The 112,820-nt window shown below is 69.9% G+C and carries 106 protein-coding genes and 2 pseudogenes (2 of these 108 only partly in view); 44 read left to right on the top strand and 64 right to left on the bottom strand.

Annotation, left to right across the window (positions count from 1 at the left end):
• The 3 genes from GGQ63_RS05220 to GGQ63_RS05210 all read right to left on the bottom strand — a co-directional run.
• Positions 1–225: the 5' portion of an adenine phosphoribosyltransferase gene (locus tag GGQ63_RS05220; protein WP_183854031.1), read on the bottom strand. It extends 321 nt beyond the left edge of the window; 225 of the gene's 546 nt are visible here — the first part of the coding sequence; its start codon is at positions 223–225; its stop codon lies beyond the left edge, outside the window.
• Between the two features lie 613 nt (positions 226–838).
• Entirely contained in the window at positions 839–1,183 is a 345-nt protein-coding gene (locus GGQ63_RS05215) for an accessory factor UbiK family protein (RefSeq protein ID WP_183853264.1), read from the bottom strand.
• Positions 1,184–1,306: 123 nt separating this feature from the next.
• Positions 1,307–1,519 carry a cold-shock protein gene (locus tag GGQ63_RS05210; protein WP_183853261.1) on the bottom strand — a complete coding sequence of 71 codons (213 nt, stop codon included), beginning with the start codon at positions 1,517–1,519 and terminating at the stop codon, positions 1,307–1,309.
• Positions 1,520–1,926: 407 nt separating this feature from the next.
• Here GGQ63_RS05210 and GGQ63_RS05205 point away from each other — a divergent pair, with 407 nt between their 5' ends.
• Together GGQ63_RS05205 and GGQ63_RS05200 are read left to right on the top strand one after the other, a co-directional pair.
• A complete protein-coding gene (locus tag GGQ63_RS05205; RefSeq protein ID WP_246429627.1) occupies positions 1,927–2,832 on the top strand; it encodes a dienelactone hydrolase family protein in 906 nt (301 codons plus the stop codon).
• A 166-nt stretch (positions 2,833–2,998) separates the two neighbouring features.
• On the top strand, positions 2,999–3,634 hold the full coding sequence (locus GGQ63_RS05200) for an SH3 domain-containing protein (RefSeq protein ID WP_183853259.1): 636 nt from the start codon (positions 2,999–3,001) through the stop codon (positions 3,632–3,634).
• A 102-nt stretch (positions 3,635–3,736) separates the two neighbouring features.
• Here the strand turns inward: GGQ63_RS05200 and GGQ63_RS05195 are convergent, their stop codons facing one another.
• Both GGQ63_RS05195 and GGQ63_RS05190 read right to left on the bottom strand, forming a co-directional pair.
• Positions 3,737–4,909 carry an MFS transporter gene (locus tag GGQ63_RS05195; protein WP_183853257.1) on the bottom strand — a complete coding sequence of 391 codons (1,173 nt, stop codon included), beginning with the start codon at positions 4,907–4,909 and terminating at the stop codon, positions 3,737–3,739.
• A gap of 98 nt (positions 4,910–5,007) precedes the next feature.
• Positions 5,008–6,924 (bottom strand): ABC transporter ATP-binding protein, encoded by a 1,917-nt coding sequence (locus GGQ63_RS05190; protein ID WP_183853255.1) that lies wholly within the window; start codon positions 6,922–6,924, stop codon positions 5,008–5,010.
• 328 nt (positions 6,925–7,252) lie between these two features.
• Between GGQ63_RS05190 and petA the strand changes: the two genes are divergently transcribed.
• The 4 genes from petA to GGQ63_RS05170 all read left to right on the top strand — a co-directional run bounded on the left by petA (position 7,253) and on the right by GGQ63_RS05170 (position 10,963).
• Complete coding sequence (petA, locus tag GGQ63_RS05185) at positions 7,253–7,810, top strand: ubiquinol-cytochrome c reductase iron-sulfur subunit (protein ID WP_183853253.1); 558 nt, start codon at positions 7,253–7,255, stop codon at positions 7,808–7,810.
• Positions 7,811–7,826: 16 nt separating this feature from the next.
• Positions 7,827–9,098: a cytochrome b gene (locus tag GGQ63_RS05180; protein ID WP_183853251.1), complete on the top strand. Its 1,272-nt coding sequence runs from the start codon at positions 7,827–7,829 to the stop codon at positions 9,096–9,098.
• A gap of 25 nt (positions 9,099–9,123) precedes the next feature.
• Positions 9,124–10,011 (top strand): cytochrome c1, encoded by an 888-nt coding sequence (locus GGQ63_RS05175; RefSeq protein ID WP_183853249.1) that lies wholly within the window; start codon positions 9,124–9,126, stop codon positions 10,009–10,011.
• Positions 10,012–10,084: 73 nt separating this feature from the next.
• Positions 10,085–10,963: an S-methyl-5'-thioadenosine phosphorylase gene (locus GGQ63_RS05170; RefSeq protein ID WP_183853247.1), complete on the top strand. Its 879-nt coding sequence runs from the start codon at positions 10,085–10,087 to the stop codon at positions 10,961–10,963.
• Between the two features lie 856 nt (positions 10,964–11,819).
• Here GGQ63_RS05170 and GGQ63_RS05165 read toward each other — a convergent pair.
• The gene (locus tag GGQ63_RS05165; protein ID WP_183853245.1) at positions 11,820–12,176 is read right to left on the bottom strand and encodes a DMT family protein; all 357 of its coding nucleotides are present in this window, start codon (positions 12,174–12,176) and stop codon (positions 11,820–11,822) included.
• Positions 12,177–12,368: 192 nt separating this feature from the next.
• Positions 12,369–13,352: a substrate-binding domain-containing protein gene (locus tag GGQ63_RS05160; protein WP_183853243.1), complete on the bottom strand. Its 984-nt coding sequence runs from the start codon at positions 13,350–13,352 to the stop codon at positions 12,369–12,371.
• A 454-nt stretch (positions 13,353–13,806) separates the two neighbouring features.
• Here GGQ63_RS05160 and GGQ63_RS05155 point away from each other — a divergent pair, with 454 nt between their 5' ends.
• The gene (locus GGQ63_RS05155) at positions 13,807–14,547 is read left to right on the top strand and encodes an ATP-binding cassette domain-containing protein (protein ID WP_183853240.1); all 741 of its coding nucleotides are present in this window, start codon (positions 13,807–13,809) and stop codon (positions 14,545–14,547) included.
• Between the two features lie 64 nt (positions 14,548–14,611).
• On the top strand, positions 14,612–15,640 hold the full coding sequence (locus GGQ63_RS05150; protein WP_183853238.1) for an ABC transporter permease: 1,029 nt from the start codon (positions 14,612–14,614) through the stop codon (positions 15,638–15,640).
• 217 nt (positions 15,641–15,857) lie between these two features.
• Here GGQ63_RS05150 and smc read toward each other — a convergent pair whose 3' ends face one another.
• From smc to GGQ63_RS05135, 3 genes are all read right to left on the bottom strand, one after another.
• Positions 15,858–19,319 (bottom strand): chromosome segregation protein SMC, encoded by a 3,462-nt coding sequence (smc, locus tag GGQ63_RS05145; protein WP_183853236.1) that lies wholly within the window; start codon positions 19,317–19,319, stop codon positions 15,858–15,860.
• A 57-nt stretch (positions 19,320–19,376) separates the two neighbouring features.
• Positions 19,377–19,997, bottom strand: coding sequence for a DsbA family protein (locus tag GGQ63_RS05140; protein ID WP_183853234.1), 621 nt, complete (start codon positions 19,995–19,997; stop codon positions 19,377–19,379).
• 82 nt (positions 19,998–20,079) lie between these two features.
• Positions 20,080–20,547: a DUF721 domain-containing protein gene (locus tag GGQ63_RS05135; RefSeq protein WP_183853232.1), complete on the bottom strand. Its 468-nt coding sequence runs from the start codon at positions 20,545–20,547 to the stop codon at positions 20,080–20,082.
• 284 nt (positions 20,548–20,831) lie between these two features.
• On the opposite strand from GGQ63_RS05135, the gene GGQ63_RS05130 reads away from it, so the two are divergent.
• From GGQ63_RS05130 to GGQ63_RS05110, 5 genes are all read left to right on the top strand, one after another.
• On the top strand, positions 20,832–21,236 hold the full coding sequence (locus GGQ63_RS05130) for an AtpZ/AtpI family protein (RefSeq protein ID WP_183853230.1): 405 nt from the start codon (positions 20,832–20,834) through the stop codon (positions 21,234–21,236).
• 43 nt (positions 21,237–21,279) lie between these two features.
• Positions 21,280–22,032 carry a F0F1 ATP synthase subunit A gene (locus GGQ63_RS05125; RefSeq protein ID WP_183853228.1) on the top strand — a complete coding sequence of 251 codons (753 nt, stop codon included), beginning with the start codon at positions 21,280–21,282 and terminating at the stop codon, positions 22,030–22,032.
• Positions 22,033–22,089: 57 nt separating this feature from the next.
• Positions 22,090–22,317, top strand: coding sequence for a F0F1 ATP synthase subunit C (locus GGQ63_RS05120; protein WP_183853226.1), 228 nt, complete (start codon positions 22,090–22,092; stop codon positions 22,315–22,317).
• A 104-nt stretch (positions 22,318–22,421) separates the two neighbouring features.
• A complete protein-coding gene (locus GGQ63_RS05115) occupies positions 22,422–23,102 on the top strand; it encodes a F0F1 ATP synthase subunit B (RefSeq protein ID WP_183853224.1) in 681 nt (226 codons plus the stop codon).
• A 9-nt stretch (positions 23,103–23,111) separates the two neighbouring features.
• On the top strand, positions 23,112–23,597 hold the full coding sequence (locus tag GGQ63_RS05110) for a F0F1 ATP synthase subunit B family protein (RefSeq protein ID WP_183853222.1): 486 nt from the start codon (positions 23,112–23,114) through the stop codon (positions 23,595–23,597).
• Positions 23,598–23,690: 93 nt separating this feature from the next.
• Here the strand turns inward: GGQ63_RS05110 and GGQ63_RS05105 are convergent, their stop codons facing one another.
• The 4 genes from GGQ63_RS05105 to GGQ63_RS05090 form a co-directional block, all read right to left on the bottom strand.
• Entirely contained in the window at positions 23,691–24,785 is a 1,095-nt protein-coding gene (locus GGQ63_RS05105) for an AI-2E family transporter (protein WP_183853220.1), read from the bottom strand.
• Between the two features lie 99 nt (positions 24,786–24,884).
• Positions 24,885–25,592 carry a ribonuclease HII gene (locus tag GGQ63_RS05100; RefSeq protein ID WP_183853218.1) on the bottom strand — a complete coding sequence of 236 codons (708 nt, stop codon included), beginning with the start codon at positions 25,590–25,592 and terminating at the stop codon, positions 24,885–24,887.
• Between the two features lie 57 nt (positions 25,593–25,649).
• Complete coding sequence (locus GGQ63_RS05095; RefSeq protein WP_183853216.1) at positions 25,650–26,219, bottom strand: NYN domain-containing protein; 570 nt, start codon at positions 26,217–26,219, stop codon at positions 25,650–25,652.
• 298 nt (positions 26,220–26,517) lie between these two features.
• Positions 26,518–27,657, bottom strand: a complete 1,140-nt coding sequence (locus GGQ63_RS05090) for a PA0069 family radical SAM protein (protein WP_183853214.1) — start codon at positions 27,655–27,657, stop codon at positions 26,518–26,520.
• A 130-nt stretch (positions 27,658–27,787) separates the two neighbouring features.
• On the opposite strand from GGQ63_RS05090, the gene GGQ63_RS05085 reads away from it, so the two are divergent.
• On the top strand, positions 27,788–28,471 hold the full coding sequence (locus GGQ63_RS05085) for a glycosyltransferase (RefSeq protein WP_183853212.1): 684 nt from the start codon (positions 27,788–27,790) through the stop codon (positions 28,469–28,471).
• Between the two features lie 238 nt (positions 28,472–28,709).
• Positions 28,710–29,288, top strand: coding sequence for a class I SAM-dependent methyltransferase (locus GGQ63_RS05080; RefSeq protein ID WP_183853210.1), 579 nt, complete (start codon positions 28,710–28,712; stop codon positions 29,286–29,288).
• 81 nt (positions 29,289–29,369) lie between these two features.
• On the opposite strand, the gene moaB is transcribed toward GGQ63_RS05080, so the two are convergent.
• The 4 genes from moaB to GGQ63_RS05060 all read right to left on the bottom strand — a co-directional run bounded on the left by moaB (position 29,370) and on the right by GGQ63_RS05060 (position 33,941).
• Positions 29,370–29,924: a molybdenum cofactor biosynthesis protein B gene (gene moaB / locus GGQ63_RS05075; protein WP_183853208.1), complete on the bottom strand. Its 555-nt coding sequence runs from the start codon at positions 29,922–29,924 to the stop codon at positions 29,370–29,372.
• Positions 29,925–29,960: 36 nt separating this feature from the next.
• Complete coding sequence (locus GGQ63_RS05070) at positions 29,961–30,890, bottom strand: 4-(cytidine 5'-diphospho)-2-C-methyl-D-erythritol kinase (protein ID WP_183853206.1); 930 nt, start codon at positions 30,888–30,890, stop codon at positions 29,961–29,963.
• Complete coding sequence (locus tag GGQ63_RS05065) at positions 30,877–32,811, bottom strand: tetratricopeptide repeat protein (RefSeq protein ID WP_183853204.1); 1,935 nt, start codon at positions 32,809–32,811, stop codon at positions 30,877–30,879. Before GGQ63_RS05065 ends, GGQ63_RS05070 begins: the two co-directional genes overlap by 14 nt.
• 110 nt (positions 32,812–32,921) lie before the next feature.
• A complete protein-coding gene (locus GGQ63_RS05060) occupies positions 32,922–33,941 on the bottom strand; it encodes a polyprenyl synthetase family protein (RefSeq protein ID WP_183853202.1) in 1,020 nt (339 codons plus the stop codon).
• 199 nt (positions 33,942–34,140) lie between these two features.
• Here GGQ63_RS05060 and GGQ63_RS05055 point away from each other — a divergent pair, with 199 nt between their 5' ends.
• The 4 genes from GGQ63_RS05055 (at position 34,141) to GGQ63_RS05040 (ending at position 36,357) form a co-directional block, all read left to right on the top strand.
• Complete coding sequence (locus GGQ63_RS05055; RefSeq protein WP_183853199.1) at positions 34,141–34,377, top strand: putative signal transducing protein; 237 nt, start codon at positions 34,141–34,143, stop codon at positions 34,375–34,377.
• Positions 34,374–35,213, top strand: a complete 840-nt coding sequence (locus tag GGQ63_RS05050) for a methyltransferase (RefSeq protein WP_183853197.1) — start codon at positions 34,374–34,376, stop codon at positions 35,211–35,213. The genes GGQ63_RS05055 and GGQ63_RS05050 overlap by 4 nt, the downstream gene beginning before the upstream one ends.
• A gap of 71 nt (positions 35,214–35,284) precedes the next feature.
• The gene (locus tag GGQ63_RS05045; RefSeq protein WP_183854026.1) at positions 35,285–36,118 is read left to right on the top strand and encodes a S49 family peptidase; all 834 of its coding nucleotides are present in this window, start codon (positions 35,285–35,287) and stop codon (positions 36,116–36,118) included.
• Positions 36,119–36,165: 47 nt separating this feature from the next.
• Positions 36,166–36,357 carry a hypothetical protein gene (locus GGQ63_RS05040; protein ID WP_183853195.1) on the top strand — a complete coding sequence of 64 codons (192 nt, stop codon included), beginning with the start codon at positions 36,166–36,168 and terminating at the stop codon, positions 36,355–36,357.
• Between the two features lie 190 nt (positions 36,358–36,547).
• Here GGQ63_RS05040 and glyS read toward each other — a convergent pair whose 3' ends face one another.
• From glyS to GGQ63_RS05025, 3 genes are all read right to left on the bottom strand, one after another.
• The gene (gene glyS, locus GGQ63_RS05035) at positions 36,548–38,812 is read right to left on the bottom strand and encodes a glycine--tRNA ligase subunit beta (protein WP_183853192.1); all 2,265 of its coding nucleotides are present in this window, start codon (positions 38,810–38,812) and stop codon (positions 36,548–36,550) included.
• Entirely contained in the window at positions 38,812–39,969 is a 1,158-nt protein-coding gene (locus tag GGQ63_RS05030; protein WP_183853190.1) for a Fic/DOC family N-terminal domain-containing protein, read from the bottom strand. The genes glyS and GGQ63_RS05030 overlap by 1 nt, the downstream gene beginning before the upstream one ends.
• Positions 39,970–40,049: 80 nt before the next feature.
• Entirely contained in the window at positions 40,050–40,967 is a 918-nt protein-coding gene (locus tag GGQ63_RS05025) for a glycine--tRNA ligase subunit alpha (protein WP_183854024.1), read from the bottom strand.
• A 287-nt stretch (positions 40,968–41,254) separates the two neighbouring features.
• Between GGQ63_RS05025 and GGQ63_RS05020 the strand changes: the two genes are divergently transcribed.
• The 3 genes from GGQ63_RS05020 to GGQ63_RS05010 all read left to right on the top strand — a co-directional run bounded on the left by GGQ63_RS05020 (position 41,255) and on the right by GGQ63_RS05010 (position 43,196).
• Entirely contained in the window at positions 41,255–41,665 is a 411-nt protein-coding gene (locus GGQ63_RS05020; RefSeq protein ID WP_183853188.1) for a hypothetical protein, read from the top strand.
• A gap of 254 nt (positions 41,666–41,919) precedes the next feature.
• On the top strand, positions 41,920–42,888 hold the full coding sequence (locus GGQ63_RS05015; protein WP_183853186.1) for a sodium-dependent bicarbonate transport family permease: 969 nt from the start codon (positions 41,920–41,922) through the stop codon (positions 42,886–42,888).
• Positions 42,885–43,196, top strand: a complete 312-nt coding sequence (locus tag GGQ63_RS05010) for a P-II family nitrogen regulator (protein WP_210308390.1) — start codon at positions 42,885–42,887, stop codon at positions 43,194–43,196. Before GGQ63_RS05015 ends, GGQ63_RS05010 begins: the two co-directional genes overlap by 4 nt.
• 42 nt (positions 43,197–43,238) lie before the next feature.
• Here GGQ63_RS05010 and GGQ63_RS05005 read toward each other — a convergent pair whose 3' ends face one another.
• A complete protein-coding gene (locus GGQ63_RS05005; protein ID WP_183853184.1) occupies positions 43,239–43,589 on the bottom strand; it encodes a YciI family protein in 351 nt (116 codons plus the stop codon).
• A 230-nt stretch (positions 43,590–43,819) separates the two neighbouring features.
• Here GGQ63_RS05005 and GGQ63_RS05000 point away from each other — a divergent pair, with 230 nt between their 5' ends.
• Positions 43,820–45,040 carry an MFS transporter gene (locus tag GGQ63_RS05000; protein ID WP_183853181.1) on the top strand — a complete coding sequence of 407 codons (1,221 nt, stop codon included), beginning with the start codon at positions 43,820–43,822 and terminating at the stop codon, positions 45,038–45,040.
• A gap of 34 nt (positions 45,041–45,074) precedes the next feature.
• Entirely contained in the window at positions 45,075–46,064 is a 990-nt protein-coding gene (gene acuI / locus GGQ63_RS04995; protein WP_246429625.1) for an acrylyl-CoA reductase (NADPH), read from the top strand.
• Positions 46,065–46,107: 43 nt separating this feature from the next.
• On the opposite strand, the gene GGQ63_RS04990 is transcribed toward acuI, so the two are convergent.
• From GGQ63_RS04990 to GGQ63_RS04960, 7 genes are all read right to left on the bottom strand, one after another.
• Complete coding sequence (locus GGQ63_RS04990; protein WP_183853177.1) at positions 46,108–47,934, bottom strand: glycosyltransferase family protein; 1,827 nt, start codon at positions 47,932–47,934, stop codon at positions 46,108–46,110.
• Between the two features lie 133 nt (positions 47,935–48,067).
• Positions 48,068–49,204 carry a cell wall hydrolase gene (locus tag GGQ63_RS04985; RefSeq protein WP_183853176.1) on the bottom strand — a complete coding sequence of 379 codons (1,137 nt, stop codon included), beginning with the start codon at positions 49,202–49,204 and terminating at the stop codon, positions 48,068–48,070.
• Positions 49,205–49,407: 203 nt separating this feature from the next.
• Positions 49,408–52,062, bottom strand: coding sequence for a pyruvate, phosphate dikinase (gene ppdK / locus GGQ63_RS04980; protein WP_183853174.1), 2,655 nt, complete (start codon positions 52,060–52,062; stop codon positions 49,408–49,410).
• 94 nt (positions 52,063–52,156) lie between these two features.
• Positions 52,157–52,702: a tyrosine phosphatase family protein gene (locus tag GGQ63_RS04975; protein ID WP_183853172.1), complete on the bottom strand. Its 546-nt coding sequence runs from the start codon at positions 52,700–52,702 to the stop codon at positions 52,157–52,159.
• A 108-nt stretch (positions 52,703–52,810) separates the two neighbouring features.
• Positions 52,811–53,416: a YfbR-like 5'-deoxynucleotidase gene (locus GGQ63_RS04970; protein WP_183854020.1), complete on the bottom strand. Its 606-nt coding sequence runs from the start codon at positions 53,414–53,416 to the stop codon at positions 52,811–52,813.
• Positions 53,417–53,442: 26 nt separating this feature from the next.
• Complete coding sequence (gene ygfZ, locus GGQ63_RS04965) at positions 53,443–54,324, bottom strand: CAF17-like 4Fe-4S cluster assembly/insertion protein YgfZ (RefSeq protein WP_183853170.1); 882 nt, start codon at positions 54,322–54,324, stop codon at positions 53,443–53,445.
• Positions 54,317–54,475 carry a hypothetical protein gene (locus tag GGQ63_RS04960; RefSeq protein WP_183853168.1) on the bottom strand — a complete coding sequence of 53 codons (159 nt, stop codon included), beginning with the start codon at positions 54,473–54,475 and terminating at the stop codon, positions 54,317–54,319. The genes ygfZ and GGQ63_RS04960 overlap by 8 nt, the downstream gene beginning before the upstream one ends.
• On the opposite strand from GGQ63_RS04960, the gene GGQ63_RS04955 reads away from it, so the two are divergent.
• Positions 54,474–55,808 carry a dihydroorotase gene (locus GGQ63_RS04955; RefSeq protein WP_183853167.1) on the top strand — a complete coding sequence of 445 codons (1,335 nt, stop codon included), beginning with the start codon at positions 54,474–54,476 and terminating at the stop codon, positions 55,806–55,808. The genes GGQ63_RS04960 and GGQ63_RS04955 overlap by 2 nt on opposite strands.
• A gap of 21 nt (positions 55,809–55,829) precedes the next feature.
• Here GGQ63_RS04955 and GGQ63_RS04950 read toward each other — a convergent pair whose 3' ends face one another.
• The 6 genes and pseudogenes from GGQ63_RS04950 to GGQ63_RS21960 form a co-directional block, all read right to left on the bottom strand.
• Positions 55,830–56,237, bottom strand: a complete 408-nt coding sequence (locus tag GGQ63_RS04950; protein WP_183853164.1) for a VOC family protein — start codon at positions 56,235–56,237, stop codon at positions 55,830–55,832.
• A 73-nt stretch (positions 56,238–56,310) separates the two neighbouring features.
• A complete protein-coding gene (locus GGQ63_RS04945; protein ID WP_183853162.1) occupies positions 56,311–57,000 on the bottom strand; it encodes a hypothetical protein in 690 nt (229 codons plus the stop codon).
• 60 nt (positions 57,001–57,060) lie between these two features.
• Complete coding sequence (locus tag GGQ63_RS04940; protein ID WP_246429624.1) at positions 57,061–57,342, bottom strand: hypothetical protein; 282 nt, start codon at positions 57,340–57,342, stop codon at positions 57,061–57,063.
• A 134-nt stretch (positions 57,343–57,476) separates the two neighbouring features.
• Positions 57,477–57,881, bottom strand: coding sequence for a TIGR02301 family protein (locus GGQ63_RS04935; protein ID WP_246429623.1), 405 nt, complete (start codon positions 57,879–57,881; stop codon positions 57,477–57,479).
• Between the two features lie 52 nt (positions 57,882–57,933).
• A pseudogene (locus GGQ63_RS21965) lies at positions 57,934–58,326 on the bottom strand (NUDIX domain-containing protein); the annotation flags it as partial.
• Positions 58,327–58,362: 36 nt separating this feature from the next.
• Positions 58,363–58,713, bottom strand: a pseudogene (locus GGQ63_RS21960) (VOC family protein); the annotation flags it as partial.
• A gap of 112 nt (positions 58,714–58,825) precedes the next feature.
• On the opposite strand from GGQ63_RS21960, the gene GGQ63_RS04925 reads away from it, so the two are divergent.
• Positions 58,826–59,584 (top strand): SOS response-associated peptidase, encoded by a 759-nt coding sequence (locus tag GGQ63_RS04925; RefSeq protein WP_183853157.1) that lies wholly within the window; start codon positions 58,826–58,828, stop codon positions 59,582–59,584.
• A 31-nt stretch (positions 59,585–59,615) separates the two neighbouring features.
• A complete protein-coding gene (locus tag GGQ63_RS04920; protein ID WP_246429622.1) occupies positions 59,616–60,233 on the top strand; it encodes a LysE/ArgO family amino acid transporter in 618 nt (205 codons plus the stop codon).
• Positions 60,234–60,261: 28 nt separating this feature from the next.
• Here the strand turns inward: GGQ63_RS04920 and GGQ63_RS04915 are convergent, their stop codons facing one another.
• Positions 60,262–60,453 (bottom strand): hypothetical protein, encoded by a 192-nt coding sequence (locus tag GGQ63_RS04915; RefSeq protein ID WP_183853153.1) that lies wholly within the window; start codon positions 60,451–60,453, stop codon positions 60,262–60,264.
• 157 nt (positions 60,454–60,610) lie between these two features.
• Between GGQ63_RS04915 and GGQ63_RS04910 the strand changes: the two genes are divergently transcribed.
• A complete protein-coding gene (locus tag GGQ63_RS04910) occupies positions 60,611–61,459 on the top strand; it encodes a DUF1499 domain-containing protein (RefSeq protein WP_183853151.1) in 849 nt (282 codons plus the stop codon).
• Positions 61,460–61,471: 12 nt separating this feature from the next.
• Here the strand turns inward: GGQ63_RS04910 and GGQ63_RS04905 are convergent, their stop codons facing one another.
• Positions 61,472–63,931, bottom strand: coding sequence for a PAS domain-containing protein (locus tag GGQ63_RS04905; RefSeq protein ID WP_183853148.1), 2,460 nt, complete (start codon positions 63,929–63,931; stop codon positions 61,472–61,474).
• A gap of 105 nt (positions 63,932–64,036) precedes the next feature.
• Between GGQ63_RS04905 and GGQ63_RS04900 the strand changes: the two genes are divergently transcribed.
• Entirely contained in the window at positions 64,037–64,462 is a 426-nt protein-coding gene (locus tag GGQ63_RS04900; protein ID WP_183853146.1) for a DUF1810 domain-containing protein, read from the top strand.
• Between the two features lie 3 nt (positions 64,463–64,465).
• Here the strand turns inward: GGQ63_RS04900 and GGQ63_RS04895 are convergent, their stop codons facing one another.
• From GGQ63_RS04895 to GGQ63_RS04885, 3 genes are all read right to left on the bottom strand, one after another.
• A complete protein-coding gene (locus tag GGQ63_RS04895; protein WP_343061078.1) occupies positions 64,466–65,371 on the bottom strand; it encodes an MBL fold metallo-hydrolase in 906 nt (301 codons plus the stop codon).
• Between the two features lie 106 nt (positions 65,372–65,477).
• Entirely contained in the window at positions 65,478–66,089 is a 612-nt protein-coding gene (gene wrbA, locus GGQ63_RS04890; protein WP_183853141.1) for an NAD(P)H:quinone oxidoreductase, read from the bottom strand.
• A 100-nt stretch (positions 66,090–66,189) separates the two neighbouring features.
• A complete protein-coding gene (locus GGQ63_RS04885; protein ID WP_183854109.1) occupies positions 66,190–66,366 on the bottom strand; it encodes a hypothetical protein in 177 nt (58 codons plus the stop codon).
• 280 nt (positions 66,367–66,646) lie between these two features.
• On the opposite strand from GGQ63_RS04885, the gene GGQ63_RS04880 reads away from it, so the two are divergent.
• On the top strand, positions 66,647–67,552 hold the full coding sequence (locus GGQ63_RS04880; RefSeq protein WP_183853139.1) for a glycosyltransferase family 2 protein: 906 nt from the start codon (positions 66,647–66,649) through the stop codon (positions 67,550–67,552).
• A 14-nt stretch (positions 67,553–67,566) separates the two neighbouring features.
• Here the strand turns inward: GGQ63_RS04880 and GGQ63_RS04875 are convergent, their stop codons facing one another.
• The 21 genes from GGQ63_RS04875 to GGQ63_RS04775 all read right to left on the bottom strand — a co-directional run bounded on the left by GGQ63_RS04875 (position 67,567) and on the right by GGQ63_RS04775 (position 92,651).
• Positions 67,567–68,631, bottom strand: a complete 1,065-nt coding sequence (locus GGQ63_RS04875; protein WP_183853137.1) for a glycosyltransferase family protein — start codon at positions 68,629–68,631, stop codon at positions 67,567–67,569.
• 58 nt (positions 68,632–68,689) lie between these two features.
• Positions 68,690–70,150 (bottom strand): amidase, encoded by a 1,461-nt coding sequence (locus GGQ63_RS04870; protein ID WP_343061077.1) that lies wholly within the window; start codon positions 70,148–70,150, stop codon positions 68,690–68,692.
• 11 nt (positions 70,151–70,161) lie between these two features.
• Positions 70,162–70,959 (bottom strand): FAD binding domain-containing protein, encoded by a 798-nt coding sequence (locus GGQ63_RS04865; protein WP_183853135.1) that lies wholly within the window; start codon positions 70,957–70,959, stop codon positions 70,162–70,164.
• A 13-nt stretch (positions 70,960–70,972) separates the two neighbouring features.
• The gene (locus GGQ63_RS04860; RefSeq protein ID WP_183853133.1) at positions 70,973–73,360 is read right to left on the bottom strand and encodes a xanthine dehydrogenase family protein molybdopterin-binding subunit; all 2,388 of its coding nucleotides are present in this window, start codon (positions 73,358–73,360) and stop codon (positions 70,973–70,975) included.
• A gap of 4 nt (positions 73,361–73,364) precedes the next feature.
• A complete protein-coding gene (locus GGQ63_RS04855) occupies positions 73,365–73,850 on the bottom strand; it encodes a (2Fe-2S)-binding protein (RefSeq protein WP_183853130.1) in 486 nt (161 codons plus the stop codon).
• A gap of 22 nt (positions 73,851–73,872) precedes the next feature.
• Complete coding sequence (locus GGQ63_RS04850; RefSeq protein WP_183853128.1) at positions 73,873–74,976, bottom strand: ABC transporter ATP-binding protein; 1,104 nt, start codon at positions 74,974–74,976, stop codon at positions 73,873–73,875.
• 11 nt (positions 74,977–74,987) lie between these two features.
• Entirely contained in the window at positions 74,988–75,899 is a 912-nt protein-coding gene (locus GGQ63_RS04845; protein WP_246429620.1) for an ABC transporter permease, read from the bottom strand.
• Positions 75,896–76,759: an ABC transporter permease gene (locus tag GGQ63_RS04840; RefSeq protein WP_183853126.1), complete on the bottom strand. Its 864-nt coding sequence runs from the start codon at positions 76,757–76,759 to the stop codon at positions 75,896–75,898. Before GGQ63_RS04840 ends, GGQ63_RS04845 begins: the two co-directional genes overlap by 4 nt.
• 74 nt (positions 76,760–76,833) lie before the next feature.
• Positions 76,834–78,177, bottom strand: coding sequence for an ABC transporter substrate-binding protein (locus tag GGQ63_RS04835; protein ID WP_183853124.1), 1,344 nt, complete (start codon positions 78,175–78,177; stop codon positions 76,834–76,836).
• 336 nt (positions 78,178–78,513) lie between these two features.
• Positions 78,514–79,137 carry an isochorismatase family protein gene (locus tag GGQ63_RS04830; protein WP_183853122.1) on the bottom strand — a complete coding sequence of 208 codons (624 nt, stop codon included), beginning with the start codon at positions 79,135–79,137 and terminating at the stop codon, positions 78,514–78,516.
• A 14-nt stretch (positions 79,138–79,151) separates the two neighbouring features.
• Positions 79,152–80,102, bottom strand: a complete 951-nt coding sequence (locus GGQ63_RS04825) for a CobW family GTP-binding protein (RefSeq protein WP_183853120.1) — start codon at positions 80,100–80,102, stop codon at positions 79,152–79,154.
• Positions 80,099–80,404 carry a hypothetical protein gene (locus tag GGQ63_RS04820; RefSeq protein ID WP_183853118.1) on the bottom strand — a complete coding sequence of 102 codons (306 nt, stop codon included), beginning with the start codon at positions 80,402–80,404 and terminating at the stop codon, positions 80,099–80,101. Before GGQ63_RS04820 ends, GGQ63_RS04825 begins: the two co-directional genes overlap by 4 nt.
• 425 nt (positions 80,405–80,829) lie before the next feature.
• The gene (locus tag GGQ63_RS04815; RefSeq protein WP_183853116.1) at positions 80,830–81,732 is read right to left on the bottom strand and encodes a polysaccharide deacetylase family protein; all 903 of its coding nucleotides are present in this window, start codon (positions 81,730–81,732) and stop codon (positions 80,830–80,832) included.
• A 95-nt stretch (positions 81,733–81,827) separates the two neighbouring features.
• The gene (locus GGQ63_RS04810; RefSeq protein ID WP_183853114.1) at positions 81,828–82,769 is read right to left on the bottom strand and encodes an N-carbamoyl-D-amino-acid hydrolase; all 942 of its coding nucleotides are present in this window, start codon (positions 82,767–82,769) and stop codon (positions 81,828–81,830) included.
• A 27-nt stretch (positions 82,770–82,796) separates the two neighbouring features.
• Entirely contained in the window at positions 82,797–84,173 is a 1,377-nt protein-coding gene (locus GGQ63_RS04805) for an amidase (RefSeq protein WP_183853112.1), read from the bottom strand.
• Between the two features lie 171 nt (positions 84,174–84,344).
• Complete coding sequence (locus GGQ63_RS04800) at positions 84,345–85,496, bottom strand: ABC transporter ATP-binding protein (RefSeq protein WP_183853110.1); 1,152 nt, start codon at positions 85,494–85,496, stop codon at positions 84,345–84,347.
• 52 nt (positions 85,497–85,548) lie between these two features.
• Positions 85,549–86,382: an ABC transporter permease gene (locus GGQ63_RS04795; RefSeq protein WP_183853108.1), complete on the bottom strand. Its 834-nt coding sequence runs from the start codon at positions 86,380–86,382 to the stop codon at positions 85,549–85,551.
• Between the two features lie 2 nt (positions 86,383–86,384).
• Positions 86,385–87,260, bottom strand: a complete 876-nt coding sequence (locus GGQ63_RS04790; protein WP_183853106.1) for an ABC transporter permease — start codon at positions 87,258–87,260, stop codon at positions 86,385–86,387.
• 88 nt (positions 87,261–87,348) lie between these two features.
• The gene (locus GGQ63_RS04785; RefSeq protein ID WP_183853104.1) at positions 87,349–88,635 is read right to left on the bottom strand and encodes an ABC transporter substrate-binding protein; all 1,287 of its coding nucleotides are present in this window, start codon (positions 88,633–88,635) and stop codon (positions 87,349–87,351) included.
• 150 nt (positions 88,636–88,785) lie between these two features.
• A complete protein-coding gene (locus GGQ63_RS04780; RefSeq protein ID WP_183854010.1) occupies positions 88,786–90,558 on the bottom strand; it encodes a hydantoinase B/oxoprolinase family protein in 1,773 nt (590 codons plus the stop codon).
• 5 nt (positions 90,559–90,563) lie between these two features.
• Complete coding sequence (locus tag GGQ63_RS04775) at positions 90,564–92,651, bottom strand: hydantoinase/oxoprolinase family protein (protein ID WP_183853102.1); 2,088 nt, start codon at positions 92,649–92,651, stop codon at positions 90,564–90,566.
• 227 nt (positions 92,652–92,878) lie between these two features.
• Between GGQ63_RS04775 and GGQ63_RS04770 the strand changes: the two genes are divergently transcribed.
• Both GGQ63_RS04770 and GGQ63_RS04765 read left to right on the top strand, forming a co-directional pair.
• Positions 92,879–93,784, top strand: a complete 906-nt coding sequence (locus tag GGQ63_RS04770; RefSeq protein WP_183853100.1) for a LysR family transcriptional regulator — start codon at positions 92,879–92,881, stop codon at positions 93,782–93,784.
• 70 nt (positions 93,785–93,854) lie between these two features.
• Positions 93,855–94,868 (top strand): ornithine cyclodeaminase family protein, encoded by a 1,014-nt coding sequence (locus GGQ63_RS04765; RefSeq protein ID WP_183853098.1) that lies wholly within the window; start codon positions 93,855–93,857, stop codon positions 94,866–94,868.
• Positions 94,869–95,664: 796 nt separating this feature from the next.
• On the opposite strand, the gene GGQ63_RS04760 is transcribed toward GGQ63_RS04765, so the two are convergent.
• Positions 95,665–96,561, bottom strand: a complete 897-nt coding sequence (locus tag GGQ63_RS04760; protein ID WP_210308389.1) for a LysR family transcriptional regulator — start codon at positions 96,559–96,561, stop codon at positions 95,665–95,667.
• Positions 96,562–96,692: 131 nt separating this feature from the next.
• Here GGQ63_RS04760 and GGQ63_RS04755 point away from each other — a divergent pair, with 131 nt between their 5' ends.
• The 10 genes from GGQ63_RS04755 (at position 96,693) to GGQ63_RS04710 (ending at position 108,544) form a co-directional block, all read left to right on the top strand.
• Positions 96,693–98,069, top strand: a complete 1,377-nt coding sequence (locus tag GGQ63_RS04755; protein WP_183853096.1) for an MmgE/PrpD family protein — start codon at positions 96,693–96,695, stop codon at positions 98,067–98,069.
• A complete protein-coding gene (locus GGQ63_RS04750; RefSeq protein WP_183853094.1) occupies positions 98,066–98,878 on the top strand; it encodes an HpcH/HpaI aldolase/citrate lyase family protein in 813 nt (270 codons plus the stop codon). The genes GGQ63_RS04755 and GGQ63_RS04750 overlap by 4 nt, the downstream gene beginning before the upstream one ends.
• A gap of 6 nt (positions 98,879–98,884) precedes the next feature.
• Positions 98,885–100,060, top strand: a complete 1,176-nt coding sequence (locus tag GGQ63_RS04745) for an acyl-CoA dehydrogenase family protein (protein ID WP_183853092.1) — start codon at positions 98,885–98,887, stop codon at positions 100,058–100,060.
• Between the two features lie 11 nt (positions 100,061–100,071).
• Positions 100,072–101,181 (top strand): CaiB/BaiF CoA transferase family protein, encoded by a 1,110-nt coding sequence (locus tag GGQ63_RS04740; protein ID WP_183853090.1) that lies wholly within the window; start codon positions 100,072–100,074, stop codon positions 101,179–101,181.
• 23 nt (positions 101,182–101,204) lie between these two features.
• Positions 101,205–102,038: an HTD2 family dehydratase gene (locus GGQ63_RS04735; RefSeq protein ID WP_183853088.1), complete on the top strand. Its 834-nt coding sequence runs from the start codon at positions 101,205–101,207 to the stop codon at positions 102,036–102,038.
• A gap of 243 nt (positions 102,039–102,281) precedes the next feature.
• Positions 102,282–103,097, top strand: coding sequence for a tyrosine-protein phosphatase (locus GGQ63_RS04730; protein WP_183853086.1), 816 nt, complete (start codon positions 102,282–102,284; stop codon positions 103,095–103,097).
• Positions 103,098–103,115: 18 nt separating this feature from the next.
• Positions 103,116–103,883 (top strand): polysaccharide biosynthesis/export family protein, encoded by a 768-nt coding sequence (locus tag GGQ63_RS04725; protein WP_183853084.1) that lies wholly within the window; start codon positions 103,116–103,118, stop codon positions 103,881–103,883.
• A gap of 364 nt (positions 103,884–104,247) precedes the next feature.
• Positions 104,248–106,491 (top strand): polysaccharide biosynthesis tyrosine autokinase, encoded by a 2,244-nt coding sequence (locus GGQ63_RS04720; protein ID WP_183853082.1) that lies wholly within the window; start codon positions 104,248–104,250, stop codon positions 106,489–106,491.
• Positions 106,472–107,122 (top strand): DnaJ domain-containing protein, encoded by a 651-nt coding sequence (locus tag GGQ63_RS21955; protein ID WP_183853080.1) that lies wholly within the window; start codon positions 106,472–106,474, stop codon positions 107,120–107,122. Before GGQ63_RS04720 ends, GGQ63_RS21955 begins: the two co-directional genes overlap by 20 nt.
• Before the next feature lie 123 nt (positions 107,123–107,245).
• On the top strand, positions 107,246–108,544 hold the full coding sequence (locus GGQ63_RS04710) for a tetratricopeptide repeat protein (protein ID WP_183853078.1): 1,299 nt from the start codon (positions 107,246–107,248) through the stop codon (positions 108,542–108,544).
• On the opposite strand, the gene GGQ63_RS04705 is transcribed toward GGQ63_RS04710, so the two are convergent.
• Both GGQ63_RS04705 and GGQ63_RS04700 read right to left on the bottom strand, forming a co-directional pair.
• Complete coding sequence (locus GGQ63_RS04705) at positions 108,493–109,953, bottom strand: O-antigen ligase family protein (RefSeq protein ID WP_183853076.1); 1,461 nt, start codon at positions 109,951–109,953, stop codon at positions 108,493–108,495. The two genes, GGQ63_RS04710 and GGQ63_RS04705, sit on opposite strands and share 52 nt — an antisense overlap.
• Positions 109,954–110,047: 94 nt before the next feature.
• Positions 110,048–110,650: a hypothetical protein gene (locus GGQ63_RS04700; protein ID WP_183853074.1), complete on the bottom strand. Its 603-nt coding sequence runs from the start codon at positions 110,648–110,650 to the stop codon at positions 110,048–110,050.
• Between the two features lie 343 nt (positions 110,651–110,993).
• On the opposite strand from GGQ63_RS04700, the gene nusG reads away from it, so the two are divergent.
• Both nusG and GGQ63_RS04690 read left to right on the top strand, forming a co-directional pair.
• Positions 110,994–111,551 (top strand): transcription termination/antitermination NusG family protein, encoded by a 558-nt coding sequence (gene nusG / locus GGQ63_RS04695; RefSeq protein WP_183853072.1) that lies wholly within the window; start codon positions 110,994–110,996, stop codon positions 111,549–111,551.
• Between the two features lie 106 nt (positions 111,552–111,657).
• A protein-coding gene (locus GGQ63_RS04690; RefSeq protein ID WP_246429618.1) for a sugar transferase crosses the window boundary here: on the top strand, positions 111,658–112,820 show its 5' portion. The gene runs 148 nt beyond the window's last position; only the first 1,163 of its 1,311 coding nucleotides appear in the window; the start codon lies at positions 111,658–111,660; its stop codon lies beyond the right edge, outside the window.

The raw sequence follows: 112,820 nt of genomic DNA, 5'->3' as shown, positions 1-112,820 counted from the left end.
CCGGTGCGCCACGGCGCCGCCGATGATGAAGCCGCGCGCCTCGATACCGGCCACCTTGTCGATGCCGGCCGCGGCGAAGGGCTCGGCGAGCGCATCGATCGCCCGGCCGAAGGCGCGCGCATCGCCGAGCAGGGTGGTGATGTCGCGAAACAGGATGCCGGGCTTCGGATAATCCGGAATGGTGCGGATCGCGGCGGCGAGATCGTCGTTCGGCGGCAGGCTCATGCTCGGGATCACCGGATCGGACGAGGCGATCGAGGCCTGTCGCTCGTCGGGCGAGAGGGATGCCGCGTCAGCAGGCGGCATGATGGGGCCGGCAGGAGCCGTGCGGCAGGCCCCGCCGCTCCCCTCCGTTCGATATAGGAGGCGTCACCGCCCGTCAAACCGGGGAGGGAAACGCGCCCGGGCGGCACGCCGGCTTCACCCCGCACACCCGTCATCCGCGCGAAGGCGAGGATCGATCGAGCCGAGCCGTCCCTTGTTTCATGGATTCCCGCCCTCGCGGGAATGACGGGTGGGTAGGGCCTCCCGGAGCACCCACCGTCACGATTATGGATGCCGGCACGGAGGCCGGCATGACGGGTGGAGGGGACCGTTCAACGAATTCACGCGGAGGTGCGAGGAGGAGCCGGCCGGATGCTCGGAGCCGGAGAGCACCATCGCCCCTCCCAGAACACCCGTCACCCCGGCCTCCGTGCCGGGGTCCATAATCGTGACGCCGGGCTGCGCTGTGCGCCGGCTCCATCCGTCAGCCTGGCGCGGCCTGGCCCGGCGTCACGACGACCGATGCCGCGCGGCCGGACAAGACGGGATGCCGGAAGCGCCGGGGCGGCTGCGCTCAGTCCTCGTCGGCGGCCGGCGCTTCCTCGTCCGGGAAGGGCTTCTTCGGGCGCTCGGTCGGCTCGGGAGCCGCGACGACATGGCCGCCCGTCGCGGCGGCGAGCTTCGCCTCGAGCACCTCGATGCGGGCGATGAGTGCCTCGTTCTCCGCACGCGCCTTGACGGCCATGTCGCGCACGACGTCGAGTTCCTCGCGCTTGACGAGGTCCATGTCGGTCAGGAAGCGCTCGGCCTGGTGGCGGAAGGCGGTCTCCGCCTCGCGACGAACGCCCTGCGCCATGCCGACGGCGTCGGTCATCAGCTTGGCGAAATCGTCGAACAGGCGGTTCGAAGTCTGGTTCATGGTGGGCCTCCCGAAGCGGCGGTCGAACCTACTATGGGGAGGGCGGCGCGCCGGGACAAGGCCGGGCGCGCCGGATCGGCCGGTTGCCCACGGCGCGGGCGGACGCCGGGGCGGGCCGTCGGCTCAGGCGAGCTGCAGATGCACCGCCTTCGGTCCCTTGCCGCGCTTGTCGGGCTCGGTCTCGAAGGAGATGCGCTGCCCGTCCGCCAGCGCTCCGATGCCGGAGCGCTCGACGGCGGTCACGTGCACGAACACGTCCTTGCCGCCGCCATCCGGCGTGATGAATCCGAACCCCTTGGTCGCGTTGAAGAACTTGACTGTACCCGTCTGACGCATCGAAAACTTCTCCCATTCCGTCTCGAAACCGGGAAGATCGCCGTCATCCCGGTGCTGCAGGCATTCCTTGGCTCGGGGAAAGGTCTCTCGCGTCTTCTGGCTGCCGCCGCCGGGAAAAACGACCCCCGGCGCTGGGGATGCGCTTGCCACATCCTTCTGGCGCTTTTGCCTAGTCTCCGTCGGGGCCGTCCGTCTGCCCGTGACACGAGACTATGCTTGAGGTCGAGGCGGAACGCAACGGCCGCGCACGAAACCATTTCGGATCGCAACTTTCCGTGAGGCGGCGACGGAAACGCCCGATCCGCGCCGTTTCCGCTCTCCCGCGCTTGCCCTTTGCGGCCGGCGCGCCAAGTGCCGGGTGCCGCCGCGCCGCGACCGGCAGACGCTGCGACACAAGGAGAGGAAAGATGACCGAACGCCCCGCCACCGCGCGTCCGAAGATCACACAGGAGATGATCCGCCTCTATGACGAGTACACGCATCTGACGCTCGATCGCCGCGGCTTCATGGAGAAGCTCACCCGCATTGCCGGATCGACGGCCGCGGCCGCGACGATCGCGCCGCTGCTCGCCGCGAACAGCGCCCATGCCGCGATCGTCGCGGCCGACGACGACCGCATCGTCACCGAGCGGGTCAGCCTGCCGGCCGATGGCGGCACCCTGTCCGGCCTTCTCGCCCACCCGAAGGAGGCGACCGGGGGCCATCTGCCGGCGGTTCTCGTCATCCATGAGAACCGCGGCCTCAATCCGCATATCGAGGATGTCTCGCGGCGCCTCGCGGTGGAGGGCTTCCTGGCGCTCGGCGCCGACTTCCTGTCGCCCGCCGGCGGAACGCCCGCCGACGAGGACCGTGCCCGCGAGATGATCGGCGCGCTCGATCCGGCCGCCACCCTCACCAATGCCATCGCCGCGGTGACCTATCTGAAGGGCCATGCGCTGTCGAACGGCCGCGTCGGAGCGGTCGGCTTCTGCTGGGGCGGCGGCCTCGTCAACCGGCTCGCCGCCGCGGCGCCGGACCTTCGGGCGGCGGTCGCCTATTACGGCATGCAGCCGCCCGCCGAAGCGGCGGCGCAGATCAAGGCGCGGGTGATGCTGCACTATGCCGGGCTCGACGAGCGCATCAATGCCGGCATCCCGGCCTATGAGGCGGCACTCGCGGCGGCCGGCGTCGATCATCAGATCTTCGTCTATGACGGCGTCAACCACGCCTTCAACAACGACACCTCGGCCGCCCGCTACGACAAGGCGGCGGCCGATCTCGCCTGGTCGCGCACGATCGCCTTCCTGAAGGAGACGCTCGCCACCGCGACCTGAGGCGCGCGTCTTGCGCTCGCGCAAGCCGCTCCTTCCTTCGGGCCGCTAAAGAGAGACATCGGCGGTGCCGGTGCGGAACCCCGCGCCGCGCCGCCGATTGTCCGGCCAGCCCGTATCGAGCGGCAGACCGGCTCGAGCGGTGTGCCAAGAGCCCTGGAGGAACCCCATGAGGATGCCCGCCTTCGTCGCCGCCGCGCTGTTCGCGGCGGGGATCGGCTTCGCCGGCAGCGCGGCGGCGGAAGTCGCCACCGGCAATGTCAACATGCGCAGCGGCCCGGGCACGGGCTATGCCCGGGTCGGCGTGGTGCCGCGCGGCGGCCATATCGACGTGCTCACCTGCCGCGGCAACTGGTGCCGGGTCGTCTATCGCGGCCAGCGCGGCTGGGTGTCGGCCAACTTCATCGGCGGCGGCCCGCGCCATGCGGAGCCGGATTACGGGCCGGTCTATGTCGAGCCGCCGGTCTATGTCGAGCCGCCGATCATCATCTTTCGCGACCGCGACCGCGACTGGCCGCGACGGCACTGGGACCATGACGGCCGGCGCGACCGCGATCATGATCGTCATCGCGGGCGGGACCGCGATGGTCGGCCGGGCGACGGGCCGAGGGGCGACGGCGATCGCGACGGGCGACGTGGCGATGGCGATCGGCCGCGCGTCCAGCGTCCCGACAATGACGGCGGGCGGCGTGGCGGCGACGGCGACCGGCCGCGCTTCGAGCGTCCGGGTGGCGAGCGCGGCGGACCGGACGGCCGGCGCGGCGGGCGCCCCTGCATCCCGGGCGAAGGCCGCAGCTGCGACTGACACCGCGTGACGGAACCCGCTTCTGCGGGCATCCGGTGAAAACTGAGGGCCCGCGGATCGCCGATCCGCGGGCTTTTTCACGCGCCGCCGCCGAGGGGCGGTTCAGCCTTTGGCGGTGGCGGGCGGCAGGGCGCGGCGTTCGAGCGCCACCGACGTGCCGGCGAGCGCCAGCGCGAAGGTGGAGAGGAGCGCGCCGACGATCGGCAGCTCCGCATAGGGCAGGCCGAGGGCGAGCGCCCCGCCGCCGATCCAGGCGCCGGCGGCGTTGCCGACATTGAAGGCACCCTGGTTGAGGGTCGAGGCGAGGTTCGGGGCGTCCGACGCGGTCTCGACCACCCGCATCTGGAGCGGCGGCACCATGACGAAGACCAGCACGCCCCAGACGAGCACGGTCGCCACCGCCGGCCCGGCCGCCGCGCTCGATACGAGGAAGACGAGCTGCAGCGCGATCAGGCCGATCAGCGCGCCGCTGATGGTCGGCATCAGCCGCCAGTCGGCGAGCTTGCCGCCGATGATGTTGCCGAGCGTCATGCCGACGCCGAACAGCACCAGAACCCAGGTCACCGACGAGGCCGGCAGGCCGGTCACCTCGCGCAGGATCGGGGCGATATAGGTGAAGGTCGTGAACAGGCTCGCCGAGGCGAGCGCCGAGATGCCCATCGCGAGCCAGACCTGCAGCCGGCGGAGCACGCGCACCTCGCCGGCTATGCCGCCGCTCGGCGGGCCGCCGACGCCCTTCGGCACGAAGGCGGCGATCGCCGCGACCGCCGCGAGGCCGATCAGCACCACGGCGAGGAAGGTCGCCCGCCAGCCGAAGGCCTGGCCGAGCGCCGTGCCGCCCGGCACGCCGAGGATGTTGGCGAGGGTCAGCCCGCCGAACACCACCGCCATCGCCTGCGCCCGCTTCTCGCGCGGCACCAGCGAGGCGGCGACCACCGCGCCGATGCCGAAAAAGGCGCCGTGGCCGAAGGCGGTGACGACGCGCGCCGCCATCAGGAGCCCATAGTTCGGCGCGACGGCGCAGAGCAGATTGCCGACGACGAACAGGGCCGCGAGGCCGATCAGCACGCTCTTGCGCGGCAGATGCGCGGTGGCGAGCGCGATCACCGGCGCCCCCACCACCACGCCGAGCGCATAGCCGGTGATCAGGAGGCCGGCGGCCGGGATCGACACGCCGAGATCGGCCGCCACCTCGGGCAAGAGGCCCATGATGACGAATTCCGTCGTGCCGATGCAGAAGGACGCGACGGCGAGCGCGACGAGCGGAAGGGGCATGACGGATCTCGGCGGGGAATGAACCGATTCAGAGTCGCACCGGGAGGCGGGGGCGAGAACTGCCGTCAGCGCATTGCTGCAATGCGCCGGACGCGGGGCTATTCCGCCCTCTCGTCCTCCTCGGCCCGCCGTGCCTCCGCCTCCGCCCGGCGCTCGGCTTCCTCGGCCGCTTCTTCCGCCTCGGACGGGCTGAGCTCGAGGAAGCCGCCGGTCTGCCGCGCCCACAGCCGGGCATAGAGCCCGCCGGCGGCGACGAGTTCGGCATGGCTGCCGGTCTCGACGATCCGCCCCGCCTCCATCACCACCAGCCGGTCCATCCGCGCGATGGTCGACAGGCGGTGCGCGATGGCGATCACCGTCTTGCCGGCCATCAGCGTGTCGAGGCTCTCCTGGATCGCCGCCTCGACCTCCGAATCGAGCGCCGAGGTCGCCTCGTCGAGCACCAGGATCGGCGCATCCTTCAGGAGCACGCGGGCGATCGCGATGCGCTGGCGCTGGCCGCCCGACAGCCTGACGCCGCGCTCGCCGACCTGCGCGTCATAGCCCTTGCGGCCCTTCGCGTCCTCGAGCGTCAGGATGAAGTCGTGCGCCTCTGCGCGCTTCGCCGCCTCGATCACCTCGGCGTCGGTCGCGTCCGGGCGGCCGTAGCGGATGTTGTCGGCGACGGAGCGGTGGAGGAGGGCGGTGTCCTGCGTGACGACGCCGATCGCGCTGCGCAGCGATTCCTGGCCGACCGCCGCGATGTCCTCACCGTCGATCAGGATGCGGCCGCGCTCGATGTCGTAGAGGCGCAGCAGGATGTTGGTGAGCGTCGACTTGCCGGCGCCCGACGCGCCGACGACGCCGATCCGCTCGTGCGGGGCGATCGCGAGGTCGAGCCCCGCGATCACGCCGCGGCGCCGGCCGTAGTGGAAATGCACGTCCTCGAAACGGATCGCGCCGTCGCGCACGACGAGCGGCACGGCGCCCGGGCGGTCGGTGACGGCGAGGGGCTTCGCGAGCGTCGCGACGCCGTCCTGCACCGTGCCGACATTCTCGAACAGCGCCGCGACCTCCCAGAGGATCCATTGCGACATGCCCTGCAGCCTGAGCACGAGGCCGATCGCCACCGCGATGGCGCCGGTCGAGACGGCGGAACCCTGCCAGAGCCAGATCGACAGCGCCGCCGTGCCGCCGAGCAGCGCATAATTGATCGCGACGAGGGTGGCGTTGAGGAGCGTCACCATCCGCATCTGCCGGCGCACGGTGACGAGAAATCCGTCCATGCTCTCGCGTGCATAGACGTCCTCCCAGGCGGTATGGGAGAAGAGCTTCACCGTCAGGATGTTGGTGTAGCTGTCGACGACCCGGCCGGTCATCACCGAGCGCGCATCCGCCTGATCCTTCGAGATCGTCCGCAGCCGCGGCACGAAGAAGACGAGCGTCGCGAGATAGGCGAGGAACCAGGCGACGAGCGGCCCGGCGAGCCGCCAGTCGGCCGAGGCGAGCAGCACCACGGCGCCGGTGAAATAGACGAAGACATAGACGAGGATGTCCGAGACCTTGGTCACCGCCTCGCGCACCGCGAGCGCGGTCTGCATCATCGTGTTGGCGATGCGGCCGGCCATGTCGTCCTGGAAGAAGGCGAGCCCCTGCCGCAGCAGATAGCGGTGCACCCGCCAGCGCACCATCATCGGAAAGTTCGGCATGATCGCCTGGTGGAAGGTGAGCTCCCAGGCGACCTGGACGAGCGGCGCGAGGACGAGCGCCACCGCCGCCATCACGGCGAGCCGGGCGCCGTTCTCGGCGAGGAAGGTCGACGGGTCCGAACGCGACAGCCAGTCGACCAGTTCGCCGAGGAAGGAGAACACCACCACCTCGAGCGCCGCGATCGCCGCGCCGAGCAGCGAGGAGACGACGAGGATCGGCAGGATCGGCCGGGTGAAATGCCAGATGAAGGCGAGGAAGCCGGCCGGCGGCGTCGCGATCGGCCGCTCGGCATAGGGGTCGACCAGCCGTTCGAAGTAACGGAACATCGCCTCTCTCCCGGTCCCCGTCCACCCCGTGCCTAACCGTTCCCGCCGCACTTGGGAATCGCGGCCGGCGTCCGCCACCCCTTTCCGCGCCGTCTGCGTCGGTCCGCGACGGCGCGGGACCGTGCGGGCGGAAATGGGGCAAAGGGTTGCCGTCGACCACACAATCCCCGCGACAATGTGGCCGGGACGGCCTCGCCCGCTGGACATATTCCAAGCGCGATGGCTAAACAGCGTGTGCCATTCGGCCGTTTGCCGCGTGGTTTTCGGTGCACGCCCGAGGGCGTCATCGGGGAGCGCCCGCTCCGGAGGATTTTCGAGGGGACCGACCTTGGCGACGAGCGATTTAGCCGAACCGACACGCCGCGACTTTCTCTATATCGCGACCGGAGCCGTGGGCGCCGTCGGCGTCGCCGCGGCCGTCTGGCCCTTCATCAACCAGATGAATCCGGACGCCTCCGCGCTCGCCCTTTCGACCGTCGAGGTCGACATCGGCTCGATCGCGCCGGGCGCCTCCATCAAGGTGATGTGGCGCGGCAAGCCGGTGTTCATCCGCAACCGCACGCCGGAAGAGATCCAGTCGGCGGCCGGGGTTCCGGTGGCCGAGCTGCCCGATCCGGACGCGCGCAACGCCAACCATCCCGGCGCCGATGCGAGCGACGCGAATCGCGCCGCCGCCGGCAAGGAGAACTGGCTGATCATGGTCGGCGTCTGCACCCATCTCGGCTGCATTCCGCTCGGCGAGCAGGGCGAGTTCGGCGGCTGGTTCTGCCCCTGCCACGGCTCGGTCTACGACACCGCCGGCCGCATCCGCCGCGGCCCGGCGCCCGAGAACATGCATGTACCGGTCTACAGCTTCCTGACCGACACGCGAATCCGCATCGGCTGAGGGAAAGAGGCACATCATGGCTGGCCACAGCACCTTCGAGCCGCAGAACCCGGTGATCCGCTGGATCGACAGCCGGCTGCCGATCTTCGGCCTCGTCCATTCCTCCTTCATCGTGTTCCCCAATCCGCGGAACCTCAATTACTGGTGGACCTTCGGCGGCATCCTCGCCTTCATGCTGGTGGCGCAGATCGTCACCGGCGTCGTGCTCGTCATGCACTACACGCCGCACACCTCGCTCGCCTTCAATTCGGTCGAGCACATCATGCGCGACGTGAATTACGGCTGGATGATCCGCTATCTCCATGCCAACGGCGCCTCGATGTTCTTCATCGCGGTCTATGTCCACATCTTCCGCGGCCTCTATTACGGCTCCTACAAGGCGCCGCGCGAGGTTCTGTGGATCCTCGGCATGATCATCTACCTGCTGATGATGGCGACCGGCTTCATGGGCTATGTGCTGCCCTGGGGGCAGATGTCGTTCTGGGGCGCGACCGTGATCACCAGCCTGTTCTCGGCGATCCCGCTCGTCGGCGAGCCGGTGACGACCTGGCTGTGGGGCGGCTTCGCGGTCGACAACCCGACGCTCAACCGCTTCTTCTCGCTGCACTACCTCCTGCCCTTCATGATCGCCGGCGTCGTCGTCCTCCACGTCTGGGCGCTGCACGTCCCGGGCTCAAACAACCCGACCGGTGTCTCCGTCAAGGCCAAGCAGGACACGCTGCCCTTCCACCCGTATTTCACGGTGAAGGACGCCCTCGGCCTCGTCCTCTTCCTGATGTTCTACATGTGGTTCGTCTTCTATCTGCCGAACTATCTCGGGCATCCGGACAACTACACTCCGGCCGACCCGCTGGTGACGCCGGCCCACATCGTGCCCGAGTGGTACTATCTGCCGTTCTATGCCATCCTGCGCTCGATTCCGAGCAAGCTCGGCGGCGTCATCGCGATGTTCGGTGCGATCGGCGTGCTCTTCCTGGTGCCCTGGCTCGACACCTCGAAGGTCCGCTCGGCCGCCTACCGGCCGCTCTACCGCCAGTTCTTCTGGATCCTGGTGCTCGTCTCGATCGGCCTCGGCTATCTCGGCTCGCGCCCGGCGGAAGGCGGCTACGTCATCGCCTCGCGCATCCTGACGCTCTACTACTTCGCTCACTTCCTCGTCATCCTTCCGCTCCTCGGCCTGTTCGAGCGGCCGAAGCCGCAGCCGGCTTCGATCACCGAGGCCGTGCTCGGCAAGGGCGGCGCGCCGGTGACGGCGGGCGCTCCGGCAGCGCCGCAGACCAAGGGCTGAGGCCGCTGTGACCAGGGACCGTGTCATGAAGAAACTGACCCTCGCCGCCGGCCTCGCCCTCGCGCTCTCGGCCGCCGTGCCCTTCGCCTTCGCCCAGGAAGAGGGCGGGGCGGCGCACGCCGAAGGCGGTGGCGAGCACGCCACCGCGCACTACCCGATCAGGAAGCCGGAGCCGCAGGACTGGAGCTTCGCCGGCATCTTCGGCAAATACGACATCGGCCAGCTGCAGCGCGGCTATCAGGTCTACAAGGAAGTCTGCGCCAACTGTCATTCGATGCATCTCGTCGCCTTCCGCAATCTGGCGGAAGAGGGCGGCCCCGGCTTCACGGCGGCGCAGGTGAAGGCGCTCGCCGCCACCTACACCGTGCAGGACGGGCCGGACGACAATGGCGATATGTTCGAGCGGCCGGCGCTGCCCTCCGACCGCTTCCCCTCGCCCTATCCGAACGCGCAGGCCGCCGCCGCCTCGAACAATGGCAAGGCGCCGCCGGACCTCTCGCTGATGGCGAAGGGCCGTGCGGTCGAGCGCGGCTTCCCGTGGTTCCTGATCGACATCGTTACCCAGTATCAGGAAGGCGGGCCGGACTATATCCACGCGCTCCTGACCGGCTATCAAGACCCGCCGGAGGGTGTCACCGTTCCGCCGGGCACCCATTACAACCCCTATTTCCTCGCCGGCGCGGCGCTCGCCATGCCGCCGCCGCTCGCCGACGGGCAGGTCACCTATTCGGATGGCTCGCCGGAGACGGTCGACCAGTATGCCCGCGACGTCTCGGCCTTCCTGATGTGGACCGCCGAGCCGCATCTCGAGGCGCGCAAGCGGATCGGCTTCCAGGTGCTGATCTTCCTCGGCGTCTTCGCGGCGCTGCTCTATCTCACCAAGCGCAAGATCTGGTCGAACATCGCCCATTGAAGGGCGGCGACGCACGGTTGACGAAGGGCCCTGCGGGGCCCTTTTTCATTGCAGCACCAAGGGAGAGACGATCATGGCGCGCGCGGTTCTCGGCATCATCGGCGGTTCCGGGCTCTATGACCTGCCGGGCCTCGCGGACGCCGAATGGCGGACGGTCGCATCGCCCTTCGGCACGCCCTCCGACCAGCTCCGCTTCGGCCGCATCGGCGAGACGCCGATCGTCTTCCTGCCGCGCCATGGGAGAGGCCACCGTATGTCGCCCTCCGATATCGACTATCGCGCCAATATCGATGCGCTGAAGCGGGCGGGGGTCACCGACCTCGTGTCGGTCTCGGCCGTCGGGTCGCTCCGCGAGGATCTCGCGCCGGGCAGCCTCGTGCTCGTCGACCAGTTCATCGACCGCACCGTCGGCCGGGCCTCGAGCTTTTTCGGCGCCGGCTGCGTCGCCCATGTCTCGATGGCGCATCCGATCGCCCCGCGGCTCGCCGACCGCCTCGCAGCGGCGGCCGAGGCGGAGGATATTCCCGTCACGCGCGGCGGCACCTATCTCGTCATGGAGGGGCCGCAATTCTCCTCGCGGGCGGAATCCGAGCTCTACCGGAGCTGGGGCGCCGCGGTGATCGGCATGACCAACATGCCGGAGGCGAAGCTCGCCCGCGAGGCCGAGATCGCCTATGCGACCGTCGCGATGGTGACCGACTACGACTGCTGGCACCCCGACCGCGACGCCGTCACCGTCGATCAGGTGGTCGCCGTGATGGGCGCCAATCGCGGCAAGGCGCAGCGTCTGATCGCCCGGCTCGCCGCCGACTTCCCGGCCGAACACGAGCCCTGCCCGATCGGCTCGGACCGGGCGCTCGAGCACGCGGTCATGACGGCGCCGGCGGCGCGCGACGCGGCACTCGTCGAAAAGCTCGAGGCCGTCGCCGGCCGCGTGCTGCGCCAAGGCTGAGGGTCGGCGTCGTCCTCCGCTCTCACGGGAGGGCGAGGTTTCCCTTCCCCCCTTTGGGGGAGAGGCCCCGCCTCGTCCCGCCGCTCCCGGATCCCCTGTTGCGTGGTCTTCGAACAACCCCCTCCACCCGTCATGCCGGCCTCTGTGCCGGCATCCGTAATCGTGCCGGTCGGCACTGTGAGAACGGTCCTCTCCACCCGGCATTCCCGCGAAGGGGAACCATGCAAGAGAGGGCGGCCCGGCGTACCGGATCCTCGCCCTCGCGAGGATGACCGGTGCGGGGCGATGGCGGCGCTCGACCGGCCCTTCGGCACGATCATGGACCCCGGCACGGAGGCCGGGGTGACGGGGCTCTCAGGGGGCGACAACCCTCTCAGGTTTCGGCGTATTCACCCCCCACCCCGACCCTCCCCCACAAGGGGGGAGGGAGGCTGCCGATCCCGGACCGCAGGCTGCCGCCCTTCGGCCGTCGGGCGTGAGGCCCTCGAACAACCCTCTCCACCCGTCATGCCGGCCTCTGTGCCGGCATCCATAATCGTGCCGGTCGGCACTGTGAGAACGGTCCTCTCCACCCGTCATTCCCGCGAAGGGGAACCATGCAAGAGGGGGCGGCCCGGCGTACCGGATCCTCGCCCTCGCGAGGATGACCGGTGCGGGGCGATGGCGGCGCTCGGCCGGCCCTTCGGCACGATCATGGGCCCCGGCACGGAGGCCGGGGTGACGGGGCTCTCGATGAGGCGGGCCTCCGGCCGCGGCGTATTCACCCCTCACCGCGACGCTCTCGGAGGTGGTCGTCCCCGCCCGGCATTTCCCGCGGGCGGCGGCGTCATCGGATGCGGTCCGGAGCGGAGGCCGGTCAGAACTTGTGGAAGACGAAGGCGGCGCCGGCGGCGATCAGGGCGAAGCCGACCGCATGGTTCCAGGACAGCGATTCCTTCAGGTAGAGCACGGAGAAGGCGGCAAAGACGACGAGGGTGATGACCTCCTGGATGGTCTTCAGCTGGGCCGCCGAATAGACCGAGGAGCCGAGCCGGTTCGCCGGCACGGCGAAACAGTACTCGATCAGCGCGAGGCCCCAGGAGATCGCGATGACGAGGACGAGCGAGGTCGTCTTGAACTTGAGGTGCCAGTACCAGGCGGTCGTCATGAAGACGTTCGAGGCGACGAGCAGCAGGATCGGCGCGACGGCCGGAGAGGTGAGGATAGCCGGCATGACAGCCTCGAATCGGGAAGGATGCCGGAGTTTAGGCCGCTTCCCGGTTTCCGATAGGGGCTGCGGCACGATCGCCGCGGCGCCCCCGGGGGGTGTTCGCGCGCGGCCTGCGGCGCGTGTCCGCCGGGCATGAAAAAGGGCGCCCGAAGGCGCCCTTTCCGAGTCTCGCCCGGCCGCTGAAGGGCCCTCGGCTCACTGGCCGAGGCAGGTGTCGACATTCTCCGGCGTGCACTCGTCGAGGCCGGTGTAGAGCGGGTCGGCGACCTTTTCGCCATTGATGAGCTGCAGCATGACGTCCGGCGACTTCAGGCCCATCTCATAGGGGCGCTGGCCGATCTGGGCGTGGCTGCGGCCCTGCTTCAGCGCGTCCATCTGCGGCGGCAGCGTGTCGCCGGCGACGATGATCAGGTCCTTCGACTTCAGCCGGTCCATGACCTGGTCGGTGACCTGGGCATAGGCGGACGGCGCGAACTGCGCCCAGCCGCCGGTGAGCACGAAGGCGTCGAGCTCCGGATTGGCGGTGAAGGTGTCCGACATCTGCTGGTTGGCGAGGTCGGGCTGGTCGTTGGTGTAGAGCGGGCAGCCGGCGATCTCGGTCCAGCCGCCCTGGCCGGTCAGCCGCTCGATGTTCTTCTCGCCGCCGAGCGTGTCGCGCACGCCCTGCGCGCGGGCATTGATGTTGGCCGCCGCGACATTGCCCATCTGCAGGCAGACCGTGCCGCCGCTGGCCTTCAGCGCCTTCAGGTGCTCGGCCATCTTGACGCCCATCAGATAGTTGTCGGTGCCGAGATAGGTCTGGCGCAGGCTGCTGTCGGCGGCGTTGAGATCGGCGTCGACGGTCATGATCGGGATCGAGGGCGCGCGCTGCTTGAGCAGGTTCGCCATCGCCGGCGCGTTGGACGGCGAGATCGCGATCGCCGAGACGCCCTTCGTCAGCAGGTCGTCGACCACCTGGATCTGGCCCGCCTCGTCGGCGGTGCTCGCCGGGCCGGTGTAGAGGCAGGTATAGCCCTTGCCGGCATTGTTCTCGTTCCACTTGGCGCAGCCTTCGCCGAGCACCGAGAAGAACGGGTTGTCCGTGCCCTTGACCACGATGGCGAGAGTCTTGTCCTGCGCGGCCGCGCCGCCCGCCGACAGGATGCCCGCCGCGGCGAGCATGATCATCGTCTTCTTCATCCAGTCCTCCCAAGGAAGCTCGAGCCTGCGGCAGCCACGGTCGCACCGACCGATCGCCGCCAGTCCTCCCACCGGCTCGATGGCTGCACGCTAAACCTGCAGCCGCGCCGTCGTCAACGCAATTTTGTCATATGATAGGGAACGAGGGGCGCCGCTCGGCAGGTGCCGCAGAAGGCCCCGCCGGCAGTCCCGCGCCAGGGGGCGGCCGTCCTTGTCCGTTGGCAATTCCGAGGCTTTCCGAAGTCCCGGCATGTGCGGTGCACACCTCAAAACCCTCATTTCTCGAATCCGTTTTACCTCGGCTATAGGCGTGAGGGAGAATCCCTCTTCTCATCAATCATCAGACATTCGATTGACGAAGCAGAACGCCGCACGGTATCTGAGGCGCAAGAGCGCCGCGCGGGCGCCGTCGCGCCGCACGGTGCGCGACCATCGACAGGGAGGACGGGCCGGGATGGCGATTCTCGAGCTCAATCAAATCTCGAAGCATTTCGGGGCCATCCAGGCCCTCAACGGCATTTCGATCGCGCTCGAGGAAGGCGAGGTCGTCGGGCTGATGGGCGACAACGGCGCCGGCAAGTCGACGCTCGTCAAGATCATCGCCGGCAACTTCCACCCGTCCGGCGGCGAGATCCGCATCGGCGGCCGGCCCGTGCAGTTCAACCGGCCGGTCGAGGCCCGCGAGAATGGCATCGAGGTCGTCTATCAGGACCTCGCCCTCTGCGACAACCTGACGGCGGCGGCGAACGTCTTTCTCGGCCGGGAGGTGCGGAAGGGATTCGGGCCGCTGAAGATCCTCGATTACAATGCGATGTACCGGCGGGCGGCGGAGCTCTTCAAGGAGCTGAAATCCGAGACGCGGCCCCGCGATCTCGTCCGCCAGATGTCGGGCGGCCAGCGCCAGGCGGTGGCGATCGCCCGCACCCGGCTGTCGGACGCCAAGATCGTGCTGATGGACGAGCCGACCGCCGCGATCAGCGTGCGCCAGGTCGCCGAGGTGCTCAACCTGATCCGCCGGCTGAAGGACCAGGGCGTCGCCGTCGTGCTGATCAGCCACCGCATGCCGGACGTCTTCTCGGTCTGCGACCGGGTCGTCGTGCTGCGCCGCGGCACCAAGGTCGCCGACAAGCCGATCGCCGCCACCTCGCCGGAGGAGGTGACCGGCCTCATCACCGGCGCGATCCAAGAAGCCTGACGTTCAAGAAGCCTGACGTATAAGAAGCCCAGAGTCCGCCGCCTCCGATTGCAGGATTGCGCCCATGTCCATTTCCATCGACGAGGCCGTGTCGAAGCAGACCCACGGCACGCTGTCCGGCCTGATGGCGCGGCAGACCTTCTGGGTGTTCGTCGCCTTCGCCGTCACCATCCTCCTGATGAGCCTCGCCTCGGACGTCTTCGCGACCGAGAAGAACCTCTACAACGTGTTCCGCAATTTCGCCTTCGTCGGCATCATGGCGCTCGGCATGACGGCGGTGATCATCACCGGCGGCATCGACCTCTCGGTCGGCTCGACGCTCTGCCTCGCCGCGATCGTCACCTCGATGACGATGGGGGCGGGCTATTCGGTCGAGGTCGGCATCATTGCCGGGCTCGCCGCCTCGATCGCCGTCGGCCTCGTCAATGGCGGGCTGATCGCCTATGTCGGCATGCCGTCCTTCGTCGTGACGCTCGGCATGCTGTCGGTCGCGCGAAGTCTCGCGCAGGTGATCTCGAACAACCAGATCGTCTACCAGCTGGGGCCGGACGCCAATGCGATCATGGCGCTCGGCGGCGGTTCGAGCTTCGGAGCGCTCCTGTCGCCCTTCGGTGCTTCGGGCGGCATCCCCAATCCGGCGCTCGTGCTGCTCGTGCTGGCGCTCGTCGCCGGCTTCGCCTTCCGCTGGACGCGCTGGGGCCGCCACATTTTCGCGATCGGCGGCAACGAGAACGCCGCGACGCTGACCGGCGTGCCGGTGAAGGCGATCAAGCTGTCGGTCTATGTCGTCTCGGCACTGATGGCGGGCATCGCCGGCGTGCTCGAGGTCGGCTGGCTCGGCAGCGTGACGGTCAATCTCGGCACCGGCATGGAATTGCAGGTGATCGCCGCCTCGGTGATCGGCGGCGCCAATCTCGCCGGCGGCGCGGGCACGGCGTTCGGCGCGGTGATCGGTTCCGCGCTCATCGAGGTGATCCGCAACAGCCTGATCCTGCTCGGCATCCCGACCTTCTGGCAGGGCACGTTCGTCGGCTGCTTCATCGTCGTCGCCGTGCTCGTCGACCGCATCCGGGCGATGCGCCAGTCGAACTGAGACCGCCGCATCCGTATGAGGATTGGAAGAGGCCGGGCGTGCGCCCGGCCTTTTTCACGGCGGCGGCTGTGCGGACCTGCCGAGGAAGCGTCGGGTGGTCGAGCGCGGCCGTTTGCGCCTCCCTCTCCCCACTCGGCTCGGCTGTTGCCGAGCGGGCGGGGAAAAGGCGAAATCGGCAACAGCCGACTTCGCCGGAGGGAGAGGGTGAGGGTCTCCGCTAGCCCGCCTCGCGGAAGCGTTCGGCGGTTTCGAGGTCGACCGAGACGAGCTGCGAGACGCCGCGCTCGGCCATCGTCACGCCGAACAGGCGGTTCATCCGCGCCATGGTGATCGGGTTGTGGGTGATCGTCACGAAGCGCGTGTCGGTGCGCCGCGCCATCTCGTCGAGGAGGTTGCAGAAGCGCTCGACATTGTGGTCGTCGAGCGGGGCGTCGACCTCGTCGAGCACGCAGATCGGCGCCGGATTGGTGAGGAAGACGGCGAAGATCAGCGCCATCGCGGTCAAGGCCTGCTCGCCGCCCGACAGAAGCGTCATGGTCTGCGGCTTCTTGCCCGGCGGGCGGGCGAGGATTTCGAGCCCGGCCTCGAGCGGATCGTCCGATTCGGTCAATTGAAGCTCGGCCGTGCCGCCGCCGAAGAGGTGGGTGAACAGCGCGCGGAAATGCCCGTCGACGACCTGGAAGGCGGCGACCAGCCGCTCGCGGCCCTCGCGGTTGAGGCTCGCGATCCCCTGGCGCAGCCGCTTGATCGCCTCGATCAGATCGTCGCGGTCGCGCACCAGCGTCTCGCGCCGCGCCTCGGCCTCGCGCGTCTCGTCCTCGGCGCGCAGATTGACGGCGCCGAGCCGCTCGCGCTCCTGGCGCAGCCGGTCGAGCCGGGTCTCCAGCTGGCCGAGATCGGGCGGCGGCGCGTCCGGGTCGAGCGCGGCGAGCTTCGCCGTCTCGGCCGGGGTGCCGTCGAGCACGTCGAGGATGCGGGCCTCGGTCTCGGCCCTCCGTTCGCGCGCCGCGGCGAGCCGCTCCTCGCCGCGAGCCCGCGCCTCGCGCGTCTCCGACAAGGCGGCGAGCGCCGCGCGGGCCGCGCGATCCGCCTCGGCGAGCGCGGCCTCCGCGGCGGCGCGCCGCTCCGCCGCCTCGCGCCGGCCGGTCTCCGCCCGCGCGATCTCGGCGGCGAGCGCCCGGCGCTTGACGTCGAACTCGCCCGGACCGTCGGCGAGGCCGGCCCGCTCGGCCTCCACCTCGGCGCGGCGGGCGGCGAGCGTCGCCATCTGGGTCGCGGCGTTCGCGGCGCGGCTCTGCCAGCGCGCCCGCTCCTCGCCGATCGCGGCCCGGCGGCGGCGGCGGACCTCGGCGTCGCGGGCGAGCGATTCGACCGCGGCGCGCGCCTCGGCGAGCGCGGAGCGCCCTTCGGCGACGGTCGCCCGCAGCGCGTTCACGTTGTTCTGCGCCGCCTGCGGGTCCTCCGCGCCGGCGAGCGCCGCGGCGGCGGCCGTCTTCGCGGCCTCCGCCTCGGTGCGGCTCGCGGCGACGCGCGCCTTCGCCTCGTCGAGCGCGGCACGGCGGGCGACCAGCCGGGCCGCCTCGCGCTCCGCATCGGCGAGCGCGCCGCGCGCCGCATCGAGCGCCTTCTGGCGCTGCCGCGCGGCCTCGCGCGCGGTGCGCTCCGCCTCCGCCGCGGCACGGCCGGAGGCGGACGCCGCATCGAGCACGGCCTTCGCCTCCGCGGCCTTCACGCGCGCCGCTTCCGCCGCGGTCTGCAGCTCGGCGAGCCGGTTGCGGTTCTCGAGCCGCTGGGCCGCCGCGGTCGGCGCGCCGGGCCTCGCGCAATAGCCGTCCCAGCGCCAGACGGCGCCCTTCCGGGTCACCAGCACCTGGCCGGGGGCGAGCGCGGCCTGCAGCCGCGGGCCGTCCTCGGCCGCGACGACGCCGATCTGGGCGAGCGCGCGGGCGAGCAGGGCCGGCGCCTCGACATGGGCGGCGAGCGGCGCAGCGCCTTGCGGGAGCGCCGGATCGCCCGCGACGGGGGCGAGGCCGCGCCAATAGACCGGCGCCGCGGCGTCGTCCGAAGCGTCGAGTTCCTCCCCGAAGGCGGCGACGAGCGCCGCCTCGAAGCCTTTTTCGACCGTCATCGCGTCGAGGAGCGGCGGGCGCCTGGCCGCGCCGGCGGGCGGCGCGAGCAGCCGGGCGAGCGTCTTCGCCTCGGTCTCGATCGCGCCGAGCGTCCGCTCCGCCTCGGTGACGGCGGGGCGGGCGGCGGCTTCCGCATCACGCGCGCCCGCGGCACGGCGCTCGGCTGCCGCGGCTTCGGCCTCGGCCGCGGCGAGGGCCGCCTCGGCGTCCGCGACGCGCGCCTCAGCCGGTTCGACGCCCGGCAGAGCGGCGATCTGGCGGGCGAGGGCGTCCGCCTCGCGCTCGACGCCGGCGTATTCCGCGACGATGCGGGCGAGCCGGTCCGCCGTCTCGCGCGCCGCCCGTTCGAGACCGGCGCGCGCCGCGGCGATCCGGGCATGCGCGGCGGTCGCCTCGGTGAGCGCCGCCTCGCTGCCGGCGAGCGCCGTTTCGGCGGCCGCACGGCGGGCCGCGGCGGCGGCCGTCGTCTCGACCGCGGCGGCATCCTCGGCGACGAGCCGGGCCTCCTCCTCGTCGAGCCGGGCGAGCGTGCCGGCATTTTCCGCCGCCATCTTCTCTTCGCGGGCGACGTCCTCGCCGAGCTGCCTCAGCCGGCGGTCGAGCTCGCCGAGCCGGTCGCGCAGGCGCTTCTCCTCGGCTTCGAGGCTCTCGCGGGCGAGGTTGAGCCGCTGCAGCGTCGCGCCCGCGGCGGCCTCGGCCTCGCGAAGGGGCGGGAGGGCGGCGGCGGCGACCGCCTGATCGCGCGCGGTGCGGGCCTGCACCTCGCCGGCGCCGGTCGCGCCCTTCTCGGCCGCACCGAGCGCGGATTCCGCCTCCGCCACGGCGCGCGCCGCGGCCCGCCAGCGCAGATGCAGCACGGTCGCCTCGACGCCGCGGATGTCGGCAGAAAGGTTGCGGTAGCGATTCGCCTGGCGCACCTGGCGCTTCAGCGTCTCGATCTGGGCGTCGATCTCGGCGAGCACGTCCTCGAGCCGCTCGAGGTTCTGCTCGGCCGCTTTCAGCCGCGTCTCGGCCTCGTTGCGGCGGGAATAGAGGCCGGAAATGCCGGCCGCTTCCTCGAGCACGGCGCGGCGCGCCTGCGGCTTCGCGGCGATCAGCTCGCCGATCCGGCCCTGGCCGACCATCGCCGGCGAGCGCGCGCCGGTCGAGGCGTCGGCGAACAGGAGCTGCACGTCGCGGGCGCGCACCTCCTTGCCGTTGATCCGGTAGACCGAGCCCGCCTCGCGCTCGATCCGCCGCGTCACCTCGAGCACGTCCGCGTCATTGAAGGCGGCCGGTGCGGTGCGGTCGGCATTGTCGACGAAGAGGGTGACTTCCGCGGTGTTGCGGGCCGGGCGGTTGAGGCTGCCGGAGAAGATCACGTCGTCCATGCCGGACGCGCGCATGTTTTTGTACGAGCTTTCGCCCATCACCCAGCGGAGCGCCTCGACGAGGTTCGACTTGCCGCAGCCGTTCGGCCCGACGACGCCGGTGAGGCCGGGCGCGATGAGGAAGTCGGAGGGCTCGACGAAGGACTTGAAGCCGAGCACGCGGAGGCGGTCGAATTTCATCGCGCCGCCTCGCCGGGAGAGGGGCGCACGACACCGGCGCGCCCCCGAAGCGGCACGTCAGGCGAGCAGCTGATCGAGTTCCTCGATCGAGAGAGCACCCGGCTTCTTCTCTCCATTGATGAAGAAGGTCGGCGTCGCGTCGACGCCGAACGTCGTCGCGGCGCGATCCTTGACGGCGTTCACTCCATCGAGGAGCGCCTGATTCTTCAAGGTCAGCTCGAAGGTTTCCTGTGTGAAACCGACCTGCTTGGCGATGGCGAGCAGCGCGGAGACCGGATCCTGCACGAAGGCCCACTGCTCCTGACGCTCGAAGAGGAGATCGACCATCGGGAAATAGCCGTCGTTCGGCGCGGCCCGGGCGAGCATGAAGCCGGCGGTGGCGAGCGCATCGAGCGGGAATTCGCGGAAGATGAAGTAGACCTGGCCGCTGTCGACATATTTCTCCTTGAACGGCCGGTAGGTCGTGTCGTGGAAATGGCGGCAATGGCTGCAGGTGAGCGAGGCGTATTCGATCACCACCTTCGGCGCATCCGGCTTGCCGAGGCCCTTGTCGCCGAGCGGGCCGGGCTTCATCAGCTCGGCCGTGTCGACCGAGGCGGCGAAGGCGAAGCGCGGCAGGAGCGCGGCGGCTCCGAGCGCCAGGCCCGTCGTGGCGATGAAGTCTCTGCGGTTGATCATGGTCCTGTTCCTGGTGGGCCGTCGGCGGCCGGGTTCTCGGGAATCCTGGGCGAAAATTGCGAGCTTTTTCAGCCCTGTCATTTCACGATCGCTCGACCTCGGCGTGCACCGCGGCGCCCCAGCGGGCGAGCGCATCGCGCAGCGGCCCCGGCTCGAGATCGCCGACCAGCGCCTCGGCGGCGGCCTTCGCGCGCGGCGAGGGCGGGGGAGGGCGGGTCCCGGCGGTGTCGGTCCGTGCGACCGGCGCCTGGATGAGCTTGATCCGGGCGATCGCGGCGAAGCCGAGAAAGGCGTTGACCCGCTCGCGGATCACCGAGGCCTCGTGCTGCAGGAAGATCGCGTCGGCGCCTTCGACCCGGATCGTCAGGGTCGCCCCGCCCGGCTCGTCCGCAGCGCCGCGGCGCGGCCATGTGATCTTGTCGGGCGCGGTCGTCGCCGCGAAGCGCGGGCCGACGACGGCACTCCACGCGCCGATCAGGTCGGCCGAGGCGAAACCGCGCTTCGCGAGCACGGGCGCGATCACCTTGCCGATCACGGCGGCGATCGGCAAGGTGCCGGACCTGCGCTCTCGTTCGGGCCTGTCGCTCATCGACCCGGTTGTGCCATGCCGGCGGGGAAGGGGGAAGCCCAAGGCGGCGGGGATTCGCGGCCGGTGCCGGCGGACGGACTCGGCGTCTTCGCGAAAGACAAGTGTTTTCAACGCGATAAGCACCGCTCACCTATTCTTGACAGCAAAAGGGGGGCTCACTATGGTGCGCGCGGCTTCGGGACCGGCCGTTTTGCTCGGTTTCCGGCGGCGGTGTGGCCGATCCGAGAGCGGTTGGAGCTTGCGGCATGGCGGCGCCGGACGACGGAACGGGCGGGGACGGCAAGGGCGAGGAAGCGGCGCTCTCCGAGAGGCTCCGGCAGCTCGACGCCAGGCTCGGACAGAAGCGGTCCGAGCGGCAGGCCGCCGAGCGCGGCCGGTCGGCGAGGGGCGGCATGCAGGGCATGGGCCTCGCGGTCCGGGTGTCGAGTGAATTCGCGGCCGGCGTGCTCGTCGGTGCGGCGCTCGGCTGGGTTGTGGACTATTGGGCGGGCACGACGCCCTGGGGGCTGATCATCCTGCTCCTGCTCGGCTTTGCGGCCGGCGTGCTGAACGTTCTGCGTGCCCTCGGCAAGGTCGCCGGGCCGGAAACGCGGGTGCGGCCCGGCGACGGGCCGAGAAACGGGTCCGGCGGCGACGCCGGTCGAGGTTAACGTCCGGCGCGCCGGACAGTCGAGGGAAGGGCGGGTCCAGACCGTGGCGAACGATCCGATCCATCAGTTTCAGATTCAAAAGCTGTTCACCGTCGCCGATGTCGGTGGCGTCGAGATCGCCTTCACCAATTCCGCCCTGTTCATGTTCCTGACGGTCGGCGCCGTCGCCGCCTTCCTCTATTTCTCGACCGCCGGGCGGGCGCTCGTCCCGTCGCGCTGGCAGTCCGCCGCCGAGCTCTCCTACGAGATGGTCGCCAACATGTTGCGGGACGGGGCGGGGAAGGAAGGCATGCGCTTCTTCCCCTTCGTCTTCTCGCTCTTCATGTTCGTGCTGTTCGCCAACCTGTTCGGCATGGTGCCGTATTTCTTCACCGTGACGAGCCACATCATCGTCACCTTCGCGCTCGCCATTCTGGTGATCGGCACCGTGGTGATCTATGGCGTGATGCATCACGGCACGCATTTCCTCGGCCTGTTCGTGCCGAAGGGCGTGCCGCTGGCGGTGCTGCCGCTCGTCTCCGCGATCGAGGTGATCTCCTTCCTCTCGCGGCCGATCAGCCTCTCCGTCCGTCTCTTCGCCAACATGCTGGCCGGCCATATCACCCTCAAGGTGTTCGCCGGCTTCGTCGGCAGCCTCGGCGCGCTCGGTGCGCTCGGCATCGGCGGCGCGATCCTGCCGCTTGCGATGGTCGTCGGCCTGACGGCGCTCGAGTTCCTCGTCGCCTTCCTGCAGGCCTATGTCTTCGCCATCCTGACCTGCATGTATCTGAACGACGCGCTGCATCCGGGCCATTGAGCCGGAGCGGCGGACGTAAACCCACAGCGACACGGATTTCCTCAAGGAGTGAATGACATGGAAGCGGAAGCTGCAAAGTTCCTCGGCGCCGGCCTCGCCTGCCTCGGCATGGCGGGCACCGCCCTCGGCCTCGGCAACATTTTCGGCAGCTTCCTCTCGGGTGCGCTGCGCAACCCGTCGGCCGCCGATGCCCAGTTCCCCCGGCTGATCTTCGGCTTCGCGGTGACGGAAGCGCTCGGCATCTTCTCGCTGCTCGTCGCGCTGCTGCTCCTCTTCGTGGTCTGATCGCCGCGAGCGGGGCGTCTCCGACGCCCCCGAGCGCCTTCGCGAAAGGGGCGGTCGCCGCCCCTTCGCTCTTTCCCGCGTGAACGCTCGAGCCGAGACCGTCCATGTCCTTCTTCGTCACCGAAGCCCTCGCCCAGGAGTCCGCGCCGGCGCCCGCCGCCCCGGCTCCGGATACGACGGCGCCGCAGACGGCCCCGATCGAGCCGCCGCTCGATGCCGGCGCCCCGGCCGACGCGCACGGCGCCGCCGAGGCGACGCACAGCGAGGTCGGCCATGAGGCGGCGGGCCATGGCGGCCCGTTCCCGCCCTTCGACCCCTCGACCTTCGCCTCCCAGCTCGTCTGGCTCGCGATCAGCTTCGCGCTGCTCTATCTGCTCATGAAGCGCGTGCTCGCGCCGCGCGTCGGCTCGATCATCGAGGAGCGCGCCGGCCGCATCGCCGACGATATCGGCCGTGCCGAACGGCTGCGCGAGCAGTCGGATGCGGCGATCGCCTCCTATGAGAAGGCGCTCGCCGAGGCGCGTTCCCAATCCCAGCGCATCGCCGCCGAGGCGACCGAGGCGGCGAAGGCGGAAGTCGCCGCCGAGCGGGCCCGCATCGAGGCGCAGCTCGGCGCGCAGCTCGCCGCCGCCGAAGTGCGGATCGGCGAGATCAAGAGCCGCGCGCTCGCCGAGGTCGGCTCGATCGCCGAGGAGACCGCGGCGGAGATCGTCGCGACCCTGTCGGGCTCCGCCCCGCAGCGGGACGAGGTGGCCGGCGCGGTGTCCGCCGCGCTCGGCAAGTAGGAGGGCGGCATGGCGTTCGACGCGACTTTCTGGGCCTTTGTCGGCCTCGTCCTCTTCTTCGTCATCCTCGTCGCGATGAAGGTGCCGGGCACGATCGGCGCGGCGCTCGACAAGCGCGCCGCCTCGATCCGCGAGGATATCGAGAATGCCCGCAAGCTGCGCGAGGAGGCGGAGCGCCTGCTCGCCGACTATCAGCGCCGCGCCACCGAGGCGAAGAGCGAGGCCGCTTCGATCGTCGAGGCGGCGAAGCGCGAGGCGGCGGCCCTCTCGGCCGAGGCGAAGGCGCGCATCGAGGACTACGTCGCCCGCCGCACGAAGATGGCGGAAGACAAGATCGCCCAGGCCGAGGCGCAGGCGATCCAGGAGGTGCGCGCGCTGTCGGCCGATGTCGCGGTCGCGGCGGCCGAGACGATCCTCGCCGCGAGGACCAAGGGCGCCGAGGCCGACCGGCTGATCGACGCCTCGATCGCGAGCCTCGCGACGAAGCTCAACTGACCGGCGCCCGAGCGTCACAGGGATTTCGGAAAGGGCGCTTCGGCGCCCTTTTTTTCATGGCGCCGGCGGTTGCCGCGGAGGCGCCTCCTCTCCTCAGCGCCCGGCCGGAAGGGAGGGCGCGCCGGGCGTCTCGATGTCCGGCGGGGGAACGGCCTCCGCGGCGAGGCGGTCGCGCAGGATCGCGATCAGGGCGAGGGTGACCGCGATCGTCGCCGGGCCCAGCACGATGCCCGACGCGCCGAAGACGAGGATGCCGCCGACCGCACCGACGAAGGCGGGAATGGTGTGCAATTGCAGACGGTTGCCGACGAGGATGGGGTAGAGGATGTTGTCGACGGTGGCGACGACGCCGCCGCCCCAGATGGCCATGACGAGGCCATCGGCCCAGCGGCCTTCGAGGGCGAGGAAGATCGCCGCCGGCAGCCAGACGACGAAGGCGCCGAGCACGGGCACGATGGCGAAGAGGCCCATCACGACGCCCCAGAGCAGCGGTGCCGGCAGGCCGAGCCACCAGAACATCAGCCCGCCGAGCGCACCCTGGACGATCGCCACGACGACCGTGCCGAAGATCGTCGCCCGCACCGTGTCGGCGAAACGAGCCGAGACTTTGCCGAACTCCGCCGGCCGCAGCGGCAGCAGCGACGCCGTCGCCTCCACCGCGCGCACGCGGTCGCGCAGCAGATAGAAGAGCATATAGAAGGTCAGCACGAGATTGACGATCTGGTTGACCGAGCCGCGCAGCAGCGATGTGCTCTGCGCGGTGAGCCAGGAGGCGAGCGTGCTCGCCGCGCCGGCGAGATCGAGCCGCTCCTCGACCCAGGTCGCGGCGGCGACGATGCGCGGATAGCCGGCGATCGCGTCGCGCCAGTCGGCGGTGCGGATCGCCGCCTCGACATGGACGGCCCCGCGCGCCGCCTCGGCGGCGACCTGGCCGCCGACGACGAGCAGCGGCACCACGACGGCGATGGCGGTGGCACCGACCGTGAGGCCGGCGGCGAGTTCCCGCTGCCGGACGCGACGCTCGATCCGGCCGTGCAGCGGGGCGAGCAGGATGGCGAGCACGACCGCCCAGGTGAGCGACGGCAGGAAGGGGAGCGCGAGACGGTAGCTCAGATAGAGGCCGATCGCCGCCAGCGCGACGATCACCATCAGCCGCAACCGCTCCGCCGTCAGACACCCCGCCGTCATGGACCGATCGCCTCCGCTGCCCGTCCGGGCGAGACTAGGCCGGATCGGCGCGCGGCGCACGCCCGCGCGGCGGCGGCGGAGCGCCGCGGCAGGGCACGCTCAGGCGGTGGCGAGGAGGAGCGAGGACTGCGCTTCGGAGGCGGCCGCGCGATCGAGGCCGAGCGCGGCGCGCACGGGCGCGAAGCTGCGCCGGTGCAGCGCGCAGACGCCGCGGGCGCCGAGCGCGGCGAGGTGTTCCGGCGTGCCGTAGCCCATGTGCCGCTCGAAGCCATAGCCGGGGAAGCGGGCGCCGGCCGCGGCCATCAGCCGGTCGCGCGTCACCTTGGCGACGATCGAGGCGGCCGCGATCGAGACCGAGCGGGCGTCGCCGGCGACGAGCGCATCGGCCGGGCAGGCGAGGCCGGGCGGCAGCATGTTGCCGTCGACGAGCACGTGATCGGCCGGCCGCGACAGACCGGCGATCGCCCGGCTCATCGCCCACAGGCTCGCCCGCAGGATGTTCATCGTGTCGATGCGGGCGACCGAGGCGATCGCGACGGAGACGCAGGCGGCCTCGACGATCTCTTCATAGAGACGCGCCCGGGCTTCGGGCGCGACCTTCTTCGAATCGTCGAGCCCCTTCGGACGGAAACTCTTCGGCAGCACCACCGCGGCGGCGACGACCGGGCCGGCGAGCGGACCCCGGCCGGCCTCGTCGACGCCGGCCACCCATTGCCGGCCATCCCGTCGCAGCCGGCGCTCGAAGGCGTCGTCGGGCGCCTCGGGCAGAGGCAGAAGCGGGGTCGAATCGGAGGGGCGGCGCGCCATGGTCGCAGAATCGCCCGGCTCGGGCGCCGGGGCAAGCCGGGTCGGCTGCGCCTTTCGTCACGCCGCCTTGCGGCGCCGGCCCCCGGTCTTGCCGCCGCGCTTGCCGGCTCCGGTGTCCGCCGCGGCGGTCTCGGCTTCGGGTTCGGAGGCGGGTGCACGCTCCGCACCGATCCGCGCCGTCACGGGCGCCGCCGGGGCGGCGGCCTCGGCGGGCAGCGTCGTCCAGGACGAGAAGGCGGCGCGGTAGGCCTCGGAGGCGTGCGCCGTGCCGATGCCGTGCGCCGCGACGCCCGCCGCGCGCACGGCGAGCGCGAGGCCGGCAAAACGGCTGTCGTCGGAGGCGATGATCAGGCCGTCGAGGCTGCGGCTCTGCAGCATCTCGACCACATCGAGCGCCAACGCGAGCTCGGCGCCGTGGCGGCTGCGCTCGGTGACGAGGGTGCGGCCGTCGAGCACCACCGTCTCCATCCAGTCCGGCCAGACATCGGCGGGCGCGCATCCGTGCAGCCGGGCGATCAGCAGGTCACCGGAACGGCCGATCGCGGCGAGAAGGGGAGCGGCACAGCCGGGAGAAAGCGTTCCGCCGTCGACGAAGAGCGCCACGCGGCCGACGATATCGCTGCTCATCCTGAATCCTCACTCGACACGGACCCCGCCCGATTGACGGCCCGCAATGGTGAAGACGGCCCTAACGTCCGGCCGAAAATCTCTCTTCCTTCGGCACGATCGCACCGTCCGGCGGTCGACGGCCGGCCCTGTGCAAGGCGCAGCGCCCCCGCCGCGCCTCGTTCCGGGCCGGAGAGCGCCGCTCCCCGCAGCCGCCGCCGTCATCGTCCACCCGACCGCATGCCGTTCCGGTGCCCTATGCCGGTCGGCCCCTTCCCGGCACCGGCAAGGCTTCGTCCACCCCCTTCGACCCGCCGGGTCAGAAGAGGCTCAACTGGCCGCCCCGCGCGATCGGCGGGGCGAAGAGGTCGGTCCGCAGCCGGGTCGTGCGACGGTTGAGACCGAGCCGCTTCACCGCCAGTTCGAAGCGGCGGCCGATCTGCCAGGCATAGGGGCCGTCGCCGCGCATCCGCTTGCCCCATTCCGCATCGTAATCGGCGCCGCCGCGCATCGAGCGCAGCACGCTCATGACGTGCCGGTAGCGATCCGGATAGTTGCGCGCCAGCCATTCGCGGAAGAGCTCCGAAACTTCGAGCGGCAGGCGCAAGAGGACATAGCCGGCCTCGGTCGCGCCCTGCGCAGCGGCGGCGTCGAGAATGCGCTCGATCTCGCTGTCGTTGAGCGCGGGGATGAGCGGCGCCGTCATCACACCGACCGGCACGCCGGCCTGCGCGAGGCCGCGGATCGCTTCCAGCCGGCGCGTCGGCGTCGCCGCCCGCGGCTCCATGGCGCGGGCGAGCTTGCGGTCGAGCGTCGTCACCGAGAGCGCGACCTTGGCGAGGCCGCGCTCGGCCATGCGCGACAGGATGTCGACATCGCGCAGCACCAGCGCCGACTTCGTGACGATCGCCACGGGATGGCCGAAGCGGTCGAGCACCTCGAGAATCTCGCGCATGATCCGGTGCGTCTTCTCGATCGGCTGATAGGGGTCGGTGTTGGTGCCGATCGCGATGGTGCGCGGCTTGTAGCCCTCGGCCGACAGCTCGCGTTCCAGCAGCTTCGCCGCATCGGGCTTCGCAAACAGCTTGCTCTCGAAATCGAGACCGGCCGAGAGGCCCATATAGGCGTGGGTCGGCCGGGCGAAACAGTAGACGCAGCCGTGCTCGCAGCCGCGATAGGGATTGATCGACCGGTCGAAGGAGATATCGGGCGATTCGTTGCGGGTGATGATCTTCCGCGCCTTTTCGACCTGAACCTCGGTCTTGAAGGGCGGCAGTTCGTCGAGGCTCTGCCAGCCGTCGTCGAAGGGCACGAAGGCGAGCTTCTCGAACCGGCCCGACCGGTTCGATTCCGCGCCGCGGCCGCGGCGCCGCTCCGGATCGATCGGCACGGCGGGACCCGGCTCCGCGGGGAGGATCAGCGGGTCGAGGCCGACGGGAATGGGATGGCTCAGGCTCATGATCTTATTCCTAGGCCCAGCGTCGGAACAAATCAAGAACATAATCGTCCGGCGTGCCGTGGCGTCGCAGAACCCTCACGCGATAGTTCAACTTTCTCGCAACTTCGCGCGAAACCGGCTAAAACGGGGCATGATCAGCGTCATCTTGCCGACACGGGACGACGAGACCGCGCTCGCTTATGCGCTCGCCGCGCTCGTTCCGGCCGCCGCCGACGGGACGATCCGCGAGGTGATCGTGGTCGATCTCGGCTCGACCGACGGCACGGCGGCCGTCGCCGACGCGGCCGGCTGCCGCTTCGTCGCCGCACGCGGCCCGCTCGGCGCGGAACTCGCGTCCGCGGCCGACAGCGCCCGCTCCGACTGGCTGCTCTTCATCTCGCCGCGCGTCGTGCTCGAGCCGTCCTGGCAGCGCGAGGCGCAGGAGTTCATCGACCGCACGCTGATGGCGGGCGGCGGCAGGCGGCTCCGCGCCGCGGCCTTCCGGCACGCCCGGGCGGGCTATGGCTGGCGCGAGCGGATGGGGGAGTTCGGCGCGGCGCTCCGCGCCCGGCTGCTCTTCGCGCCCTATCACGAGGAGGGGCTGCTGGTGCCGCGGCGGCTCTATCGCGAGGTCGGCGGCCATCGCGCCTTGCCGGCCTTCGTCGACGCGGATCTGGCGCGGCGGATCGGCCGCAGCCGGCTGACCTTCCTCCGCGCCCGCGCGGTGCTCTCCGGCGAGGCCGCCGATGCGCCGCGGGGAGCGAAGGCGTTCGTCCGCCTGGTGCTCTTCGCGCTGCGCGTGCCGCCGCGCCTGTTCGGCCGCCTCGCCGCCTGAGCGGCGGAGGGGGCAGCGGCAAGATACCCGACAAGCAGCGGAATCCGGACTGGTTCAGTGGCACACAGCTTTGGGCTTGACCTTACGTTGCGCGCCCCGTCTGATTGGCCACCTGAGAGACGGCCCGGCTATTATGGGTTAAAGAAATAAATCGCCGCACACTTTCTGAGAGAAATAGATCGAGATGTCTGCGTCGAAAAGAACGGTAATCCGAAGGGGCCCCTTCCGTGGGGCTCCAATGCTTCTGAACAAAAATACGTCAAAAAGAAAGATATGGGGCCTTTACGAGTACGTTCTTAACGCATGGTTATCTCAGAAGATTCAAAGTCATTCGAATTTTATCGACATTGGAGCAAATAACGGGTATCATACTTATGGTTTTTCTTATGCCGCTAGCAGGGCGGGGCATAGAGACGTAAGGGTAATCTCGGTGGAACCTGACGTCGGAGAGCAGCTATTGGCGCCAAGAAACTGGAATGAGTATCGGAGTTTAAGTATAGATATTATTGAGAAATATTGCAGGGCGGAGCCGGGTGAGGGTATTACGATCCACGACCTGATAAGTAATATGGAGAGCGGTCTTATCAAAATGGATATAGAGGGAGGCGAGAGAGAGGTTATTCCAAGCAACATAGACATTCTATCTAATAGAAAGTTCGACTGGTGTATTGAGATTCATGGAAAAGATCTGATAGTCGAGATAGCTGCTGCCTTTTGTAGCGCCAAGCGTCCGTTCTTGATTAAGGATATGCCGCAACTGCCATTTATCGGGGGCGAGCCTCGTCCAATTCTCACGACGTGGCTGGTGACGATCTGACCAGCGAGCGCGACTTCCGGTGCGGCGGCGCGCCGTGGCTGCTGTCTCCAAGCAATCTTTCCGGAGTTTTTGCGGCCTCGCTCAGGCCTTCAGCTTGCCGCGCTTCAGGTGTTCGTCGAGGCGGGGCATGATCTCGACGAAATTGCAGGGGCGCGTCCGGTAGTCGAACTGCGGCGCGAGAATGTTGTCCCAGGCGTCGCGGCAGGCGCCGGGCGAGCCGGGCAGCACGAACACGAAGGTCGCATTGGCGAGGCCGGCGGTCGCCCGCGACTGGATCGTCGAGACGCCGATCACCTCATAGCTCACCCGATGGAAGAGGGCGGAGAAGCCCTCCATCCGCTTCTCGAACAGCGGCTCGATCGCCTCCGGCGTGACGTCGCGGCCGGTGAAGCCGGTGCCGCCGGTGGTGACGATCGCGTCGATCGAGGCGTCCTCGATCCAGCACGAGACGATGGCGCGGATCTCTTCGACATCGTCCGGCACGATCGCCCGTTCGGCGAGATGGTGGCCGGCCGCCGTGATCCGCTCGGCGAGCGTGGTGCCGGATTTGTCGGTTTCGAGCGAGCGCGTGTCGGAGACGGTGAGAACCGCGAAGCGCACCGGGATGAAGGGCAGGCTCTCGTCGATCCGGGCCATGGCGTCCTCGCTGAGCGGAAGCGCTCGCTCGATAATCTAGGCGGTCGCGGCCGGCTCCGCCACCGTGCCGGGCGCGATCGTCGCGACCACCCACCAGTCCGGCCGGGCGGCGGCGATCGCCGCGGCGGCCCGCGCGGCGGCGGGCTCGTCGGGGAAGAGGCCGAACACGGTGGCACCCGACCCCGACATGCGGGCGGCGAGACAGTCCCCGCGGCTGCGCAACAGGCCGAGGGCCGTCGCGATCGAAGGTTCGAGCGCGATCGCCGGCGCCTCGAGGTCGTTCCGCGTCGCGGCGAGCCAGGCGGCGAGGGCGGCGGCGTCGGCGAACGCGGCCGGCAAGTCGGGGAGCGGCGGATTGTCCCGGCGCTCGAGCCGGGCGAACACGGCCGGCGTCGACACGGCGGCCCCCGGATTGACGAGCACCAGCGGCAGGGTGGGCAGGCCGGGCAGCAGCGCGAGCCGCTCGCCGATGCCGCCCGCCCGCACGGGACGGCCGAGGAGGCACATCGGCACGTCGGCACCGAGCCGGCGGACCTCATCCGCAAGCGGGCCGGGGGCGAGCGGGCGGCGCGCGGCGGCCCCGGGATCAACGGCCGCACCGGCACTGCGGGCGAGAAGGCGGATCGCCGCCGCGGCATCGGCCGAGCCGCCGCCGAGGCCGGAGGCGACCGGCAGGCGCTTGTCGAGGCGGAGCGGGGCGGGGGGAAGGCCGAGCGCGGCGACCGCCTTCAGCACCAGATTGTCGGCCGGAGCGAGGGTTTCGAGTTCCGCGGCGAACCGGCCGGCGAGGGCGAGCGGCGGGCCGCGGTCGAGCCTCTCCAGCCGGTCGCCGGCCGTCGCGAAGACGACGAGGCTGTCGAGCTCGTGATAGCCGTCCGGCCGGCGGCCGGTGACGTGCAAAGCGAGATTGATCTTGGCGGGCGCGTCCTCGGCGTCGAGAACGCGGGCCTCGTCAGCGCTGCGCACCGGCGGGCGGCACGGTCAGCGTCAGGCCGGCCGGCAGCCGGTTCGGGTCGACGATCACCGCCCGGTTCGCTTCGAGCAGCTTGCGGTAGAGATGGCCGTCGCCATAGACGCGCTCGGCGATCGTCCACAGCGTGTCGCCGGCGCCGACCGTCACTTCGGAGACGGTGGCGGGCTTGTCGCCGGCATCGGTCGAGGTGGTCGGCGCGATCGCCGCGACCTTGGTCTCCTCGGCCCGGTCGAGGCCTTTTTCGAGCTTCGCCTCGATCCTCGTGAGATCTTCCGGCTCGGGTCCGAGGTCGCGCGCATGGCGCCACTGGAAGGTCGCCTCGAGCTTGCGGCCGGTCTTCCAATAGGCGTCGCCGAGATGATCGTTGATCGTCGGATCATCGGAGCGCAGCTCGACCGCCCGTTCGAGCTGGGCCACCGCCTCGTCGTAATGGCCGGTCTTGTAATAGGCCCAGCCGAGGCTGTCGACGATGTAGCCGTCGTCGGGGCGCAGCTCCACCGCCTTCTTGATCAGCGCGGTGCCGCGCTCGATGTTGATGCCGCGGTCGATCCAGGAATAGCCGAGATAGTTGAGCACCTGCGGCTGTTCGGGCTGGATCGAGAGCGCCTTCAGGAAGTCCGCCTCCGCCTCGGCCCAACGCTTGGTGCGCTCATAGGCGATACCGCGGGCATAATGGAGGCTCCAGTTGCGGGCGCCGGCCGGCAGCGCGGCGATCGCCTTGCTGTAGGCCTCGGCGGACTGCGCGAACGCCTTGCGGCCGCGCTGGATCTGGCCGATCGCCGCCCAGGCCTCGACGTCGCGCGGATCGGCTGCGGTCAGCGTCTCGAGCCGCGCCACCGCCTCCTGCGGACGGTCGAGCGCGTCGAGCGACAGCGCGACCTGGATGTCGGCGCTGCGCCGCAGCGGCGAGCCGGCCGGAATCCGGTCGAAGATGGCGATCGCCGGCTCCTGCCGCTGCAGGGTCTGGTAGAGATCGCCGAGCGCCATCAGGGCGAGCTCGTTGCCGGGCGCGAGATAGAGGGCGAGCTGCAGATAGACGGTGGCGAATTGCTGGCCGCCGCTGTCGGTGCCGAGCGCAGAGCCCAGACCATAGAGCGCCTCGGCCGCGCCCGCCGCCGGATCGCGCAGCAGCGCCGCGGGCCGGCCGCCGCGGCCGATCTCGGCCTCGAGCGCCGACGTCGTCGGATGCGTCACCGCGCTGTTGCGGAAATCGGCGAGCGCCTTCAGCGCCTTGTCGCGGCCGCCATGACGCGCCTCGAAGCGGACATAGGCTTCGACGACGCGCAACGGCGACGGATCGGCGGCATAGGATTTCTCGAACAAGCGCCGCGCCTCGTCGATCCGTCCCGCATGTTCGGCGATCAGCGCGGCGTGGAAGGTCTTGAAGACGCCGTACCAGGACGGCCCCTGCAGCGTGTCGACGATCTTGAGCGCCGCGTCCGTCTCGCCGCGGCCCTCCGCCGCCCAGGCGGCGAGCAGGCCCGATGTGATGTTGGCGAGGGCGCCGCCATTGCCGTCGACGAAATTCCGCGAGGCGCCGGCGAAATCGCCGGCCTTCAGCGCCTGACAGCCGAGCACCAGCTCCGCGAAGCCGTCGCCGGTATCGAGGCCGACGAGCTGGCGGGCGAGCGGCACCGCGCCCTCGACATCGCCGGCCGACAGCTTCAGCATGAAGGTCTGCTGCAGCAGTGCCGGATTATCGGGATCCTGATCGAGCGCCGCCTCGAAGAAGGCCGCCGCCGCCTGATTGTCGCCCGCCGTCATCGCGCTCATGCCGGCGAGATAGGCGCCGGTCGGCGTCGACACGCCGTAATCGTCGACCGTGCGCGCCGTCGCCTGCGCGGCGAGCGGCGCGAGCGGCAGCGCCGCGAGGAGCCCGGCGAGGCGGAGGGCAGCGACGGCTTTGCGCTTCATGCGGATCGACCCGGTCTGTTCCTAGGGCGTCTGCGACAGCCCTGAACGGTCAGCATGGCCCTTTTACGGCACGGCGGCAATCGCGGATGCCGCCGCGCTCCGCCGCAGGGTCAGTGCGCCCGTTCGATGCAGAAATCGACCACCTCGAGCAGGGCGGCCTTGAAGCCGTCATCGGGGAAGGGGGCGAGCGCGTCCCGCGCCACCGCGCCGAAATGGCGCGCCCGCTCGATCGTGTCCTCGATCGCCCGGTGCGTCCGCATCATCCCGATCGCCTGTTCGAGGTCGCCCTCGCCGATCTCGCCGCGCTCGAGCGCCCTCTGCCAGAAGGCGCGGTCGGCATCCGAGCCGCGGCGGTAGGAGAGCACGACGGGGAGGGTGATCTTGCCCTCGCGGAAATCGTCGCCGACATTCTTGCCGAGATCGGCGGAGGAACCGCCATAATCGAGCGCGTCGTCGACGAGCTGGAAGGCGAGGCCGAGATTGGTGCCATAGGAGCGGAAGGCGGCCCGTTCCGAGCGGCCCTTGCCGGCGACGATCGGTCCCACCTCGGCCGCTGCCGAGAAGAGCGCCGCGGTCTTCGCCCGGATCACGGCGAGATACTCGTCCTCGGTCGTCGTCATGCTCTTCGCCGCGGCGAGCTGCATCACCTCGCCCTCGGCGATGACGGACGCCGCGGTGGCGAGCACGTCGAGCGCGTCGAGCGAGCCGACATCGACCATCATCTTGAAGGCCTGGCCGAGCAGGAAATCGCCGACCAGCACGCTCGCCTGATTGCCCCAGACCTTGCGCGCCGCCGGCTTGCCGCGGCGCATGTCGCTCTCGTCGACGACATCGTCGTGCAGCAGCGTCGCGGTGTGCATGAACTCGACCGAGGCGGCGAGCTTCACATGGCCCTCGCCGCGATAGCCGCTCATCCGCGCCGCGGCGAGCGTCAGCATCGGCCGGAGCCGCTTGCCACCCGACGAGATCAGGTGGTTGGCGACCTCCGGGATCATCGAGACATCGGAGCCGGCCTTCGACAGGATCAGCTCGTTGACGCGCTCCATATCGGCCTGGACCAGCGCGACGAGCGGCTCGATGCGCGCTCCGCCCCGCTTCTTGCCCTCTTCGAGGGGAACCACGACGCCCAAGTCGGTCTCCTGGCGTGACTTCGATTGCGCCGGACAATAGGGTCGGCGTTGCGGTGCGGCAAGGGACAGGGTGGCACGCCTTCCGCGTCGCTGCAATCATGGGTCGCGTTCAGCAGCGGCACGCCTGCGCGCCACTCCCGTTCGCCGGTGGGAACAACGCCGCTGTCTTTCTCCACTACGGGGATTAATCTCGGGCACCATGGAAGAGCTCATCCGCACCAACGACCTGGTCCTGATCTCCTTCGTCGAGTCGCTGCTCAAGGAGGCGGGGATCGGTCATTTCGTCGCCGATGCGCATATGAGCGTCATGGAAGGCTCGCTCGGCGTGCTGCCGCGCCGGGTCCTCGTCGATGCGGAGGAGGCGGACGCCGCCCGGGCGCTGCTCGTCGAGGCGGGTGTGGCGGCCGAACTGCGTCCGGAGGGAAACGGCCGGTGACGCCGGAGCCGACCGTCGACGCCTTTCTCGGCGGCCGGGTCGAGGCCGTTCAGCCGGCCCGCGGCCATCATCGCTCCGGGCTCGACGCCATCCTGCTCGCCGCCACCCTGCCGGCGACGATGCGCGGCCGGGTGCTCGATCTCGGCGCCGGAGCGGGCGTCGCCGGCATGGCCGTCGCGGCGCGCTGCCCGGCGGCGCGGGTGACCCTCGTCGAGCGGGAGGCGGAGCTCGTCGCGCTCGCGGCCGCCGCGCTCTGCCGGCCGGCCAATGCCGGCTTCGCGGCGCGGGTCGATATCGCCGCCGCCGATCTCCTCGTTCCGTCCGCGCGCGCGGCGGCCGGCCTTGCCGACGGCGTCGCCGATGCGGCGATCGTCAACCCGCCCTTCTACAGCGCCGGCGCGGTGCGCGCCTCGCCGGCGGCGGCGCGGGCGGGTGCGCATGTGCTCGGTCCGGCGGGGCTCGATCCCTGGTTGCGGGCGGCGGCGGCCCTCGTCGCGCCGGGCGGCACGCTCGCCGCGATCCTGCATGTCGATCTCCTTGCCGATCTTCTCGCCGGGCTCGCCGGCCGGTTCGGGGAGACCATCCTCCTGCCCGTCCATCCGCGCGCCGGCGTGCCGGCGCACCGGCTCATCGTCCACGCCGTCAAGGGCAGCCGCGGCGCGCCGGCGCTCCTGCCGGGCCTCGTCCTGCACGGGCCTTCGGGCTCCGGCTTCCTCGCCGGGCCGGGCGCGATCCTTCGCGAGGGCGCCGGCCTCGCCGAGATCGACGGAGCCTGGGCGCGCGCCGTCCGTTATCCCCGGTCCGTTCCCCCTTTGCCTTCCGAGGAGACGCCATGACCGACACGGCGACCGCAACGGCCACGCCTTCCTCCCACGCCAAGCCTTCCTCCTTCACCCGGCTGAAGCGCATGCTGCCGCCGGCGCTCGGCGGCGACGCCGTGATCGTTCCCGTCGTCCGCATCGCCGGCGCGATCGGCGCGGTCGGCCCGTTTCGCCAGGGCGTGACGCTCGCAAGCCTCGCCGGTCCGCTGAAGAAGGCCTTCGCCATGCGCGGGCCGGCGGTGGCGATCACGATCAACTCGCCGGGCGGCTCGCCGGTGCAGTCGCATCTGATCTTCGGACGCATCAGGGCGCTCGCCGAGGAGAGCGGCAAGACGGTGATCGTCGCCGTCGAGGACGTCGCGGCATCGGGCGGCTATCTGATCGCGCTCGCCGGCGACGAGATCCTCGTCGATCCCTCCTCGATCGTCGGCTCGATCGGCGTCGTCTCGGCCGGCTTCGGCTTCGTCGGGCTGCTCGACAGGCTCGGCATCGAGCGGCGCGTCCACACCGCGGGCGAGAACAAGGCGATGCTCGATCCCTTCCAGCCCGAGCGGGAGAGCGACGTCGTGCACCTGAAGGCGCTGCAGCGCGACGTGCACGACATGTTCATCCATCTCGTCCGCACCCGGCGCGGCGCGCGGCTCGTCGAGGACCCGGCGCTCTTCACCGGCGCCTTCTGGTCGGGCCTGCGCGGCGTCGAGCTCGGCCTCGTCGACCGGGTCGGCGATCTGCGCAGCGCGCTGCGGGCGCGCTATGGCGAGCGGGTGGTGCTGCGGCCGGTCGGCGGCCGGCGCGGCCTCGTGCGCTCGCTCGTCGGCGGCCGGCTCGGCCATGGATCGGCCATGATGCGTCCCGATCTTGCGCAGGCTGCGCTCGCCGCCGTCGAGGAGCGCGCGCTGTGGGCGCGCTACGGGCTCTGAGGCGCCGGGGCGGGGCGACGGGGGCAGACGCCGGGAGCATGAGGACGATGCCGCAACTTCTTCTGATCGCCATGATCGGCACGGTGACCGTGCTCGCCCTGCGGCGGATCGAAAAGGCCCGCGCCAAGGTCGGCGCGCGCCTGCGCGACATGGAGCGCACCGGCGCCGACCGGCCGATCGCGACGCTGGTGCACGATCCCGAGACCGGCCTCTATCGTCCGGTCGACCGGACGGAATAGCGCTTCCGCAACGGCTCCGGCGAAGGGCGGCACTGCGGCCCCGTCGGAGCGGTGCACCCGCCGTCCGGGCGTGCCCGCCACCGCCCTCGCGGCCGGGCGTCGCGACCATCCTCCCGGCGAAGCGGGCGGCCGGCCCGCGGGCGCCTTTCGCCGAACCCGTCCTGTCGGGGCGGGCCGGCGGCGGCCCGACCTACCCGCCGATCTTCGAGAAATCGGCGACGAAGCGCGTCGCGCTGCGGATCGCGGCGAGCAGGTTCAGCCGGTTGGCGCGGGTGACCGGGTGGTCGGCGTTGACGAGCACCTTCTCGAAGAAGGCGTCGACGGGCGCGCGGAGCCACGCGAGCGCGGCCATCGCGGCCTCGAAATCCTCGCGCGCCACCGCCGCTTCCGCCTCGGCCCCGGCCTGCGCCACCGCGGCGGCGAGCGCGACCTCTTCCGGCTCGGACAGATGGCTCATGTCGATCGTCCCGTCGAAGCGCTCGCCCTTCTTCTCCTCGGCGCGCAGGATGTTCGCCGCGCGGCGATAGCCGGCGAGAAGGTTCCGGCCGTCCTCCGTATCGAGGAAGCGCGCGAGCGCATCGACCCGCCGCACGATCAGCACCAGATCGTCCTGTGCCGCGCCGTCCGAGAGCACGGCGTCGACGAGATCGTGCCGCGCGCCCTGCTCGCGCAACTGCACCTTCAGGCGGTCGTGGAAGAAGGCGAGCAGGTCGTCGGCGTCGCGCTCGGCCGCCGCGACATAGCTGCGCGCCGTGCCGCCCGCCGCCAGTTCGTCGGCGGCGATCTCGAGCAGATCGACGGCGCGCGCCGATCCGGCGCGGGTGAGCACGGTGTCGATCAGGTCGTCGAGCTCTTCGAGCATGTCGGCATTGGCGAGCTGGGCGATCCGGCGCCGGATCACCAGCGCCTGCCGCCGCAGCGCCGTCCAGAGCGGCAGCCGGAGCCCGTTCTCGAGCACGATGCGGATCACGCCGAGCGCGGCGCGGCGGAGCGCATAGGGGTCCTTGCTGCCGGTCGGCTTCTCGTCGATCGCCCAGAAGCCGGCGAGCGTATCGAGCTTGTCGGCGAGCGCGACGGCGATCGCCACCGGATCGGCGGGCACCCGGTCGCCCGGACCCTGCGGCTTGTAATGGTCCTCGATCGCCGTCGCGACCGAGGCGTCCTCGCCCTGCGCGGCCGCATAATAGCGCCCCATCAGGCCCTGCAGCTCCGGGAACTCGCCGACCACCTCGGTGACGAGGTCGGCCTTGGCGAGGCGGGCGGCGCGGCGCGCCTTCGCCTCGTCGGCGCCGACGCGGGGCGCGATCTCGGCGGCCAGGCGCTCGATCCGGTCGATCCGCTCGGCCTGCGTGCCGAGCTTCTCGTGGAAGACGATGCCCTGCGCGCGGATCTTCTCGAGCCGCTGGTCGAGCGGCTTCAGGCGCTCGTCGAAGCCGGGCAGGGGCCGCCGGTCGGTGTTCCAGAAATAGAGCGCGTCCGACAGGCGGGCGCGGATCACCCGGCCATTGCCGGCGACGATCTGGCCGCCGCCATCGCTCGCCTCGATATTGGCGACGAGCACGAAGCGGTTGGCAAGGCCGCCATCCGGCTTCCTGAGCACGAAGCACTTCTGGTTGGCGCGGATGGTGGTGCGGATCACCTCCGGCGGGATGGCGAGAAAATCCTCCTCGAAGGCGCCGACGAGCACGACCGGCCATTCGACGAGGCCGGCGACCTCCTCGAGCAGCGCCTCGTCCTCGACGAGATCGAGTCCGAGCGCGAAGGCGCGGTTCTTCGCATCGGCGAGGATGATCGCCTTGCGCCGGTCGGCATCGAGCACGACCTTTGCCCGCTCGAGCTTCGCCACGTAATCCTCGAAGCGGCGGACCCGGATCGGCTCCGGCGCATGGAAGCGATGGCCGCGTGTGGTGTCGCCGGCGACGATGCCGTCGACCTCGAAGGCGACCACCTCCGGCTCCTCGGTCTCGGGCCCGAAGGTGGCGAGGATCGACTGCAGCGGCCGCACCCAGGCGAGCCGGCCGGTGCCCCAGCGCATCGATTTCGGCCAGGGGAAGCCGCGGATGATTTTCGGCATCGCCTCGGCGACGATCTCGGCCGCCGCCCGGCCGGGCCGCTCGATGACGGCGACGTAGAAATCGCCCTTCTTCGGGTCGGACTGGACGGTCGCCTCGTCGAGCGAGGCGAGGCCGGCCGATTTGAGGAAGCCCGCCACCGCGGCATCGGGCGCACCGACGCGCGGGCCTTTGCGCTCCTCCCGCGTCGCGGCCGACTGCGCCGGCACGCCGACGACCGACAGGGCGAGCCGGCGCGGCGTCGCGAAGGCCTTGGCGGCCTCATAATGCAGCCCGGCCTCGACGAGCGCGTCGGTGACCAGCTTCTTCAGGTCCTCCGCCGCTCGCCGCTGCATCCGCGCGGGAATTTCCTCGGAGAAGAGTTCGATCAGAAGGTCGGGCATCAGGCCTGTCCTGCGATGGTGTTCAAGACTCCGCGCGCGGCGAAGAACTTCGGATAGGACGTCCCTTCGATCTCTTCGACGATGTCGAGCGATGTGAGCAGCGCGACGTGCTTCTGAGCAGCCGGATACGTCACGCAAAGGTGCTCCGCAAGCTGCGGGATCGAGAAAACGGGATGGGTGAAGAGCCGGTCGACCACCGACAGAAGCAGGGCGGACCGGCCGGCGCCCTGCAGCGATTGGCGGTAGCGCTCCCGCATCGCGAGCAATCGGTCGGCGGTCGCGATGGTCTCGCGGCAGGTGTCCGATACGACGTCCATGAAGAAGGCGATCCAGCCGACCCAGTCTCCGGTGCGGGAGACCTCGAACATCCGGTCGATGTATTCGTTCTTCCGGCGTTCCAGGACAGGGCTGACGAAGAGCGCGGGATGCGAGAGCACGCCCCGTTCATAGAGCATGACGGGGATCAGGATGCGGCCGACGCGGCCGTTCCCGTCCCCGAAGGGGTGCACGGTCTCGAACTGGTAGTGGACGAGCGCGGCGTCGAGGATCGCCGGGGTGTCGTTGCGGTTCTGCCTGTGAATATATCGCTCCAGCCGATCGAGGCATTCGGCCGTTTCGATGGGCGGTGTCGGCACGAAGCGGGCGGCTTCGATCGTCGCGGCGCCGATCCAGTTCTGCCGGTCCTTGAACTCACCCGCCCTGACATGGGCGCCCCGAGACCGGGTGACGCCTGTCATGAGATCCCGATGAGCGCCCCGGATGGTCCGGAGCGAAAGCGGGACTTCCTCGAGGCTCTTCACGGCATTGCGCAGGGCGATCGAATAGTTTCGCACTTCGCGGGTGTCGCTGCTTTCCGACGAGCCTGCAAAGCCCGCCTCCGCGAGCAGCAGCGCATCGACGGTCGTGAAGGTGCCTTCCATGCTCGACGAAGTGAGCGCTTCCTTCGCCTGCAGCGGATAGATCAGGATATACGGATCGGGCAGGGTCCGGAGGATGCCGTTCAGCTCGCCAAGGGCCTGTGTGGCACGGACCGTGGGATTGAACACGGCGGCCGCGTCGAGCGCGGGCGGAAGGTCGGCGGGCACGAACCCCCACTGGCCGTCGAGCGTCGGGGCGAGGCGGCCGGAAGGCGAACGTTCGAAGGCTGCCTTGTCCACTTTCAACCTTGCCTGAGGTTTATATCAAACCGCCGTTTCCTATAAACCTGAGCGTGGATTCTATACCAAACTAAAAGCTCTCATCCCGCGCCGCCGGCGGCCGTGCGGAGCCAGGCTTCGCCGCAGGCCTTGGCGAGTTCGCGCACGCGCAGGATGTAGCTCTGCCGTTCGGTGACCGAGATCACGCCGCGGGCGTCGAGCAGGTTGAAGCGGTGACTCGCCTTGATCGTCTGGTCATAGGCCGGCAGGACGCAGCGGTGGCGGCGGTCATTGGCGTCCATCGGCGCCTCGCCGGCTTCGAGCAGCGCCCGGCATTCGCGCTCCGCATCCTCGAAATGTCGCTTCAGCATTTCGGTATCGGCATATTCGAAATTGTGCCGCGAATACTCTTCCTCGGCCTGCTTGAAGACCTCGCCATAGGAGACCTTCTCGTCGCCGTCGCGGCCGTTGAAATTGAGGTCGTAGACGTTTTCGACGCCCTGGACATACATCGCCAGCCGCTCGAGCCCGTAGGTCAGTTCGCCGGAGACCGGGCTGCATTCGAAGCCGGCGACCTGCTGGAAATAGGTGAACTGCGACACTTCCATGCCGTCGCACCAGCACTCCCAGCCGAGGCCCCAGGCGCCGAGCGTCGGGCTTTCCCAGTCGTCCTCGACGAAGCGCACGTCGTGCAGGGCGGTGTCGATGCCGATCGCCGCGAGCGAGGCGAGATAGAGCTCCTGCAGATTGGGCGGGTTCGGCTTCAGGATCACCTGGAACTGGTAATAGTGCTGCAGCCGGTTGGGGTTCTCGCCATAGCGGCCGTCCTTCGGCCGGCGCGACGGCTGGACATAGGCGGCGCGCCAGCGCGTCGGGCCGAGGGCGCGCAGCGTCGTCGCCGGATGGAAGGTGCCGGCACCCACCTCCATGTCGTAGGGCTGCAGGATGACGCAGCCCTGATCGGCCCAGAAGCGCTGCAGCGCCAGGATCAGGCCCTGAAAGGATCGGTCGGGCCGCATATGCGGCGGAAGGACGTCGGACACGCGCGCCTGCCTTGAAAATCGCCCCGGACGAGGGCGGCGCACCCTATCCGCGCGCCGCGCGGCGGGTCAAGGCGGGCCGCCGCACGCGAAGCCGGGTGTGAGCGGCGTAACAGACAGGGCGCCGGCGCCGCGCGATGCTCGCCTCGACGATCCGCACCGAAACGGTCGGACCGGGGTCCGGGGAAGCGCCGTCCACGCCGCGGGAAAGTCCCGCGGCGGGAGTGCCGGCGCGACGTGCCAGAAACGCACCAGGAAACGCCCGCATGCCCTCCGCCTCTCGCAAGCCCGCCCGCCTGCTCCTCTCGCTCGCCGCCGCGGCCCTCATCGGTCTCGCCGCGCCCGCCGCGGCGCAGACCGCCGGCCCCTCCAACACCCCCGGCTCCGGCGGCGGCAACCGCCCCGGCGGCGGGGGCGCCCCGACGACGGTCTACGACCCCTGCAATCCCTATCCGAACGCGACGCACGGCTTCGTCGCCGCCGTTCCCTCCCATTGCGGCGGCTCGAAGCGTCCCCCACGGCGTGTCGCGAGCGGCGGCGAGGACTGCGCCTGCCACGTCCATGTCGAGCGGCTGCCCGGCGTCCGCTTCCACCGCACCGTTTCCTGTCATGGTCATCCGCGCCGGGTGATGCGCACCGTGGTCAGCGTCTGCAGTCCGGATTTCGACCGCCGCTGAGGTCGGGCGGCCGGGCGCGCCGGGGACCGGCGGACGGGGAGAGCGGGCGGCCGTCCTTTCCGGCCGCTTTCGCCGCGCCGGCCGGCCGGCAGCGCGTACGGTCCGGCGCCGTCGCCGATGGCATGCACTTTTCCGGAGCCCCCGACGTCGGCCTGTGATCCGGATCGCTCGGCGCGCCGTATAAGCGCCCTCGATGCCTCCGAAACGGGTCGGGGGCGGGATCCGGCCGATCCGCGGCCGGCCGGGGGCGTGTCATGTCCGGTGGTCTCGAAGCACTCTTCTCGCCGATCATCCTGTTCTTCGTTCTCGGGGCCGCGGCGGCCTTCGCGCGATCGGATCTTTCGGTGCCGGAGGCGGTGGCGAAGGGCCTGTCGCTCTATCTGATGGCCTCGATCGGCCTCAAGGGCGGCGTCGAGGTGCGGCAGAGCGGCTTCTCGACCGAAATCTTCGCCGCGGCGGGCGCGGGGCTCGCGCTCAGCCTTCTGCTGCCCTTCCTCGCCTTTGCGGCACTGCGCCGGTTCGGACGGCTCGGTCCGATCGATGCGGGCGCGGTCGCCGCGCATTACGGCTCGGTGAGCGTCGTCACCTTCGTCACCGGCGTCGAGATCCTCACCGGCCGCGGCCTGCCGCCCGCCGGCTACATGGTCGCCGTGCTCGCCCTGATGGAGACGCCGGCGATCATCGTCGGTCTCCTCCTCGCGCGGCGGGGGCTCGCCGGCGGCGCGGCGACGGGCGGCGATGGCCTGTGGCGCGAGACCCTCCTCAACGGCTCGGTCGTCCTGCTGATGGGGAGTTTCGTCATCGGCCTTATCGCCGGCAAGGCCGGCTTCGCGCCGATCGCGCCGCTCTTCGAGAGCGGCTTCCGCGGCGCGCTCTGCCTGTTCCTGCTCGACATGGGCCTCATCGCCGCACGGCGGCTGCGCGAGGCGCGGGCGCTCACCTTGAGGCTCGCGGCGCTCGCCGTGCTCTTGCCGGTCGTGAACGGCACGCTCGGCGTGCTCGCCGGGACACTGGTCGGGCTCGACACGGGTTCCGTGGCGGCGCTCGGCATCCTCGCCGGCAGCGCCTCCTATATCGCCGTCCCGGCGGCGATGCGGCTCGCCTTGCCGCAGGCCGATGCCGGGCTCTATCTCGCCATGTCGCTCGCGGTGACCTTTCCCTTCAACATCACGCTCGGCATTCCCTTCTACACGGCCCTTGCCGGAACGATGGTCGCGCCATGATCACCACCTTCCGCCGCCAGAAGATCGAGATCCTCGTCGACGCGCCGCTGGTCCGCCGCGTCGCCGCCGCCGCGGCGGGGGTCGGCATCGTCCATTACACGCTCGTGCCGACGCTCGGCGGCGTCGGTGCGCGCGGCGCCTGGTCGGACGATCAGGTGACCGGTGCGGAGGCGAAGGTGCTCTTCGTCGCCGTTACCGGCGAGGAGAAGGCGGAGGCGCTCGCCACGGCGCTGGCGCCGCTCCTCGACAGCCACGGCCTGATGCTGATGATCGGCCCGGTCGAGGTCGTGCGCGGCGAGAAGTTCTGAGCCGTCCGTCCGGGCGGCCCGCTTCTCGCCCAAACGTCGCGCTCAGCCGAGCGGCATGACCGGCCGAACCTCGATGCCGCCGTGCCGGGCCATCGGCACGCCCGCCGCAATCTCGGCCGCCTCGGCGAGATCGCGCGCATCGATGAGGAGGAAGCCGCCGAGTTGCGGCCCGTCCGCGGCATAGGGGCCTTCCGCCGTGGCGACGCGGCCGCCGCGCACCCGCACCGTCACCGCCTCTGAAGGGGCGACGAGCGCGTCGGCGGCGACGAAATGGCCGCGCGCCGTGAGGCCGGCGTCATAAGCGAGCGACTCCTCGATCAGGCGCCGGTGATCCTGCTCGCCGAAACCTTCGAACGTCGCGCCGTCGACATAGACGAGGCAAAGAAACCGCATCGCCCTTCTCCCTGTTGCACTCGACCATGCCGAGGACGCGCGGCGGCGGTGCGATCCGACAGGCGGCGTGCGGTGCGGCGGGAAAAAACGTCCGGCTGCGCCGGCTCCCCGGCGTGCGCGGCCGCCGATCCATCAGCGTGTCGTGCGGCTCGCTTCACCCGTTTTGATTATCCCGGCGCGGCGTTCGGGCTTAGACTCGCGACATTGCCTTCTTCCCTCGCGAGTCCGCCATGTCCGCCCAGCCCGTCGCGCCGTCGTTCCGCCGCCCCGAGGTGATCGTCGCCGCCGGCCTCGCCATCGCCATGCTGACCTTCGGTCCGCGCTCGACCATGGGCTTCTTCCTGACGCCGATGACCGTCGAGAACGGCTGGAGCCGCGAGGTCTTCGCGCTCGCCATCGCGCTGCAGAACCTCTTCTGGGGCGCCGCGCAGCCCTTCTCGGGACTGCTCGCCGACCGCTACGGGCCGGTGCCTGTGCTGGTCGTCGGCAGCGTCGTCTATGCGGCCGGCCTCGTCCTGATGGCCTTCACCACCGACGCGCTGGTGCTCCAGCTGACCGCCGGCGTGCTGATGGGGCTCGGCATCGCGTCGTCTGCCTATTTCCTGGTGCTCGTCGCCTTCCAGCGGCTGCTGCCGGAGCGGATGAAGCCGCTCGCCTTCGGGCTCGGCACGGCGGCGGGCTCGGCCGGCCAGTTCGTCTTCGCCCCGCTCGGCCAGGGCTTCATCGCCGGCTTCGGCTGGCGGGGGGCGCTGGTCGCCATGGCGGCGCTCGTACTCGTCGTGCCCTTCCTCGCCATGGTGCTGCGCGGCGGGGCGCAGCCGCGTCCGCGCGGCGTCGTCGAGCAGAGCGCCGGCGGGGCGATCGCCGAGGCACTCGGCCACCGCTCCTATCTCTGGCTGATCGCCGGCTTCTTCGTCTGCGGCTTCCATGTCGCCTTCATCACCACCCATCTGCCGCCCTATGTCGCCGATATCGGCATCGATCCCTGGTGGGGCGGCATGGCGATCGGTGTGATCGGCCTCTTCAACATCGCCGGCGCGATCACCGCCGGCTGGCTCTCCGGCCGGGTGCCGAAGCGGCTCGTGCTGTCGGCGATCTATTTCGGCCGCGGCATCGCCATCACGCTCTTCATCCTCACCCCGCCGAGCGTCGCCTCGCTGCTCATCTTCTCCGCCGCGATGGGCTTTCTGTGGCTGTCGACGGTTCCGCCGACGCAAGGCCTCGTCAACATCATGTTCGGCACCCGCTTCATGGCGATGCTGTTCGGCGTCGTCTTCTTCTCCCACCAGGTCGGCTCCTTCCTCGGCGTCTGGCTGGGCGGCCGCATCTACGACCAGACCGGCTCCTATGCCCTGTTCTGGTGGATTTCGGTGGCGCTCGCGGTGTTCGCCGGGCTCGTCCATCTGCCGATCGTCGAGCGGCCGGTGGCGCGCCTCCAGCCGGCGGAATAGGCTGGCGCGCCGGCGGGCGAGAGGGAGAGCGGTTTTGGCGAGCTTCAGGGCGGTGCTGATCGAGAAGGACGCGGCGGGCGGACAGTCGGTCGGCTTCACGCGGATCGACGAGACGGCGATGATGCCGGGCGACGTGACGATCGCGGTCGAACGCTCGACGATCAATTACAAGGACGGGCTCGCCGTCACCGGCCGGCTGCCGGTGGTCCGCCATTTCCCGATGATCCCGGGGGTCGACGGGGTCGGCACGGTGATCGGCTCCGAGAGCGAGGCCTTCGCCGTCGGCGACCGCGTGCTCCTCAATGGCTGGGGGGTCGGCGAGCTGCACTGGGGCTTCTGGGCGGAGCGCGCGCGCGTTCGCTCCGAATGGCTGATCGCGCTGCCGCCGGGGATTACCGGCGACGAGGCGATGGCGCTCGGCACGGCGGGCTATACGGCGATGCTCGCCGTCATGGCGCTCGAGCGGCACGAGATCCATCCCGGCTCCGGCCCGATCCTCGTCACCGGGGCCGCCGGCGGCCTCGGCTCGACGGCGGTGAGCCTTCTGTCGAGCCTCGGCCATCACGTCGTCGCGGCGACCGGCCGGCCCGAGGAGGCCGACTATCTGAAGGGCCTCGGCGCGGCGGAGGTGATCGACCGGGCGGAGCTCTCCGGCCCGCCGCGGCCGCTGTCGAAAATCCGCTTCGTCGGGGCGATCGACGCGGTGGGCGGCGCGACGCTCGCGAATGTGCTGTCGATGATCCGCGATTTCGGCGCGGTCGCCGCCTGCGGCAATGCCGGCGGGATGGATTTGCCGGGCTCGGTCGCGCCCTTCATCCTGCGCGGCGTCACGCTCTACGGCATCGAATCGGTGCGGGCCCCGAAGGCCGTGCGCACGGCCGCCTGGAACCGGCTCGCCCGCGACATGGACCGGGCCAAGCTCGCGGCGATGACCCGCGCCATTCCGTTCGACGCGGTGCTCGACGAGGCCAGGGCGATCGTCGACGGCCGCGTCCGCGGCCGGATCGTCGTCGAGATCGGGTAGGGCGGGCCCATCCGGAGGCGGATCGGGGCTCCATCACGGCCCTCTACCCGAAGGTATCCGCCGTCCCGGGGGCTGCGGCCCGTTTGAAGGCCGCGGCTTTGGCCTCGAGACGGCGCAGGCTCGCCTCGATCATCGTTTCGAGCCTTTCGTTGGTCGCCGGCCACAGGGTCGAGTCGAGGGCCGCCGCGTGGCCCGCCACCGGCACCGCCGTCGTGATGCAACGCAGGCCCCGCCGTTCGAGATAGCGGTCGATCGTGTGCCGCGCCGGATCCTCGCCCTCGAATTCGAAGGCGGCGAGGAGGCCGAGGGCGGAGGCGTTGTAGATCGCGAAGACGGCGCCGATCACCGTGTCGACATGGATGAACCGCTCGCCGTCCCGCTCCTCGACATGCGAGACCGCGAAATCGGGCCTGAGATCGCTGAGCAGGCCGGAAAACACGTCCCAGGCTCCGCCGAGGCCGTCGAGATAGCGCTCGACCGCCGCGAGCCGATCGGCCGTTCCGGGCGCGAAGGCGGCGTCGTCCTCGTAGACGGTCAGCCGCGTCGTGCCGGCACCGAGCGCGCGGCGGGCGATAAACTTGTAACTCTCCGCGCAGCCCTTCCAGCCATCGATATGGCGCAGGCACGGGAACACCGCCGCGCCGGCGAGACGGTTCGTCTCGGCGAAACGGAAGCGCGCGATGTGTTCGGGAAAGGCGAGCACCACCCTGTCGGAAGGGAGCGCGATGCCGGCGCTCGCCGCATCGAGTTCGTCGAGCGTCAGTGCGCCCACACCGTGCAGCGCCCGCAGCACGCCGAAGCGGCTTCCCCGGACCGTCTCGGCGACGGGCCGCGGCGGCTCGGCCTTGTCCGGCCGGTTCTCCTGCGCGAGCACTGCGAGGGTCCTGGCGACGAAGGCGTCGATGTCGCCGGTCGGCACGAAGTCGACGCGATCCTCGAAGGCCCCCTGATCGGCCTGATCGACGCCCTGTTCGGAAACCACCCGCGCGCCGAAGCTCAACGCCTCCGAGAGCCGGGTCGTCTCGAGCAGCGCGCCTTCATAATAGTGGACGTTGACCACCACCTTCGCGGACCGGAGCAGGCGGTAAAGGTCGTCGCCGAACACCTCCGTCACCACCCGCAGCTCGACGTGGCTGCGGAGCGCCTCGAAATAGCGCCTCCGCCGGTCATTCGACGCGCCGTAGAACAGGACGTCGATGGTTTGCCCCCCGGGCGGTGGGGGAGTGGCCGGCATCGCCGGCGGCTCGATCGGCACGTGATAGAGCTGCTTCAGCGGAAGCCCGTGTTCGATGAGGGCCGCGATGTTGTCGAGCGAATAGTCGAGCACGGCGAGGCCCGCCGCGAGCGTCGACAGATAGGCGGGCGTGACCCATTGCGAGGCGCGCACCTGTTCCATCTGGAACAGGATGGTGCGCTCGAGAGGCGGCAGACGGTCGAACATCTGCGGGCACAGGACGATGTAGAGATCGTGCTCCGCCTCCGGCGGCGCGTCGTAGAGCCGGCAGGCGAGCCGCGTGCCGGCGAGCGCCGTCGCGATCGTCCCGGCGACGAACCGAGTGTGCGGCGTCGAGACGATGCCGACCGAGCGCACGGCGCCGAGCCGGCCGGACGCCGCCACCGCCCGTATCCGGGCGGCATAGCGCGTCTCCTCCCGACCCGGCAGCCTCTGGCCGATCAGCACGGCCTGCGTCGCCAGCCAGGGCGCGAAAGCCGGCCGGACGCTGCCCTCCGCGTCGAGCGCGATGAGCCGGCCGACCGAGCGCAGACGGCGCTTCTGCCTGTTGATCAGCAGCCGCCGAAGCCAGCCGCGGGGCTTGCCGTCCGAATGGAAGCCGAATCGGTGCGCACGCTCCGCAATGTACCGCTTCAACGGCCGCAAGACGCCGCCGAACTCTGCCCCCACCGTGTGTCCGCCCCCCGCGTCACGACAACCGGGGCGACAGTCTCACACGTCAGGTTGCGCGGCAACAGCGGCCGGCGCGGGAGGGGCGGAGCGCGGCGGGCTAGGACCAGCCGCCGCCATAGGTCTTGTAAAAGACGTGCCGGCCGATCTTCTGCATCTTCTTCATCGTCCGCGCCCAGCGCGGCCGGACATAGGTGGCGTGATAGTGCGTCGCCGAGCCGACATCGGCCGACCACCAGTTGTTCTCGAACAGCACCCGCCGCGCGAGCGTCTGCGCCGTCGACCAGGCCCGCCGGTCGGTCACGCGGTCCTTGATGCCGTCGCAGGCGAAGGAGAACTGGCAGGCATTGCGCATGGTGCGGTTCTGATAGACGACGCCGCAGATCGTCGCCGGATAGGCCGGGTTCTTGAGCCGGTTGATCACCACCTGGGCGACCGCGAGCTGGCCCTTGATCGGCTCCGAGCGGGCTTCGAAATAGATCGCCTCGGCGAGGCATCTCTGCTCGCTCTTCGACTTTGCGGCCTGCGGGATCGGGAAGGTGACCCAGAAATGGTCGCGTTTACCGTCCTTGCCGATCGCCATCGGCGCGCCGGTGCCGGGCTTGCCGAGCAGGGCATCGAAGGGCGCGCCATCGGCGGCGGGATCGGACGGGGCGTAGGCGATCGCGTCCGTCTCGGCGACCGCGGCCCCGGGGGTCGCGGCGGCGGCGGACCCGCGCTTGCCGCGGACGACGGCGGCGATCGCCTTCGTCGCATCCTTGGGCAGCAGAAGCGCAACGGCCTCGCCCGGCGCGGCGTCGAACACCGAAGCCTCGCGCGCCAGCACGCCGGCGGTGAAGGCGCTGACCACCACCGGGCGCAGCCGCGTCATGGCGAGATCGCCCTTCGGGGCGCGGTTGACCTCGGGCGGCTCGAATGTCGGCGCCACCGCGCCCTTGACGATCGTATCGAGGCGGGGCGTCACGACGATCTCGGCCGTCGCGGCGAGGCGCTCGGCGGCGGAAGGGGCGAGGGAGGCGACATGCACCGAGCCGGACGGCGTCGGGACGAGCCGGGCGAGCCAGCGCTCGGCGGCCGGAACCTTGCCGCCGAACATCTCGGCGACGTCCTGATAGGCGACGTCGGTCGCGCTGCCGGCGAGCAGCGCCGCACCGGCGATCGCCGGCAGGAACAGCCGGTTGAAGAGGAGGGTGCCGAAACCGGAGCGGCGCCGGAGGGCGGGACGGGGGCGCGCCAAGCGCGCCGGCGGAGCGGATCGCCCTCTCATCGTAGGCCGGTGAACTCCCGTCATGGGCACGCAAACTCCAGGCGTTCGGACCGGGGGTCGGGGAGTGGAAGCTCCCGGCCGAGGACTGAGAGTTGCGGCATTAACCTTGAAAGACGGTTAACGACCCGCCCGGGCATTGTGGCCCGAGCGAGGCGGGCCGTCCTTTTCCCCGCTCATTCGGCCGCCTTGCGACCGATTTCCCCCGTTCGTGCTTCGGCGGCGATCGCCGCCTGGGCCGCGGCGAGCCGGGCGATCGGCACGCGAAACGGCGAGCAGGAGACATAATCGAGGCCGATCTCGGCGCAGAAACGGATCGAGGCCGGATCGCCGCCGTGCTCGCCGCAGATGCCGAGCTCGAGGTCCGGCCGTGTCGCCCGGCCTCGTTCCGCAGCCATCCGCACCAGTTCGCCCACGCCCTCGTGGTCGAGCGTCGCGAAGGGATCATGGGGCATCAGACCCTCCTCGACATAGGCGCGCAGGAAGGCCGCGGCGTCGTCGCGCGAGATGCCGTAGGTCGTCTGGGTGAGGTCGTTGGTGCCGAAGGAGAAGAAGGCGGCGCTCTCGGCGATCGCCCCGGCGCGCAGGGCGGCGCGCGGCAGCTCGATCATCGTGCCGATCTCGTAATGGGGCGCCGCGCCACGCTCGCGGCCGATGGCCTGCGCGACGATGCGGACCCGCTCGGCGACGAAATCGAACTCGGCGCGGGAGGCGACGAGGGGCACCATGATCTGCGGCACCACCGCCGCGCCGGTCTCGGCGGCCGCATCGAGCGCGGCGTCGAGGATGGCGCGCGCCTGCATCTCGGCGATTTCGGGAAAGGTGATGGCGAGCCGGCAGCCGCGATGGCCGAGCATCGGGTTCGCCTCGGCGAGCGCCTCGAGCCGGCGGCGCAGCCGGTCCTCGGCCATGCCGAGCGCGCCCGCGAGCGCGGCGATCTCCTCTTCGGCGCGCGGCAGGAATTCGTGCAGCGGCGGGTCGAGCAGGCGAACGGTCACCGGATGACCGGCCATCACCGTGAAGAGGCGGGCGAAATCGGCGCGCTGCAGCGGCAGCAGCGCGGCGAGCGCCTCGCGCCGCGCCTCGACCGTCTCGGCGAGGATCATGGCGCGGACGAGGCCGGTGCGGCCGCTCTCGAAGAACATGTGCTCGGAGCGGCAGAGGCCGATGCCCTCCGCGCCGAAGGCCCGCGCGATATTGGCGTCGGCGACCGTCTCGGCGTTCGCCCGGACCCGGAGCGTGCGGATGCCGTCCGCCCAGTCCATGAGGGTGGCGAAGGCGCCGGTCAGCTCCGGCTGGCTGAGCGGCACGGCGCCGACCATCACCGCGCCGCTGCCGCCGTCGAGCGTGACCGTGTCGCCGCGGCGGACCGTCCGCTCGCCCGCCGACAGCGTGCCGGCGCGCGCATCGACACGCAGCGTGCCGGCGCCGGCGACGCAGGGCTTGCCCATGCCGCGGGCGATCACCGCCGCATGGCTCGTCATGCCGCCGCGCACCGTGAGGATGGCCGCCGCCGCATGCATGGCGTGCACGTCCTCCGGCCCGGTCTCGACCCGCACCAGGATCGCCTTGCGGCCGGCGAGCCGCAGGTCCTCCGCCTCCGCCGCGCTGAAGGCGACGACGCCCGTCGCCGCGCCGGGCGAGGCCGGAACGCCGCGGGCGAGCAGATCGACGGGGGCGGCCGGATCGATGCGCGGGTGGAGCAGGTGATCGAGCGAGGCCGGGTCGATCCGGGCGACCGCCTCGCGGCGGTCGATGATCCGTTCGCCGGCGAGGCCGACGGCGATCGCGAGATCCGCGCGCGTCGAGCGGGCGAGCGGCCGGACGTCGAGCAGGAACAGCCGCCCGTCCTCGACCGTGAACTCGAATTCGACCGCATCGCGGAAATGGGCTTCGAGCCGCCCCGCGGCGGCGACGAGGCCCTCGCGGACGGCTGCCACCGCCTCGTGCGCCGCGGCGAGCCGGTCGAGCGGCTCGGCACCGCGCGCGCCCGCCTTGATCTCGTCGCCCTGCGCCGCGGCGAGGAAGCTGCCGGCGAGCCGCTTCGCGCCCGTTTCCGCGTCGCGCGTCGAGACGAGGCCTGCTCCGGACCGGCGGCCGAGATTGCCGAAGGCCATGGTCTGCACGACGAGGGCCGGCGCCGCCTGATCGGGCAGGGCGGTGAGGCTGCGCCAGGCGATGGCGCGGGGCGTCCTCCAGGAGCGGAGCGCCGCCTCGATCGCGGTCGCGAGCTGCAGGCCGAGTGCGTCGGGCGGTGGGGTCCCGGTCTCCTCCGCGATCAGCGCGGCATAGAGCGCGCCGAGCGCCCCGCCATCCTCCGCGCCGAGCGGGCCGGCCGGCGGCAGGCCGCGGCCGCGCCGGAAGGCATCGGCCCGCTCCTCGAAATCGGCCGGATCGAGCCGCAGCACCGTCTCGCCGAACTGGCGCAGGAACCGCCGGCGGCAATCCTGCGCGAAGGCGGGATCGCCGGTCGCCTGCGCGAGCGCGCGGGTCGCGATGTCACCGAGGCCGAGGTCAAGAAGGGCGCCCTCGAGACCGGGCATCGCCCGCTCCGGGCTCGGCCGCAAAGCGAGCACCGGCGGACGGGGGGCGGCGAGTGCCTCGAGCCAGCCGAGCGCGGCGTCGAACTCCGCCTCGAAACCGTTCGGAAACCGTCCATGGGCGAGATGATGCGCCGTCGCCGCGGCGCCGATCGTGAAGCCGGCCGGCACGGGCAGGCCGAGCCGCGCCATCGCCGCGAGCGCCGCGCCCTTGGCGCCGAGCAGGGCGGCCGCATTCGCGCCGCCCTCGTCGGCGACGCCGTCACCGAAGCGGTAGATCCACCGCACCATGCCCGCCTCCCGAGCCGCCCGGCTCGTCTGGACTTAAAGGCCAGCCTTTGCCGCAATGCAACATGGAAAAGCGGCTAACCGGCGGGCTGCCCGTTCAGGCGACCGAAACCGTACCGCCCTGCCGCTCGTCGCGCAGGGTGAGGGCGAAGGGATGGCCCTCGAAAGCCTCGTGGCCACGGCCGATCCGCTCGATCGCCGCGACCATGCGGCCCTGCCGCTGCAGCATCGCGTCGGCGAGGCGGACGAGCAGGAGATTGGGCGTCGCCGGCGGGGAGAGGGCGCGGATCCTCGCCGCGATGTCGGCCTCGTCGCGCTCCGGGCGCAGCGCGCAGAGCGTGATGAAGGCGGCGGCCGTCGACCGGCTGATCCCGGCGAAGCAGTGCACCACCATCGGCCGCTGCTGATCCCAGCCGCGGGCGAAATCGAGCAGCGTCGCGACATGCTCCTCGGCCGGGTGGATCATGCCGTCCATCGGCTCGAGAATGTCGTTGAGGCCGAGGAAGAGATGGCGCTCCGGCGCGATCGCGGCCGGCCGCTCGACGGGCGTGCCGACATTGATCAGCGTGACGAGATGGCTCGCACCGGTCTCGGCGACGGTGTGCGGCACCCGCGCGAGCGAGCAGACATGGATCCTGGGCATGAGGCGACTCCTGAGGCGGCACACATAGACCCTCGCGCGGCCTTCGTCACGCCTTCGCGGCGGCGGCCGGCCGCCGCCGGTGATGCGCCGCTCTCACGCGGCGCCGCCTCAGCGCGGCGCCGTTGTCCCGGTGGCGGCGGGCCGGGGGTCCGCGCCGGGCGGCGCGAGAGCGGCGAAGCGGGCGAGGAACTGCGCCTCCGCCTCCGCGGTCGGCCAGGGGATGAGCGGCAGGCGGGCCGGATCGAAGCCCGAAGGCCGGCCGAAATAGCGCTCCGCCTCGGCGGCCGAGAAGCCGGCGAGGCGCGTCGCCTCGAAATAGGCGGCGATCCTGTCGGCCGCCTTGATCGCCGCCTTGAGCTTCGGCGGGCAGGCGGCCGGCAGGCCGAAGCGCAGGTGGATCGCCGCCATCAGCCGCGCCTCGATGGTCTTGTATTCGCCGCCGACCAGCGCCTTGAAGGGCGAGATCATGTCGCCGATGACATATTCCGGCGCGTCGTGGAGGAGCACGGCGAGCCGTTCGGCCCGGCCGAGCGCGGGCGCGGCGTGCTGCGCGACGGCCTCGACGAGCACCGCGTGCTGCGCGACCGAAAAGGCGTGCGCGCCGACCGTCTGGCCGTTCCAGCGCGCCACCCGGGCGAGGCCGTGCGCGATGTCGGCGATCTCGATGTCGAAGGGGGAGGGGTCGACGAGGTCCAGCCGCCGCCCGGAGAGCATGCGCTGCCAGGCGCGCGGCGCCCGGCTCACGCCGGCTCCTCCGGCCCCGCCTCCTCCGGCCAGCCGAAGCGGGCGAAGGCGGGCAGGGCGAGCGCGACCGTCGCCTCGCCGGCGCGGATCGTCGTGCCGTCATCGGCCGCCGCCTTCGCCCGGTCGAGCCGGACGATCGCGATGCCGCGGCCCCGAGTCGAGGAGCCCATCGTGCCGACCGGCCGGCCGCCGGCGGTCAGCGGCGCGCCCGCCGGGGGCAGGGGCTGCGGCGCGGAGACGGCGAGCGCCCGCCGCCGCGCGGTGCCGCGATGCTCCATGCGCGAGACGATCTCCTGGCCGACATAGCAGCCCTTCCGGAAATCGACGCCGCCGAGGCAATCCATGTCGGCCTCGTGCGGGAAGGTCTCGCCGAACGCAAAGTCCCTGCCACCCTCCGGCACGGCGAGGGCGATCCGATGGGCGTGATAGGACTCCTCCGGCGCCTGTTCATAGCCGGCGCGCACCGGCGGGGCCGCATCGCGCGGCAGCACGGCGCGGAAGCCGAGCGCAGCGAGGCGCGGGTCGGCCCGGAAGGGCGCGCCGGGATCGCCGCCCCCGAAGGCGGCCCAGACGGCGAGCGCGGCCGACCGGTCCTCGATCGTCATCCTGGCGCGCAGCCGATAGAGCGTCATCCGCTTGACGAACTCGGCCGCGCGGTCGGCGGCGAGGTCGAAAAGAAAGCCGTCCTCCGCCCGGTGGACGAGGAAATCGACCAGGATCTTGCCCTGCGGCGAGAGGAGGGCGCCGAAGCCGATGCCGTCCGCCGCCACTTGCGCCATCGCGTTGGTGACGAGGTCGTCGAGGAGGCGGAACGCATCCGGGCCGCCGATCGAAACGACGGCGCGGTCGGCGAGCTGTGCGATCGAGCCCTCACGCATCGGCATGGTTCCCATGCAGGAAGCGGACTTGTGCCCCCGTCGCCGCTTCCGTAAGCCGGTGAATCAAACCCGCCGCCAAGAACGGGCTCTGTTGCGAAATATGGCCGTCCGCGGGGGCGGAGGGCCGGAGGAAAAAGAGCAGCGTCGCCATGCCGGAAACCTACGAACTTCTCTTTCGCAACGGAACCGTGGTCAATCAGGACGGCACGGCGACCCGCGACATCGCGGTGCGCGACGGCCGGATCGCCGCGATCGGCGACGTCGACCCGCGCCGGGCGGGCACGGTGGTCGACTGCACCGGCCTCCATATATTGCCGGGGGTGATCGATACCCAGGTGCATTTCCGCGAACCGGGCCTCGAACACAAGGAAGATCTCGAGACCGGATCGCGGGCCGCGGTGATGGGCGGGGTCACCGCGGTGTTCGAGATGCCGAACACCAAGCCGGAGACGACGAGCGCCGAGGCGCTCGCCGACAAGCTCGCCCGCGCCGCCGGCCGGATGCACTGCGACTACGCCTTCTGGATCGGCGGCACGCGCGAGAACGCGCCGCTCATTCCCGAACTCGAGCGGCTGCCGGGGGCGGCCGGAATCAAGGTCTTCATCGGCTCGTCGACCGGCGGCCTGCTCGTGCCGGACGACGAAGGGCTCGAAATGGTGCTCGCCCGCACCCGCCGCCGCGCGGCCTTCCACGCCGAGGACGAGCCGCGGCTCGAGGAGCGCAAGCCGCTCCGCGTCGCGGGCGATCCCTCGTCTCATCCCGTCTGGCGCGACGAGGTAGCGGCGCTGCGCGCCACCGAGCGGCTCGTCACGATCGCCCGCCGGCTCGGCCGCCGCATCCATGTGCTGCACATCTCGACCGCCGAGGAGATGGCCTTCCTCGCCGATCACAAGGACATCGCGACGATCGAGGTGACGCCGCACCACCTGACGCTGTCCGCCGACGATTACGGCCGGCTCGGCACCCTCCTGCAGATGAACCCGCCGGTCCGCGCCGCACGCCACCGCGACGCGCTGTGGAAGGCGATCGGTTCCGGCCTCGTCGACGTGCTCGGCTCCGATCATGCGCCGCACACGCTCGAGGAGAAGGCGAAGCCCTATCCGCAATCGCCCTCCGGCATGACGGGCGTGCAGACGCTGGTCCCGATCATGCTCGATCACGTCAACGCCAACCGGCTGTCGCTCGAACGCTTCGTCGACCTGACCTCGGCCGGCCCGGCGCGCGCCTTCGGCATCGCCGGCAAGGGTCGGCTCGCCGTCGGCTATGATGCGGACCTCACCGTCGTCGATCTGAAGCGGCGCGCCACGATCACCAATCGCTGGATCGCCTCGCGTGCCCAGTGGACGCCCTATGACGGCCGCCCGGTGTTCGGCTGGCCGGTCGGCACCGTTGTCCGCGGCCGCCGGGTGATGTGGGAGAACGAACTCCTCGCCTCCGGCGCGGGCGCCGCCGTCCGCTTCCACCAGCATCTCGGCGCGAGCTGAGCCGGGACGCATCGGCGCGCCTCAGAAGGTGATGACGACGGACGGAACGGAACGCTGCGCCGGCCCGTGATAGACCGCCTCGATGTTGTTGCCGTCCGGATCGAGCAGGAAGGCGGCGAAATAGCCGGCATGATAGGGGCGCAGGCCCGGTGCGCCATTGTCGCGGCCGCCGGCGGCGAGCCCCGCCTCGTACCAGCGCCGCACCGTCTCCTCGTCCGGCGCCTGGAAGGCGAGATGGGTGCGGCCGGTCAGCGGCTCGCCGAGGCTGACGAACAGCTCGTCGGCATAGAAATACTCCTCGGTCGCCACCACGGGCACGCCGAGCACGGCGAGCGTCGCCTCGTAGAAGGCCCGGCTCGCACCGAGGTCGGAGACGACGAGCTGGATGTGGTCGATCAGCCGTCCGCGATGCAGCTGCTGCGCTTCCATGATCTGTTCCTCTCATCGCCCCAAAGGAACAAATCAGGAACGAATCCGCCTGTCAAGCGTGCGCGACGCGGCCTCACTCGCCCGAGACGAAATACGCCCAGGCGCCGTCCGGCGTGATGCCGGTGCGATAGAAGACATAGGCGCCGTAGGATTTCATCTCCTCGTAGTCCGAGGCGGTGAGGAGCCGGAACATCTCGACGAGCTGGGGCGGGGTCAGGCCGTCGAGCGGCACGCGGGCGAAATAGGGCCAGATGTAGAGTTCCTGCGGCGTGCCGATATCGACATGCACATAGCCCGCCTCGAGCACCTCCGACAGGATGGCGAGGATCTCGCGGCCGTCCGGGTCGCCGGACAGGCTCTTGAGATGGGCGATCGGGTCGCCGATCTCGTCGAGCGAGAGGGTGGGCGGCTCGGGATTGGCCTCGATGATCGGCCGCAGCTTCTCGATGTCGCCGCTCTTCGCCGCGTCGAGCAGCTGTTCGCGGAGCCGCCGGACCGGAGTGGGGAGCTTCGCGACGTCATATTCGATCGCCGGCACCGGCTCGGCGGCTTCCGGCGCGCCGTCCGGACCGGCTCCAGGGGCTTGCGGTGCGGTCGGCGGCACGACCGGATCGGGCTCGGCCTCCGTGTCGGGGGCAACGTCCATGCCCGGAGCCCTGGGTGCCGTGATGGTCTCGGTCGGCACGCTGCGCGCCTCGGGCGCCGCGCGGGCTGCCGGCGCGACGAGCAGAAGCGCGAGGAGAAGGAGGGCGATCCGCTGCATCACATCATCTCTCCGCTCGGAGGGCCATGGTGACGCCCGAAGCTTGGCGGAAATGCGCCCTTACTGCATCGTGCCCGGCAGGGTGAACTCGCCGCGCATGACGCGCGGTTCGAGCCCGCCGACAAAGGACGAGACCGCCTCCTCGCCATAGATCTCGACGAGATCGGAGATCGCGGCGAAGAGCGCCGCGTGGGCGATGATCTCGGGGTCGATGCCCTGATCGACCGCCTCGTCCCAGGCGGCGGCGAGGAAGCTCAGCGCCGCCCGTTTCTTCTCGGCGATGGCGTGGTCCTCGGCGCTCTCCGAGGCCGTGTCGCTCTGAGGAAGATCGTTGCGGGTCAAGGGCTTCGCTCGCGATTTCCCGGGTCGAATCATAGGCATCACCATAGCTATCATTTCGTGCCGGGGCGACCCATCCGATCCTGAAGGAAGGGTTAACCGGCCGATAAGATCGTCGGGCGGCGGTTAACCGGGCTTCAGCGGCCGTAGCGCGCGGCGATGTCGCGGCTGATCCGCTCGCCTTCCTCGGTGTAGCGGGCGACCGCATAGACGGCGGCCGGGGTGCAGCTGCGATAGACCGAGGCGAAGCTGCGATAGCCCTGGTTGAAGCGGGCGGCGAGCCGGGCGCGCCGTTCGGGCGTCGGCTGCTCGGTCGCGATCAGCGCCTCCATCTGGTCGCGCCAGACGGAGCCCTCCCTGGCGCCGCAGAGCGGCCGCAGATAGTGCAGCGCGCCGAGGATCTCCGAAAGGCGCTGCAATTGCGGCTCATAGGGCGGATCGCCCGGCGCCGCGGCGGCCGGCGCGGCGAGGAGAAGGAAGAGGAGGGCGCCCGTCCGCCATCTCGGTCCGCAGATCATCGCGCCGCCTTCGCCCTTCCGCATCGCCGCCCCTCGCCGCAAGAGGCGCCGGATCATCGCCGCCCGCCGCATCGGGTCAAGCCCCGCCCTGTGCGAGCCGCGCCGCCGCCTGCGCGACGACCGCGGCGAGCCCCGGTGTCGTCGCCATGCCGGCGATCGCGCCTTGCGACACCCAGGCGAGCGCAGCGGCGTCGTCCGCCGCAGCGATTTCACTGCCGGCGAGCCGCCCGGCATGGACGAGGACGACGAAATGGCTGCCCTCGGCCGGCAGGATGAGGTCGAGCGCGGTGACCTGGACGAGGGGACCGGCCGACGCGCCGGTCTCTTCGGCGAGCTCGCGCCGCGCCGCCGCCTCGAGCGTCTCACCGGTCCGCACCCGGCCGCCCGGCAGGCTCCACAGCCCGGCGAGCGGCGGTCTGCCGCGCCGCACGAGCAACACGCCTCGATCCGAGAACAGCGCGGTGCTGACGCCGAGCCGCGGCGGCCCGGCTGGCGGGCGGTGCGGCGGCCGGTGCGCCAGCACCGCGACCCGCGTGCCGAAGGGGTCCTCGAACAGGAAGCGGCGCACGCCCCAGGGCTCGTCGGCGAGGTCGCGCAGGATCGGAACGCCGGAGGCGACGACGCGCCTGTGCGCCTCGTCGACATCGTCGACCTCGATCGAGACCGCCGGAAGCGGCGCGCCGCCGCCGCCTTCGCGGGCGAGGCTCAGCTGCGGCAGCGCCGGCTCCTCCGCCGCGAAGGTGGCGATCCAGCCGAGATCCATTGCCGGGACGAGGCCGAGAACAGCGCCATAGAAGGAGCGGCCGGTTGCGGGATCGGGCGCGCCGATGTTGGCGACGATGCGGCGGACTTTCAACGGCGCCTCCCGGCGAGGTTGTCCCGCCGGGGCGAGACCGTGCTAAAGCCGGAGGCGACGGCGCCGTCCCGCGATCGATTCCTTATACAGCGCCGCCGGAGGTGGAGAACCGATGTGCGGCCGCTTTTCGCTCACCGCGGATGCGCGCGCGGTGATGGAGGAATTCTCCGTCACCGGGCTCGGCTGGCTGCCGCCGCGCTACAACATCGCGCCGACCCAGCCGGTCCTCGTCATCCGCGCCGGGCGCCATGGCCGCGAGGCGGTGCTGATGCGCTGGGGCCTGATCCCGCGCTGGGCGAAGGACCCGTCCCGCCTGCCGCTGCTCTTCAACGCGCGCGCCGAGACCCTCGCCGAAAAGCCGGCCTTCCGCGGCGCGCTCCGCCATCGCCGCGTCGTGCTGCCGGCTTCGGGCTTCTACGAGTGGCGTCGCTCCGCCGACGGCAAGCGGCGCGACCCCTATTACATCCGGCCGCGCGGCGGCGGCCTCCTCGCGCTCGCCGGGCTCGCCGAGGACTATGCCGACGACAAGGGCAATGAGATCGACACGGTGACGATCGTCACGACGCCCGCCAATGCGACGCTCGCGCCGATCCACGACCGGATGCCGGCGATCCTGTCGCGCGACGCGGTGGCGGGCTGGATCGGCGGCGATCTCGGCGGCGCCGCGCTGCCCGTCGGTCTGCTCGCGCCGGCGCCGGCCGACCTCCTCGAGGCGATACCGGTCGGCCCGCGCGTCAACCGTGCCGCGGCCGACGACGCGGGCCTGCAGGAGCGGGTGGAGCGCGCCGAGCCCGCCGCCGGGAGCGAGGCGCCTGCGGATGCGACGCCGCCCGCCGGACCGTCCGGCGATCCGCAGCTCGACCTCTTCTGATCCGATTCCGCGCCGAGGACTTCGTTTCCCCATGCATGCCGCTCTCGAGGGCTTCCTGCTCGGCGCCAGCCTGATCGTCGCGATCGGGGCGCAGAACGCCTATGTGCTGCGCCAGGGCCTCGCCCGGCGACACGTATTGCCGATCGTGCTCTTCTGCGCGCTTGCCGATGCGGTGCTGATCGCGGCGGGTGTCGCGGGGCTCGGCAGCCTCGTCACCGCGGCGCCGCGTCTTCTGCTCGGGGTGACGCTCGGTGGCGCGCTGTTCCTGTTCGCCTATGGCGCGCTCGCCTTCCGGCGTGCAGCGTCTCCGGGCGGGCTGTCGGCGGCGGGTGCGGCGCAGATGCGGCTCGGGCCGGCGATCGCCACGGCGGCGGCCTTCACCTTCCTCAACCCGCACGTCTATCTCGATACGGTCGTGCTGCTCGGCTCGCTGTCCGGGCGGCACGAGGGGCCGGCGCGGCTCGCCTTCGGTCTCGGCGCGGCGGCGGCCTCCTTCGCCTGGTTCTTTTCGCTCGGCTTCGGGGCGCGGTTGCTCGCGCCCCTTTTTGCGCGGCCGGCGGCCTGGCGCGTCCTCGATCTGATGATCGGCACGGTGATGACGCTGATCGCCCTGTCGCTCGTGCGTCAGGCGATGGTCATGCTCGGCTGACCGGTGCCGCCGCCGGCCGGCCCGCTACTCAGTCGAACTCGCGCTCGGACTTCTGCTGCGCCTGCATCTGCTGCGGGCGCGGCAAGGGCTTCGCGGCCTTCAGCTGCCGGGTCGCGGCGACCAGTTCGGGGTTGCCGAGGTCGCGATAGCGCGCCTTCAGTTCCTCTTCGCGGTCCCGTTCGGTCTTCGAGCGGAAGGTCGGGTCTTTCGGCCGGGTCATTTCGGGTCTCGGGTGGTTGTACGCGGGAGCCTCTCGCCCGCTCGCGTTCTGGATGTGACGGCCCAATATGGCCGTTTCTTGGTGCGAGACGGGGTTAGCACGTGCCCGATCCGGCATCGTGTGATAGAAGACACACCCTCCGAAGCGATCCTTGGTCATGCCGGGCCGTATCCGTCGAACCACTGCCGCCTCCGCCTTCTGGAGCGCCCGGGCGTCGCTGCTGCCGGTGCCGCTGCTGATCGTCGCCGCGCTCCTGCACCGGTTGCAGGCGATCGACACGGTGGCGATGTTCGCCTCGCTCGGGGTCGCGCTGCTGCTCGCGGCGGCGGCGGTCGGGCTCGCCGTCCTCGCCCTCGTCGAAATCTGGCGCGACGGCTCGGCCGGCTTCGGCCTCGCGCTGCGCGGCCTGTCCTTCGGCGCCGTGGCGCTCGGTCCGCCGGCCGTCGCGGTGGCGGCGATGCTCGTCTTCCCCCCGCTCACGGACATATCGACGGATCCCGTCGATCCGCCGCTCTTCGCCGCTGCGCCGGACGGCATCTGGAACCGCCCGCCGCCCGACGCGGCCGAATACGCCGTTCAGGCCGCCGCCTATCCCCATCTCGTGCCGCGCCATTATCCGGTGGCGCCGGAGCGCGTCTTCGCCGAGGCGCAGGCCCTTTTCGCCCGGCGCGGCTGGACCGTGCTCGACGCGCAGGGGCCGCGCGAGACGGAGGGGATCGGCTGGATCGAGGGCGAGGCACGCACGCTCCTGCTCGCGCTCGAGGTCGACGTCGTGCTGCGCGTGCTCGCCGACGGACGCGGCTCGCTCGTCGACATGCGCTCGGCCTGGCGCACCGGTGGTCACGATCTCGGCGACAACGCCCGGCGCATCCGCGGTTTCCTCGCCGATCTCGACGCGGCGCTGCAGGGTGTGGTCGATGCGCCCGCCGCGGCCCCAGCCGATGCCGAGACGCCGCTCGTCGCGCCGCCGGACGGTCCGCCGCCCGACGCCGCTCCGGCGCGTTGAGCCGCGCCCGGCTCAGCGCCGGCCGGCGAGCACCTGGCGGATCTTGCGGGCGAGCGCATCGCGCGTATAGGGCTTCGACAGCAGCTCGACGCCGGGATCGAGCCGGCCGCCATGTACGATCGAATTCTCGGTGTAGCCGGAGGTGAACAGCACGGCGACGCCGGGCAGCCGCTCCCGCGCCTTGCGGGCGAGCTCCGGGCTCTTCAAGGGACCGGGCATGACGACGTCCGTGAAGAGGAGGTCGATCGGCACGCCGCTTTCGATCACCGACAGGGCGCCCGCCGCGTCCTTCGCCTTCAGCACGCGATAGCCGAGATCGGTCAGAAGCTCGACTACGGTCGCCCGCACCTCCTCGTCGTCCTCGGCGACGAGAATGGTCTCGCTGCCGCCGTCGACGGGGGCGAGATCCGGAGTAGCGAGGATGTCCTCGTCGTCCTCGGCGCGCGGCAGGTAGAGCCGCACCGTCGTGCCCTGGCCGACCTCGCTGTAGATCTTCACATGGCCGCCCGACTGACGCACGAAGCCATAGACCATGGAGAGGCCGAGGCCGGTGCCCTTGCCCTCGGGCTTGGTCGAGAAGAAGGGCTCGAAGGCCTGGGCGAGCACGTCCGGCGTCATGCCGCTGCCCGTATCGGTGACGGCGAGCATCACATACTGGCCCGGCGCGGCGTCGACATTGGTGCGGGCATAGGCGTCGTCGATATAGGCGTTGCCGAGTTCGATCGTCAGCTTGCCATAGCCGTCCATCGCATCACGGGCGTTGATCGCGAGATTGAGCACGGCGTTCTCGATCTGGGTCGGGTCGACGAAGGTGTTCCACAGCCCGCCCGAGATGATCGTCTCGATCTCGATGCCGTCGCCGATCGTCCGCCTGAGCATGTCCTCCATACCGGTGACGAAGCGGCCGATCTTCACCACTTTCGGCTCCAGCGCCTGCCGGCGGCCGAAGGCGAGCAGGTGGCCGGCGAGCTTGGCGCCGCGGCTCACCCCGGCGAGCGCGTTGGCGACGCGGCGCTCCGCCCGCTCATTGCCGGCGACGTCCTTGGCGAGGAGGTGGAGATTGCCGGAGACGACCTGGAGCAGGTTGTTGAAGTCGTGCGCCACGCCGCCGGTCAGCTTGCCGATCGCCTCCATCTTCTGCATCTGGACGAGCGTCGCTTCCGCCTGACGGCGCTCGGCAATCTCGCTGATGACGCGGGATTCGAGTGTTTCGGCGAGCCGGCGCAACTCTTCCTCGGCGCGTCGGGTCTCGGTGACGTCCATGTTGACGCCGATCATGCCGAGGAAGGCGCCCTTGCCGTCGAAGCGCGGCTGGGCGCTGGTGCGCAGGATACGGTAGGCGCCGTCGGCGGCACACCGGAAGCGCGCCTCGACCTCGAAGGCGGCCTGGTTGCGCATGCCGGTCTCGAAGGGGGCGGCGAGCTGCGCGAAATCGTCCGGGTGGATCGTCGCGAACCAGTCGAAGCGGGTGATCTCCTCCTCGGCGACGCCCCAGAACTCGCGCTGCATCCGGTTGAGATAGACGCATTTGCCGTGCTGGTCGCCCATCCACAGCATGACCGGGGCGTTCTCGGCGACGAGCCGGAAGCGGGCCTCGCTCTCGCGCAGCGCATCGGCGGCGCGCTTCTGCTCGGTGACGTCGTGACCCTGCACGAAAATGCCCGACACCGTGCCGTCCGCGGCGGCGATCGGCTGGTAGACGAAGTCGAGGAAATGCTCCTCGCGCCGGTCGCCGTAATCGAGCAGGACCTGGACCGTGCGGCCGACGAAGGGGCGGCCGGTCTCATAGACCTGATCGAGCAGGCCGACGAAGCCCTGTTCCGCCACCTCGGGCAGCGCCTCGCGGATGTCGCGCCCGAGGATGGGCCGGTTGCCGACCAGCCGCCGATAGGCCTGGTTGGTCATCGTGAAGACGTGGCTGGGACCCGAGAGCACGGCGACGAAGCCGGGCGCCTGCGCGAACAGGGCCTGCAACTGGCGTCGCTCGGCCTCGAGCGCCGCGTTCGTCTCCTGCACCTCCTGCGCCCGGCGCAACAGGCTCATGCCGACCCCAGCGGCATCCGACCCCGCGAGCAGGCGCAGTCCGTGCAGTTCGGTGACATCCTGGGTGTGCTGCAGGATCAAGGCGACCTCGCCGTCCCGCCCGAAGAGGGGCGCGTGGGTCGCGCTCCAGTAGCGCTCCTCGAAGCCGGAGCCGTCGGGGAGGGCGATGTCGTAGTGGATCAGCGGCAGATGGTCCGGCGCCTTGTGCCGCAGCACGTTCTCGAGGCTCGTCCGGAGCTGCCTGTGGCTGTCGGAGGCCGGATCGCTCGGAAAGGCCTCGAAGATGCCGCGCCCGACGATGTCCTCGCGCCGCCGTCCGGTCACGGCGAGATAAGCCGCGTTCATCGCGACGATGACGAACTGGCGGTCGAGCACGACATAGGGGTTCGGCGCTGTGCCGAAGATCATCTCGAAGTCGATGGGCTGCACGCGCGCACGCCGGCCCGGCCGGCTTCCCTCTTCTGTGGCTCGACCCTGCTGTTTAGGGCAGAACGGTGCGGCGCGCCATCACCCGGGGCGAAAGGAGACCGCGCCATGGCGGACGAATCGGACCCCCATGACCTCGAGCGCTTCGTCGCGGCGCAGCGGCCGCTGGCCGAGACCGTCGAGCGCGAGCTGAGGCGCGGGCGGAAGGAGACCCATTGGATGTGGTTCGTCTTCCCACAGGTGGCCGGCCTCGGCTCCAGCGCCCATGCGGTGCGCTATGCGATCCGCTCGCGCGCGGAGGCCGCCGCCTATCTCGCCCATCCGCTGCTCGGGCCGCGGCTGCGTGATTGGACCGCACTCGTCTGCGGCCATGCCGGGCGGCCGATCGGCGCAATTTTCGGCGCCCCGGACGACCTGAAATTCCGCTCCTCGATGACGCTGTTCGACGCGGTGGCGCCGGGCGAGATCTTCGGGCGGGCGCTCGATCTCTTCTTCGCCGGCGCGCGCGACCGGGCGACGCTCGATCGCCTCTGAAGCTCAGGCCGGCACGAACTGGCCGTCGAGCCGCAATCCCTCAGGCGCGCCGATCAATCCACGCCCGACCAGATCCTCGAGGTGGGCGAAGACCGAGAGGCCGGCCGCGCCGTGCAGCGCGGCGGGCGTGTCGCGGTAGATCGCCGCAACGATCGCCGCCACCGTCCGATCACCCTGCCGGATCCGCTCGAGGATCGCGCGTTCGCGGATCTTCCGGTGCGCCTTCAGGGCTCGCACGAAGGCCGGGGCGTCGGTGACCGGACCGCCATGGCCCGGCAGATAGGCGGTCTCCGGCCGCGCCGCGAGCCGGTCGAGCGAGGCCATGTAGTCGGCCATCGCGCCGTCGGGCGGGGCGATCACCGTCGTCGCCCACGCCATCACATGGTCACCGGAGAACAGGAGAGGCGTGCCGGCGAGCGCGAAGGCGAGGTGGTTGGCGGCATGGCCGGGCGTCGCCACCGCCTCGAGCGCATAGCCCTCGCCCTCGACCAGGGCGCCGTCGGCGAGCCGGACGTCCGGCCGGAAGGCGAGGTCGCCGCCGGCATCGGTGGCGGGCTCCTCCGCCGAGGCCGGTCGCGCGGCGCGGTGCGGCCCCTCGGCATGGACGGGCGCGCCGGTCGCCGCGGCGAGCCGGCGCGCGCCGGGCGAATGGTCGCGATGGCTGTGGGTGACGAGGATGGCGGCGACCCGCTCGCCCTCGAGCGCGGCGAGGAGGGCGGCGATATGCCGTTCGTCGTCCGGACCGGGATCGATGACGGCAACCGCGCCGCGGCCGACGACATAGGTGTTGGTGCCGTGGAAGGTAAAGGGCGAGGGATTGGGCGCGGTCATCCGGCGGACGCCGGGCGCGAGCGCGACGAGCGCGCCATAGGCCGGGTCGAAATTGCGGTCGAAGCTCAGTTCGGGCACCGGCGCCTCCGTGTCCCCGCTCCTATAGCGCCCGGCGGGCCGAAGAGAAAAGGGCGCCCCGGCCGCATAGCCGGAGCGCCCTTCTCGAAACGAGCGTGACGGACGATCAGGCGGCGACCGGCTCGGCCAGCTTGGCGGCGATCTTCGCGACATGCGCGCCCTGATAGCGGGCGGCCTCGAGCTCGATCGCCGAGGGCTGGCGGCTGCCGTCGCCGCCGGTGATGGTCGCGGCGCCATAGGGCGAGCCGCCCTTCACTTCCTCGACGCCCATCTGGCCCTGGAAGGCATAGGGCAGGCCGACGACGACCATGCCGTGATGCAGCAGCACCGGATGGAAGGTGAGGATCGTCGCTTCCTGGCCGCCGTGCTGGGTGGCGGTCGAGGTGATCACCGAGCCGACCTTGCCGACCAGCTTGCCGGCCGCCCAGAGCGCGCCGGTCTGGTCGAGGAAGTTCTTCATCTGCGCCGCCATCACGCCATAGCGGGTGGGCGCGGCGAAGATGATACCGTCATAGTCGGCGAGCTCGTCCGGCACGGCGATCGGCGCCTTCTGGTCGAGCTTGTAATAGGAAGCCTTGGCGACGTCCTCGGGCACCAGTTCCGGCACGCGCTTCAGCGAGACGGTGGCGCCGGTCGAGCGCGCGCCCTCGGCCGCGGCCTCGGCCATCTGCTCAATATGGCCCCAGGAGGAATAATAGAGAACGAGAATCTTGGTCATGGTCGCCTTCCGTGAAAACGCAGGGCGACGAATGATCGATCCGGCTCGGCCTCGATAGGCCGCGAATGGTGAACGGTCCTTTCGCGGATTCGAGACGGCGTCAGGCCTTGTCGTCGAGCATGTGCTCGACCGCGGCGATCGCGGCTTCGAGATCGGCGATCTTGGCGAGCTGCTTGTCGGAGGGCAGGGCACCGGCGTCGGCCGCCTGCATCAGCAGCTTCTCCTGCGCTTCGACGAGGCGGCCGCGCAGGGCCACCAGCTTTGCGTTCTTCGGCACTGTCTGGAAAACTCCGGCGCTGGGGCAAAAGGAGGTCTGGAGGGGCAAAACGAGGTAATGCCGCCTTTGCGGCTAGGTAATGCCCTCGTTCGGCGAATTTGCAAGCGCGAAGTCGATCCGGATGCGGCGCGGGACGGGCTGTGCCATTATCGGCGCAAGTCTTCGCCGTCGCGCCGGTATCGAGGATTGTTCGCGGCAGGCGGTTGCACGTCGCGGCGGTTGTCGGGGATGGCGGTGCCGTGGGGCGGATGAAGACGGTGCAATCGGCCGGGGGGCCGTCGTGAAGATCGCCATCGGCGCCATCGTCAAGAACGAGGCGCCTTATCTGCGTGAATGGGTCGCCTATCACAAGGCGGTGGGCGTCGATGCGTTCATCATCGGCGACAATGAGAGCACGGACGGCACGCGCGCGCTGCTCCGCGGCCTCGCCGGGGCGGGTGTCCGCTCGTTCGGCGTGCGCGGCCGGGCGCGGCAGCTGTTCACCTACGACACCATCGTGCGCGACCATTCGGCCGGGATCGACTGGATCGCCTTTATCGACGCCGACGAGTTCATCGTGCCGACGGACGGCGCGCTGTCGATCCGTCCGGCGATCGCGGCGCTCGCCGCCGATCCGACGGTCGGCGCGATCGGGCTCAACTGGGCGACCTTCGGCTCTTCGGGCCATGAGCAGGCGGGGCCGGAGGGCGTGCTGCGCCGCTTCACCCGCCGCGCCGAACGTGACTTCCTCATCAACACGCACCTCAAGTCGATCGTCCGGGTGGCGGCGTTCCGGGCTGCTGCGAATCCGCACGCTGCCCACCTCAGTCCCGGCTTCCGCCTGGTCGCGCCCTCCGGCGCGGCGATCGTGCCGCCGGCGCCCGAGCGCCTCGGTCTCAGTTCGACGGTGTCCTGGGAGCGGCTGCGGCTCAATCACTACGTCGTCAAATCGCGCACCGAATTCGCCTTCAAGCAGGCGCGCGGCCGGGCGGACCGCGCTTTCGGTTTCGAAGACGGCTTCTTCGAGGGACACGACCGTAACGAGGTCGAAGAGGCCTTTCCAGGGCCGCTCCTCGCCGCGACCGACGCCGTCGCGCGCGATCTCCCGCCGCGCCGCGTCTGGTGGCGGCAGGGGTCGCGGCCGATAGGCGCCGTTCTTTCGTGGCCCAGGCCGCGCTGGTGCTCCCTCGTCACCCCTCGCCGTTGATCCGTGCCCGCCCGTCACGGCGTCGAGCGCGGCAGCACGGTATCGGTTCCGGCGATGACATATGGCGCATCGATCTCGCCTTCGAGCACGAGTTCGAAGCCGCACGCCGCCGTCCCCGCGCCAGCCCGCGCGACATCGTCGCGCGCGACCTGGATCCGGCGGTGGCCGACCTCGATGCCATCGGCATGGACCCGCAGCCGCGCGACCGGCCGGCCCCGCTGATCGGCGGCCCAGCCCGAGATCCGCGTGGCGCCGCCCTCTCTCGTCACGGTATCGACAAAGCCCTTGATGATCTCGGCATCAACGTTGCCGAAGGCATTCCAGCAGCCGAGCCAATAGGCGCTCGCCATCCGGTCCTGTTCGACCAGTTCGTGCAGAACCGGGGGCAGGTCGTGCGCGCCGCGCAGGATCGCGTCGATGTGCATCGGTTTCGGACCGTGGAAATGGACGATCCGCGGCCGGGCGATGCCCCAATAGGGCTTCCAGTTGAGATCGAGCGGAAGGCGGGACCAGCGGCCGGCGAAGAAGGCGTTGTAGGCGTTCTGGTCGTAAGCGGGCCCCTTCTCGCGGTGCAGCCGGTGGAGATTGGCCGCGGCGAAGGCGGCGAAGGCGGCGTGCTCCCGGCGCATCGCGGGCACATTGACGATCATGGCGCCGGTGTTGACGTAGCTCCAGTCATCGGGTGCGAATTCCGGTGCGCAGGCGAAGAATTCCGGCTCGGGCGTCGAGCCGAGATCGGAGAGGAACAGCACGTCGTTGTCGGTGTAGAGGACGAACTCGTCCTCCGTCTCGATCAGCGGCAGGTCGATCCGCAGACAGGCGCCTCGCGCGATGGCCGCATCCCAGTTGGGCATCGGCGGACAGCGGTCGATCGCCTCGGCGATCGACACGCGGTGCCGGATGACGGTGACGCCGTGTGCCGCGAGCCAGTCGAGCAGCGGGATATCGCCACCGTCATAGAGGCAGACCGGCTGAAGGCCGGTGTTCGCCCGGCACGAGCGGACAGCCGCGCGGATCAGGCGATCGTAGATGCCACGCGCACCGCATTCATTGACTGCGAAATACCACTTCCTGATCATCGCGGCAGTTAACCCTGCCGCGGCCTCCGTGTCGACGTCTTCCGGCCGTGCCGAGCGGTCAGCGTGGCGCCGGCCAGTGAACGGCCCAGGGCCGCTCGGCCTCGAAGGCGGCGGCGACGCGGAAGATGCGGCCCTCTTCGAGCCAGGGCGCGACGATCTGCAGGCCGATCGGCAGGCCCGCCGCGTCGAAGCCGCAGGGCACGGACGCCGCCGGCAGGCCGGCGAGATTGATCGGCCACGAGAAGGGCGACCAGCCGAGATGCGGGTCGACCGGCCGGCCGTCGATCTCGTCGACGCCGATCGTTCCCGCGGAGAAGGCGGTCACGGCGGTCGCGGGCGTGACGAAAAGATCGGCGCGGCGGAAGAGGTCGAGGAACTGCGCCCGCAGCGCCGTCCGCCGATGCGTCGCGGCGACATAGTCGATGCCGCGATAGGAGCGGCCGTGTTCGAGCACCCGGCGATAGTCCGCGTCGGAACGGCCGAGCTCGTCCTCGCTCCGGCCGAGCACCGCCGCCGCCTGTTCGGTGAAGGCGATCGGCTTCAGGATGCGGTCGAGCGCCTCCGGGTCGATGCCGGGATGGTCGGGCACGATCGTCGCGCCGAGGCCGGCGAGGGTCGCGAGTGCCGCCTCGAAGGCGGCGCGCACAGCGGGAGCGACCGGAGCGTGGCCGAGATCGGCGCTCGCCGCGATCGTCAATCCGTCGAGCGGGCCGGGTGTGGTATCGAACCGGCGTGTGCCGACCGGCAGGCTCGCCCCGTCGCGCAGGTCATAGCCGGCGATCGTCTCGAGCAGCAGCGCGGCATCGGCGACGGTGCGGGCGATCGGCCCGGTATGGGCGAGCGAGGCCCAGGAGGGCGGCGAGAAGCCGGGCGCCCGCGGCACGAGGCCGAAGGTCGGCTTCATGCCGAACACGCCGCAGAAGGACGAGGGCACGCGGATCGAGCCCACGCCGTCGGTGCCGACCGCAAGCGGGCCGCAGCCCGCGGCGACCGCTGCCGCCGCCCCGCCGCTCGAGCCGCCGCTCGTCCGGTCGAGCGACCAGGGATTGCGGGTGATGCCCGACAACGGGCTGTCGGCGGTGAGCTTGTAGCCGGCCTCGCAGGTGGTCGTCTTCGCCGTGATGATCGCGCCCGCGGCCTTCAGCGCGCCGACCACGGCCGCATCGGTCTCGGGCACGAAATGCTCGAGCACCGGCGCACCGGCATGGGCGGGCACGCCGGAGACATAGATGAGGTCCTTCACCGTCACCGGCACACCGCAGAGCGGTCCCTCGGGCGTGCCGGAGGACCAGGCGGCGGTCGCGCGGGCCGCCTCGGCGCGGGCCTGGTCGTAGATCGGCGTGACGACGACGTTGCAGAGCGCGTCGGTCCGTTCGAGCGCCGCGATGACGTCCTCGACGACCTCGCTCGGCGTGAAGAGCCCGGAGCGGTAGCCCTCGATCAGCGCGCCGGCGGACAGGCGTGCGAGGTCGTTCGGCGCCGAGCGGGCGCCGCCTTCAATCTCAGCGATTTCCATCATGGACCCCGTGTCTACTCCAGGGCCGCGGCGACCGCCCGCTTCGCCATCACGGTGACGAGGTGGGCACGGTAGCTCGCCTCGGCATGGATGTCGGCGTTGAGGTCGGCGGCGTCGACCGACAGGCCGGCCACCGCGCCGGGGGTGAAGTCGGCGGCGAGCGCCGCCTCGAAGGCAGGGGCGCGGAACACCGAGGCCGCCGCGCCGGTGACCGCGACGCGGACGCCCGCGACCGTTTCGGCGACGAAGACGCCGACCAGCGCATAGCGCGAGGCGGGGCTCTTGAACTTCGCATAGCCCGCGCGCAACGGCCGCGGGAAGCGCACCGCGGTGATCAGTTCGTCGGCTTCGAGCGCGGTCTCGAAGAGGCCGAGGAAGAAATCGTCCGCCGCGATCTCGCGCCGGTCCGTGATCACCGTCGCGCCGAGGCCGAGCACGGCGGCGGGATAGTCGGCGGAGGGATCGCAATTGGCGAGCGAGCCGCCGATCGTGCCGCGATTGCGCACGGCCGGGTCCCCGATCCCGCCCGCGAGCGCGGCGAGGGCGGGGATCGCCGCAGCGACGGTCGCGGAGGCCGCGACCTCCGCGTGCGGTGTCATCGCGCCGATCGTCAGCGTGTCGCCGTCGAGCGTGATCCCTTTCAGCCCGGCGATGCCGGCGAGATCGATCAGCGCCGCGGGCTCGGCGAGCCGCTGCTTCATGGTCGGAAGAAGCGTCATGCCGCCGGCGAGGAGCTTCGCGTCCGGGTTCGCCGCGAGCGCGCCGACCGCGGCGGGAACCGCGTCCGGCTTCAGATAGTCGAATGCCTTCATGGGGTCCTCCTCCCTATTCCGCGGCACGCGGCAGGGTCGCGCCCTGGATGATCCGCCAGATGCGGTTGGGCGTCGCCGGCATGTCGACATGGGTGACGCCGAGATGGGAGAGCGCGTCGACGACGGCGTTCATCACCGCCGCGGGCGAGCCGATGGTGCCGACCTCGCCGCAGCCCTTGGTGCCCATCGGGGTGTGCGCGCAGGGCGTCGAATGGGTCCTGATCGTCATCGACGGCATGTGGTCGGCGCGCGGCATGGTGTAGTCCATGAACGAGCCGGACAGCAGCTGGCCCGAGCTTTCGTCATAGACCGCGGTCTCGTAGAGCGCCTGGCCGACGCCCTGCACGATGCCGCCGTGCAGCTGACCCTCGACGATCATCGGGTTGATCACCGTGCCGACATCGTCGACCGCGGTGTAGCGGACGAGCTCGACGACGCCGGTCTCCGGATCGATCTCGACCTCGCAGATATGCGCGCCGCCCGGATAGGTGAAGTTGACCGGATCGTAATAGGCCTGCTCCTCGAGCCCCGGCTCCAGCACTTCGAGCGGATAATCGTGCGGGATATAGGCCGCGAGCGCGATCTCGGTGAAGCTCTTCTTGCGGTCTGTGCCGGCGACAGAGAATTCGCCGCGCTCGAACTCGATGTCGCCCTCATCCGCCTCGAGCATGTGGGCGGCGATCTTCTTGCCCTTGACGATGATCTTGTCGCTCGCCTTCGACAGCGCCGAGCCGCCGACGACCAGCGAACGCGAGCCATAGGTGCCCATGCCGAACTGCACCTTGTCGGTGTCGCCGAACACGATGTCGATGTCCTCGAAGGGAACGCCGAGCTTCTCCGACACGATCTGGGCGAAGGTGGTCTCGTGGCCCTGGCCGTGATTGTGGGTGCCGATCAGCACCGTCACCTGGCCGGTCGGATGGACGCGCACAGTGGCGCTCTCATAGAGGCCGCCGCGGGCGCCGAGCCGCCCGGCGATGCGCGACGGGGCGAGGCCGCAGGCCTCGACATAGGTCGAGAAGCCGATGCCGCGCAGCTTGCCGGCCGAGGCCGAGGCGGATTTCCGCGCCGGGAAGCCGGCGACGTCGGCCTCGACGAGGGCGTTCTCGAGACAGCCGAGCGGATCGCCGGAATCATATTCGACGAGCACCGGCGTCTGGTACGGATAGGCCTCCTTCGGGATGATGTTGCGCCGCCGGATCTCGACCCGGTCGATGCCCATCTCGGCCGCCGCGACATCGACGAGCCGCTCGACGACGAAGGTCGCCTCCGGCCGTCCGGCGCCGCGATAGGCGTCGACCGGCACGGTGTTGGTGAAGACGACCTTCACCTCGCAATAGATCGCGGGCGTGGTGTAGACGCCGGCGAGCAGCGGCGCATAGAGATTGGTCGGAATGTTGGGGCCGAAGGTCGACAGATAGCCGCCCATATTGGCGAGGGTCGACACCTTCATGGCGAGGAACTTGCCGGTCTCGTCGAGCGCCAGCTCGGCCTCGGTGACGTGATCGCGGCCGTGCCGGTCGGACATGAAGCCCTCGGCGCGGTCGGCGACCCATTTCACCGGCCGGCCGACCTTCTTCGCGGCCCAGGTGACGAGCGCTTCCTCGCCATAATGGAACTGCTTGACGCCGAATCCGCCGCCGACATCGGGCGCCACGACGCGCAGCTTGTGCTGCGGGATGTTGAGCACGAAGGCGCCCATCAAGAGCCGCACGACATGCGGGAACTGGCTGGTCGACCACAGCGTGTACTGGCCGGTGCCGGGGCTGTATTCGCCGATCGCGGCGCGCGGCTCCATCGGATTGCCGATCAGCCGGTTGTTGACGAGGCTGATCTTGGCGACATGGGCGGCGCGGGCGAAGGCCTCCTCCGTCGCCGCCTGGTCGCCGAGCGCCCAGTCGCAGCAGAGATTGCCCGGCACGTCGTCGAAGAGCTGCGGCGCGCCCGGCTGCACGGCGTCGAGCACGCCGACGACGGCCGGCAGTTCCTCGTAGTCGACCGCCACCGCCTCGGCGCCGGCGCGCGCGGCATCGGCGGTCTCGCCCATCACGACGGCGACGAGATCGCCGACGAAGCGGACCTTGCCCTGCGCGAGGAGGGGATAGACCGGCTCCTTCATGGGCAGGCCGTCCTTGCCGGTGATGCCCCAGCCGCAGGGCAGGCCGCCGACCTTGTCGGCCGCCGTGTCCGCGCCGGTCAGCACCGCGACGACGCCGGGCAGGGCGAGCGCCGCCGAAGTGTCGATCCCCTTCAGCACCGCATGGGCGTGCGGCGAGCGGACGAACACGGCATGCACCATGCCCGGCCGCTTGATGTCGGCCACGTAATTGCCCATGCCCGTCAGGAAGCGCTGGTCCTCCTTGCGGCGCGGCGCTTCACCGATCCCGACGATGTTCGACATGGCGTTATTCTCCGGCGCTCGGGGCGTGCATGGCCGCCGCCCCGGCGATCACCGAGGCGACGATGTTCTGGTATCCGGTGCAGCGGCAGATATTGCCCTCGAGGGCGTGGCGGACCTCGCCGTCGCTCGGGCTGGGATTGGCTTCGGCGAAGGCGACGGCGGTCATCACCATGCCCGGCGTGCAGAAGCCGCATTGCAGGCCATGGTGCTCGTGGAAGGCTTTCTGCATCGGATGAAGGCGGTTGGCTCCCGGCCCCGTGAGGCCCTCGATGGTGAGGAGCACGGCGCCGTCGAGCGCCGGAGCAAGAAGCGTGCAGCTCTTCACCGGCTTGCCGTCGAGATGCACGACGCAGGCGCCGCACTGGCTGGTGTCGCAGCCGACATGGGTGCCGGTGAGGCCGAGCCGGTCGCGCAGCAGGTCGGCGACGAGCAGGTTCGGCTCGGCCTCGATCTCGACCGGCTCCCGGTTGAGCGTGAAACGGATCTTCATGGGGAGAGCCTCCGGAAAGCGTTCAGGCGAGCAGATGCGCGTGCTCGACCGGCCAGGTCGCGAGCACGACGTCGCCGATCGCGACCGGATCGCGGAAGAAGGTCCGCTCCGGCACATAGGCGATGAAGTCCTCGCGCCCGAGCGCGTCGAGCATGACCTTGACGAAGGAGCCCTGGTATTCGACCCCGGTAACCCGGCTCGACAGGGCCGCGGTGTCGGGCGCGACCGCGTCGGGACCCGGCCGCTTCAGCACGATGTCGTCGCGCCGCACGGCGAATTCGATCGCGTCGCCGGCGGAGAAGGATCGGCCTGCGAGCGGCACCTCGATCTCCCTGACGGTCGGCGAGGCGACGACGGCGCGGCCGCCGGCGACGGTGCGGACCTTGGCGGCGAGCACGTTCTGGCCGCCGAGGAACTCCGCGACATAGCGGTCGCGCGGCGTCGCATAGACCTCGCGCGCGGGACCCGCCTGCTTGATGTGGCCGCGGTCCATCACCACCACCATGTCGGCGAGCGCGATCGCCTCCATCTGGGTGTGGGTGACGTGGATGAAGGTGATGCCGAGATCGCGCTGCATGCGCAGCAGTTCCTGCCGCATCTGTACGCGCAGCTGTTCGTCGAGCGCGGAGAGCGGCTCGTCGAGGAGCAGCACGCGCGGCTGGGTGATCGCGGCGCGGGCGAGCGCGACGCGCTGCTGCTGGCCGCCGGAGAGCTGCGCCGGCAGACGGTCGGCGAACTCGGTCAGCCGCACCTTCTCGATCATGGCGTCGGCGGCCTTGTTGCGCTCGGCCTTCGAGAGGCCGCGGACGCGCAGCGCGAAGGCGATGTTGTCGCGCACGGTGAGATGCGGGAACAGGGCATAGGACTGGAACATCATCGCCGTGCGCCGCTCGACGGGCGCCATGCCGACGACGTTCTCGCCGCCGATCAGGATCTCGCCGGCGGAAGGGTCCTCATGGCCGGCGATCATCCTGAGGATGGTGGTCTTGCCGCAGCCCGAAGGGCCGAGGAAGCAGCAATAGGCGCCGTCCTCGATCTTCAGGTTGACGCCGTCGACCGCCATGGTGACGCCGTCATAGCTCTTGCAGAGGCCCGCGAGTTCGATATGGCCCTGGCCGGTCGCCATCGATGCCTCCTTCAATGTCCGGCCGCGCCGCCCCGGGCGCGCCGCTTCTGGATCAGGGTGATGCTGCCGAGGCCGATCCCGATGATCAGGAAGGAGACGATCGTGGTGACCGTGCCGAGGGCATAGAGCGAGGGAGAGGTGACGTTGAGCGTCATGCTCCAGATCTCGAGCGGCAGCGTGTTGAGCGAGCCCGAGGTCTGCAGCGTGCGGGCGAACTCGTCATAGGAGAGGGTGAAGCCGAACAGGGCGACGGCGACGAGGCCGGGCGCGAGGATCGGGATGATGACGAGGCGGATGGTCTGCCAGGGCGTCGCGCCGAGATCGCGGGCGGCTTCCTCCCAGGCCTTGTTGAAGCGCGACATGACGGCGAACATCACGAGCACGCCGAAGGGCAGCGTCCAGGAGAGCTGCGCGCCGAGCGCCGAGGTGTACCAGGCGGTCTCGAGGCCGAGCCAGTTGAAGAGCAGGCCGGTGCCGATGCCGAGCACGAGGCCCGGCGCGACGAGGCTGCCGATCATCAGATAGAAGATGACGGTGTCGCCGAAGAAGCGGCGGCGGAAGGCGAGGCCGGCGAGGAAGGAGACCACCACGGTGATCACCGTGACGAGGCCGGCGAGCTTGATCGAACGGTCGAACGAACCCTTGACGTCGCCGGTGCGCACCTGCGTGAACAGGTCGTTGAACCAGTGCAGCGACAGGCCCTTCATCGGGAAGACGAGACCGCCGCGGATATCCTGGAAGGACAGGATGTAGATCGAGATCATCGGGCCGTAGAGCGCGACGACATAGAGCGTGAAGATCGCCGCGAGGACATAGAAGGTCCAGGGCCGGCCCTTGCGGCCGGGGGCGAGCGCGCCCTGCCGGCTGCGGCTCCTGCGCCGCGCCGCGGCAGCGGGGCCGAGGGCTTCCTTCGCCATCGTCATCGCGTGATCTCCCGGCGGATATCGACGGTGCGCAGGATCAGGCCGATCAGCACCATCAGGGCGACGGTCAGCACCACGGCGCTCGCCGCGGCCGAGGGGTATTGCAGGACCGAGATGTCCTCGTAGAAGGCGCCGACCACCGAGGCCGAGCCGCCGCCCGACATCACCTTCACGACGAAGAAATCGCCCATCACGATCGACACGACGAAGATCGAGCCGAGCGCGATGCCGCTCTTCGACATCGGGATGACGATCAGGCGCATGATGTCGAGCCGGCTGGCGCCCGCATCGAGCGCCGCCTCGACGACGCGCTTGTCGATCCGCGCCATCGAATTGAAGATCGGCACGATCATGAAGATCGTCAGCTGGTGGACATAGGCGATCACCACGGCGACGCTCGAGAACAGAAGGATTTCGAGCGGCTCGTGGATCAGGCCGAGCTTGAGGAGCGCCATGTTGATCAGGCCCTCCTTCCCGAGCAGCGGGATCCACGAGATCATCCGGATGATGTTCGAGGTCCAGAACGGCACGGTGCAGAGCAGGAACAGGCCGATGCCGAGCAGCGGGTTCCGGACGTGGAAGGCGAGGAAATAGGCGACCAGGAAGCCGAGGATCAGCGAGAAGAACCAGGTCAGCACGGTGAATTTCAGCGTCGCGAGATAGAGGTTCAGCGTCAGCGACGAGGTGAACAGATTGGCGTAGTTGACGAGGGTGAAGGTCGGCAGCAGGCCGCCGAAGCCATCGCTGTCGAAGAAGCTCGCCGTCAGCACGACGATGAAGGGCAGCACGAAGAACGGGATCAGCACGACGAGGAGCGGCGAAAGGAACAGCCAGCTCGTCAGATGGCGGCGCAGGGTCATCGGGCGGCCCGGATGCTGTCGGGAGGGGAGGAGGGACCCCGGCGGGGGTGCGGCGTGCCGGGGTCCCGGGGGCGTCAGGCGACCTTGAAGTCGTTCCAGCGCTTGTTCATGTAGGCGGCCTCGTCCATCAGCGTGTTCCAGCACGAGATGTTCTTGACGCGCTCGAGGAAGGAGCCGCCGTCGCGCACCGTGCCGGGCTTCTCCATCGGCACGCCATAGGGGTCGTTGATGGTGTCCGGCGCCGGCTTGCCGTCGTACCAGAAGTCCCACTCCGCCTGCGTCATGAAGGGCTTGGCGGTCGACGGCACGGGGCTGTAATAGCCGTAGCGGCCGACGAAGGCGCCCTGCCAGCCGGAATAGTACCAGTTGAGGTACTCATAGGCGGCGTCGAGCTTCTTGCCTTCCAGGTGCTTCATCAGGCCCATGCCGTTGCACCAGCCGCGATAGCCTTCCTTGCCGTTCTTCTTGTTGACCGGGGCGTAGGTGCAGGGGATGCCCTTGACGCGGACGGCGGCCACGGCCGGCGACCACATCGACTGGATCACCACTTCGCCGGCCGCCATCAGCTGCACCGACTGGTCGAAGGTCGTCCAGGTCGCCCGGAAGTGCCCCTCCTTCTTCAGCTCGATCAGCTTGTTGACCGTGAAGTCGATCTCCTCCTTGGTCATGTTGCCCTTGTTGCCGTACGTGATCAGGCCGGCACTCTCGAAGCACAGCGCCGCGTCCATGATGCCGATCGCCGGCACGTCGAGGATCGCCGCCTTGCCCTTGAACTTCGGGTCGATGAGGTGCTTCCACTCGGTGACTTCGTAGCCGACGAGGTCCGGGCGATAGCCGATCGAGTCGGCGTTGTAGACCTGGGGCAGGAAGGTCGCCCAGTCGGTGACGCCCTCGTGCAGTTCGGTCGAGTCGGGCTTCTCGATATACATCGCCTCATAGGGCGAGATGCCCTGGCGGGAGACGACCTCGCCGTCGATCTCACCCTTGGTGAAGATCGGCAGGATGTTGTCGAATTCCTTGATCTTCGAGATGTCGATGCCCTGGATGACGCCGCGCTTGGTGGCGAGCTTCGCCTGCCAGCCTTCGAGGTCGGCGATGTCGACCGAGTTCGGCTGGGTGATGAAGCGGTTGATCGCGGCCGAGGTGTCGAGATTCTGCATCGTCACCTTGAAGCCGAGATCCTTGGCGGCCTGGTCGCCGATCGCCTTGACCACGGAATAGGAGACGCCGACATGGCGCAGTTCGATGTCCTTGATCTCCTGCGCCCAGATGGTCGGGAAGCCCTTTATGGCGCCCGAGCCGATCACCGCACCGGCGGCCGCGCCCGCGCCCTTCAGAAGGCTACGCCGCGAGATCGCGGTTTCCTTCTTCTTGGAGCCGCGCGTCGAATTCTTGCTGTCGTCCCTGAAAGAAGCCATGAGATCCCTCCGTCTGCCTTTGCAGATCAACGTGCATCGGATCGTCCGACGAGACTACGATGGCTTCACGTTAGAGGAGGCTAGAACGACTGCAAATTGGAAGTGTAAATCTGCCGTATAAGCGGATTTTATACGGCGTTATTTGCCTCGTCTGGCGCCATGCGTGGCGCAAAACTGGGCGCCTTCGGCCGCTTCGGCCCGCAGGCCCGCACGTTTCGCGCCGCAGCATCCGTGCTGCGATGCGAAGGCGGGCAGGGCGCTGTTCGGGTTCACGGATTCCCGTCCGGGACGGCCGGCGGGGAGCGGCGACGCGGGCCGTATCCGGAAGCCTGCCGCTCAGCCGGCGGCGGCGAGGAAGGCCGATGAGGGAACGACGTCGCCGTATTTCTGGGCAATGTCGAAAAGATTGGCGCGGTGCGGGCCGAGCGCGCGATCGCCGACGCAATCCTCGAGCACGACCGGGCGGAAGCCGCAGGACATCGCGTCGACGACGCCGGCGCGCACGCAGCCGCTCGTCGTGCAGCCGGCGACGACCACGGTGCGGACGCCCTTGCCGACCAGCCAGGCGGCGAGGCCGCTGCCGGGGAAGGGCGAGGGGAGGGTCTTGCGCACGACGAGTTCGCCGGGCCGCGGCGCGAGCGCATCGACGATCGCGCTCGCCGGCGCCGCCTCGGTGAGGGCGAGCACGCTCGGCACCTTGGCGGCGAAGACGTTGGCGTCGGAACCGTCGTCGGCGAAGACGATCCGGGTGTGCGCGACCGGCCAGTTCCGGGCGCGGAAATGGGCGAGCACCGGCACGGTCGCCTCGACCGCGGCGACGATGTTGCCGCCGCCGAAGGTCGCCGGATCGGCGAAGCCGTTGACGAAGTCGATGATCAGCAGGGCGAAGGGGCCCTCGAAGCCGAGCGACTGGCCGAAACCCTGCGCGGCATAGACGGCGGTCTCGTCGATCTCGCTCATCGCCCGTCTCCCCTTCAGCCCGCGCCGGCGAAGCGCGCCAGCGAGCGGGCGAGATCCTCGCCCCGATAGCCGCGGCCGATCACCACGATCGTGTCGTCCGTGCCGCGCTCGACCGTGTCCGGCAGCCGCTCCGGCGCCTGCACGACACGCCGCACGCTCTGCAGCAGCAGCCGGCCGGCCGGTGTGCGCACGACGCCCTTCACCCGCACCACATCGTCGCCGCGGGCGTGCAGCAGCGCCGACAGCCAGACGGTGAAGGCCGGCCAGTCGATCCGCTCGTCGAGCGTCAGCCGGGTCGTGAAGATCGGCGCGTCATCCGCCGAGAGCGCCGGCAGCGCGATCGGCTCGGCCTCCGCATGATCGGGGAGAGGGTGGGCGTCCCCTTTCGCCGCTCCGGAGACGGCGGCGCCGGGATTGAGCCGGGCGAGTGTCGCGACGAGCCGCGCCACATCGTCCGGCGCGGCCGCGTCGACCTTCGTCACCACCAGCCGGTCGGCCGTCTCGACCTGACGGCGGCCGAGCGCCTCCCCCGCGAGCTGCGCCGCGCCGTGCAGGGCATCGACCGCGACGACGATCTCCGTCACCACCATGTGGTGGACGAGGACCGGGTCGGCGCGGATCGCCGCGACGATCGCGCCCGGGTCGGCGAGGCCGCTCGTCTCGAGCAGGATGTGGTCGAGCCGCGCGTCGTCGGAGCGGACACGGCTGCGGGTATCGGCGAGCCGGCGCAGCAGGGCGACGAGCGCGTCGCGGCCGGCACAGCAGGCGCAGCCGCCGGCGAGCACTTCGAGACCGGCCGCCTCGGTCAGCAACGCGTCGTCGACCGGCGTCTCGGCCGCCTCGTTGACGAGGATCAGCGCATCGCGATAGGCGCCGGCGTGCAACTGGTGGCGCAGCCAGGTGGTCTTGCCGGAGCCGAGATAGCCGCCGAGCACGGTCAGCCGGACGCGGCCCTCGGCGCTCATGCCGCCGCCTCGCTTTCCTCGAGGAAGCGCGGATCGAGCGGATCGACGGGCGCGCCGAGCATCGTCTCGGCGGCGCACCACAGCTCCTCGAGATCGCGCACGATCGTCTCGGCGCCGGCGAGGGTGCCGATCTGGATGCCGGGCACCTGCGCGCCGTCATGCGCCGTCAGGCCGTAGCGGCGCAGCACGGATTTCAGCACCTGGGCGCGACGGAAACGCGTGCGCAGCCGGTCGCCGGGGCCGGCCGATCCGGCCTCCGTCCAATGTCCCGGCGCGGCGGGAAACCCGCAGCTCGCACACATCGTCCTTCTCCTCGTCGCGGCGGCCGCCGGAGCGGTCCGGCCGGAAACGGCGCCCGACCAGAGCGCGCAGTTCCCTCTCCCGCTTGCGGGAGAGGGCAGGGTGAGGCCTTGTTCCCTCTCCCGCTTGCGGGAGAGGGTAGGGTGAGGGCCTTCTCTTCGACGATGAAGGAAAGCCACCCTCACCCTTCGCATCTAGGCTCGCTTCGCTCGCCAAGAGGCGAAGCCCTCTCCCGCGGAGCGGGAGAGGGGAAAGACCCCGGCGAAGCCCTCTCCCGCGGAGCGGGAGAGGGGAAAGACCCCGGCGAAGCCCTCTCCCGCGGAGCGGGAGAGGGGAAGACCCCGGCGAAGCCCTCTCCCGCGGAGCGGGAGAGGGGAAGACCCCGACGAAGCCCTCTCCCGCTCGCGGGAGAGCAGGGCGAGGGCCTTCAGATCACCTCGGGCCGCTTGCCGCCGTCGAAAGGATAGCGCGTCCGGAAGTCGGCCGCGATCTGCTCGAAGGTCATCCACTTGACGCCGGCATGGCCGTTGATGTGCTCGATCAGCCGCTCGAGCATCAGGAGCACCTGCGGCCGGCCGCTGACGTCCGGATGGATCGTGAAGGCGAACACGGCATAGTCCATCTCGCGATAGACCCAGTCGAACTGGTCGCGCCACATCGATTCGATATCGCGCGGGTTGACGAAGCCATGGCTGTTCGGTGCCTTCTTCATGAACATCATGGGCGGAAGGTCGTCGACATACCAGTTGGCGCCGATCTCGACGAGGTCGATCTCGGAGCCGTGCTTCAGCGGATGCATCCACTCCTCGGCCTTCTTCGAGTAGTCGATGACGTTCCAGGAATCGCCGACGCGCGCATAGAAGGGCTGGAAATCGCGGTAGCCCTGGCTGTGATCGTACTGGAAGCCATATTTCTGCAGGAGGTCGGCGGTCGACGCCGACATTTCCCACCACGGGGCGACATAGCCGCGCGGCTTCTGGCCGGAGTGCTTTTCGATCAGCTCGATCGACTTGACGAGCACCGCCTCTTCCTGGGTCGGCGTCATGGCGATCGGGTTCTCGTGCAGATAGCCGTGCGCACCGAGCTCGTGGCCCGCCTTGACGATCATCTCGATCTCCTTGGGGAAGGTCTCGATCGAGTGGCCGGGGGCGAAGAAGCTGGTCTTCAGGCCGTATTTGTCGAACAGGCGCAGCAGGCGCGGCACGCCGACCTCGGTCGCGAAGATGCCGCGCTGGATGTCGGAGGGCGAATCGCCGCCGCCATAGGAGCCGATCCAGCCGGCGACGGAATCGATGTCCGTACCGAACGCGCAGATGATTTCTTTCGCCATTTCTCTTCCCTCTCGAGCGCCCTTCGGGCTGGTTGAACGGGTCCCTCACGCTGTGGCGAGGGGCCGGTCGGATGGATGGTCGGTCGGCCGGCGGCTCACGCCTCCGGCGGCGGGATCGCGCCCTTCCGCTCGACGATCAGCCGATAGGCCTCCGGCTCACGGTGTTTGGCGAAGTTGAAGATCGTCTCGCGGTAGCGCTTGCCGAGGTCGAGATCGCAGCGGAAATTGATGATCTCGTCCTCGAGCGACACGCTCTGCGCCACGATCTCGCCGGACGGCGCGATGATGGCGCTCTGGCCGACCATGTTCGAGCCCTCCTCGACGCCGCATTTGGCCGTGCCGATCACCCAGGTCGAGTTCTGATATGCCCCCGCCTGCATCGACAGATGATTGTGGAACTGCGTCAGGCTGTCGATGTCGCGGTGGCCGGTGTGGTCATAGGGCGTGTTGTAGCCGAGCATCACCATCTCGACGCCCTGCAGGCCCATGACACGATAGGTCTCGGGCCAGCGCCGGTCGTTGCAGATGCACATGCCCATCACGCCGCCGAAACCGCGCCAGACCGGGAAACCGAGATCGCCGGGCTCGAAATAGCGCTTCTCGAGATGCTGGTGGGTGCGGCCGGGCTGCGGCTCGGCATGGCCCGGCAGATGGACCTTGCGGTATTTGCCCAGAATCGCGCCGGAGCGGTCGACGAGGATCGCGGTGTTGAAGCGGCGCTTGCGGCCGGCTTCCACGACGAGTTCGGCATAGCCGAGATAGAAGCCGATGCCGAGCGCCTTCGCGGTGTCGAAGAGCGGCTGCGTCTCGGGCCCCGGCATCTCGCGCTCGTAATAGGCGTCGAGTTCGGCCTCGTCCTCGATCATCCAGCGCGGGAAGAAGGTGGTGAGCGCGAGCTCGGTGAAGACGACGAGATCGGCGCCGCGGCTCTTCGCCTCGCGCATCAGCGCGACGAGGCGGGCGACGGTGTCCTTGCGGGTCTCGGATTTGGCGATCGGACCCATCTGGGCCGCGGCGACGTGGACGATACGGGCCATCTCTCTCTCCGGTTGCTCCCCGACCCCTCAGCGGGCGGCCGCGTCGGCGACGATGCCCTCGACGGCGAGTGCCACCCCGAGCAGCCGTTCGTCGGCGCCATGCGGCGCGGAGAACAGGATGCTCGTCGGCAGGCCGTCGCCATCGCGCCCGTTCGGCACGGCGACGCCGCACAGATCGAGGATGTTGCCGAGCATGGTGTTCCTGAGCGCCGTCAGGTTGACCTTGTGGAAGAGGTCGTCGTCGGCCTCGAGCGGGGCGACGGCCGGCGCGGTGATGGGCGTCGTCGGCATGACGAGGATGGCGTCGCCGAGCTGGTTCTCGAAGGCGGTGATCAGCCGCCGGCGCTCGCGCTGGATGGTGAGCACGTCATGCGCGCTCATCCGCTTGCCGTCCATGATCCGCTTCGTCACGCGGCGATCGATCGAGCGGCCCTTCTCGCCGTCGACGATCTCGCGATATTCGGTATAGGCCTCGGCAGCCGTCAGCGTGCCGTGCGCGGCGTTGAGCGCGAGGATCGCGTGCAGCGCGTCGACATGGGCATGCCGCACGGTCACGCCGGCGGCCGACAGCGCGCCGAGCGTCCGCTCGAAATTCGCCGCCACCGCGTCGGAGACGCCGTCGAGGACGATGTTGGTCGGCACGAGCACGGTGAGCGCCGCCGTGTCGGCCCGACGTACTTCGGTCGCCACCGCGCCGCGCAACGCCATGTCGACGAGGACGCAGTCCTCGACCGAGCGGGCGAGCGGCCCGATCGTGTCATAGGTGCGGGCGAGTGGCACGATGCCGTCCGCCTCGATGCGGCCGGTCGAGGTCTTGAAGCCGACGACGCCGTTGAAGGCGGCCGGGATGCGCACCGAGCCGCCGGTGTCGGAGCCGATCGCGAGCGGGACGAGCCGGGCGCCGACCGCCGCGCCCGAACCGGAGGAGGAGCCGCCGGGCGAGCGCAGCGTCGCCTTGTCGTTCGGATTGCGCGGCGTGCCGAAATGCGGGTTGAGGCCGAGCCCGGAATAGGCGAGCTCCGACATGTTGACCTTGCCCATCGTCACGAGCCCGGCGGCCGCGGCATGGGAGACGCAGGCGAGATCGCGCGCCTTGGTGTCGCGCCCGAAGACGAGCGAGCCGGCGGTCGTCGGCGTGCCGGCGACGTCGAAGAGGTCCTTCCAGGCGATCGGCACGCCGTCGAGCGCGGAGAGGGGCCGGCCCTCCTTGTGCCGCCGGCTCGCCGCCTTCGCCTCGGCGAGCGCACGGTCGGCGGAGACGGTGATGAAGATATGGTCGCCCTCTGCCGCCGCGATGCGCGAGAGCAGGCATTCCGTCACGGCGACGGGATCGGCCTCGCCGGCGCGGTAGGCCCGGCCGATCTCGGCGCCGGTCCGGCTGGCGATCTCTTCGATGTCACTCACGTTCCAAGTCCCTCTTCCGCAATCCGCCTGCGCTCGGGCAAAGGAGCAAGCTTCGCGCCGCCTGGTGCCGGCGCGTCGATCCGTCCTCGCGATGCTGTCCAGCCGGCGGGCCGGTGACGGCCCGCTTCCTCGTTCCGCCGGATGGGCGCTGCCGAGCGGCCTCCTTCGATCTCAGTGCGCGTCGAGATAGGGGTCGCCGGCGGCGCCGGTGTCGACCTTCGACAGGAAATGCAGATGCTCCGGACGGAAGCGCGCGGTGACCGCATCGCCTGTGTCGACCGGGCTCGCGAAATAGGCGTCGTCGGAGACGTTGGCGACGAAGATCGAGCCATCCTCGGTGGCGATCGTCACCTTGACATAGGTGCCCTGATATTCGGTCGCCTCGACGACGCCGCTCACCGCATTGACGACCGGGCCGCCCTCGGCGCGCGGCGACAGCGCGATCCGGTCGCGCCGCACGGCGAGCGAGACGGGGGCGCCCTCGGCCGGCACCTTCGCCGCCTTGTCGGGCCGCGCCTCGTAGAGGGCGCCGCTCGCCGCGCGGACCCGCACGAGATCGGCGGCCCGGCTCGCCACCGTGCCCGAGAGCACGTTCTGCCCGCCCATGAAGCGGGCGACATAGGGCGTCTCGGGTTCGTTGAAGATCATGTTGGCGGTGTCGGCCTGGTCGATCCGGCCGGTGTCCATCACCACGACCATGTCGGCGAGCGCGATCGCTTCCGGCTGGGTGTGGGTGACGTGCACGAAGGTGATGCCGAGATCGTTCTGCAGCCGCTTCAGCTCCTCGCGCATCTTCAAGCGGAGGAACTCGTCGAGCGCGGAGAGCGGCTCGTCGAGAAGGAGCACCTTCGGATTGGTGATGAGCGACCGGGCGAGCGCGACGCGCTGCTGCTGGCCGCCGGAGAGCTGCGCCGGCATGCGGTCCTTCAGGTGCTCGAGCTGCACCCGGGCGAGCATCTCGCGCGCCCGTTCGCGCCGCTCCGTCTTACCCACGTCGCGCATCTTCAGATAGAAGGCGACGTTGTCGAGGATCGAGAGATGCGGGAACAGCGCATAGCTCTGGAACATCATCGCCGTGCCGCGCTCGACCGGCCGTTTGCCGACCACCATCTGGTCGCCGATAAAGATCTCGCCTGCGCTCGGCGTCTCGTGACCGGCGATCATTCTGAGGATCGTCGTCTTGCCGCAGCCGGACGGGCCGAGCAGGCAGCAATAGGAGCCGTGCGGGATGGTGAGATTGACGTTCTTGACGGCGTAGGAGCTGCCGAACTGCTTGCTGACGTCGACGAGCCGGATGTCGCCGGAACCTTGGGTGGTGGTCATTCGGAGCTCCCGGCAGAGGCGTTGCGGACGAAGGCGGGGTGGAAAAGGCGGTTCATTTGCCGGTGGACCGTCTGCGCTGGATGAGAAGGATCGCCGAAAGGGCGAGGGCGATGACGAGGAAGGAGACGATGGTGGTCACCGTGCCGAGCGCGTAGAGCGCCGGCGAGGTGACGTTGGTGGTCATCGTCCAGATCTCGAGCGGCAGTGTGTTCTTGGTGCCGACGGTCAGCCAGCTGCGCGGGAACTCGTCATAGGAGAGCGTGAAGCCGAACAGGGCGACCGCGATCATGCCGGGGAAGACGATCGGCACGACGACGTCCTTGACCGTGCGCCAGCGGCTGGCGCCGAGATCGTAGGCGGCCTCCTCATAGGCGGGGTTCAGCCGGCCGAGCACGGCGAACATGATGAGGAGGCCGAAGGGCAGGGCCCAAGAAAGGTGCGCCCCGAGGCCGGAGGTGATCCACGAGGCGCTGAGTCCGAGATAGCGGAAGGTGACGAGCGTGCCGATCGACAGCACGAGGCCGGGCACGATCAGGCTGGCGATCGCCATGTAGAAGATGACGGTCGAGCCGCGGAAGCGGCGCCGGAAGGCGAAGCCGGCGGTGACCGAGATCAGCACCGTCATCAGCATCACGAGCAGCGCGAGCGGCAGCGAGCGGCCGAAGGCGCCGGCGACGTCACCGGTGCGGCGCGGGCTGAACAGTTCCTGGAACCACATCAGCGAAGGCTCGCGCAGCGGGAAGACGAGCGATCCCGACGGCCCCTGGAAGGAGAGCACCAGCACCGAGATCATCGGTCCGTAGAGGAAGATGACGAAGAGGGTGAACAGCGTCGCCAGAACGTAGAAGGTCCAGGGGCGGGCGCCATAGGAGGGAGAGGCCGACATGACTACCTCACGAGCTCCTTGCGGACGTCGACCAGCCGGAAGATGCCGGCGGCGATCAGGAGGACGGTGATGAGCAGGATGACGGCATTCGCCGCCGCGCGGGGATAGTTGAGGAATTGCAGGTCGTTGAAGATGCCGGAGGTGGCCGAGCCGGAGAGGCCGCCGCTCATCACGGTGACGACGAAGAAATCGCCCATCACGAGGGTGACGACGAAGAGCGCGCCGAGCGCGATGCCGGTCTTCGACAGCGGCAGCACAACCTCCCAGATCACGCCGAAGCGGCTCGCCCCGGCATCGATCGCCGCCTCGAGCAGCGCCTTGTCGATGCGCGCCATCGAATTGAAGATCGGCACGATCATGAAGAGCGTGAACAGGTGGACATAGGCGACCACCACGGAGAAGTCCGAATAGAGCAGCCAGTCGATCGGCTGGCTGGTGATGCCGGCGTTCTGCAGGGCGCTGTTGATCAGGCCCTCGCGGCCGAGCACCGGCCGCCAGGAGATCATCCGGATGATGTTCGACGTCCAGAACGGCACGGTGCAGACGAGGAACAGCCCGATCGCCGTGACGAGATTGCGGATGTGGAAGACGAGGAAATAGGCGATCCAGAAGCCGAGCACGAAGGTCACGACGAGCACGATCAGCGTGAACTTCAGCGTCGAGGCGTAGAGCGTCCAGGTCGTCGGATTGGTGAACAGATCGACATAGTTCTTCACGGTGAAGGTCGGCACGATGCCGACGAGCATCTGGTAACGGAAGAACGAGACGATGACGACGAGCGCGACCGGCACGGCGAAGAAACAGATGAGCACCAGCGTCAGCGGCGCGACCTGGAGATAGGCGGCCCAGCCGGACCGGTTGGTGGAGGAAGGCGTCATTCGGTCGTCCTCGGGGGAAACGGCCCGCGGCGCGGGCGATCGGGGAAGCGGCGGCGGGCCGCCGCTTCCGTTCAGTGCGCGGGCCCGATCAGGCGCCGCTGAACTCGTTCCACTTGGCGTAGAGGAATTCCGCCTCGTCCATGAGGTTGTTCCACACCGCCACCTTCGAGAAGCGCTCCTCATAGGAGCCGCCGTCGCGGACGTCGCCGGCCGAGTTGGTCTTCTCGCCGGTCGGGCTGGTGATGTCGGCGGTCGCCGCCTTGCCCTCGTAGAAGAAGCCGCGCTCGTTCTCGGAGAGGGCCGCCATCGCCGTCTTCGGGTTGGCGCTGTAATAGCCCTGCTTGGCGATGAAGCCGCCGACCCAGCCGCTGTTGTACCAGTTGAGGTACTCGTAGGCCGCCTCGAGCTTCAGGCCGTCGAGATGGGCCATCAGGCCGAGGCCGTTGCCCCAGCCGCGATAGCCTTCCTTGAGCGGCTGATAGGTGCACTTGACGCCCTGCGTCTGCACCGCGGTCACCGCCGGCGACCACATCGACTGGATCACCACCTCGCCCGAGGCCATCAGCGTGACGCTCTCGTCGAAGGTGTTCCAGAGCGCCCGGAAATGGCCGCCGCGCTTCAGCTCGATCAGCTTCGCGATGGTCGCGGCGATCTCGTCCTGGGTCGGGTTGCCCTTGTCGCCATAGGTGAGCTGGCCGGCCGCCTCGAAGGCCATCATGGCGTCCATGATGCCGTTGGTCGGGATGTTCTGGATCGCCGCCTTGCCCTTGAATTCCGGGGCGATCAGATCGGCCCAGGAGCTGATCGGGCGGCCGGTCAGGTCGGGGCGGATGCCGAGCGTGTCGGCATTGTAGACGCCGGGCAGGAAGTTCGCCCAGTCCGTCTTGCCGGAGGCGAAAGCGGTCGCGTCCTTGCTGTCGCGATAGATGAACTCGAACGGCGAGTCGCCCTGCGTCGACACCGGCTTCCCGGCGAAGGTGCCCTCGGTGTAGAGCGGGGTGAGGTCGCCCCAGTTCTTGATCTTGGCGATCTCGACGCCCTGCAGCACGCCCTGCGGCACGGCGATCTTGCTCTGCCAGATCTCCATGTCCGCGATGTCGAGCGAGTTCGGATCCTGGATCAGCCGGTTGAGCAGGCCCGGATGGTCGACAACCGACATCTCGATCTTGAAGCCGAGATCCTGCGAGGCCTGCCGGGCGATATCCGGCAGCACCGAGTAGGACATGCCGACATGGTTGAGCGTCACGTCCTTGAGGTTCTGCGCCCACACGGTCGGGAAGCCCGTCACCGCGGTGGCGGTCGCGATCGCCGCGCCGCCCTTCAGCACGCCGCGGCGCGACACCGCCTTGCCGAGAAGCCCGTCTTTCTTCGTCATCTCAATTCTCCCATTCGTTCCCGAATTGACCCTGAACCCTCTGCCTGTCCGGCCGCCTTGTCGTCGTTCTTGGTCCGGGCGACCGGCCTTCGCGCGGTGGGCCGATCCGGCCGCCGCGCCAGCGGGCGTGCGCCGCACGCCCGGTCTCCTTCAGGCGCCGCGCTGCTGCGCCCGCAAGGCGCGCGTCGCCTCGCGGTCGAGCGCGAAGCCGTAGCCGTCGTCGACTTCGGCGAGCACGACGCCGTAATCCGCGCGGGCGTGATCGACGGTGATGAAGCCGTCGAGCACGTCGTCGAGCACCTTTTGCGGATCTCGCTCGAGCGGATCGCCGAAGCCGCCGCCGGTCGGCGAGTAATAGGTGACGACGTCGCCGACCTCCGTCCGCAGGCCCGAGAACTTCGCCGGCTGGTATTCGAGCTTGCCGGTCGTATCGTTCCGAAGCTCGACCTTCGAGCAGTGACCGTCCTTGCCGCCGAAGATGCCCCAGGGCGCATCCTCGTTGCGGTCGGATTCGTGCGTCATGAAGCCGGGCGTAAGGTAACGCTGCGACTTGACCACGCCGGCGCCGCCGCGGAACTTGCCGGCGCCGGGAGGCGCGTCGTCGCGCACCTCGTAGCGGTCGCAGATCAGCGGCAGATGCATGCCGAGGTCTTCGAGCGGGTTGTTGCGCGTGTTGCGCATCAGCTCCTCGACCGTGTCCGGCCCGTCCGAGCCCGGCCGGCCGCCCATCGCCGCCTCGTTGACCTCGAGGAAGACCCAGTAGTCGCCCGAGGGCCGCACGCCGGAATAGGCGGCGAAGGAGAGCACCGCGGCGTTGCCGGCGGTCGACTTCTCCGGGATGACCGGGGCGAGCGCCTTGATGATCAGGTCGACGACGCGCTGGATCTGGCTGAAGCGGGCTTCCGCCGCCGCCGGCATGATCGGGTTGAAGATCGAGCCGAGCGGTGCCGTCACCTTGACCGGCCGGAACGAGCCTTCGTTCTGCGGGATGTATTCCTCGTGCGTATAGGTATCGAGGAGCAGGGCGCGGAAGGCGAAATAGCAGGCGACCTTGGTCGAGCCGTCGAAGGGGACGTTGAAGGCGGTCGGCACCTGGGCCGAGGAGCCGGTCAGGTCGACCTCGACCGCGTCGCCGCGCACCTTCACAGTGACCTTCAAGGGCAGGTGGACACCGCGATTGCGGCCGTCATCGTCGAGAAAGCCCTCGGCGACATAGTCGCCGTCCGGAATCTTCTCGATCTCCCGGCGCAGCATGTCCTCCGTATAGTCCATCAGCTGGCGCGTCGCCTGGAGCACGGTCTCCTTGCCATAGGTCGCCATCAGCTGCTGGAAGCGCTGCACGCCGAGCTCGGCCGCGGCGATCTGCGCTTCGAGATCGCCCATCACGAGGCTCGGCACCCGCGTGTTGTCGCGGATGTATTTCCACAGCGGCTCGTTCCTGACGCCCTCGTTGAAGAGCTTCAGCCCGTTCAACAGCATGCCCTCGGCATAGACGTCCGGGATGTCGATCACGAGGCCCGGCGTCGCGGCACCGATGTCGACATGGTGCGCGGTGTTGGCCGAGAAGCCGACCAGCTCGCCCTCGAAGAAGACCGGCATGACGATGCCGATATCGGGCGAGTGGCTGGCGCCGTAGTACGGGTGATTGTGAATGACGCAGTCGCCCGGCTTCCAGGCGTCGAGCGGCACGGTCTTCTCGATGCCGCGCAGATAGCCCGGCAGCGAGCCGATGTGCATCGGCGTCGAATCGGATTCGCAGAGCGTGTTGTAGTCGCGGTCGAACAGTCCCGCGCCGAGATCCTGGCTTTCCCGGATGATCGAGGAATAGCTCATCCGGTAGAGGACATTGCCCATCTGCTCGGCGATCGAGTGCAGCGCGCCGCCGATGACCTGCAGCGTGATCGGATCGACTTCCTGAGTCATCGCCGTCACCCCTTCTTCCGGCTGATCAGCATGTCGCCATAGTCCAGCACGGTGGCGACATAGCCGGGCGGCACGATCGTCGTCGAATTGTGCTGGATGATGAGGGCGGGGCCCTCCACCCGGTCGTCGGCGAGGAGCTTGCCGCGCGCGTAGCGGGGCGTGTCGAGCGCCCGGCCGTCGTCGAACACGGTCCGCCGGCGATACATCACCGCGTCTTCCGGATCGGTGCGGCCGCCCTTGTCGAGCTTCGGCAGAGTGAGCGTGTCGACCGCCACCGTCGCGACGATGCGCAGCGTCACCATCTCGGTCGACTGGTCGCGGAAGGCGTGACCGTAGACCTGTCTGTGCGCATTGAAGAAATCGTCGATCACCGCCGCCGCGCTCGCGGGCGTCAGCGGTCCGTCGGGGATCTCGGCGCGCAGCTCGAAACCCTGGCCGACATAGCGGCATTCGGCGATCTGGCGGAACCGGCGCTGTCCGGCCGGCACGCCGTCGGCGTCGAGCTGCCGGTTGGCGCGGGCGATCAGCTCGTCGCGCACGGCGTTCACCCGGGCGAAGGCCTCGTCGGAGGCGCCGTCGAGCACGATCACCGTCGACTGGGTGTATTCGTATTGCAGGTCGGTGACGAGCAGGCCGGTCGCCGCCGTGATGCCGGGATGGAGCGGCGCGATCACGTCCTTGGCGTGGATCGCCTCGGCGAGCGACACCGAATGGAGCGGCCCCGCGCCGCCGAAGCCCATCAGCGTGAACTGCCGCGGGTCGATGCCCTTCGCGACCGAGTTCGCGTTGATCGCCAGCGCCATGTGGTTGTTGACGATCTTCAGGATGCCGAGCGCCGCCGCCTCGACGGTCATGCCGAGCGGCTTCGCGATCGCGTCCTCGATCGCCTTCGCCGACAGGGAGGCGTCGATCGAGAGGTCGCCGCCGAGGAAATGCTCGGGGTCCATCCGGCCGAGCACGACCTGCGCGTCGGTGACGGTCGGCTCCGTGCCGCCCTTGCCGTAGCAGGCGGGACCCGGCACCGCGCCGGCGGAACGCGGCCCGACGCGGAAGGCGCCGCCGGGATCGAGATAGGCGATCGAGCCGCCGCCGGCGCCGATCGCGTCGATGTCGATCATCGGCACCAGGACGGGCAGGCCCGCGACCTCCGTGTCGCGCGGGTTCTTGATGCGCAGCTCGCCGCCCTCGATCACCGAGATGTCGGCCGAGGTGCCGCCGATGTCGATGGTGATGACGTTGTCGCGGCCGCAATGCGCGCCGGTCCAGCGGCCGCCAATGACGCCGCCGGCCGGGCCGGAGAGGAGGAGGCCGATCGGCAGCGCGCTCGAATTCTCGATCGTCGAGATGCCGCCATTCGACTGCATGATGCGGACCATCGCATCGATGCCGTTCGCCCGCAGCCGGCCTTCGAGATTGCGCAGATAGGCCGAGGTGCGCGGCCCGATGAAGGCGTTCATGGCCGTCGAGGAGAAGCGTTCATACTCGCGGATGGTGTTCACCACCTCGGAGGAGCAGCAGACGAAGGCGTCCGGCAGGATCGAGGTGACGATCTCCTTCGCCCGCTGCTCGTGCGCGTCGTTGAGGAAGGAGAACAGGAAGGCGACGATCACCGCGTCCATGCCGCGCTTGGCGAACAGCTCGGCGGCCGCCTTCACCTCGTCCTCGTCGAGCGGCACCGCGACCGAGCCGTCGGGCGGCATGATCCGCTCGGTGACGACCAGCCGGTCGCGCCGCCGCACCAGCGGCTTCGACTGCCAGGGCAGGTCGAACTGCAGCGAGAAATTATGCGGCCGCTTGTGGCGGGCCATGTGCAGGATGTCGCGGAAGCCGCGCGTCGTGATCATGCCGACCTTCGCGCCGGCCCGCTCGATCACCATGTTGGTCGCAACCGTGGTGCCGTGGAACACCGCGTCGATCTCGCCCGGCGCGACGCCGGCGAGCGAGCAGACCTTGAGGATGCCGGCGACCACACCTTCCGATTGATCGTGCGGCGTGCTCGGCACCTTGGTCACGACCACGGCGCTGTCGGCGCCGGAGCGCTCCAGCACGATGTCGGTGAAGGTGCCGCCGACGTCGACTCCGACGCGGATCATGCCGCGTCTCCCGTCCGTTCGGCCGGCCGCTGAGCGGCGCCGGCACGGCCCGTCGTCATCGGAGGCGCAACCGAGGCGCCCCCGTCTCGACCCGAGTCGGGGTTCATTGATGTGCTAGCCCTGTCGCTTCTTCTGGAAGTTTTGTCTATTTTTTATAAGAACTAGACAGGGCTTCACCGCTTGTGAAATACCGTTTCGCGTCCCTTTGATGCGCGGGCGTTATCAATATGCGCTACGACCTGCGGCACCTGACGGCCTTCGTCGCCGTCGCCGAAGAGCTGAATTTCCACCGTGCCGCCGAGCGGCTGTCGATGGCCCAGCCGGCGGTCTCCCGCATCGTGCTGGAGCTCGAGGAGCGGCTCGGCGTGAAGCTGCTCGAGCGCACGACGCGCACCGTCCGGCTGACCGAGCCGGGCCGCTATCTGCTCGAGGAGGCGCAGGAGATTCTGGCGCGCATCGAGGCGGCGGGAAACGCCGTCCAGATGCTCGCCGCCGGCACCAAGGCGATCCTGCGGATCGGCTACACGACGATCACCGGCCACGCGCTGATGCCGGACATCGCCCGCGAGTATCGGCTCGAGAGCCCCGAGGTGCGGCTCGAACTGACCTTCATGACCTCGCCGATGCAGCGCGACCGCATCCTGCAGGGCGAGGTGGATTTCGGCCTGATCGACGGCTCGTTCCAGAGTTCGGAGATCGAATCCCGCCTCGTCGCCCGGCACAAGCTGATGGCCCTCCTGCCGCCCGGCCACCCGCTCGCCCGCAAGACACATCTGACGATCGAGGATCTCGCCGGCGAGAAGCTCGTGATGGGCACCAATTCGGAATGGCCGACCTTCCGCCGCATCGTCGCCGACGTGTTCCAGAGCCATGGCCATGTGATGAATGTCGGGCAGGAGGCGTCGAGCCTCACCGGCCTGCTCGGCCTCGTCACCGCCGGGGTGGGCATCACCATCTTCACCGCCATGCCGCGCTTCTGCGGCGAGAGCGTCGTCGCCGCCCGGCCGATCGTCACCGACACGCCCTTCGTGGTGCAGACGCATCTCGCCTGGCGCCGGGCGAGCATGACGGCGGCGATGCGCCGCTTCATCGAGACGAGCCAGCGGGTCAGCCGGTCCTACATGCTGAGCTGAGCGACATCGCCAGAAGGGCGGTTCACCAGGAGGGCCGACAGGGTGGCCCGAAGAACAGAGGGAATGAGAGATGGAAAACTGGGCCAACCGGAAGACGCTGATCCTCGGCCGCAGCGAGATGATCGGGCTCCTGAAGCCGTCGGAATACAATGATTGCGTCGAGCAGGCCTATCGCATGCACGGCGAGGGCCGGTTCTACATGGATCCGAAGGGCCATATCGTGCTCGACCGCTTCCCCGGCGAATGGGAGGCGATGCCCTCCTATATCGAGGAGCCGCATGCGGCGGCCTGCAAATGGGTGTCGATCCGCGAGCAGAACCGCGAGAAATACAATCTCCCGACCGTCTTCTCGATCCTCATCTACACCCATCCGGAGACCGGCTTCCCGCTCGCCATCGTCGACGGCAGCTATCATACGGTGATGCGCACCGGCTCGGCCGCCGCCGTGTCGATCAAGTGGATGGCGCGCAAGGATTCGAGGAAGCTCGCGATCGTCGGCGCCGGCCACATGGCGGAAGGCGCGCTCGCCACCTGCAACGAGATCTTCCCCTGGTCGGAGGTGCGCGTCTGGAGCCGCAGCAAGGACACGCTCGATCACTTCGTGAAGGAGCAGCAGCCGAAATATGACGGCTTCGCGATCAGGCCCTCGACCGATCTCGAGGCGACGGTGCGCGGCGCCGACGTCGTCGTGACGCTCACCCCGGCGCGCGGCCCGATCGTCCTGAACGACTGGATCGAGCCGGGCATGCACATCGCGGCGATCGGCGCCGACAAGAAGGGCGACCAGGAGCTGGAAGGGACGATCCTCACCCGCGCCCGCATCTTCGTCGACGACATCCGCCAGTGCCGCACCGACGGCGAGATCAACGTGCCGCTCTCGGAGGGGCTGATCACCGAGGCGGACATCGCCGGCGAGATCGGCGAGGTGATCACCGGCCGAAAGCCCGGCCGCACCTCGGACGAGGAGATCACGCTGTTCGATTCGACCGGCATCGCGCTGCAGGACTCGGCGACCGTGCCGCTCGAATACGAGCGCGCCATGGCCGCCGGCGTCGGCATCGAGAAGAAGATGATCTCGACCTGAGGGGCTTCCCCCTCTCCCGCGGAGCGGGGGAGGCCGCAGCCGGGCAGCCGACCGGCGTGGAGAGGAGGAAGACCCTGACCCTCTCCCGCGGAGCGGGAGAGGGAAGCCGCTCCGGATCCCCATCCTGCATTCTCTCCGTCCCATGTGACCGGCCCTGTCACCCTACGCACCCGTCACCCCGGCCTTTGTGCCGGGGTCCATAATCGTGACGCGGGGCGAAGGGACACCGCCGCCGCCCCAAACGCCGTCATCCCGGGCGAGGCGAAGCCGAGACCCGGGACCCATCCCGCAGAGCCCGCAACGCGGCCCCGCTCGATGGTTCCTGCCTCCGCCGAGACGGAGGGAGAGGTGATCCCAAGGACACCGGCCGGCACGATTATGGATGCCGGCACGGAGGCCGGCATGACGGGTGGCGGGGGCGCTCGTGGAGGAGCCCGGACAGACCGGGCGGTGGGGGGCTGCAGAACGGGGGAGGGAGCGTGCCGGACGGTCGGCGCCGGAGAGGATCGTCGCAGAGGAGCGACCGTCACCCCGGCCTTTGTGCCGGGGTCCATAATCGTGACGCGGGGCGAAGGGACACCGCCGCCGCCCCAAACGCCGTCATCCCGGGCGAGGCGAAGCCGAGACCCGGGACCCATCCCGCAGAGCCCGCAACGCGGCCCCGCTCGATGGGTCCTGCCTCCGCCGAGACGGAGGGAGAGGTGGTCCCAAGGACACCGGCCGGCACGATTATGGATGCCGGCACGGAGGCCGGCATGACGGGTGGAGGGGGCCTGCAAGGCGCGCGGAGAGGCTCTCAGCCCACCCCGATCAGGTGATCGACGAGCGCGCGAGCGAAGGCCGGCAGTTCGTCGAGCTTGCGCACGCAGATCTTGAGCTCGCGCAGCGCCCAGGGATCGGTGAGTTCGAGGATGGCGATCGCGTGGCTCGCCGCCAGGCGGTCGGCGACCGAGCCCGGCAGCAGGCCGACGCCGACATCCGCCTCGACCATGCGGCAGAGCGATTCGAAACCCGAGACGCGGATGCGGATCGAGAGGCTCGCGCCGAGATCGGCGGCGATCTTCTCGGTGAAGCCGTGAATGGCGCTGTCGCGCTGCAGCGAGACGAAATTGAGCGGCAGCGCCTCGGCGAAATCGATCCGGCCGCGCCGCGCGAGCTCGTGGTCGCGGGCGACGGCGAGCACCAGACGGTCGCGCTGGTAGGGCAGCACGTCGAGCCCGTCGGTCTGCACCGTGCCGGCGAGGATGCCGATGTCGATGCCGCCATCGGCGACGGCGCGGGCGATCTCGGGGCTCAGCCGCTCCTCGAGCTCGATGTCGACCTGCGGATGCGCGGCGAGGAAGCGACCGAGCGCGGCGGGCAGGATCTCGCTGATCGCCGTCGTATTGGCGAACATCCGCACCTTGCCCTTCACCCCGCGCGAAAAGGCCTGCATGCCGCCATGCAGCCGCTCGATCTCGCGGAAGATCCGGTGCGCATGGGCGAGCAGCGCCTCGCCGGCCGGCGTCGGCGAAACGCCCTGGCTCGAGCGGGTGAAGAGCTGGGTGTCGAGCGCCTCTTCGAGATTCTTGATGCGCATCGAGGCGGCGCCGACCGAGAGATGGGCGCGCTCGGCGCCGCGCGTCAGATTGCCCGCCTCGGCGATGGCGACATAGAGGCGGAGATCGACGAGGTCGTAGCGCAGCGGGTTCATGCACCGATCGGGGGGGCGGGCCGCGCCCGGCCCTTCAGCTTTCCTGAACGCGTCCTTCTCGAATAGCGAATTGCGGGACGGGGCGCCACGTGCTGCCCTCGATGCCGATATGTCCCGTGCGAGCCCCGACGATGACCGAGCCCGAACCGAGCGCCCGCCTCGCCGCCTTCGCGGCCGGGCTGCGCCATGAGGACATTCCCGGACCGGTCGCCGCCCGCGCGGTCGATCTGTTCGTCGACTGGGTCGGCTCGGCGCTCGCCGGCAAGGGCGTGCGCCCGGTCGAGACGATCGCCGCCTTCGCCCGTGCGATGGGGCCGGCGGACGGACCCTGCGAGATCCTGATCGACCGATCGGGCACCTCGCCGCTCTTCTCCGCGCTCGTCAACGGCGCATCCTCGCACGTCGCCGAGCAGGACGACGTCCACAACGGCTCGGTCTTCCATCCCGCCGCGGTGGTCTTCCCCGCCGCGCTCGCCGTGGCGCAGGCGACCGGCGCCTCGGGGCGCGACTTCATCGCCGCGGTGACGGCCGGCTATGAGGTCGGCATCCGGGTCGGCGCGTTCCTCGGCCGCTCGCATTACCGGGTGTTCCACACGACGGGGACCGCCGGCGCGCTCGCCGCGGCGGCCGCCGCCGGCCGGCTGCTGGGGCTTTCGGCCGAGGCGATGCGCGACGCCTTCGGCTCGGCGGGCACGCAGGCCGCCGGCCTCTGGGAGTTCCTCCGCGACGCAGCCGATTCGAAACCGCTCCATACGGCGAAGGCGGCGGCGAACGGGCTCACCGCCGCCTATCTGGCGAAGGACGGCTTCACCGGCGCGAAGCGCATCCTCGAAGGCGCGCAAGGGATGGCCGCCGGCATGTCGCGCGACGCCGATCCGGCAAGGCTCACCGACCGGCTCGGCACGCGCTGGGCGCTCGCCGAGACCTCGTTCAAATTCCACGCCTCCTGCCGCCACACCCACCCGGCGGCCGACGCGCTGCTCAGGGCGGTCGAGGCGCACGGCCTTTCGATCGGCGACATCGTCCGTGTCGTCGCCCGCGTGCACCAGGGCGCGATCGACGTGCTCGGCCCGGTCGATGCCCCGGCCTCGGTGCATCAGGCGAAGTTCTCGATGGGCACGACGCTCGGCCTGATCGCCGCCCACCGGCGCGCCGGCATGGGCGAGTTCGAGGCGCATTTCCGGGCGCCGGAGGTTGCGGCCTTCCGCGAGCGGGTGTCGATGGTGCTCGACGCGGAAGTCGACGCCGCCTATCCGGCGCGCTGGATCGGCAAGGTATCGGTCGAGACGGTCGACGGCCGGGTCATCGACGCCCGCGTCGACGAGCCGAAGGGCGATCCGGGCAACACGCTGTCGCGCGACGAGATCACGGCGAAGGTGATGGGCCTCGCGGCCTTCTCGTCCGCCGCGACGGGGGCGGAAATGGAGCGGACGGTGCCTTCCCTTTTCGCGATCGAGGGGGTCAACCGGCTGGAACGACTGATGCCCGCCGGCGGAGGAGGACGATGACGCCCGATCTCGCCGCCACCTTCCTTTTCGTTCCCGGCGACCGGCCCGAGCGCTTCGCGAAGGCGGAGGCCGCGGGTCCGGATTGCGTCGTGCTCGATCTCGAGGACGCCGTCGGCCCTGCGGCGAAGGCGACGGCGCGCGACCATGTCGTGTCCTTCCTTTCCGGCGGCGGACGGGGCGTGGTGCGCATGAACGGCCCGGCGACCGTCTGGTTCGCCGAGGATCTCGCGGCGCTCGCCGCCGCGCCGCCCGCCGGCATCCTGCTGCCGAAGACGGAGTCGCCGGCCGAGGTGGCGCGCGTCCGCGCCGCGCTGCCGGCGACACCCGTGCTGCCGATCGTCGAGACCGCGGAAGGCATCGCCGCCGCGCTCGACATCGCCCGTGCCGAGGGCGTCGCCCGGCTCGTCTTCGGGACGCTCGATTTCCAGCTCGATCTCGGCATCGAGGGGGCGGGCGAGGAACTCGACGCCTTCCGCGCCATGCTCGTGCTCGCCTCGCGCCGCGCCGGCATCGCGCCGCCGGTCGACGGCGTCAGCCTCGCGATCGATGCGCCGGACACGGTCGAGGCCGAGGCGCGCCGCGCCCGCCGCTTCGGCTTTTCGGCGAAGCTCCTCATCCACCCCCGCCAGGTCGAGCCCGCGGCCCGCGCCTTCCGCCCCAGCGCGGAAGAGCTCGACCGCGCCCGCCGCATCGTCGCCGCATCGAATGCCGCGGCCGGTGCCGCGATCGCCCTCGACGGCCGGATGATCGACGCGCCGGTGGTCGAGATCGCCCGCCGCCTCGTCCTGCGCCACGACACCGCGAGATGACAGCCGATGACGACGATCGACGACCTCGACCAGGGCGACGAGATCCGCCAGATCCGCGAAAGCGTCCGCCGGCTCTGCGCCGATTTCCCCGGCGAATACTGGCGCCGGCTCGACCGCGAGGGCGCCTATCCGACGGACTTCGTCGCGGCGCTCTCGGAGGCCGGCTATCTCTCCGTTCTGATTCCCGAGGAATATGGCGGGGCCGGCCTGCCGCTCTCCGCCGCCGCGGCGATCCTCGAGGAAATCCAGCATGCCGGCGCGAACGGTGCGGCCTGCCACGCGCAGATGTATATCATGGGCGCGCTGCTGCGGCACGGCAGCGCCGCGCAGAAGGAGCGCTGGCTGCCGCAGATCGCGTCGGGCGCGCTGCGGCTGCAGGCCTTCGGCGTTACCGAGCCGACGAGCGGCACCGACACCTCCTCGATCAAGACCTTCGCCCGCCGCGAGGGCGACCATTACGTCGTCAATGGCCAGAAGGTCTGGACCTCGCGCGCCGAGCATTCCGACCTGATGCTGCTGCTCGCCCGCACCACGCCGAAGGAGGAGGTGGCGAAGCGGACGGACGGGCTCTCCGTCTTCCTCGTCGACATGGCCGAGGCGCGGCGGGCCGGCATGACGATCAAGCCGATCCGCACCATGATGAACCACGGCACCACCGAGGTGTTCTTCGACAATGTCCGCGTTCCGGCCGAGAACCTCGTCGGCGAGGAGGGGAGGGGCTTCCGCTACATCCTCTCCGGCATGAACGCCGAGCGCATCCTGATCGCCGCGGAATGCGTCGGCGATGCGAAGTGGTTCATCGAGAAGGCGTCGACCTACGCCACGGAGCGCGTCGTGTTCGGCCGGCCGATCGGCCAGAACCAGGGCGTGCAGTTCCCGATCGCCAAAGCCTATGCGCAGATGCGCGCCGCCGAGCTGATGGTGCGCGAGGCGGCCGGCCGCTTCGAGGCCGGCAAGGATTGCGGCGCCGAGGCGAACATGGCGAAGATGCTCGCCGCCGACGCCTCATGGGCGGCGGCCGAGGCCTGCGTCCAGACCCATGGCGGCTTCGGTTTCGCCGAGGAATACGATGTCGAGCGGAAGTTCCGCGAGACGCGGCTCTATCAGGTCGCGCCGATCTCGACCAATCTCATTCTCTCTTATCTCTCCGAGCACGTGCTCGGCCTGCCGCGTTCCTATTGAGGCCCGCCGCCATGCTGCCGCTCGAGGGATTGCTGGTCGTCGCCATGGAGCAGGCGGTCGCCGCGCCGACCTGCACCGTCCGGCTCGCCGATGCCGGGGCGCGGGTGATCAAGATCGAGCGGGCCGAGGGCGAGACGGCGCGCCATTACGACAAGGCGGTGATGGGGACGAGCGCCTATTTCGCCTGGCTGAACCGCGGCAAGGAGAGCATCGTCCTCGACGTCAAGGATGGCGAGGACCGGGCGCTGCTCGAGCGGATGGTCGCCCGCGCCGACGTCTTCGTGCAGAACTTCGTGCCCGGCGCCACGGCGCGGCTCGGTCTCGGGTCCGCCGATCTGGTCGCCCGCTATCCGCGGCTGATCGCCGTCGACATCGTCGGCTACGGACAGGACACCGCCTATCGCGACATGCGCGCCTACGACATGCTGATCCAGGCCGAGAGCGGCGTCTGCGCCGTCACCGGCACGGCCGACGAGCCGGTCAAGGTCGGCGTTTCGATCGCCGATGTGACGGCCGGCGCGACGGCGCACGCCGCCGTGCTCGAGGCGCTGATCGAGCGGTCGATCACCGGCCGGGGCAAGGCGATCGAGATCGCGATGTTCGACGCGATGGCGGATCTGATGAGCGTGCCGCTGCTGCACCACGACTATGCCGGCAAGGCGACGCCGCGCGCCGGCCTGTCGCATGCCGCGATCTGGCCCTATGGCCGCGTCGCCTGTTCGGACGGCGAGCTCGTCGTGGTGGTGCAGAACCCGGCGGAGTGGCGCCGCTTCTGCTCGGGCGCACTCGGCCGGGCCGACCTCGCCGACGATCCGCGCTTCCTCGACAACCCGTCGCGGGTCGCCAACCGGCCGGCCCTCGAGGCGATCATGGCGGGTGTCTTCGGCGCCCTCACACGGGCCGAACTGATCGCCCGGCTGGAGGCGAACGCGCTCGCCTGGTCGAACGTCTCGACGGTCGCGGACCTCTCCCACCATCCCGCGCTCCGCCGGATCGCCGTCGAGACGCCGGGCGGCACCATGCAGGGCGTCGCTTCGCCGCTCCGGCGCGAGATCCGCGGCGGCGCCGTGCCGGCGCTCGGCGCCCATACGGCCGCCCTGCGGTCCGAGTTCGCGGCGTAGTTATCAATTCGCGGGGAAGGACCATGGAAATCGACCTCGACCACCTGCGCTCCTGGATCGGCCGCACCGAGACGGCGGCGGATCTCGTCACCGTTCGGCTCGCAAACGGGCTGCAGGCGACGCTGGGCGACGCGCCGCTCGCCGAGGGCGACCGCGCGCCGCCGGCGATCCAGTGGTGCCTCGCCCCGCCGATCGTGGCGGCCGCCGAGATCGGTCCGGACGGTCATCCGGCGCGCGGCGGCTTCCTGCCGCCCGTGCCCTTGCCGCGGCGGATGTGGGCGGGCGGCTCGCTTCGCTTCCACGCGCCCATTCTCGTCGGGGACCGCGTCGAGCGCCGGTCCCGCATCGCCGACGTGACGGTGAAGGCGGGCCGCAGCGGCTCGCTCTGCTTCGTCGCCGTCGATCACGAATATGTGACATCGCGCGGCCTCGCGGTCGAGGAGAGGCACGACATCGTCTACCGGGACGCCGCCACCGGCCCGGCGCGGACGGCGCCGGTCGAGACGCCGGCGCCGCAATGGCGGGAGAGCGTCACCGCCGACCCCGTCCTCCTGTTCCGCTACTCGGCGCTCACCTTCAACGGCCACCGCATCCACTACGACCGGCGCTATGCCATGGAGGTTGAGGGTTATGAGGGCCTCGTCGTGCACGGCCCGCTCCAGGCGACGCTGCTCCTGCGCCTTGCCGGCCGGGTCAAGGAACGGCCGCCCGCCTCGTTTTCCTTCCGTGGCGTGAACCCGCTCTTCGACGGTGCGGACTTCTCTGTCGCCGCCGCCGAGACGGCGGACGGTCTCCGGCTGTGGACGGCGCGGGCCTCGGGCGAGGCGACGATGATCGCCGACGCGGTGTGGGCCTGAGGCCACAGCGGTCGCTCGGCGCCCGATAAACCGCCCGGGAGCCGGCCCGATGGCCCATCTCGAGCCGGGGCGGCCGACTTCTCCGGGCGCTTCCCCATGAGGCGGGTGGGATCGGCGGGTGGGATCGGCGGGCTGTGGCGGGCGGGCTCATCGGCCATGGCGGACGCAACGTCGCGTGCAGGGCATCTCGCGACTCGCGACGGACGCAGAATTCGGCTACGTCATGGTCGGGCCGAAGGTGCGTTGGATTTGATCGATCTCCATTGCCATATTCTCGCAGGCCTCGACGACGGCGCGCCGGATTGCGCGGCGTCGGTCGAGATGGCGCGCCTCGCCGCCGCGGAAGGCACGATCGTCCTCGCCTGCACGCCGCATTTCATGCCGGGTGTCTACGACACGGCGCTTGCGGCCGCCCGCCGGGCGATGGCCGATCTCGCGGAGCGGCTGCGGCAGGAGGACATCTTCATCGATCTGGTGATGGGCGGCGACCTGCACGCCACGCCGCACCTCGCCGCCCGGCTCAAGCGGGGCGAGGTGCCGACGCTCGGCGGGTCGCGCTATCTCCTGCTCGAGCCGCCGCACGATGTTCTGCCGCCGCGCTTCGAGGAACTGACCTTCGAGCTCATCCAGGCCGGCTATGCGCCGATTCTGACCCATCCCGAGCGGCTGAAATGGATCGAATCGCGCTATGGCGTGATCCGGCGGCTCGCCGAGGCGGGCGTTCTGATGCAACTCACCTCGGGATCCGTGATCGGCCGTTTCGGCGGTCGGCCGCAATACTGGAGCGAGCGCATGCTCGACGAGGGATTTGTCGATTTTCTCGCGACGGACGCGCATAATGTCGACCGGCGTCCGCCTGATCTGGCGCGGGGGCGCGATCGGATCGCGGCTCTGTTCGGTGAGGACCTCGCGCTCGACCTCGTCTTGCGCAATCCCCGATGGGTGCTCGAGAATCGGTCGCCGGATGATATCAGGCCGCGATCGGTGCACGGCGAGGTGCCGAACATGGCGGGGAACGGCGAGAGAGGGGGGCGACGTCATCCCTTCTGGCCTTTTTGAGCGGCGGAGAAGCGTGTGTTGAGGTTCTGCGTTCTGCTGTTGCTCGCCGTGGTCGGCCTGGCGGGCTGTGTGCCGGTGGACCGCGACGCCGATTCGCCGAGCGCCGCCATGACGACGAGCGGCGCCGCGCCGGCCCAGGCGCCAACGGCGGCTCGGCCGGCCGGTGCGGCCGCGGCCGCGGGCGTCCCGATGGCGGCGGCGTCTGGCCTGCTCGCCGCCGCACCGCAGACCGACTACGTCATCCAGCCCTATGACGTCATCGACATCAACGTCTTCCAGGTCGCCGACCTGTCCCGCTCTGTGGATGTCAGTTCGAGCGGCACGATCGTGCTGCCGCTGATCGGCCAGCTTCAGGCGGCCGGCAAGACCGCGCGCCAGCTCGAGCAGGAGATCACGACCAAGCTCCAGGCCGATTATCTGCAGTCGCCCCAGGTGACGGTGTCGGTCAAGGAGGCGCTGACCCAGACCGTGATCGTCGACGGGGCCGTGAAGAGCCCGGGCGTCTATCCGGTCAAAGGCAAGATGACCCTCCTGCAGGCGCTGGTCACTGCCGGCGGCATCGATCTCGCCACCGCCGATCCGAGCGGCATCGTCGTGCTGCGGCGGGCCAACGGGCAGGCGCAAGTGGCGAAGTTCGACTATGATGCGATCAGCAGCGGCAGGGCGCAGGATCCGGTCCTGTTGGCGGGCGATCTCGTCAAGGTCGATCGCTCCGGCCTGCGGGCCGCCTTCTCGGGGTTGCGTGCGGCGCTGCCGGTGTTCGGCTTCTTCGCGCCGCTGATCTGAACGCCTGATGCGGGATGGGTGAGCGCCTCCGGCGCGCGGTGGGGACGAGCTCATGAACGATCCGAACTTCGAGCGTCGGCTTCCGCATCGGTCGGGCGGTCGTCCAGACGCCGGGGCGAAAGAGCAGCCGGCCGACAGGCGTGCACCGGGCTCAGGCGGGGCGGGGCCGAGTGCTGGCCATGAGGACGACTCCGCGGAAGATTGGGCGAGCGAAGGCACGTGGAGTGGGGCGGGCGGCGGTGGCGAGCCGCCGGTCGGCCGTGGCGGTCGGCCCCATCATGACCATCGAGACGACGGGCGCCTGCCGGCCACGCTGCCGAGGGGCGCGCTGAGGGCGCGGGATTCGTACGCTGCCGCGCCTTTTGTGCCGGCCTCCGCCTATGACGAGCCGCCGCAGGAAGAGGGCGGCATCGACCTGCGCAAATATTTCTGGCTCGTCTACAAGCATCGCTGGCTGCTCGTCGGCTGCGCGGTGCTGTCGGCGCTTTGCGGCGTGGTGCTGACGCTTCTGACGACGCCGGTCTACCAGGCGAGCATGACGATCCAGATCAACCGCGATGTCGACAAGTTCGTCAATGTGGAGGGGGTCGAGCAGGCGGATACGCGAAGCGCGGAGTTCTATCAGACGCAGTACGAATTGCTGCGGAGCCGTGCGCTCGCCGAGCGGGTCGTCAAGGATCTCGGCCTGCAGGACGACGAGAAATTCCTGACGGCGGACGTCGTGCCCCCCTCGGTCCGGCTGCGGCGGCTGATCTTCAGCAATGGCCCGGCGAGCCCGATGAACGCCGACCTCGCTTCCCGCCAAGGCGCCGCGGTCGGCCGTGTGATGGGGGGCTTCTCCGTTTCGCCGATCAACAATTCGACGATCGTTCGACTGAGCTTCGACAGCCCGGATCCGGTCCTCGCCGCCAAGGTCGTCAACGGTTATGCCGACGCCTACATCGCGATGAATCTCGACCGCCGCTACGAATCGACGGGCTATGCGCGCGAGTTCCTCGAAGAGCGGCTGCAGCAGTTGAAGGTCAAGCTGGAGGACTCGGAGCGCGAGCTGGTCGCCTATGCCGAATCGCAAGGCATCATCTCGGCCGGGGAGGCCGGCAATCAGACGCTGACCATGTCGAATCTCTCCAATGCCAACAGCCAGCTTTCGGCGGCGACCACCGAGCGGGTGCGGGCCGAGTTGCTCTGGAAGCAGGTGGAGAACGAGGGGGCGGAGAGCCTGCCGCAGGTTCGCGACAATGCGGCCATCTCCGGACTTCGGGCGAAACAACTCAATCTCGCGGCCGACTATAGCGAGAAGCTCAGCATCTATAAGCCGGGTTTCCCAGAGATGCGGCAGCTGAAGGCGCAGATCGACGAGATCGACCGGCAGGTGACCGAAGAGATCGAGCAGGTCAAGAAGTCCATCAAGGCGCAGTACGAGACGGCCGTCGAGCAGGAAAAGAAGTTCAAGGAACTGGTCGACCAACTCGGTGCACAGGTCACCGACTTCCGTAATCGCAACATCCAATACGCGATCTTGCAGCGCGAGGTGGACACCAACCGGTCTCTCTATGACGGCCTCCTGCAGCGTTACAAGGAGATCGGCGTCGCCGGCGGCGTCGGTACCAACAACATCTCGATCGTCGACCGGGCGCAGACGCCTTGGGGACCCTACAAGCCGAATCTCAAGCGCAATCTGATGATGGCGCTGTTCTTCGGGCTCGCCGCGGGGGCCGGACTCGCCTTCCTGCGCGAGCAGTTCGACGACACCTTCAAATCGCCCGAGGATCTCGAGGAGACGCTCGGCCTGCCCCTGCTCGGCATCATTCCGCTCGCGCAGAAGGGGGTCGATGTGGCGGACGCGCTGCAGGACAAGCACTCCTCGATGGCCGAGGCCTATCGCTCGCTGCGCACGACGCTGCAGTTCTCGACCTCGGACGGCGTGCCGAAATGTCTCTTCGTCACCAGTTCGCGGCCGGCCGAGGGCAAGTCGACCACGACGATGATGTTGGCGAGGAATTTCGCGCAACTGGGGCTGCGCGTGCTTCTGATCGACGCCGACCTCAGGCGGCCGACGCTGCACGAGTATCTGAAGCTCTCGAACAGCCAGGGCCTCACCAACTACCTCGCCGGTGCGACCATGCCGCCCGAGGCTTTCCAGCGTTCCGAGGTCGAGGGGCTGACCTTCATGGCCTGCGGGCCGACGCCGCCCAATCCCGCGGAACTGCTGGCCAGTTCGAAGATGCTGTCGCTGCTGTCGATCGCGACGCAGAAGTTCGATCTCGTGCTGGTCGACGGGCCGCCGGTGGTCGGTCTCGCCGATGCGCCGCTCCTCTCGAGCATCGCCTCCGCAACGCTTCTCGTCGTCGATGCCGGCAACACCCGCAAGGGAATTGCCAAGGCCGCTCTGAAGCGCCTCCTGTTCGCCCGTGCGCATGTCGTCGGCGCGGTGATCAACAAGCTCGACACCTCGTCCCAGTCCTATGGCTACGGCTATGGATACGGCTACGGCTATGGCTATGGCGACGACAGCTATTATGGCTACGGCGCCGACAGGAAGGGCGGCGCGGTGGAGGGCGATGCGAAGCAGCAGATCGGACAGGACCGTGCCGCGGCAAGCGCTTGAGGAAGCGCTCGCGCTGCTCGGATCGCCCCTGCTCGCCGGCGTGATGCGGCGCCGTCCGCTGCCGCCCGACGTTCTGGTCGCGATCAAGACGGCTGCGAGCGAGGAAGAGGCGGCGCGGCAGGCCGCTCTGCGGCAGGTCCCGCCGCGGATGATCCGCGAGGCCGCCGTGCTCTATTTGCAGACCGTCGTCATGCATCCGCAGGCCGATCATTACCGCGTGCTCGGCGCCGTCCGCTCGGCCTCGCAGCGCGAATTGCGCGACCATATGACCTGGCTCATGAAATGGCTGCATCCCGATCGTGTGGCGGATGGATGGGAGACCGCTTCGGTGGAGCGGATCACGGCCGCATGGCAGGCGCTCAAATCGCCGGAGCGGCGGGTGCTCTACGACCGCACCCTGCCGCCGGAGCGGGCCGAACGACCGGCCCGTCCCGGTGGCTTCCGGTCCCGTCGGCTGTCTCGTGACGCGCCGCGCATCCCCTGGGTGGCGCGGCCGGTCGAATTCCGCAGCCGCCGCGGCCATAGGCGTCTCTTCGCCGCCGCGGCGCTGTTCGTCGCGATGTGCGGGCTGCTCTCGCTCGGCGCCTCGCAGTGGAGCCGCGTGGCCGAGGCGCTCGCCGTGACCCCTTGAGCGGCGCGGGCGCTTGGCGCGGTTGGTCGCGCGGGTCCGCCGGTGGCCCGCGCCGGCGCACACAGGTCAAGCGGGGAGGGCGGCGGGGGCCGCCTCTCCCCACCGCATGAGGTCGATCACGCCATGCCGCGCTCGTCCCGTTCCCGGCATTCCCGCGCCACGCGCCGATCGCGGTCGCCGCGCGCTTGGCTGCTCGGCGGGGCGACGCTCCTTCTCTCCGCCTGGCTCGCCTGGGAGATCGTTCACAACACCGCCGCCGATACGCTGGTCCGCGTCGCCCCCGAGGCGGCGCTCGCCTGGCGGCCGAACGACAGCGAAGCCCATGCGCGGCTCGCCTCCGGCGCGCTCGCCCAAGGGGATGCGGAACGGAGCTCGCTGGAGGGGATCGCCGAGGACGCCCGCGCCGCCCTGTTGGCCGACCCGCTCGAACGGTCCGCCTGGCAGAGCCTCGCGATCGCCGCGGATCTCGGCGGCGACGAGGCCCGGGCCGAGGCGCTCATCGAGGTCGCGGCCCGCCGGTCGCGGCGCGATCCGCTGGCGGAGATGTGGTTGCTGCGGCGCGAGGTGGCGCTCGGCCGCTATTCCGATGCGCTCGCTCATGCGGATGCGCTGCTGCGCACCAATCCGCGGCTGCGCGCGCCGGTAACCGAGGTTCTTCTGCCCTTTCTCGGTGATCCGAAGGCGGAGCCGGGCCTCGTCGATCTCCTCGTCGCGAATCCGCCCTGGCGCGCGACCTTTCTCGGCGATGTCGGCGCCAAGGCGCCGCCCGAGCGGCTTTTCGGCCTCCTGCAGGCGATCGGGGCGCGCGGCACAGCGCCGAGCGGAACCGAGATCCGCATGGTCCTCGACCGGTTCATCGGCGCCGGCCGCTATCAGGTCGCTTTCCTCGCCTGGCTGTCTTTCCTTCCACAGGATCAGCAGCCCGATTGGCGCTACATCCAGAACGGCGATTTCGAAGCCCCGATCAGCGGCCAGCCCTTCGACTGGACCATCGGCGAGATTCGCGGTGCCGCGACGGGGCGGGTCGAGGAGGCGGACGGCAACCATGTCCTGCGGGTCGAGTTCGCCGGGACACGGGTGCCGTATCGCCAGGTCGGCAAGCTCCTCCTGCTGCCGCCGGGCTCCTACCGCCTCACCGGCCGCGAAATGGCCGACGGTCTCGTCACCGAACGGGGCCTCGCCTGGCACATCGTCTGCGCCGACGGCGACCGTCGCGAGATCGCGGCGACGCCGCTGCTTGTCGGCACCGTGTCGTGGCGCTCGTTCGAGATTCTCTTCGACGTGCCGCAGGAGGGGTGCACGGCGCAGAGCCTGCGCCTCGAACTCGCGGTCAAGGCGACGCTCGATCAGGAGGTGAAGGGGATCGCCGCCTATGACGATCTGGTGGTCGAGCGGGTCGCTCTCCCGTCGCGAGGAAGCTGATCGCCGGCCGGCTGCTGGGTGGTCCGCTCCGCGGCCACCGTGGAGCGAGGCCTCCGATGTCGCCGCGGCCCGCTTCCGCCGGCCGAAGCGTCGGCAGGCCCGGTCGGATCGGCGAGAATCACGCAGGCCCAGGCGAAGACGACCATCAAGGCCGAGGTCCGCAAAGGATAGTCGACCGCCGAATGAAGCGCGAGGAGCGTGACGACGATCGATGCGGCCCGCGCGACGGCGAGATCGATGCGCGGCGCATCGGCCTCGGTCAGTCGCCAGATCCGGATGCTCGCCGCGCCGAACCAGACGAGGAAGAGCGCGAGCAGCGCGATCGCGGGGATGCCGCCTTCGAGCGCCAGTTCGAGCCACTCATTGTGCGCATGGTTGACGTAGGATTCGAGCAGGACGTTCGGCGTCTCGAACATGCGATAGACGCCGTCGAATGTGCCGATCCCGCTGCCGACGGGGAGGAAGGCGGCGAGGGCGCGCGTCGTCACGCCGGCGATGGCGAGGCGAAAGTCATCGAAGAGATCCGATCCGAAGCGGTCCAGGAAGCCGAGCACGGCATATTGCACGATGAGCCCGAGGCCGAGCAGCCAGGCCCCGCCGATCACCGCAACGCCGAAACGGGCGAAGCGCCGCCCATGGACCAGCGCCAGCCCCAGGCTGCCGATGCCGGCGAGAAGTCCGAGAAAGATACCGGCGCGCGATTGCGCCGCAGCGAGGCCGACCAACAGCGAGGCGTAGACGACGACGCTGATCGAGAGGACGAACAGCCGTTCCGGTCGGCGGTCGAGCACGGTGACGGCGAGCCAGGCGGCGGTCACCGGAATGGCGCAACACAGCAGCGCCGCATAGTGGTTCCGGTTGGCGAAGAAGCCGACGCTCTGTGCCGCCATCGGATGGAAGCGGAGCGCGCTGCCCGGCCCCTGTGCGAGCTGGGCGAGACCCGCCAGCACGCTCGCCATCGCGAGCGCGACGATGAGCACGCTGACGGCACGGCGGCTCCGGCGGTCGAGCGCCGATGTCGCCAGAACCATCGCGACCGCCGGCAGCAGGGAGAGGGCGGCGCGCCAGGTCCGTTCCGGGCTGAGACTGACCGGCAGCCAGGGGAGGTCGACGCCGGCCAGCCGGAGATCCGCCGCGATCTGAGCGCGCTCCGGCAGCAGCGTCCAGAGCATGGGCGGCATGGGCACGAGCTGGATGAGCGGCAGCCCGACGAGACCGACCAACAGCGCACCCGGCAACGGACCGATACCGAGCGGCCGACGGCCTGCGGCGACAAAGGCCGTGATCAGCAGGAGGCTGTAGATCTGGAGGATCGCATCGGACCACAGTCCCTGACGGGCGCCGCCGCCGAGCAGGACCGACAGACACAGCAGAAGCGCCACGCCCCAGGTGAGGGGCGGCCAGCGCAACAGATCGAGTGAGATCAGAGGATCGCGACGCGAGGACCGCCGTGGCGACCAGCCCGCATTGCGGCGGAGAATGAGAGGCGCGGCAAAGCCGGCCTCACTCGGCACTTACCGGCTCTTCGTCGTCGCCGCCGCCGCCGCCGATCAGGAAGAGGGCGCCCGCGACGCCGCCACCCACCACACCGACCGCGGCGAGCGCGGTGGCGATGCCGGCCGCAGACGACGAGCCGGTCGTCGTGCTGGTTGCCGGCGGCGGCACGGCCGCCGGAGTGGCGTTCGCCGGGGCCGGACGGATGGCCGCCCGCGGCTGCTCGACCTTGATACAGGCGCAACTGCCGACAGCGCTCAAGGAGACCGAGGTGTTCGGCGCCAACGGGCCGCTGCAGGAGGAGCCGAAGTAGAAGCTCGCGCTGCCACCATTACGGATCACCACCCGATCGCCGACATAGAGCTGCGTCAAGCTGGTGGTCGGTGTCAGTCCCTCGCGACCGGTCACCTGCACACCGCCCGCGACATTGCTGAGCTCCGCCACCGGAATGTCCGGCACGAAGGGCTTAGCGCAGGTGCAGGCGCCACCGCTCACCAGGCTCGAGCACTGTGCCTGCGCAAAGGCTGCACTCGGCAGACCCATGCTCATGGCCAGCGCGACGATGATCGACATCCGCATCACGGAAACCCCCGAAGCTCCGGATTGCTCCATGCCGCATCTTCGCCCATCCGGCCTGGCAAGGCAAGCGAGGCACCCCCTGTGCAGCCCGAACGGCCGCGGCCGGACGCCGCGCCGCCTGCCGCATCCGTAGCGGAAAAGCGTTATGATGCAAAGGGAAACGACGCTTATCGCGCTCTGCCATTCTGCGTTGCGCTGCACCGCCGAGAATCGCGCGCCCGACTGTCGCCGCGCTGCAACAGCGATGTTCGATTCGACCGTTGGTCCCGTCGAAGCCGGGTGCAAGCGTTGATCGGGTTACCCGCCCCTCTTGTGCACGGCGCGACTGGACTGCGAAGCTGTACTGGTGAATATGTCGATCCCGGAGATCGGCTGAGTGGCGGGCGGGTCGGACGTGATGTGGCAGAGTATGACGTCCAGGGAGATCAAGGCATCGGTTCCCCGCTGGTATGTCGTCTATACGCAACCCCACGGCGAGTCTCGGGCGGCGATCAATCTGAGGCAGCAGGGCTTCCCCGTCTTCCTTCCGACGGTGCGCAAGACGGTGCGGCATGCGCGCCAGTTCCGCACGCGGGAAGCGCCCTTCTTTCCGCGTTATCTCTTCGTCGGCCTGTCGCTCGATCACGACCGGTGGCGCAGCGTCAACGGGACGTTCGGCGTCTCGACCCTGATCATGGACGGCGAGCGGCCGCGGGCCGTTCCACAGGCGGTCATGGAGTCTCTGCTGTCTGTGGCCGACGAGACCGGGAGGCTGGTGCTCGAGCCCGTGCTCGCCATCGGCCAGACGGTGCGACTGGGCTCCGGTCCGTTCGCCGGTTTGGTCGGCACACTCTGTGAGCTTGACGAGAAGGGCCGGGTGAAGGTTCTTCTCGATCTCATGAACACGAAGCTCGCCGTTTCGGCACGCGACGTGAACCTTCTTCCGGCCGCCTGACGGCCGCACGTTCCTGCGGCGCGACCCCTCGCGCCGCTCTCTCTTCTGGGTTACCCGCTCGGGATGACGGTTCGTCACCCGAACTGCGGTAGCGTGGGCAAAGAGCATGATGGCTTTGAGAGACGCACCGATGGCGCTGCCGGCCGCACCGGCGCTGCAGGGGGATTCCCGCGCCGCGGGTCTCGTGTCGCGCCTTCTCGGCCGGTTGCGTTATCAGCTCGCGGGGGGTGTTCTGGTCGCGGTCGTTTTCCCGGCTTTGATGTGGACGGATCTCGATGCCGTTCTCTCCGGCAGCGGCGGCATGCGGAACACCATTCTCGGTACGCTGATCGCCATGCTGCTCAGCGTCTATGTGATCCGCCGGATGATCAAATATCCCGACGTGCGGGCGCTGTCCTATTTGCTGCCGGCTTTCGTCGTCTCCTATGGCCTCGTCGTCGGTGTCTTCTTCTTCGCGCGGTTCGATTATTCCCGCTTCCAGTTCCTCGCGAGTTTCGCTCTCGCGATCGGCTGGTTCGGCGTCGCCTTGATGGTCGAGCGACGCGTCAGACGTCCCCGCCTGATGTGGATGCCGTTCGGCGAAACCGCGGACCTCTCGCATCTGCGCCGGGCCGACTGGATCGCGGCCCTGCGGCCGGATAGCCTGCCGCAGGGCGTCAATGGCATCGTCGCCGATCTTCGAGCCGATATGAGTCCGGAATGGGAGCAGTTTCTGGCGCGCGCGGCGCTCGCGGGCATCCCGGTCTATCATGCGAAGCAGATCCGCGAGTTCTTCACGGGACGGGTGCAGATCGAGCATCTCTCGGAGAACACATTCGGCTCGCTCCTGCCGTCCTCCTTCTATCTCCGCCTCAAGCGCGTGCTCGATGTCGCCGCCGCATTGGCGATGATGCCATCGGCGCTGATGATCCTCGGCGTCGTCGCTCTCGCCATCCGGCTCGAGGATGGCGGTCCGGTCTTCTTCCGCCAGCGCCGGACGGGCTATCGCGGCCATGACTTCTCGATGCTGAAGTTCCGGACCATGCGGCACGGGGTCGGCGGCAAGGCGTTCACGGAGCCGGACGATCCGCGCATTACCCGGGTCGGTCGGGTTCTGCGCCGCTATCGGATCGACGAACTGCCTCAGATCGTCAACGTGCTGAAGGGCGAGATGAGCTGGATCGGGCCGCGCCCCGAATCGATCGAACTCGCCACCCGCTACGAGCAGGCGATTCCCTTCTACAGCTACCGCCACATCGTCCGCCCGGGCATCACCGGCTGGGCCCAGGT

This window comes from Prosthecomicrobium pneumaticum, from assembly GCF_014199915.1.
In the GTDB taxonomy this organism is placed as follows: Bacteria; Pseudomonadota; Alphaproteobacteria; order Rhizobiales; family Kaistiaceae; genus Prosthecomicrobium; species Prosthecomicrobium pneumaticum.
This window is presented reverse-complemented; position numbering and strand designations above follow the sequence as displayed.

Coding starts and splice junctions, on each gene's coding strand:
- moaB (WP_183853208.1), bottom strand. CDS start 29,924: ATGGCCCGGATCGACGAGAGCCTGCCCTTCATCCCGGTGCGCTTCGCG.
- GGQ63_RS05190 (WP_183853255.1), bottom strand. CDS start 6,924: ATGTTCCGTTACTTCGAACGGCTGGTCGACCCCTATGCCGAGCGGCCG.
- GGQ63_RS04755 (WP_183853096.1), top strand. CDS start 96,693: ATGACCGAGCCCGAACCGAGCGCCCGCCTCGCCGCCTTCGCGGCCGGG.
- GGQ63_RS05150 (WP_183853238.1), top strand. CDS start 14,612: ATGTCCATTTCCATCGACGAGGCCGTGTCGAAGCAGACCCACGGCACG.
- GGQ63_RS05155 (WP_183853240.1), top strand. CDS start 13,807: ATGGCGATTCTCGAGCTCAATCAAATCTCGAAGCATTTCGGGGCCATC.
- GGQ63_RS05110 (WP_183853222.1), top strand. CDS start 23,112: ATGGCGTTCGACGCGACTTTCTGGGCCTTTGTCGGCCTCGTCCTCTTC.
- GGQ63_RS05015 (WP_183853186.1), top strand. CDS start 41,920: ATGTCCGGTGGTCTCGAAGCACTCTTCTCGCCGATCATCCTGTTCTTC.
- GGQ63_RS04815 (WP_183853116.1), bottom strand. CDS start 81,732: ATGGCGAAAGAAATCATCTGCGCGTTCGGTACGGACATCGATTCCGTC.
- GGQ63_RS04700 (WP_183853074.1), bottom strand. CDS start 110,650: ATGGAGCAATCCGGAGCTTCGGGGGTTTCCGTGATGCGGATGTCGATC.
- GGQ63_RS05140 (WP_183853234.1), bottom strand. CDS start 19,997: ATGATCAACCGCAGAGACTTCATCGCCACGACGGGCCTGGCGCTCGGA.
- GGQ63_RS04900 (WP_183853146.1), top strand. CDS start 64,037: ATGGCGGACGAATCGGACCCCCATGACCTCGAGCGCTTCGTCGCGGCG.
- GGQ63_RS05180 (WP_183853251.1), top strand. CDS start 7,827: ATGGCTGGCCACAGCACCTTCGAGCCGCAGAACCCGGTGATCCGCTGG.
- GGQ63_RS05175 (WP_183853249.1), top strand. CDS start 9,124: ATGAAGAAACTGACCCTCGCCGCCGGCCTCGCCCTCGCGCTCTCGGCC.
- GGQ63_RS04820 (WP_183853118.1), bottom strand. CDS start 80,404: ATGTGTGCGAGCTGCGGGTTTCCCGCCGCGCCGGGACATTGGACGGAG.
- GGQ63_RS04740 (WP_183853090.1), top strand. CDS start 100,072: ATGCTGCCGCTCGAGGGATTGCTGGTCGTCGCCATGGAGCAGGCGGTC.
- GGQ63_RS04955 (WP_183853167.1), top strand. CDS start 54,474: ATGCCGGAAACCTACGAACTTCTCTTTCGCAACGGAACCGTGGTCAAT.
- GGQ63_RS05000 (WP_183853181.1), top strand. CDS start 43,820: ATGTCCGCCCAGCCCGTCGCGCCGTCGTTCCGCCGCCCCGAGGTGATC.
- GGQ63_RS04785 (WP_183853104.1), bottom strand. CDS start 88,635: ATGACGAAGAAAGACGGGCTTCTCGGCAAGGCGGTGTCGCGCCGCGGC.
- GGQ63_RS05200 (WP_183853259.1), top strand. CDS start 2,999: ATGAGGATGCCCGCCTTCGTCGCCGCCGCGCTGTTCGCGGCGGGGATC.
- GGQ63_RS04875 (WP_183853137.1), bottom strand. CDS start 68,631: ATGATCAGGAAGTGGTATTTCGCAGTCAATGAATGCGGTGCGCGTGGC.
- GGQ63_RS04745 (WP_183853092.1), top strand. CDS start 98,885: ATGACGACGATCGACGACCTCGACCAGGGCGACGAGATCCGCCAGATC.
- GGQ63_RS05205 (WP_246429627.1), top strand. CDS start 1,927: ATGACCGAACGCCCCGCCACCGCGCGTCCGAAGATCACACAGGAGATG.
- GGQ63_RS04865 (WP_183853135.1), bottom strand. CDS start 70,959: ATGAAGGCATTCGACTATCTGAAGCCGGACGCGGTTCCCGCCGCGGTC.
- GGQ63_RS05020 (WP_183853188.1), top strand. CDS start 41,255: ATGCCCTCCGCCTCTCGCAAGCCCGCCCGCCTGCTCCTCTCGCTCGCC.
- GGQ63_RS04935 (WP_246429623.1), bottom strand. CDS start 57,881: ATGCGGAAGGGCGAAGGCGGCGCGATGATCTGCGGACCGAGATGGCGG.
- GGQ63_RS05195 (WP_183853257.1), bottom strand. CDS start 4,909: ATGCCCCTTCCGCTCGTCGCGCTCGCCGTCGCGTCCTTCTGCATCGGC.
- GGQ63_RS04945 (WP_183853162.1), bottom strand. CDS start 57,000: ATGCAGCGGATCGCCCTCCTTCTCCTCGCGCTTCTGCTCGTCGCGCCG.
- wrbA (WP_183853141.1), bottom strand. CDS start 66,089: ATGACCAAGATTCTCGTTCTCTATTATTCCTCCTGGGGCCATATTGAG.
- GGQ63_RS04855 (WP_183853130.1), bottom strand. CDS start 73,850: ATGAAGATCCGTTTCACGCTCAACCGGGAGCCGGTCGAGATCGAGGCC.
- GGQ63_RS04850 (WP_183853128.1), bottom strand. CDS start 74,976: ATGGCGACCGGCCAGGGCCATATCGAACTCGCGGGCCTCTGCAAGAGC.
- GGQ63_RS05210 (WP_183853261.1), bottom strand. CDS start 1,519: ATGCGTCAGACGGGTACAGTCAAGTTCTTCAACGCGACCAAGGGGTTC.
- GGQ63_RS05090 (WP_183853214.1), bottom strand. CDS start 27,657: ATGAGCCTGAGCCATCCCATTCCCGTCGGCCTCGACCCGCTGATCCTC.
- GGQ63_RS05100 (WP_183853218.1), bottom strand. CDS start 25,592: ATGGCGCGCCGCCCCTCCGATTCGACCCCGCTTCTGCCTCTGCCCGAG.
- GGQ63_RS04750 (WP_183853094.1), top strand. CDS start 98,066: ATGACGCCCGATCTCGCCGCCACCTTCCTTTTCGTTCCCGGCGACCGG.
- GGQ63_RS05085 (WP_183853212.1), top strand. CDS start 27,788: ATGATCAGCGTCATCTTGCCGACACGGGACGACGAGACCGCGCTCGCT.
- GGQ63_RS04765 (WP_183853098.1), top strand. CDS start 93,855: ATGGAAAACTGGGCCAACCGGAAGACGCTGATCCTCGGCCGCAGCGAG.
- GGQ63_RS04710 (WP_183853078.1), top strand. CDS start 107,246: ATGCCGCGCTCGTCCCGTTCCCGGCATTCCCGCGCCACGCGCCGATCG.
- GGQ63_RS05025 (WP_183854024.1), bottom strand. CDS start 40,967: ATGCGGCCCGACCGATCCTTTCAGGGCCTGATCCTGGCGCTGCAGCGC.
- GGQ63_RS04910 (WP_183853151.1), top strand. CDS start 60,611: ATGCCGGGCCGTATCCGTCGAACCACTGCCGCCTCCGCCTTCTGGAGC.
- GGQ63_RS05040 (WP_183853195.1), top strand. CDS start 36,166: ATGCCGCAACTTCTTCTGATCGCCATGATCGGCACGGTGACCGTGCTC.
- GGQ63_RS04810 (WP_183853114.1), bottom strand. CDS start 82,769: ATGGCCCGTATCGTCCACGTCGCCGCGGCCCAGATGGGTCCGATCGCC.
- GGQ63_RS05115 (WP_183853224.1), top strand. CDS start 22,422: ATGTCCTTCTTCGTCACCGAAGCCCTCGCCCAGGAGTCCGCGCCGGCG.
- GGQ63_RS05120 (WP_183853226.1), top strand. CDS start 22,090: ATGGAAGCGGAAGCTGCAAAGTTCCTCGGCGCCGGCCTCGCCTGCCTC.
- GGQ63_RS05080 (WP_183853210.1), top strand. CDS start 28,710: ATGCTTCTGAACAAAAATACGTCAAAAAGAAAGATATGGGGCCTTTAC.
- GGQ63_RS04915 (WP_183853153.1), bottom strand. CDS start 60,453: ATGACCCGGCCGAAAGACCCGACCTTCCGCTCGAAGACCGAACGGGAC.
- GGQ63_RS04830 (WP_183853122.1), bottom strand. CDS start 79,137: ATGAGCGAGATCGACGAGACCGCCGTCTATGCCGCGCAGGGTTTCGGC.
- GGQ63_RS04775 (WP_183853102.1), bottom strand. CDS start 92,651: ATGATCCGCGTCGGAGTCGACGTCGGCGGCACCTTCACCGACATCGTG.
- GGQ63_RS05005 (WP_183853184.1), bottom strand. CDS start 43,589: ATGCGGTTTCTTTGCCTCGTCTATGTCGACGGCGCGACGTTCGAAGGT.
- GGQ63_RS05130 (WP_183853230.1), top strand. CDS start 20,832: ATGGCGGCGCCGGACGACGGAACGGGCGGGGACGGCAAGGGCGAGGAA.
- GGQ63_RS04845 (WP_246429620.1), bottom strand. CDS start 75,899: ATGACGATGGCGAAGGAAGCCCTCGGCCCCGCTGCCGCGGCGCGGCGC.
- GGQ63_RS05095 (WP_183853216.1), bottom strand. CDS start 26,219: ATGAGCAGCGATATCGTCGGCCGCGTGGCGCTCTTCGTCGACGGCGGA.
- GGQ63_RS04975 (WP_183853172.1), bottom strand. CDS start 52,702: ATGCCCAGGATCCATGTCTGCTCGCTCGCGCGGGTGCCGCACACCGTC.
- GGQ63_RS04760 (WP_210308389.1), bottom strand. CDS start 96,561: ATGAACCCGCTGCGCTACGACCTCGTCGATCTCCGCCTCTATGTCGCC.
- smc (WP_183853236.1), bottom strand. CDS start 19,319: ATGAAATTCGACCGCCTCCGCGTGCTCGGCTTCAAGTCCTTCGTCGAG.
- GGQ63_RS04970 (WP_183854020.1), bottom strand. CDS start 53,416: ATGCTCTCCGGGCGGCGGCTGGACCTCGTCGACCCCTCCCCCTTCGAC.
- GGQ63_RS04920 (WP_246429622.1), top strand. CDS start 59,616: ATGCATGCCGCTCTCGAGGGCTTCCTGCTCGGCGCCAGCCTGATCGTC.
- GGQ63_RS04870 (WP_343061077.1), bottom strand. CDS start 70,150: ATGATGGAAATCGCTGAGATTGAAGGCGGCGCCCGCTCGGCGCCGAAC.
- GGQ63_RS04960 (WP_183853168.1), bottom strand. CDS start 54,475: ATGGCGACGCTGCTCTTTTTCCTCCGGCCCTCCGCCCCCGCGGACGGC.
- GGQ63_RS04825 (WP_183853120.1), bottom strand. CDS start 80,102: ATGAGCGCCGAGGGCCGCGTCCGGCTGACCGTGCTCGGCGGCTATCTC.
- ygfZ (WP_183853170.1), bottom strand. CDS start 54,324: ATGCGTGAGGGCTCGATCGCACAGCTCGCCGACCGCGCCGTCGTTTCG.
- GGQ63_RS05105 (WP_183853220.1), bottom strand. CDS start 24,785: ATGACGGCGGGGTGTCTGACGGCGGAGCGGTTGCGGCTGATGGTGATC.
- glyS (WP_183853192.1), bottom strand. CDS start 38,812: ATGCCCGACCTTCTGATCGAACTCTTCTCCGAGGAAATTCCCGCGCGG.
- GGQ63_RS05215 (WP_183853264.1), bottom strand. CDS start 1,183: ATGAACCAGACTTCGAACCGCCTGTTCGACGATTTCGCCAAGCTGATG.
- GGQ63_RS04800 (WP_183853110.1), bottom strand. CDS start 85,496: ATGACCACCACCCAAGGTTCCGGCGACATCCGGCTCGTCGACGTCAGC.
- GGQ63_RS05170 (WP_183853247.1), top strand. CDS start 10,085: ATGGCGCGCGCGGTTCTCGGCATCATCGGCGGTTCCGGGCTCTATGAC.
- GGQ63_RS05010 (WP_210308390.1), top strand. CDS start 42,885: ATGATCACCACCTTCCGCCGCCAGAAGATCGAGATCCTCGTCGACGCG.
- GGQ63_RS04950 (WP_183853164.1), bottom strand. CDS start 56,237: ATGGAAGCGCAGCAGCTGCATCGCGGACGGCTGATCGACCACATCCAG.
- GGQ63_RS05165 (WP_183853245.1), bottom strand. CDS start 12,176: ATGCCGGCTATCCTCACCTCTCCGGCCGTCGCGCCGATCCTGCTGCTC.
- GGQ63_RS05160 (WP_183853243.1), bottom strand. CDS start 13,352: ATGAAGAAGACGATGATCATGCTCGCCGCGGCGGGCATCCTGTCGGCG.
- GGQ63_RS04925 (WP_183853157.1), top strand. CDS start 58,826: ATGTGCGGCCGCTTTTCGCTCACCGCGGATGCGCGCGCGGTGATGGAG.
- GGQ63_RS04795 (WP_183853108.1), bottom strand. CDS start 86,382: ATGTCGGCCTCTCCCTCCTATGGCGCCCGCCCCTGGACCTTCTACGTT.
- GGQ63_RS05055 (WP_183853199.1), top strand. CDS start 34,141: ATGGAAGAGCTCATCCGCACCAACGACCTGGTCCTGATCTCCTTCGTC.
- GGQ63_RS05045 (WP_183854026.1), top strand. CDS start 35,285: ATGCTGCCGCCGGCGCTCGGCGGCGACGCCGTGATCGTTCCCGTCGTC.
- GGQ63_RS04770 (WP_183853100.1), top strand. CDS start 92,879: ATGCGCTACGACCTGCGGCACCTGACGGCCTTCGTCGCCGTCGCCGAA.
- GGQ63_RS04790 (WP_183853106.1), bottom strand. CDS start 87,260: ATGACGCCTTCCTCCACCAACCGGTCCGGCTGGGCCGCCTATCTCCAG.
- ppdK (WP_183853174.1), bottom strand. CDS start 52,062: ATGGTGCGGTGGATCTACCGCTTCGGTGACGGCGTCGCCGACGAGGGC.
- GGQ63_RS04735 (WP_183853088.1), top strand. CDS start 101,205: ATGGAAATCGACCTCGACCACCTGCGCTCCTGGATCGGCCGCACCGAG.
- GGQ63_RS04840 (WP_183853126.1), bottom strand. CDS start 76,759: ATGACCCTGCGCCGCCATCTGACGAGCTGGCTGTTCCTTTCGCCGCTC.
- GGQ63_RS05065 (WP_183853204.1), bottom strand. CDS start 32,811: ATGAAGCGCAAAGCCGTCGCTGCCCTCCGCCTCGCCGGGCTCCTCGCG.
- GGQ63_RS04835 (WP_183853124.1), bottom strand. CDS start 78,177: ATGGCTTCTTTCAGGGACGACAGCAAGAATTCGACGCGCGGCTCCAAG.
- GGQ63_RS04780 (WP_183854010.1), bottom strand. CDS start 90,558: ATGACTCAGGAAGTCGATCCGATCACGCTGCAGGTCATCGGCGGCGCG.
- GGQ63_RS04860 (WP_183853133.1), bottom strand. CDS start 73,360: ATGTCGAACATCGTCGGGATCGGTGAAGCGCCGCGCCGCAAGGAGGAC.